At 56.1% G+C, this 115343-nt stretch carries 110 protein-coding genes, 1 tRNA gene and 4 pseudogenes; 50 read left to right on the top strand and 65 right to left on the bottom strand.

Annotated features, from left to right (window positions below):
- Positions 1–40: 40 nt before the first annotated feature.
- Positions 41–190 (bottom strand): hypothetical protein, encoded by a 150-nt coding sequence (locus tag ACIQYF_RS14745; protein ID WP_402862914.1) that lies wholly within the window; start codon positions 188–190, stop codon positions 41–43.
- Positions 191–321: 131 nt separating this feature from the next.
- Here ACIQYF_RS14745 and ACIQYF_RS14740 point away from each other — a divergent pair, with 131 nt between their 5' ends.
- From ACIQYF_RS14740 to ACIQYF_RS14725, 4 genes are read left to right on the top strand one after another with little or no spacing between them, the layout of a single operon-like run.
- Positions 322–2034, top strand: coding sequence for an FAD-dependent monooxygenase (locus ACIQYF_RS14740; protein ID WP_402862911.1), 1713 nt, complete (start codon positions 322–324; stop codon positions 2032–2034).
- A gap of 8 nt (positions 2035–2042) precedes the next feature.
- Entirely contained in the window at positions 2043–2213 is a 171-nt protein-coding gene (locus tag ACIQYF_RS14735; RefSeq protein WP_402862908.1) for a DUF2783 domain-containing protein, read from the top strand.
- Positions 2214–2253: 40 nt separating this feature from the next.
- The gene (locus ACIQYF_RS14730; RefSeq protein ID WP_402862905.1) at positions 2254–3579 is read left to right on the top strand and encodes an MFS transporter; all 1326 of its coding nucleotides are present in this window, start codon (positions 2254–2256) and stop codon (positions 3577–3579) included.
- Positions 3576–4394 carry a helix-turn-helix transcriptional regulator gene (locus ACIQYF_RS14725; protein ID WP_402862902.1) on the top strand — a complete coding sequence of 273 codons (819 nt, stop codon included), beginning with the start codon at positions 3576–3578 and terminating at the stop codon, positions 4392–4394. The genes ACIQYF_RS14730 and ACIQYF_RS14725 overlap by 4 nt, the downstream gene beginning before the upstream one ends.
- 92 nt (positions 4395–4486) lie before the next feature.
- Here the strand turns inward: ACIQYF_RS14725 and ACIQYF_RS14720 are convergent.
- The 3 genes and pseudogenes from ACIQYF_RS14720 to ACIQYF_RS14710 form a co-directional block, all read right to left on the bottom strand.
- Positions 4487–4621 (bottom strand): annotated as a pseudogene (locus ACIQYF_RS14720) (glycoside hydrolase family 19 protein); the annotation flags it as partial.
- A gap of 313 nt (positions 4622–4934) precedes the next feature.
- Positions 4935–5933, bottom strand: a complete 999-nt coding sequence (locus tag ACIQYF_RS14715) for an NAD(P)H-quinone oxidoreductase (RefSeq protein WP_402862899.1) — start codon at positions 5931–5933, stop codon at positions 4935–4937.
- An 80-nt stretch (positions 5934–6013) separates the two neighbouring features.
- Positions 6014–7189, bottom strand: a complete 1176-nt coding sequence (locus ACIQYF_RS14710; protein ID WP_402862896.1) for a saccharopine dehydrogenase family protein — start codon at positions 7187–7189, stop codon at positions 6014–6016.
- 110 nt (positions 7190–7299) lie between these two features.
- Here ACIQYF_RS14710 and ACIQYF_RS14705 point away from each other — a divergent pair, with 110 nt between their 5' ends.
- Positions 7300–8199: a LysR family transcriptional regulator gene (locus ACIQYF_RS14705; protein WP_402863214.1), complete on the top strand. Its 900-nt coding sequence runs from the start codon at positions 7300–7302 to the stop codon at positions 8197–8199.
- 303 nt (positions 8200–8502) lie between these two features.
- Here the strand turns inward: ACIQYF_RS14705 and ACIQYF_RS14700 are convergent.
- The 11 genes and pseudogenes from ACIQYF_RS14700 to ACIQYF_RS14650 all read right to left on the bottom strand — a co-directional run.
- A pseudogene (locus tag ACIQYF_RS14700) lies at positions 8503–8652 on the bottom strand (DNA adenine methylase); the annotation flags it as partial.
- 49 nt (positions 8653–8701) lie between these two features.
- Positions 8702–9394, bottom strand: coding sequence for a nitroreductase (locus ACIQYF_RS14695; RefSeq protein ID WP_402862893.1), 693 nt, complete (start codon positions 9392–9394; stop codon positions 8702–8704).
- Positions 9395–9815: 421 nt separating this feature from the next.
- A complete protein-coding gene (locus ACIQYF_RS14690) occupies positions 9816–10997 on the bottom strand; it encodes an acyl-CoA dehydrogenase (protein ID WP_402862890.1) in 1182 nt (393 codons plus the stop codon).
- Positions 10998–11032: 35 nt separating this feature from the next.
- A complete protein-coding gene (locus ACIQYF_RS14685; RefSeq protein WP_402862887.1) occupies positions 11033–12235 on the bottom strand; it encodes a 3-oxoadipyl-CoA thiolase in 1203 nt (400 codons plus the stop codon).
- A gap of 2 nt (positions 12236–12237) precedes the next feature.
- The gene (locus ACIQYF_RS14680) at positions 12238–13752 is read right to left on the bottom strand and encodes a 3-hydroxyacyl-CoA dehydrogenase (protein ID WP_402862884.1); all 1515 of its coding nucleotides are present in this window, start codon (positions 13750–13752) and stop codon (positions 12238–12240) included.
- Positions 13753–13762: 10 nt separating this feature from the next.
- Positions 13763–14707, bottom strand: a complete 945-nt coding sequence (locus ACIQYF_RS14675) for an electron transfer flavoprotein subunit alpha/FixB family protein (RefSeq protein WP_402862881.1) — start codon at positions 14705–14707, stop codon at positions 13763–13765.
- Positions 14707–15456, bottom strand: coding sequence for an electron transfer flavoprotein subunit beta/FixA family protein (locus tag ACIQYF_RS14670; protein WP_402862878.1), 750 nt, complete (start codon positions 15454–15456; stop codon positions 14707–14709). The genes ACIQYF_RS14675 and ACIQYF_RS14670 overlap by 1 nt, the downstream gene beginning before the upstream one ends.
- Positions 15457–15518: 62 nt before the next feature.
- Positions 15519–16661, bottom strand: coding sequence for an acyl-CoA dehydrogenase family protein (locus tag ACIQYF_RS14665; protein ID WP_402862875.1), 1143 nt, complete (start codon positions 16659–16661; stop codon positions 15519–15521).
- A gap of 11 nt (positions 16662–16672) precedes the next feature.
- Positions 16673–17869, bottom strand: coding sequence for an acyl-CoA dehydrogenase family protein (locus ACIQYF_RS14660; protein WP_402862872.1), 1197 nt, complete (start codon positions 17867–17869; stop codon positions 16673–16675).
- 48 nt (positions 17870–17917) lie between these two features.
- Complete coding sequence (locus ACIQYF_RS14655; RefSeq protein ID WP_402862869.1) at positions 17918–18778, bottom strand: enoyl-CoA hydratase/isomerase family protein; 861 nt, start codon at positions 18776–18778, stop codon at positions 17918–17920.
- Positions 18779–18835: 57 nt separating this feature from the next.
- Complete coding sequence (locus tag ACIQYF_RS14650) at positions 18836–19612, bottom strand: enoyl-CoA hydratase (RefSeq protein ID WP_402862866.1); 777 nt, start codon at positions 19610–19612, stop codon at positions 18836–18838.
- A gap of 227 nt (positions 19613–19839) precedes the next feature.
- Here ACIQYF_RS14650 and ACIQYF_RS14645 point away from each other — a divergent pair, with 227 nt between their 5' ends.
- From ACIQYF_RS14645 to ACIQYF_RS14615, 7 genes are all read left to right on the top strand, one after another.
- Positions 19840–21435, top strand: coding sequence for an AMP-binding protein (locus ACIQYF_RS14645; RefSeq protein ID WP_402862860.1), 1596 nt, complete (start codon positions 19840–19842; stop codon positions 21433–21435).
- 47 nt (positions 21436–21482) lie between these two features.
- Positions 21483–22250 carry an SDR family NAD(P)-dependent oxidoreductase gene (locus tag ACIQYF_RS14640; protein ID WP_402862857.1) on the top strand — a complete coding sequence of 256 codons (768 nt, stop codon included), beginning with the start codon at positions 21483–21485 and terminating at the stop codon, positions 22248–22250.
- Between the two features lie 31 nt (positions 22251–22281).
- Positions 22282–23064, top strand: coding sequence for an enoyl-CoA hydratase-related protein (locus ACIQYF_RS14635; protein ID WP_402862854.1), 783 nt, complete (start codon positions 22282–22284; stop codon positions 23062–23064).
- A 59-nt stretch (positions 23065–23123) separates the two neighbouring features.
- Positions 23124–24263 (top strand): cyclohexanecarboxyl-CoA dehydrogenase, encoded by a 1140-nt coding sequence (gene aliB / locus ACIQYF_RS14630; RefSeq protein WP_402862851.1) that lies wholly within the window; start codon positions 23124–23126, stop codon positions 24261–24263.
- Between the two features lie 73 nt (positions 24264–24336).
- Positions 24337–24816 carry a MarR family winged helix-turn-helix transcriptional regulator gene (locus tag ACIQYF_RS14625; RefSeq protein ID WP_402862848.1) on the top strand — a complete coding sequence of 160 codons (480 nt, stop codon included), beginning with the start codon at positions 24337–24339 and terminating at the stop codon, positions 24814–24816.
- Positions 24817–24929: 113 nt separating this feature from the next.
- A complete protein-coding gene (locus tag ACIQYF_RS14620) occupies positions 24930–26231 on the top strand; it encodes an OprD family porin (protein ID WP_402862845.1) in 1302 nt (433 codons plus the stop codon).
- 608 nt (positions 26232–26839) lie between these two features.
- The gene (locus ACIQYF_RS14615) at positions 26840–27934 is read left to right on the top strand and encodes an acyltransferase family protein (RefSeq protein ID WP_402862842.1); all 1095 of its coding nucleotides are present in this window, start codon (positions 26840–26842) and stop codon (positions 27932–27934) included.
- A 128-nt stretch (positions 27935–28062) separates the two neighbouring features.
- On the opposite strand, the pseudogene tnpC reads toward ACIQYF_RS14615, so the two are convergent.
- The 4 genes and pseudogenes from tnpC to ACIQYF_RS14595 all read right to left on the bottom strand — a co-directional run bounded on the left by tnpC (position 28063) and on the right by ACIQYF_RS14595 (position 32369).
- Positions 28063–29607 (bottom strand): annotated as a pseudogene (gene tnpC, locus ACIQYF_RS14610) (IS66 family transposase).
- Positions 29608–29969: 362 nt separating this feature from the next.
- A complete protein-coding gene (locus tag ACIQYF_RS14605; RefSeq protein WP_402862839.1) occupies positions 29970–30296 on the bottom strand; it encodes a 4-methylmuconolactone methylisomerase in 327 nt (108 codons plus the stop codon).
- Positions 30297–30307: 11 nt separating this feature from the next.
- On the bottom strand, positions 30308–31591 hold the full coding sequence (locus ACIQYF_RS14600) for an MFS transporter (RefSeq protein WP_402862836.1): 1284 nt from the start codon (positions 31589–31591) through the stop codon (positions 30308–30310).
- Between the two features lie 103 nt (positions 31592–31694).
- Positions 31695–32369, bottom strand: a complete 675-nt coding sequence (locus ACIQYF_RS14595) for a TetR/AcrR family transcriptional regulator (protein WP_402862833.1) — start codon at positions 32367–32369, stop codon at positions 31695–31697.
- 114 nt (positions 32370–32483) lie between these two features.
- On the opposite strand from ACIQYF_RS14595, the gene ACIQYF_RS14590 reads away from it, so the two are divergent.
- Genes ACIQYF_RS14590 through ACIQYF_RS14580 form a run of 3 tightly spaced genes read left to right on the top strand, consistent with a single transcriptional unit; the run spans position 32484 to position 35332 of the window.
- The gene (locus ACIQYF_RS14590) at positions 32484–33311 is read left to right on the top strand and encodes a MaoC family dehydratase N-terminal domain-containing protein (protein WP_402862830.1); all 828 of its coding nucleotides are present in this window, start codon (positions 32484–32486) and stop codon (positions 33309–33311) included.
- Between the two features lie 27 nt (positions 33312–33338).
- Complete coding sequence (locus ACIQYF_RS14585; protein WP_402862827.1) at positions 33339–34502, top strand: acyl-CoA dehydrogenase family protein; 1164 nt, start codon at positions 33339–33341, stop codon at positions 34500–34502.
- An 11-nt stretch (positions 34503–34513) separates the two neighbouring features.
- Positions 34514–35332 carry an HpcH/HpaI aldolase/citrate lyase family protein gene (locus tag ACIQYF_RS14580; RefSeq protein ID WP_402862824.1) on the top strand — a complete coding sequence of 273 codons (819 nt, stop codon included), beginning with the start codon at positions 34514–34516 and terminating at the stop codon, positions 35330–35332.
- Between the two features lie 120 nt (positions 35333–35452).
- Here the strand turns inward: ACIQYF_RS14580 and ACIQYF_RS14575 are convergent, their stop codons facing one another.
- A complete protein-coding gene (locus ACIQYF_RS14575; RefSeq protein WP_402862821.1) occupies positions 35453–36691 on the bottom strand; it encodes an OprD family porin in 1239 nt (412 codons plus the stop codon).
- 264 nt (positions 36692–36955) lie between these two features.
- Here ACIQYF_RS14575 and ACIQYF_RS14570 point away from each other — a divergent pair, with 264 nt between their 5' ends.
- From ACIQYF_RS14570 to ACIQYF_RS14515, 12 genes are all read left to right on the top strand, one after another.
- Positions 36956–38152, top strand: a complete 1197-nt coding sequence (locus ACIQYF_RS14570) for an acetyl-CoA C-acetyltransferase (RefSeq protein ID WP_402862818.1) — start codon at positions 36956–36958, stop codon at positions 38150–38152.
- Between the two features lie 13 nt (positions 38153–38165).
- The gene (locus ACIQYF_RS14565; RefSeq protein ID WP_402862815.1) at positions 38166–39026 is read left to right on the top strand and encodes an alpha/beta fold hydrolase; all 861 of its coding nucleotides are present in this window, start codon (positions 38166–38168) and stop codon (positions 39024–39026) included.
- A 34-nt stretch (positions 39027–39060) separates the two neighbouring features.
- Positions 39061–39951, top strand: coding sequence for an MBL fold metallo-hydrolase (locus tag ACIQYF_RS14560; RefSeq protein WP_402862812.1), 891 nt, complete (start codon positions 39061–39063; stop codon positions 39949–39951).
- Between the two features lie 91 nt (positions 39952–40042).
- The gene (locus ACIQYF_RS14555; protein WP_402862809.1) at positions 40043–40966 is read left to right on the top strand and encodes a LysR substrate-binding domain-containing protein; all 924 of its coding nucleotides are present in this window, start codon (positions 40043–40045) and stop codon (positions 40964–40966) included.
- 124 nt (positions 40967–41090) lie between these two features.
- Positions 41091–42143, top strand: coding sequence for a cyclase family protein (locus tag ACIQYF_RS14550; RefSeq protein WP_402862806.1), 1053 nt, complete (start codon positions 41091–41093; stop codon positions 42141–42143).
- A 20-nt stretch (positions 42144–42163) separates the two neighbouring features.
- A complete protein-coding gene (locus ACIQYF_RS14545; protein ID WP_402862803.1) occupies positions 42164–42865 on the top strand; it encodes an SDR family oxidoreductase in 702 nt (233 codons plus the stop codon).
- 205 nt (positions 42866–43070) lie between these two features.
- A complete protein-coding gene (locus tag ACIQYF_RS14540) occupies positions 43071–43775 on the top strand; it encodes a 3-oxoacid CoA-transferase subunit A (RefSeq protein WP_402862800.1) in 705 nt (234 codons plus the stop codon).
- Positions 43772–44494, top strand: coding sequence for a 3-oxoacid CoA-transferase subunit B (locus ACIQYF_RS14535; RefSeq protein WP_402862797.1), 723 nt, complete (start codon positions 43772–43774; stop codon positions 44492–44494). The genes ACIQYF_RS14540 and ACIQYF_RS14535 overlap by 4 nt, the downstream gene beginning before the upstream one ends.
- Positions 44491–45366 (top strand): acyl-CoA thioesterase, encoded by an 876-nt coding sequence (locus ACIQYF_RS14530; protein WP_402862794.1) that lies wholly within the window; start codon positions 44491–44493, stop codon positions 45364–45366. Before ACIQYF_RS14535 ends, ACIQYF_RS14530 begins: the two co-directional genes overlap by 4 nt.
- Positions 45367–45500: 134 nt before the next feature.
- Positions 45501–46805, top strand: coding sequence for an MFS transporter (locus ACIQYF_RS14525; protein ID WP_402862791.1), 1305 nt, complete (start codon positions 45501–45503; stop codon positions 46803–46805).
- A 14-nt stretch (positions 46806–46819) separates the two neighbouring features.
- Complete coding sequence (catC, locus tag ACIQYF_RS14520; protein WP_402862788.1) at positions 46820–47098, top strand: muconolactone Delta-isomerase; 279 nt, start codon at positions 46820–46822, stop codon at positions 47096–47098.
- Between the two features lie 101 nt (positions 47099–47199).
- The gene (locus ACIQYF_RS14515) at positions 47200–48465 is read left to right on the top strand and encodes an acetyl-CoA hydrolase/transferase family protein (protein ID WP_402862785.1); all 1266 of its coding nucleotides are present in this window, start codon (positions 47200–47202) and stop codon (positions 48463–48465) included.
- Positions 48466–48581: 116 nt separating this feature from the next.
- On the opposite strand, the pseudogene ACIQYF_RS14510 reads toward ACIQYF_RS14515, so the two are convergent.
- Positions 48582–49669, bottom strand: a pseudogene (locus tag ACIQYF_RS14510) (IS3 family transposase).
- Between the two features lie 671 nt (positions 49670–50340).
- Here ACIQYF_RS14510 and ACIQYF_RS14505 point away from each other — a divergent pair.
- The 4 genes from ACIQYF_RS14505 to ACIQYF_RS14490 all read left to right on the top strand — a co-directional run bounded on the left by ACIQYF_RS14505 (position 50341) and on the right by ACIQYF_RS14490 (position 53651).
- The gene (locus ACIQYF_RS14505; RefSeq protein WP_402862782.1) at positions 50341–50559 is read left to right on the top strand and encodes a hypothetical protein; all 219 of its coding nucleotides are present in this window, start codon (positions 50341–50343) and stop codon (positions 50557–50559) included.
- A gap of 341 nt (positions 50560–50900) precedes the next feature.
- The gene (locus ACIQYF_RS14500) at positions 50901–52013 is read left to right on the top strand and encodes a hypothetical protein (RefSeq protein ID WP_402862779.1); all 1113 of its coding nucleotides are present in this window, start codon (positions 50901–50903) and stop codon (positions 52011–52013) included.
- A gap of 7 nt (positions 52014–52020) precedes the next feature.
- Positions 52021–52389, top strand: coding sequence for a hypothetical protein (locus ACIQYF_RS14495; protein ID WP_402862776.1), 369 nt, complete (start codon positions 52021–52023; stop codon positions 52387–52389).
- Between the two features lie 392 nt (positions 52390–52781).
- Positions 52782–53651: a TIR domain-containing protein gene (locus ACIQYF_RS14490; protein ID WP_402862773.1), complete on the top strand. Its 870-nt coding sequence runs from the start codon at positions 52782–52784 to the stop codon at positions 53649–53651.
- Positions 53652–54046: 395 nt separating this feature from the next.
- Here ACIQYF_RS14490 and ACIQYF_RS14485 read toward each other — a convergent pair whose 3' ends face one another.
- Positions 54047–54232 (bottom strand): hypothetical protein, encoded by a 186-nt coding sequence (locus ACIQYF_RS14485; RefSeq protein WP_402862770.1) that lies wholly within the window; start codon positions 54230–54232, stop codon positions 54047–54049.
- Between the two features lie 160 nt (positions 54233–54392).
- Here ACIQYF_RS14485 and ACIQYF_RS14480 point away from each other — a divergent pair, with 160 nt between their 5' ends.
- From ACIQYF_RS14480 to ACIQYF_RS14470, 3 genes are all read left to right on the top strand, one after another.
- On the top strand, positions 54393–54602 hold the full coding sequence (locus ACIQYF_RS14480) for a hypothetical protein (protein ID WP_402862767.1): 210 nt from the start codon (positions 54393–54395) through the stop codon (positions 54600–54602).
- Between the two features lie 85 nt (positions 54603–54687).
- Complete coding sequence (locus ACIQYF_RS14475; RefSeq protein WP_402862764.1) at positions 54688–54984, top strand: hypothetical protein; 297 nt, start codon at positions 54688–54690, stop codon at positions 54982–54984.
- Between the two features lie 26 nt (positions 54985–55010).
- Positions 55011–55706 (top strand): SOS response-associated peptidase family protein, encoded by a 696-nt coding sequence (locus ACIQYF_RS14470; protein WP_402862761.1) that lies wholly within the window; start codon positions 55011–55013, stop codon positions 55704–55706.
- 63 nt (positions 55707–55769) lie between these two features.
- On the opposite strand, the gene ACIQYF_RS14465 is transcribed toward ACIQYF_RS14470, so the two are convergent.
- The 32 genes from ACIQYF_RS14465 to ACIQYF_RS14310 all read right to left on the bottom strand — a co-directional run bounded on the left by ACIQYF_RS14465 (position 55770) and on the right by ACIQYF_RS14310 (position 87358).
- Entirely contained in the window at positions 55770–57527 is a 1758-nt protein-coding gene (locus tag ACIQYF_RS14465; protein ID WP_402862758.1) for a hypothetical protein, read from the bottom strand.
- Positions 57528–57558: 31 nt separating this feature from the next.
- Complete coding sequence (locus ACIQYF_RS14460; protein ID WP_402862755.1) at positions 57559–59553, bottom strand: SIR2 family protein; 1995 nt, start codon at positions 59551–59553, stop codon at positions 57559–57561.
- Positions 59554–59708: 155 nt separating this feature from the next.
- A complete protein-coding gene (locus tag ACIQYF_RS14455) occupies positions 59709–60503 on the bottom strand; it encodes a DNA adenine methylase (protein ID WP_402862752.1) in 795 nt (264 codons plus the stop codon).
- Between the two features lie 158 nt (positions 60504–60661).
- A complete protein-coding gene (locus ACIQYF_RS14450; RefSeq protein WP_402862749.1) occupies positions 60662–60856 on the bottom strand; it encodes a hypothetical protein in 195 nt (64 codons plus the stop codon).
- Between the two features lie 57 nt (positions 60857–60913).
- Positions 60914–61552: a glycoside hydrolase family 19 protein gene (locus ACIQYF_RS14445; RefSeq protein ID WP_402862746.1), complete on the bottom strand. Its 639-nt coding sequence runs from the start codon at positions 61550–61552 to the stop codon at positions 60914–60916.
- Between the two features lie 70 nt (positions 61553–61622).
- Positions 61623–64628 carry a tail fiber domain-containing protein gene (locus ACIQYF_RS14440; RefSeq protein ID WP_402862743.1) on the bottom strand — a complete coding sequence of 1002 codons (3006 nt, stop codon included), beginning with the start codon at positions 64626–64628 and terminating at the stop codon, positions 61623–61625.
- 12 nt (positions 64629–64640) lie between these two features.
- Positions 64641–67178, bottom strand: a complete 2538-nt coding sequence (locus tag ACIQYF_RS14435) for a phage tail protein (protein WP_402862740.1) — start codon at positions 67176–67178, stop codon at positions 64641–64643.
- On the bottom strand, positions 67162–67620 hold the full coding sequence (locus tag ACIQYF_RS14430; protein ID WP_402862737.1) for a hypothetical protein: 459 nt from the start codon (positions 67618–67620) through the stop codon (positions 67162–67164). The genes ACIQYF_RS14435 and ACIQYF_RS14430 overlap by 17 nt, the downstream gene beginning before the upstream one ends.
- Positions 67617–68477 carry a DUF2163 domain-containing protein gene (locus ACIQYF_RS14425; RefSeq protein WP_402862734.1) on the bottom strand — a complete coding sequence of 287 codons (861 nt, stop codon included), beginning with the start codon at positions 68475–68477 and terminating at the stop codon, positions 67617–67619. The genes ACIQYF_RS14430 and ACIQYF_RS14425 overlap by 4 nt, the downstream gene beginning before the upstream one ends.
- A complete protein-coding gene (locus ACIQYF_RS14420) occupies positions 68474–69124 on the bottom strand; it encodes a DUF2460 domain-containing protein (protein ID WP_402862731.1) in 651 nt (216 codons plus the stop codon). Before ACIQYF_RS14420 ends, ACIQYF_RS14425 begins: the two co-directional genes overlap by 4 nt.
- 10 nt (positions 69125–69134) lie before the next feature.
- Positions 69135–71903, bottom strand: coding sequence for a hypothetical protein (locus ACIQYF_RS14415; RefSeq protein WP_402862728.1), 2769 nt, complete (start codon positions 71901–71903; stop codon positions 69135–69137).
- 84 nt (positions 71904–71987) lie between these two features.
- Positions 71988–72179: a hypothetical protein gene (locus ACIQYF_RS14410; RefSeq protein ID WP_402862725.1), complete on the bottom strand. Its 192-nt coding sequence runs from the start codon at positions 72177–72179 to the stop codon at positions 71988–71990.
- Between the two features lie 65 nt (positions 72180–72244).
- Positions 72245–72595, bottom strand: a complete 351-nt coding sequence (locus ACIQYF_RS14405) for a hypothetical protein (RefSeq protein ID WP_402862722.1) — start codon at positions 72593–72595, stop codon at positions 72245–72247.
- Entirely contained in the window at positions 72592–73347 is a 756-nt protein-coding gene (locus ACIQYF_RS14400; RefSeq protein ID WP_402862719.1) for a hypothetical protein, read from the bottom strand. Before ACIQYF_RS14400 ends, ACIQYF_RS14405 begins: the two co-directional genes overlap by 4 nt.
- 12 nt (positions 73348–73359) lie before the next feature.
- Positions 73360–73812 (bottom strand): hypothetical protein, encoded by a 453-nt coding sequence (locus tag ACIQYF_RS14395; RefSeq protein WP_402862716.1) that lies wholly within the window; start codon positions 73810–73812, stop codon positions 73360–73362.
- A gap of 4 nt (positions 73813–73816) precedes the next feature.
- Positions 73817–74104, bottom strand: a complete 288-nt coding sequence (locus tag ACIQYF_RS14390) for a hypothetical protein (RefSeq protein ID WP_402862713.1) — start codon at positions 74102–74104, stop codon at positions 73817–73819.
- The gene (locus ACIQYF_RS14385; RefSeq protein ID WP_402862710.1) at positions 74097–74285 is read right to left on the bottom strand and encodes a hypothetical protein; all 189 of its coding nucleotides are present in this window, start codon (positions 74283–74285) and stop codon (positions 74097–74099) included. Before ACIQYF_RS14385 ends, ACIQYF_RS14390 begins: the two co-directional genes overlap by 8 nt.
- Positions 74275–74517, bottom strand: coding sequence for a hypothetical protein (locus ACIQYF_RS14380; RefSeq protein ID WP_218495644.1), 243 nt, complete (start codon positions 74515–74517; stop codon positions 74275–74277). Before ACIQYF_RS14380 ends, ACIQYF_RS14385 begins: the two co-directional genes overlap by 11 nt.
- Positions 74518–74552: 35 nt before the next feature.
- Positions 74553–75497 (bottom strand): Mu-like prophage major head subunit gpT family protein, encoded by a 945-nt coding sequence (locus ACIQYF_RS14375; RefSeq protein WP_402862705.1) that lies wholly within the window; start codon positions 75495–75497, stop codon positions 74553–74555.
- Positions 75498–75536: 39 nt separating this feature from the next.
- Complete coding sequence (locus ACIQYF_RS14370) at positions 75537–75950, bottom strand: hypothetical protein (protein WP_402862702.1); 414 nt, start codon at positions 75948–75950, stop codon at positions 75537–75539.
- A gap of 42 nt (positions 75951–75992) precedes the next feature.
- On the bottom strand, positions 75993–77348 hold the full coding sequence (locus ACIQYF_RS14365; RefSeq protein ID WP_402862699.1) for a S49 family peptidase: 1356 nt from the start codon (positions 77346–77348) through the stop codon (positions 75993–75995).
- 2 nt (positions 77349–77350) lie between these two features.
- Entirely contained in the window at positions 77351–78961 is a 1611-nt protein-coding gene (locus tag ACIQYF_RS14360) for a phage portal protein (protein WP_402862696.1), read from the bottom strand.
- Positions 78958–79179, bottom strand: a complete 222-nt coding sequence (locus tag ACIQYF_RS14355) for a DUF6148 family protein (protein WP_402862693.1) — start codon at positions 79177–79179, stop codon at positions 78958–78960. Before ACIQYF_RS14355 ends, ACIQYF_RS14360 begins: the two co-directional genes overlap by 4 nt.
- A gap of 3 nt (positions 79180–79182) precedes the next feature.
- Positions 79183–81201 (bottom strand): phage terminase large subunit family protein, encoded by a 2019-nt coding sequence (locus ACIQYF_RS14350; RefSeq protein ID WP_402862690.1) that lies wholly within the window; start codon positions 81199–81201, stop codon positions 79183–79185.
- A 19-nt stretch (positions 81202–81220) separates the two neighbouring features.
- A complete protein-coding gene (locus tag ACIQYF_RS14345; RefSeq protein ID WP_248686493.1) occupies positions 81221–81718 on the bottom strand; it encodes a hypothetical protein in 498 nt (165 codons plus the stop codon).
- A gap of 189 nt (positions 81719–81907) precedes the next feature.
- On the bottom strand, positions 81908–82639 hold the full coding sequence (locus ACIQYF_RS14340; protein ID WP_402862685.1) for a hypothetical protein: 732 nt from the start codon (positions 82637–82639) through the stop codon (positions 81908–81910).
- Positions 82636–82983, bottom strand: a complete 348-nt coding sequence (locus ACIQYF_RS14335) for a phage holin family protein (RefSeq protein WP_402862682.1) — start codon at positions 82981–82983, stop codon at positions 82636–82638. Before ACIQYF_RS14335 ends, ACIQYF_RS14340 begins: the two co-directional genes overlap by 4 nt.
- A 523-nt stretch (positions 82984–83506) precedes the next feature.
- Complete coding sequence (locus ACIQYF_RS14330; RefSeq protein ID WP_402862679.1) at positions 83507–83863, bottom strand: hypothetical protein; 357 nt, start codon at positions 83861–83863, stop codon at positions 83507–83509.
- Positions 83856–86072: a VapE domain-containing protein gene (locus ACIQYF_RS14325; RefSeq protein ID WP_402862676.1), complete on the bottom strand. Its 2217-nt coding sequence runs from the start codon at positions 86070–86072 to the stop codon at positions 83856–83858. Before ACIQYF_RS14325 ends, ACIQYF_RS14330 begins: the two co-directional genes overlap by 8 nt.
- The gene (locus ACIQYF_RS14320; protein WP_402862673.1) at positions 86062–86280 is read right to left on the bottom strand and encodes a TraR/DksA family transcriptional regulator; all 219 of its coding nucleotides are present in this window, start codon (positions 86278–86280) and stop codon (positions 86062–86064) included. The genes ACIQYF_RS14325 and ACIQYF_RS14320 overlap by 11 nt, the downstream gene beginning before the upstream one ends.
- Positions 86273–86791, bottom strand: coding sequence for a phage regulatory CII family protein (locus ACIQYF_RS14315; protein ID WP_402862670.1), 519 nt, complete (start codon positions 86789–86791; stop codon positions 86273–86275). Before ACIQYF_RS14315 ends, ACIQYF_RS14320 begins: the two co-directional genes overlap by 8 nt.
- Before the next feature lie 339 nt (positions 86792–87130).
- Complete coding sequence (locus ACIQYF_RS14310; protein WP_402862667.1) at positions 87131–87358, bottom strand: helix-turn-helix transcriptional regulator; 228 nt, start codon at positions 87356–87358, stop codon at positions 87131–87133.
- 101 nt (positions 87359–87459) lie between these two features.
- Here ACIQYF_RS14310 and ACIQYF_RS14305 point away from each other — a divergent pair, with 101 nt between their 5' ends.
- From ACIQYF_RS14305 to ACIQYF_RS14230, 16 genes are all read left to right on the top strand, one after another.
- Positions 87460–88209: an XRE family transcriptional regulator gene (locus tag ACIQYF_RS14305; RefSeq protein ID WP_402862664.1), complete on the top strand. Its 750-nt coding sequence runs from the start codon at positions 87460–87462 to the stop codon at positions 88207–88209.
- 77 nt (positions 88210–88286) lie between these two features.
- Complete coding sequence (locus tag ACIQYF_RS14300) at positions 88287–88466, top strand: hypothetical protein (protein WP_402862661.1); 180 nt, start codon at positions 88287–88289, stop codon at positions 88464–88466.
- Positions 88463–89056 carry a hypothetical protein gene (locus tag ACIQYF_RS14295; RefSeq protein WP_402862658.1) on the top strand — a complete coding sequence of 198 codons (594 nt, stop codon included), beginning with the start codon at positions 88463–88465 and terminating at the stop codon, positions 89054–89056. Before ACIQYF_RS14300 ends, ACIQYF_RS14295 begins: the two co-directional genes overlap by 4 nt.
- Before the next feature lie 10 nt (positions 89057–89066).
- Positions 89067–89351, top strand: coding sequence for a phage antirepressor KilAC domain-containing protein (locus tag ACIQYF_RS14290; protein ID WP_402862655.1), 285 nt, complete (start codon positions 89067–89069; stop codon positions 89349–89351).
- 25 nt (positions 89352–89376) lie between these two features.
- A complete protein-coding gene (locus tag ACIQYF_RS14285) occupies positions 89377–89520 on the top strand; it encodes a hypothetical protein (RefSeq protein ID WP_402862652.1) in 144 nt (47 codons plus the stop codon).
- Positions 89510–89836 (top strand): pyocin activator PrtN family protein, encoded by a 327-nt coding sequence (locus ACIQYF_RS14280; RefSeq protein ID WP_402862649.1) that lies wholly within the window; start codon positions 89510–89512, stop codon positions 89834–89836. The genes ACIQYF_RS14285 and ACIQYF_RS14280 overlap by 11 nt, the downstream gene beginning before the upstream one ends.
- A gap of 42 nt (positions 89837–89878) precedes the next feature.
- Entirely contained in the window at positions 89879–90016 is a 138-nt protein-coding gene (locus ACIQYF_RS14275; protein WP_402862646.1) for a hypothetical protein, read from the top strand.
- 261 nt (positions 90017–90277) lie between these two features.
- Complete coding sequence (locus tag ACIQYF_RS14270; protein ID WP_060693524.1) at positions 90278–90490, top strand: hypothetical protein; 213 nt, start codon at positions 90278–90280, stop codon at positions 90488–90490.
- Positions 90490–91602 carry a phage integrase Arm DNA-binding domain-containing protein gene (locus ACIQYF_RS14265; RefSeq protein ID WP_402862642.1) on the top strand — a complete coding sequence of 371 codons (1113 nt, stop codon included), beginning with the start codon at positions 90490–90492 and terminating at the stop codon, positions 91600–91602. Before ACIQYF_RS14270 ends, ACIQYF_RS14265 begins: the two co-directional genes overlap by 1 nt.
- 292 nt (positions 91603–91894) lie before the next feature.
- Positions 91895–93349, top strand: coding sequence for a tyrosine-type recombinase/integrase (locus ACIQYF_RS14260; RefSeq protein WP_402862640.1), 1455 nt, complete (start codon positions 91895–91897; stop codon positions 93347–93349).
- A gap of 1009 nt (positions 93350–94358) precedes the next feature.
- Complete coding sequence (locus ACIQYF_RS14255) at positions 94359–95987, top strand: hypothetical protein (RefSeq protein WP_402862637.1); 1629 nt, start codon at positions 94359–94361, stop codon at positions 95985–95987.
- A gap of 286 nt (positions 95988–96273) precedes the next feature.
- On the top strand, positions 96274–97137 hold the full coding sequence (locus ACIQYF_RS14250) for a hypothetical protein (RefSeq protein ID WP_402862634.1): 864 nt from the start codon (positions 96274–96276) through the stop codon (positions 97135–97137).
- Between the two features lie 574 nt (positions 97138–97711).
- Positions 97712–97975: a hypothetical protein gene (locus ACIQYF_RS14245; protein ID WP_402862631.1), complete on the top strand. Its 264-nt coding sequence runs from the start codon at positions 97712–97714 to the stop codon at positions 97973–97975.
- An 844-nt stretch (positions 97976–98819) separates the two neighbouring features.
- On the top strand, positions 98820–101243 hold the full coding sequence (locus ACIQYF_RS14240; RefSeq protein WP_402862628.1) for a TerB N-terminal domain-containing protein: 2424 nt from the start codon (positions 98820–98822) through the stop codon (positions 101241–101243).
- Positions 101240–102535 (top strand): ATP-binding protein, encoded by a 1296-nt coding sequence (locus ACIQYF_RS14235; RefSeq protein WP_402862625.1) that lies wholly within the window; start codon positions 101240–101242, stop codon positions 102533–102535. The genes ACIQYF_RS14240 and ACIQYF_RS14235 overlap by 4 nt, the downstream gene beginning before the upstream one ends.
- On the top strand, positions 102510–104753 hold the full coding sequence (locus tag ACIQYF_RS14230) for a DEAD/DEAH box helicase (protein WP_402862622.1): 2244 nt from the start codon (positions 102510–102512) through the stop codon (positions 104751–104753). The genes ACIQYF_RS14235 and ACIQYF_RS14230 overlap by 26 nt, the downstream gene beginning before the upstream one ends.
- A gap of 155 nt (positions 104754–104908) precedes the next feature.
- On the opposite strand, the gene ACIQYF_RS14225 is transcribed toward ACIQYF_RS14230, so the two are convergent.
- From ACIQYF_RS14225 to ACIQYF_RS14175, 11 genes are all read right to left on the bottom strand, one after another.
- The gene (locus tag ACIQYF_RS14225) at positions 104909–105958 is read right to left on the bottom strand and encodes a hypothetical protein (protein ID WP_402862619.1); all 1050 of its coding nucleotides are present in this window, start codon (positions 105956–105958) and stop codon (positions 104909–104911) included.
- Entirely contained in the window at positions 105958–107502 is a 1545-nt protein-coding gene (locus ACIQYF_RS14220) for a hypothetical protein (RefSeq protein WP_402862616.1), read from the bottom strand. The genes ACIQYF_RS14225 and ACIQYF_RS14220 overlap by 1 nt, the downstream gene beginning before the upstream one ends.
- A complete protein-coding gene (locus ACIQYF_RS14215) occupies positions 107503–108312 on the bottom strand; it encodes a hypothetical protein (RefSeq protein WP_402862613.1) in 810 nt (269 codons plus the stop codon).
- Positions 108313–108323: 11 nt separating this feature from the next.
- Positions 108324–109760 carry a hypothetical protein gene (locus ACIQYF_RS14210; RefSeq protein ID WP_402862610.1) on the bottom strand — a complete coding sequence of 479 codons (1437 nt, stop codon included), beginning with the start codon at positions 109758–109760 and terminating at the stop codon, positions 108324–108326.
- 738 nt (positions 109761–110498) lie between these two features.
- Positions 110499–110575: transfer RNA gene (locus ACIQYF_RS14205), tRNA-Pro, on the bottom strand.
- Between the two features lie 78 nt (positions 110576–110653).
- A complete protein-coding gene (locus ACIQYF_RS14200; RefSeq protein ID WP_019829202.1) occupies positions 110654–111010 on the bottom strand; it encodes a MerR family transcriptional regulator in 357 nt (118 codons plus the stop codon).
- Complete coding sequence (gene ihfA, locus ACIQYF_RS14195) at positions 110991–111293, bottom strand: integration host factor subunit alpha (protein WP_002553164.1); 303 nt, start codon at positions 111291–111293, stop codon at positions 110991–110993. The genes ACIQYF_RS14200 and ihfA overlap by 20 nt, the downstream gene beginning before the upstream one ends.
- 3 nt (positions 111294–111296) lie before the next feature.
- Positions 111297–113675 (bottom strand): phenylalanine--tRNA ligase subunit beta, encoded by a 2379-nt coding sequence (gene pheT / locus ACIQYF_RS14190; protein ID WP_402862604.1) that lies wholly within the window; start codon positions 113673–113675, stop codon positions 111297–111299.
- Between the two features lie 26 nt (positions 113676–113701).
- The gene (pheS, locus tag ACIQYF_RS14185; RefSeq protein ID WP_402862601.1) at positions 113702–114718 is read right to left on the bottom strand and encodes a phenylalanine--tRNA ligase subunit alpha; all 1017 of its coding nucleotides are present in this window, start codon (positions 114716–114718) and stop codon (positions 113702–113704) included.
- A 108-nt stretch (positions 114719–114826) separates the two neighbouring features.
- On the bottom strand, positions 114827–115183 hold the full coding sequence (gene rplT, locus ACIQYF_RS14180) for a 50S ribosomal protein L20 (protein ID WP_003442184.1): 357 nt from the start codon (positions 115181–115183) through the stop codon (positions 114827–114829).
- A 29-nt stretch (positions 115184–115212) separates the two neighbouring features.
- A partial coding sequence (locus ACIQYF_RS14175) for a 50S ribosomal protein L35 (protein ID WP_402863211.1) occupies positions 115213–115343 on the bottom strand: 131 nt, incomplete at its 5' end.

Genomic DNA, 115343 nt, shown 5'->3' with positions numbered 1-115343 from the left:
CCACGCCGTTGTCCTTGAGCCGCTGGCAGGTTTGCAGCGGCTAATCGGTGTACCGCTTGACCAGGTCGTCAAATAGCAATTGCGACGATTCTTCAATAGCCTGCACACGCTGCAGGTCGGTGTCGGCAAATGCCAGGCAAGCACCAATCATGGCCGATGAATCACCGGGTTGCGCAGTCTTCTCGAGCACTATCACCTGCAACCAATGTGAGCATTCACAAAGATGTCCCCTGAGGGGGACATCTTTCTGAACGCTCGGGTTTAGAGTGGTTCGAAGGCAACATTTGTCTCCGATAACAATAAACCGGGAGCCACCGGACCATGCATCAGCCTCAAACTGTACCCCATCAATCTCTGTATTTTCCCTATCAGGTTTATCCTGCTTTCGTGCCATCCCCAGGCATCATCAATCGCTCGCCCGTAGCGATTGTGGGTGCTGGCCCCATTGGCCTGACGCTGGCGCTCGAACTGGCGCGATACGGTATCAAAAGCATTGTTCTGGCAGCCCAGCAGCAAGTCTGTGAAGGGAGCCGCGCTATTGTGTTCACTCGCCGCTCCATGGAGATTTTCCAGCAAGTGGGGGTATCCGAAGCGGTATCCGAGCAGGGCCTGCCCTGGCGCTTCGGAAACTCGTACTACCGCGGCCAACGGGTTTTTCGCATGGAAGCACCTGTGGACGAGCATGATCGTTTTGCGCCAATGACCAACTTGCAACAGCAGTATCTCGAGCAACATCTGGTGGAGGCTGCCCAGGCACAACCGCTGATCGAATTGCGCTGGGGCAATAAAGTCATCGATATCGAGCAGGAAACCGACCACGCAAGGTTGCACGTCGATACACCGGGGGATGCCTATACCCTGCTGGCCGATTGGGTGGTGGCCGCTGATGGCGCCCGTTCCGGGTTGCGCTCGATGTTGGGGCTCAAGCTTGAAGGGGCGTCTTATGAAGGACGGTTCGTGATTGCTGACATCCGTATCAAACTCGATTTTCCGACCGAGCGCCTCGCGTTTTTCGATCCTTCCTGGAACCCCGGCAACACCGTCTTGATGCACCGAGAGCCCGGAGATATCTGGCGCATCGACTACCAGTTACCCGCGGACGAAACACCCGAGCAGGCCTTGCACCCGGACTCCTTGCGCGAGCGGATAAATGCACAATTGGCGATGCTCAATGTCGAGAACCCTGAATGGGAGCTGGATTGGAGTTCAGTGTATTCGGCCAGGGCGCTAACGTTGAAGGAGTACATCAATAAGCGAGTGATTTTTGCCGGAGACTCGGCGCATTTGTTGCCGATCTTCGGTGTGCGTGGCGCCAATACCGGACTTCAGGATTGCCACGACCTGGGCTGGAAACTGGCACTGCACATCAAAGGTCTTGGTGGTGCTCGATTGCTGGCGTCTTACAGTGACGAACGGGTCAAGGCTGCTCGTGAAATCATTGCAGAAGCCGGCAAGAGCACGCGGTTCATGGCGCCGCCGAGCCCCGGTTATCGGCTGTTGCGCGATGCGGTGCTATCGCTGTCGTTGACCCAGGAGTTCGTTCGCCCGCTCTATCACTGGCGAACTTCAAGGGCACACGATTATGCCGATTCGCAACTCAACGCGGTGAACGACGATAACGGCTTGTTTAGCGGAGGGCCGCGCAACGGAGCGCCGTTGTTGAATGTCCGTCTGGCAGAGCAACACTATTTCTTCGATGAGTTGGCGCCCGCTTATCATCTGATTTGTTTCACTGACGCGGCGGCACTTGATGTCCAGGTCGTTGCACAAGTCCAGGCTATGCGCCGCCTGGGACTGCCGATACAAGTGATCGCGATCGCCATGAATGGAGCCTGTCAGGTGCAACACGCCGACTTGACTCTGCCCGATTGCGACCGCCTATTCAGCACACGTTACGGTGTGCAGCACGCAGGCGCCGCCTATCTGGCGCGTCCAGACCAGCATGTCTGCGCGCGCTGGCTGCAACTGGAAGGCGATCGTTTGCGCCATGGATTGAACCAGGCCCTCGGCCACAACGGGAGTGACCACCTATGAGCCAGTCAATGAGCATTACAGACCTCGAGCGCATCTATGATCGACTCGCGGAGGCGATTGATAGCACGGGCAGCGACAGTGAGTTGTTTCTGGTCAAATTGGCGCTACTGGTGGCCGAGGCCATGAACGATGTGGAGCGCTTCAACGCACTGATCGAGTGCGCCGTGCACGACCTGTAAAACATGCATCTGACAATAATTACAAAAACAGGATCACCCTATGCCATCCCGTCCTGCTGCAAATCCTGGCGAGGAGGCCGGCGCCCCTCCGGCGGTCATTGCCAAAGTTTCGAAACGCTTGCTTTGGTTTCTTTTCATCTGTTTCGTTTTTTCATTTCTGGACCGTATCAACATCGGTTTCGCCGGGCTGACCATGATGGGCGATCTGGGTTTGAGCAGTACCCAGTTCGGCATGGCAACGACGATTTTTTACCTGGCGTACATCGCCTGCGGCATCCCCAGCAACATGGCCCTCGCGAAAATCGGCGCCCGGCGCTGGATTGGTAGCCTGATGATTGCTTGGGGCCTCGCGTCCACAGCCACCCTGTTTGCGCATGACGCGGCCAGTCTGTATGGGTTGCGTGCGTTGGTAGGTATCACCGAGGCAGGATTTTTGCCCGGTGTGCTGTTGTACATGACGTTCTGGTTTCCAGCAGCGTACCGGGCTCGTGCCAATGCGCTGTTCATGATCGCCATGCCGTTTACCGCGGGCTTTGGCTCGGTCTTGTCCGGCTCAATTTTAAGCCTGGATGGGCACTGGGGCCTGGCAGGCTGGCAATGGCTGTTTCTGCTCGAAGGACTGCCCAGCGTCTTACTCGGTCTGGCGGTGTATGGTTATCTGGATGATCAGCCACGCAAGGCACACTGGTTGAGCGACGATGAGAAGCTGCAGTTGGCCACGTTGATCGAGCACGACCGTCAGGCACCCTCCCCACACGCTCACTGGGGACGTGAGTTGCTGTCGCCATCAGTAATTCTGTTCTGTCTGGTGTACTTTTGCCTGGTCAACACCCTGGCAATGATTGCAGTCTGGACGCCGTTAATCATCAAGAGTTTCAGCACTGGCCAGAGCAATTCGCTGATCGGATTATTGTCGGCAATTCCGCAAATATGCACCATGATCGGAATGATCCTCTGGGGTCGACATTCGGACCTGACCCAAGAGCGGCGTTGGCACCTGGCGCTTCCGATGCTGCTGGCTGCTACAGGCTGGTTTTGCACGGCCCTGTCGAGCGAGCCGATCGTGCAACTGGCCGGGGTCTGCATGGCAGCGACCGGTTCCTATACAGCCATGTCGATTTTCTGGACACTGCCGGATCGTTCATTAAGTTTTCAAGCCAGGGCAATAGGTATCGCGGTGATTAATGCAGTGGGTAATCTGGGGTCAGCCCTTAACCCCTTGGTCGTAGGCTGGCTCAAAGACCTGACCCATACCTATACGGCCGGCTGTCTGTACGCAGCGTTGCTTCTACTGTTGGCTGCCATGCTGGTACGTACGCTACCCCACGAACGCCACCTTTCATCACCTGAACTGATCCCTGAATGAACCACTGGCTGCTTACTAACGTTTACCATCAGAGCCCATTGACGACGGGGGAAATTGCACATCTATTGGCTCAGGTCGGAGAGGATTGCCGAACCTGGCTGGCCACAGAGTTACTGACCTTGATGCGGGGGAAAATGCCGCTGGCTCAATGTACAATTTTCGCTTATCCGCAAGGCCAGAAGCCGCAAGTGTTGTCGTGTTCCGATCAGGCCAGATTGGTGCAGATATCGCGCATCTCCCGTGACTATATAGAGCGCTTTCACAGTCTGGACGGCAACCGTCAAGCGATGCTTGGACACCGGACAAAACAAGGGGGCGCGCGAATCCTGGCTCAGCTTCAGTCAATTGAAGACATCACCCATCGTGACTATCGGCGGGTCTGTTACGAGCAACCGCAAATCTCCCAGCGCATGGCCTTGCTCAATCATCAAGAAGATGGGGGCGCCTGGCTATCAATCAACTTCTATCGAGGTCGTGAGCATGGCAACTTCAATCAGCGTGAAATTGAATTTATCGAGGCGGTTGCGCCGTTACTGATCCAAATCACACGATTGCACTATCGCGCTTTTAACGAAGCCAATCAGATGCCGTCCTTGCTAAGTCAACGTGTCGAGTTGCTCTATCCTGAATTGACGCGTCGGGACCGTGAACTGCTCAGGTATTTGCTACGTGGTCTAGGGGCTGAAGATATCGCCCCCCTGATGGGCATCCAGCACTCAAGCGCCGCCACCTATATCAAGCGACTTTATCGGAAGGTGGGAGTCAGCAGACATCGAGAATTGCTGGGGTTGGTAGTGAGAGGTCGTTGGTCCTGAGGGGGCGCCCCTCAACCCCGACGGTGCGGACTTTGGGTACTCGTGTTCCGTAACCATCCGTCATGGCCTCTCCTTGGCCATTGTGCACAGTATATGAAGGCTGCAATGCGCTTCTGGCCCGCGATCTGGTCCAGGTTCATTGCGCTATTTAAAACAGGTGAAAAAACGCCGGCAACTGGGCCCGCGCTGAGGGGGATCTCTAGCAGTGGCTGCGCGGTGATGGGCATTTGAATCCCCAGACACCATTAGATTGCACTGAGACGGGAGAAGGATGAGCACCTCCACACAGCACGGCTGGAGATAGGCAGACCGCAAAATTCGCATCCGCCGCTAAAGATCACCCTCACTCGGCGAGAGTCGTTGTTGCTGCCCGATCAGCTTGGCGTGCTGGCCGCAGGCTTAAATCAGAATGAATCTCCCCGGGCTCCCTTGACACCTCTTTGCCTTAAACAGTTGACCGGCTCATCACCCGGTACGCCGCGCTGCCGAAATGAACAACCCCCGGCGGGCAGTCAATGACACGCACCGGGCGATTTCCACTCACACCACCTTCAGCACGATTTTGCCCACATGGTCGCCCTGTTCCATTCGCTGATGCGCTTGTGCTGCGTCTGCAAGAGGAAAAACACGGTCAATGATAGGCAGGCATTCGCCTTGACTGAGCAACGGCCAGACATTGGCTAGTACGGCGCGAGCAATCTCGGCTTTTTCCTCCGTGCTACGCGAACGCATCATCGAACCTGTCACTGAGCCTTGCTTTTCCATCAACGCCAGCAGATTGAAGTCCTTGACGGAGCTGCCGCCCAGAAAACCGATAATGACCAGTCGACCACGTCGTGCAAGTGACGCCACGTTGCTCTCGAAATAGCTCCCGCCCATGATATCGAGAATCACGTCCACGCCCTTCTCGTGGGTTTGCCGGGCGATCTCCTGAGCGAAGTCCACCTCGCGGTAATGGATCGCTTCGCCACCCAGCGCGCGGATTCGGTCGCACTTTTCCTGGCTGCCGGCCGTTGCAAAAGCCTTGATCCCCAAGGCCTTGCACAGCATCAGCGCGGTAGTGCCGATGCCGCTGGTGCCGCCATGGATCAATACGGTGCAGCCCTTTCGGGCACGGCCCAGTTCGAAAAGATTGGCCCACACGGTGAAGAATGTTTCCGGAATGGCCGCGGCCTGAATCATGTCCACGCCGTCGGGGACCGGTAATGACTGGGTGGCCGCCACAACGCAGTATTCGGCGTAACCACCGCCATTGGTCAGCGCACATACCTTGTCGCCCAGCTTGAAATCGGCCACCTTTGCGCCAACCCCAACGACCTCACCGGCCACTTCCAACCCGGGCACAGGGGTCATGCCGGGTTTCATCGGGTATTTGCCCGAACGCTGTATGACATCAGGACGGTTGATGCCGGCGGCGTGAACCCGGATCAGCAACTCGTGATCACCCGGCGTTGGCACATCGGCCTGCATTATCTTCAATACTTCGGGGCCACCGGGTTGGGTGATCTCGATGTAGTTCATACGGTTTGGCACATTCATGGGGCACCTCTTGTTGAGTGGGCTAAAGACTCTGAAAGCTGAATGTCAAAGACATTCAACTTGTTTAGCTACCCATCGAATTAACCTTCGACTGTAAACCTCAGTCCGGCTTTTTCAGGCAGGCGCTTGAGCAACGCCTCATTCAACGCCGCCGCGGGCGTCCAGCAACCGCCTGGGGTCTGATCACGTGTCACATCGAACGCCAACGCCATCGCTGACTCGGCCAACATCTTGGATGTCGACAGGTAGCCCGGATCCTCATCGCAACTCACGGATGCCTTGAGCACCTGACCGTCTCCCAGTTCAGCGATGAACAGCACATCATAAAAGCCTGCCTCAAGTTCCTTCTGCGTCGGCCCTTGCCCCGGTTGCGGATGACCGCCCTCATTGAAGGAGAAACCCGCCAGGCCAGGTTCATCGTCTTCGCTCGGTTGTGCATTGAGCATCAGCATTTCGTCGTACTGAAACGACGTGCCCCATAGGTGCCCCTCCAGCAAGTTTGTGCGATGCACCGCCTTGGAATTGATGCCCGACATGATGAAAGGCCCGACCCAGGTCTGCGCCAGTTCATCCCGGTAGGGGGTCTGATCATCAGGTTGCTCGACACCTTTGAATCCTGAAGTGTAGGCAAACGGATCGGCCACCAGTGCGCCTAACGCAGGATCCTGTGCCGCCGCTGCAACCACAGCATCGACACTCAGGAACGTGCCACCGGATAGCACGCCTTGCATGTTGCGCACGCGGCACCTGATCCGAGGCGCGTAGCGAGCGAACTTCTTCATGACCTGCTGCTGGGTGAACCATACGCCGAGGTCGAACGGCACCGAATCGAAACCACAGGAGAACACCAGGCGCGCGCCCGATGCCTGGGCTTGGGCCTGATGGCTGCCGATCATCCGGGCAATCCAGGGGGTCTCCCCTGAGAGGTCAACGTAGTCCGTCCCCGACTCGGCGCAGGCTGCCACCAGGTCCGAGCCATAGACCGAAAACGGCCCTGCGGTGGTAATCACGACCCGGGTCGCGGCAACCATGTCGCGCACGGACGCCCGGTCCTGGGCATCGGCCACGATCAGCGGCAACGCTGCGGCGTTTGCCCAACTGTCCCGAATGCCTTCCAGCTTGCTCAAGCTGCGACCGGCAATTGCCCATTTGACAGGGCCGTCGACGCCGTATTGAGTGAAGAAGTATTCAGCGACCAGCCGACCGGTGTACCCCGTGGCGCCAAAAATGATCACATCGAATGTTTGTTTACTCATGGGAAAGATGATTCCTGAAAGCGCCGCGAAGCGAAGGAGACACTCTAGCCATCCCTCCTACAAATGATTAGATGGTATGGTTGGAATAGACCTATAACCGCAGAGCATCAATCGTGCGCGACACCGTCACCGACCTCTTGGCCCTCCTGCGGGTCGCCCGAGAAGGCAGTTTTACCAAAGCGGCGGCGCAGCTTGGCGTTTCCCAGCCTGCCCTGAGCCGAACCATCACCAAACTGGAAGCGCGCCTGGGTGTGCAATTGCTGACCCGCAGTACCCGCAGCGTTGCGCCGACCGAAGCCGGAGCGCGCCTGATCGAAAGCATCGGGCCGCATTTTGACGGGATCGAGTCAGGGCTCAACGAGCTGAGCGAACTCAGCGGCACGCCGGCTGGTAGCCTGCGCATCACCTCCATGGAGCACGCAACCCAACTAGTCCTTGCCCCGGCTGCGCTGCAATTGATGACCGACTATCCGGGCATCAAGGTTGAAATCAACGACAGCTACGCATTGGTCGACATCGTTGCAGAGCGCTTCGATGCCGGTATCCGCCTGGGGGCGCAGTTGGCTCAGGACATGATCAGCATGCCCATCGGCCGGGATTTTCGCATGGCATTGGTGGCCGCCCCCGCCTATCTGGAACACCGTGCTAAACCACTGACGCCACAGGATTTGACCGAGCACGCCTGTATCAACCTGCGCCAGCCCACCTCGGGAGGATTGTGGGGTTGGCCTTTCGCAAAAAACGGGAGAGAAATCAAAGTACGCGCCGACGGGCATCTGGTGAGTAACAACATCTGGCTCATGCGTGATTTTGTCAGGGCGGGTGCGGGACTGGGCTACTTCCCGGAGCATCTGGTCGAGCAAGATCTGGGGCAAGGTCGCCTGGTGCGGCTGCTGGAGGACTGGACTGGCACCCTCACCGGGTATCACCTCTACTACCCAAGCCGGCGCCAACACAAACCGGCTTTTCGTCTGCTTCTGGATGCCCTGCGTGATCAGTCAGGTCGCTGACGGTCTGCTTCTGGCCGATTCTGTTGAAAAAGTCGGATTTTCAGCTCGCCTGAACTCAGGCACGACCACCACTGGAGAACCTACTCACCCCATTGAGTGGTTTCTCGGCCCTTCGTTGACCTTTGCTGCTCTGTGAGTGGGTTAGTTTGAGGTTTTTTGCTTCGTGCAGGCGCACCTATCCCGTAGAAGGCGGCCCTTGAGATACAAGTTCGGCAAGACGTCGCAGGTTCTGTACCGCGGCCGCCAGCGTGAACTCATCGGGCGCGCCACTCATGCCACGTAGTCGCAAGCGATCCCGGGGGGCATTTTTTGCCACTCGACCACCTGGCGTGAGCTGAGCGCCCATTTGAACTGGCGCACGAACTCTTCGAGGTGGTTCTGCACGACGCGGTACAACGTCACCAGGTCGACGTTTATGTCGTTGAGGACCTCAACGGGCGCGGCCTGGGAGCGGCCTGATTGACCCCGGGCAGTGCGCCCGGGTTTCACAAACCGGTTGGTCCTAGTTACCCTGCGACGGCGCGTTGAAACCATGAAAAGAGGTAAACGCGGCCACCGGTTCGCGGTGTGTCTGCAGGCTGTTTTCCGGAGCGTCGCGGTCTTCATGCCCCAGTGCGATACCGCACACGAGAATATCCTCGTCCGCGAGCGGCACATGGCGGCGGACGATCTTGTGATACCAGGCAAATACTGCCTGTGGGCAGGTGTGTAATCCCTGGCCGCGAGCGGCGAGCATGATGTTTTGGATAAACATGCCCAAGTCTATGTAGCTGCCGGTATTGAGTCGGCGATCAAGGCTGATCAGCAAGCCGATCGGCGCGTCGAAGAAGTGAAGGTTGCGCAGGTTCTGGCGCTCGCGTGCCTGCAGGTCGTTGCGGTCGATGCCGAGCGCTTCATACAGACCAAAACCGGAGGCGCGGCGACGGCTCTGGTAGGGCTCGAACCAGTTGTTCGGATAGTACTGATATTCGGGATCATGTCCCTCGGCCTCAAGCGCCACGGATTCCAGGATGTCGGTACACAGCGCCTGCTTGGCATCGCCGGCCAGTACATGCACATGCCAGGGCTGTAGATTGTTGCCGCTGGGCGCCCGTGAAGCTACTTGCAAAATATGTTCAATCACTGACTTCGAGATGCCCAGGGGCAGGAAGCGGCGGACCGACTTGCGTGAACGTATGGCGTTATCTACATGCATGGATGGTCTCCGGATTTAGAACCTAGGCACGTGTTCTGCTTCGATTTTCTGTGATTGGTGACGGTACTGATCCATCAGTGCGGTTCAACATTTCTATCAGATTGCCAGTGATGGTGCCTGCCTGGTCTAGCCTTGGCCGCCGGGCCAATACCTGTTGACTGAACCGGGCACATTGCCGGTGCCAGTCAGCCTGAAGGCGGTTGACAATTTCGTCCGGCACCTCGAACCCATCACTGTGTTCATACCCGCAAAACCGAGGATGGCTGCTGACCCACAAACGCAGTTGCTGCACTGCGACAGGCGCGAAAAAACGCACCTGGCATGACCAACCACTTGCTGATGTAGATGTGCAATTCCACATCCCTGAAGATCAGCGAGCCCATCGCGGTGCCGTGCTTGGGCACGGTGCGCCAGCCCGAGATCAGAAAAACGCCTGGATACCGGTCTGCGCGCGGCCGAGGATCAGCGCATGCACGTCATGGGTGCCTTCGTAGGTGTTGACCACCTCCAGATTGACCAGATGACGGGCCACGCCAAACTCATCACTGATACCGTTGCCACCCAGCATGTCGCGAGCCAGGCGAGCGATGTCCAGCGACTTGCCGCAGCTGTTGCGTTTCATGATCGAAGTGATTTCTACCGCGGCACTGCCTTCGTCCTTCATCCGCCCCAGGCGCAGACAACCCTGCAGGGCCAGAGTGATTTCCGTCTGCATGTCCGCCAGTTTTTTCTGGATCAACTGGCTGGCAGCCAACGGGCGACCAAACTGGTTGCGATCAAGCACGTACTGGCGGGCCGTGTGCCAACAGTCTTCGGCCGCACCCAGCGCGCCCCAGGCGATGCCATATCGCGCCGAATTCAGGCAGGTGAATGGACCGCGCAGGCCGCGCACTTCAGGGAAGGCGTTCTCTTCAGGGCAGAACACGTTGTCCATGACAATTTCGCCGGTAATCGACGCACGCAGCCCAACCTTACCGTGGATAACCGGAGCACTCAGTCCCTGCCAGCCCTTCTCCAGGACAAAGCCGCGAATCTGGCCTTCGTCGTCCTTGGCCCAGACCACGAAGACATCGGCGATCGGACTGTTGGTAATCCACATTTTACTGCCGGTCAGGCGGTAGCCCCCGTCGACCTTTCTCGCCCGGGTAATCATCGAACCCGGGTCAGAGCCATGGTTCGGCTCGGTCAGGCCGAAGCAACCGATGTAATGACCGCTGGCCAGCTTGGGCAGGTATTTCTGTTTGGTGGCTTCATTGCCGAACTCGTTGATGGGCACCATCACCAGGGAGGACTGCACGCTCATCATCGAGCGATAGCCAGAGTCCACGCGCTCGACCTCCCGGGCAATCAGGCCATAGCAGACATAGTTCAGACCGCTGCCACCATAGGTCTCGGGAATGGTGGCGCCGAGCAAGCCGGTCTCGCCCATCTCGCGGAAAATCGCAGGGTCGGTCTGTTCATGACGAAAAGCCTCCAGCACCCGGGGCGCGAGCTTGTCGGCGGCGAACTGTTGGGCACTGTCGCGGACCATGCGCTCTTCTTCGGTGAGTTGCTGATCCAGCAGCAGTGGGTCAATCCAGTTGAAGCTTGCCTTGTTGGCCATGGGTAATTCTCCGGCTTTATTCTTGTGATGTTTTGTTAGTCGAGGCGTTCAATTACGCAGGCAATGCCCTGGCCCAGGCCAATGCACAGGCTAACCAGGGCGTAGCGCCCGTAGCTGCGCTCCAGTTGACGCACCGCGCTGTAGGCCAGACGGGCACCGGAAGCACCGAGCGGGTGACCGATGGCAATGGCACCACCATTGGGGTTCAGGCGCGAATCATCGAAAGCCACGCCGAGCTGTCTGGCACAGCCAAGCACTTGCGCGGCAAACGCTTCGTTGATTTCGATCAGATCCATGTCGGCCAGGCTCAAGCCTGCGCGCTGCAAGGCCTTGGTGCAGGCAGGCACCGGGCCAAGGCCCATCAGGCGCGGTTCGACACCGGCCACGGCGCCGGCCAGGATGCGTGCGCGCGGCTTGAGGCCGGCCTTCTCACCGATGGCTCGCGAGCCAATCAGCAGCGCAGCCGCGCCATCGTTGATGCCCGAGGCGTTGCCGGCGGTGACAACGCCACCGTCAAACAGTGGCTGCAGGCCTGCCAACGCTTCGAAGTTACTTTGTGGACGCGGATGCTCGTCACGTTCGACCCGCTTCGGTGGCTGCTTGCGCCCTTGGGGCACGTCGATCGGCAGGATTTCACCGGCCTGGAAACCGTCCTGCACCGCCGCGTCGAACAGCGCCTGACTGCGAGCGGCGTAGAGGTCGGCTTCTTCGCGAGTAATGCCCAGTTCTTGAGCGACGTTGTCCGCCGTCTGCGGCATCGAATCTGCACCGAACCCAGACTCTACCTTCGGATTGGGGAAGCGTGCGCCGATGGTGCTGTCGTAGACATGAAAGTCACGGGACCAGGCGCTTTGCGCCTTGGCCACCACGAACGGCGCACGGCTCATGCTCTCGACGCCGCCTGCAATAAACAGCTCGCCTTCGCCCGCGCGCACGGCACGGGCAGCATCCAGCACGGCGGCGAGGCCGGAGCCACACAGACGATTGACGGTCAAACCGCCCACGGCCGTCGGCAGGCCGGACAACAGGGCAACGTGACGCGCCAGGTTGCGCCCGTCCTCTCCTGCCTGACTGCTGCAGCCGGCGATCAAGTCTTCATAGTCGCCCACGTCGAAGGGGTTACGCGCCACCAGAGCACGCACCACACTGGCCAGCAGGTCATCGGGGCGCACACCGGCCAAAGCCCCTGCGTGGCGACCGAACGGCGAACGCAAACCATCATAAATATAGGCCGTCATGCTCAATCCTCAGCAGTGGTCAGTGGCAGGCCAAGCTGGACCCGGCGACGCAGCCAGGGGCTGACCCGATAGCGCGGCTCCTGATACAGCTCATGCAGTTGGTGCAGGATCTGCTGGATCTGCAACGCACCGTAATGGTCACCAAAACCCAGCGGGCCAAAGGGGTAGCCGAGGGCCAGCTGCACCGCACGGTCCAGGGTGGCGGGCTCGGCGATACGGCGCTGGGCAATCTCGCACCCCAGGTTGACGATCCCGGCGAGTACACGCTGGGCGATGAACCCTGGGGAGTCGTTGATGACCTCCACCGGTACGCCATCGGCGCCCAGGGCCTGGCGTGCCTGCGCCAGCACCTGAGCGTCGAGCGCCGGTTGGCGCATCAGTACGCGGCGCGTGTCGAAGCCGACGAAGGTCTCCAGCGCCAGGCTGCGTCGCGGCGCCAGGCGCTTGCGGGCGATCACGCTGCTGGCATCCTCGCCTAACGGCGTGACCAGGCAGATGGCGTTCGCACTGGGCTGATCACCCTGTTCCAGCACCACGCCGGCAACAGACAACACCGCCGCTATCCGCTCGCGCATTGTCGCGTCACCGCAGTCCAGCCAGAATGGCTGGGTGATGGCCACCTGCGGCGGCGTCTGCTGCGCTTGCTCGACCACACTGCCATCCTGGTAGCGATAGAAGCCCTGCCCTGTTTTGCGCCCCAACAAGCCACTGGCCAGACGGGGTGGCACCAGTGCCGATGGGGTGTAGCGCGGATCCTGGTAAAACTGGGTGTGAATCGACTCCATCACCGCATGGGAGATGTCGAGGCCGACCAAGTCGAACAGCTCGAACGGCCCCATGCGAAATCCGAGGCAGTCCTTGAGGATGCGATCGATTTGCGCCGGGGTGGCAATCCCCTCGCCCAGGATACGCAATGCTTCCGGACCGAAGGCCCGACCGGCATGATTGACCAGGAAACCCGGTGAGTCTGGCGTCCTCGCGGCAAAATGTCCCGCATGCCCGGCCAGTGTCGCCAGGCGTTCGATCACCTGCGGATCGGTCAGCTCGCCGCGTATCACTTCGACGATCTTCATCAGTGGCACCGGGTTGAAAAAGTGAAACCCGGCCACCCGCTCAGGATGCCGGCAGGCGCTGGCAATCAGGCTCACCGACAAGGAAGAGGTGTTGGTTGCCAGCACCGCATCGGCCCTGACTACTTGCTCCAGCGCGCGGAACAGCGCCTGCTTGGCGTCGAGGTTTTCAACGATCGCCTCGATCAACAAATCACAATCGGCCAGGGCCTCAAGGCTTATGGCCGCTCGCATGCAAGCCAGTGCGGTCGCCAGCGCTTCACTGCTCAACTTGCCCTTGGCTGCGCTGCGTTCAAGCAAAGCCCGGTTGGCTTGCAGCGCCTCTTGCGTCGCTTCGCTGCGGCTGTCATACATCAGCACTGGAACGCCTGCAGTGGCGAACAACTGAGCGATCCCCCGGCCCATGGCGCCGCTTCCGATCACACCGATTTGTTTGAACGTATTCACAAGCACCTCCTCAGATCGCCCGTTCCAGTTCCGGCACGGCGTCGAACAGATCCGCCACCAGGCCGTAGTCGGCCACCTGGAAGATCGGCGCCTCTTCGTCCTTGTTGATCGCCACGATGACCTTGGAATCCTTCATGCCAGCCAGGTGCTGGATCGCGCCGGAGATGCCCACGGCGATGTACAACTGCGGCGCCACGATCTTGCCGGTCTGGCCGACCTGCATGTCGTTCGGCACAAAACCGGCATCGACGGCGGCGCGCGACGCCCCCACACCCGCGCGGAGCTTGTCCGCCAGCGCATAGAGGTGTTTGAAGTTGTCGCCGCTCTGCATGCCACGCCCGCCCGACACGACAATCTTCGCGGCGGTCAGCTCCGGGCGATCGGACTTGGCCAGCTCTTCACTGAGGAAAGCCGACTGACCGCTATCGATGACCATGGCGAGCGTTTCGATGACGGCTTTTCCACCTTCGGCGGCAGCGGCGTCGAACCCGGTACCGCGCACAGTGATCACCTTTACGGCGGCAGACGACTGCACCGTTGCGATGGCGTTACCTGCATAGATCGGGCGCTTGAAGGTGTCGGCGCTTTCCACCGCGATGATCTCGGAGATCTGGTCCACATCCAGTTGCGCGGCAACTCGCGGCAAAATGTTTTTACCGTTACTGGTGGCGGCAGCCAGGATGTGGCTGTAGCTGTCAGCCCCTGCTTCTTGAACAAGAGCGACTACCAAAGGCGCGACGTTTTCCGGCAGTTGGTGAGCGTAGGCGGCGTTGTCGGCCAGCAGCACTTTCGTCACGCCAGCCACCTTCGCCGCCGCTTCTGCCACGGCACCAACGCCCTGACCTGCGACCAGCACATGAATGTCGCCCACGATCTGCTGCGCAGCGGTCACTGTATGAAGGGTGGCCGTTGCCAGTGCTGCGTGGGTGTGTTCAGCGATAACCAGGATAGCCATTAGATTACCTTCGCCTCGTTTTTCAGTTTTTCGACCAGTTCGGCCACCGACTTGACCTTGATCCCGGCGCTACGAGCAGCCGGCGCTTCGACTTTCAAGGTGTGCACGGTGCAAGCGCAGCTGACGCCCAGTGCGCTGGGTGTGAGCACCTCCAGCGGCTTCTTCTTGGCTTTCATGATGTTGGGCAGCGACGCGTAGCGCGGTTCGTTCAAACGCAGGTCGGTGGTGACGATGGCCGGCAGTTTCAGGGCAACCGTCTGTGCGCCGCCGTCAATTTCGCGGGTCACCGCAACGCTGTCGCCGCTGATGGCGACTTTCGAAGCAAAAGTGCCCTGACCGTAGCCGCTCAATGCGGCAAGCATCTGGCCGGTCTGGTTGTTATCACTGTCGATAGACTGCTTGCCGAGGATCACCAGTTGAGGCTGTTCCTTGTCGACAACAGCTTTCAATAGCTTGGCCACGGCCAGGGAAGTCAGATCGTCGGCAGACTCGACGAGCATGGCGCGGTCGGCACCCAGGGCCAGCGCCGTGCGCAGTTGCTCCTGTGCCGCGCTGCTGCCGATGCTCACAACCACAACCTCAGTGGCAATACCTTGTTCTTTCAGGCACACAGCCTCTTCCACGGCAATTTCACAGAAGGGATTCATCGCCATCTTGACGTTGGCCAGGTCGACGCCGGAGTTGTCCGCCTTGACGCGGACCTTGACGTTGAAATCCACCACACGCTTTACCGCCACCAGTACTTTCATAGTGTGTTCCCGTCTTGGCGCGGTGACCTGCCGGAGGCGGTCACCGCTTTTTCAGTGATTGATCAGGCGCTGTGCAGCAGCTCGGCGTAAGCCTGCAAATGGTGATCGTCATCGCCCAATTGATGACTCAACATCACCAGGCGCTTGGCGTGATGGGCCAGGCTGTATTCCCAGGTCATGCCGATACCGCCGTGCAACTGGATCGCTTGCTCGGCGATCAGGCGTGCGGCGCGGACCACCACGAATTTGGCGGCGGCCAGTTGCCGGCTGCGTTCGTCGCTGTCCGCCTGATCGGCCACGCAGGCGGCGAGGATGGCCATTGAGGTGGCCAGCTCCAGCTCGCCGCGCATGTCGGCCATGCGATGTTGCAACACCTGGAACTTGCCAATGGGTGCGCCGAATTGCTTGCGTGTCTTGAGGTAGTCGAGGGTCAGGCGAAAGGCTTCCTGCATGCCACCAATGGCTTCGGCGCATTGCCCGGCGATGGCGCGACCCTGCTGATAACGCAGGGCCGGCAGGGCCTCGCCGACGTTGCCCAGCAGCGCAGCGCTGGCCACAAACACATCGTCCAGGATCAGGTCGCTGGCACGCGGGCCATCGATGCAGGGGTAATCGCGACGCTGCAGCCCCTGGGCTTGCGCCTTGACCAGAAACAGGCTGATGCCTTGTTCGCAACGAGCATCACCGCCGGTGCGCGCCGACACCAGGATCAACCCCGCACTGGCAGCGCCAACCACTGCAATCTTGCGTCCGGACAGACACCAGCCCCCCTCGACCGGGCGCGCCTGGGTCAGCACATCGTGCAATTGGTAGTGGCTTTGCAGTTCTTCCAAAGCCACCGCCAGTTGCAGCGAGCCTTCAGCCACTTGCGGCAACAGGTCTGCCTGTTGGCTGGCATCGCCCAGTTGCTGCAGCAGACCGGCCGCGTGAATCTGCGACTGCAAGAACGGCTCCAGGCACAGGTTGCGACCGAGCTCGGTCATGATCAGCATGTTGTCCACGCCGCTGCCACCGAAGCCGCCATATTCCTGGGCAATCGGCACCGAACACAGGCCCAGTTCGGCCATCTGGTTCCAGAACGCCGGGCTCCTGCCGGCTTCGCTGTGGTAGTAGCCTTCGCGGGCTTCGAAGCTGTAGTGATCGCGGGCCAGTCGGGCCACGGTATCTTGTAGCATCTGCTGCTCGGAGCTGAGTGTGAAGTCCATTGCTTACCTCCTTAAAGCTCAAGAATCATCTTGGCGATGATGTTCTTTTGAATTTCATTTGAGCCGCCGTAGATAGACAGCTTGCGCAGATTGAAATACTGGCTGGCGGGGGCGGCGCTGTAGTCGGCGTGCAATGGGGTTCCGGCAAAATCGTCATGCAGTTCCGCTTCGACGAAAGGCAATGCCTTGACGCCCAACGCCTTGCGCAGCAAGTGGCTGATGGCCTGGCGAATTTCCGAACCCTTGATCTTCAGGATCGAGCTTTCGGCACCGGGCACACCGCCAGCCTGGGCGGCAGCGAGGATGCGCAAGGTGCTCATCTCGATGGCCAGCAGCTGAATCTCCACCTCGGCGACCTGCAATCGAAACTGCAGGTCGTCCAGCAGTGGCCGACCGTTGCGCAACTCCTGCCCAGCCACCTGTTTGAGGTGCGCCAGTGCGGCCTTGGACTGGCCGATGCCGGCCTGCCCGGTGCGCTCGTGGGTCAGCAGGTACTTGGCGCAGGTCCAGCCCTGGTTCTCTTCACCCACCAGGTTCTCCACCGGCACGCGCACGTTGTCGAAGAACACTTCGTTGACCTCATGCTCGCCCTCAAGGGTGATGATCGGCCGCACGCTGATACCGGGGGTGGTCATATCGATCAGCAAGAAGGAAATGCCCCGCTGCTGCTGGGCTTCACTGTCGGTGCGTACCAGGCAGAAAATCATGTTGGCGTGCTGGCCCAGGGTGGTCCAGGTTTTCTGGCCGTTGACCACATAGTGGTCGCCCTCACGCACGGCGCGGGTCTTGAGGCTGGCCAGGTCCGAGCCTGCGCCCGGTTCGGAATAGCCCTGGCACCACCAGTCTTCGCCCGACAGAATCCGCGGCAGGTAATGCGCCTGCTGCGCCGGGTTGCCGAACTTCATGATCACCGGCGCAACCATGTTGACACCGAAGGAGATCAGGCGCGGCGCACCGAAGGCTGCACACTCCTCTTCGAAAATGTGTTTTTGCACCACGCCCCAGCCAGTGCCACCAAAGGCCTTTGGCCAATTGGCTGCGTACCAGCCGCGCCGGGCGAGGATCCGCTGCCAGCGTTGGTGGTCTTCTTTGCTCAGACGCTTGCCCAGGCGAACTTTGGTGGCTATGTCTGCCGGCAGCGCGTCACGCAGAAAGGCACGCACCTCGGTGCGGAACTCAAGTTCGGCAGATGTGTAATGAATGTCCATGCAAAGTCCTCGATCGGTGATCAGGCCAACACCAGGCTGGCCGCGGGTTCAGCTCTGGCGGTTCTTGGCCGCCTGGCGCCGGGCAAAGAAGTCTTCGATCAGCGCCGCGCGCTGGGGTGAGGCCATGCATTCGAGAAACAGCGCGCGCTCATGTAGAAGGCCTTCGATCAAGGGCAGCCGGGTCGCCGCCTCGATCGCGGCGACGCAGCGCGGCGCTGAAAAAGAATCGGGCCGAGTGCGGACGATTTCGCTGCGCTGCGCGGCAAACAAGGCGTTCGCCTCGGCAGGTTCAGTGGGCACCGCAGCCTGGCCAACACGCCGCACCGGGGCCTTTTCGGCCAGCAGTTGCCGGGCATGCTTGAGGCCAGCAACCGGCGGCTTGTCGCTGTACAGAGCATCGACAAGGCCAAGATCCAGCGCTTGTAGCGCCTCGATCGGCTCTCCTCCGATGATCATCTCCAGCGCTGTGGCCACACCTACCAGGCGCGGCAGGCGCTGGGTGCCGCCACCACCAGGCAACAGACCCAGGCGGGTTTCGGGCAAGCCAAGCCGGGTGGCGCCGTTGGCAATGCGGTAATGACAGGCCAGGGCAACTTCCAGCCCGCCGCCCAGCACTGATCCGTGCAACACCGCCAGCACAGGCTTGTTGCAGTTTTCAATTGCCAGGGTCAGTTCTTGCAGGATCGGCGCTTGGGCAGGCTGGCCGAACTCGCGAATATCAGCCCCGGCGATAAAAGTCTTGCCTGCGCAACAGAGCATGATCAACTCGACCTGCTCGTCGCGCTGCGCCTCCATGAAGGCTGCCAACAGCCCGGCGCGTACGGCGTGGCCCAAGGCATTGACCGGCGGGTTGTTGACCTGAATCAGGGCCACGCCGCCCTCGCGGGTCAGTTGCACGACTGAAGTCATCGGACAGCTCCTATTGCTCTTGTTGTATGTAGGTTGCCGATCCATCAATCGCGGGAATCAGCGATGGGTCCACACTGGCTTGCGCTTCTGCGCGAAGGCCTGCATGCCTTCCTTCTGGTCCTGACTGGCGAAGCTGGCGTGCATCAAGCGCCGCTCGAACTGCACACCCTCGGCCAGCGTGGTTTCGAAAGCGCGATTGACCGCCTCCTTATTCAGCTTTACCGCGATGGCCGGGTAACCGGCGATTTGCGCAGCCACGGCCACCGCTTCATCGAGCAGATCGGCCAGGGGTACCACACGGCTGATCAATCCCAGGCGCTCGGCCTCATCGACCTCCATGAAGCGCCCGGTCAGGCACAAGTCCATGGCCTTGGCCTTGCCGATGGCCCGGGTCAGCCGTTGGGTACCACCGGCACCGGGCAACGTGCCGACCTTGACTTCGGGCTGCCCAAAACGGGCGTTGTCGGCGGCGATAATCATGTCGCACATCATCGCCAGCTCGCAGCCACCGCCCAGTGCCAGACCGGCAACCGCTGCAATCACCGGTTTGCGGCAGCGAGTGACGGTTTCCCAGTTGGCCGTGACGAAATTCTCCAGGTACACATCGGCAAAGCCCTTGAACTGTAATTCGCTGAGGTCGGCGCCAGCCGCGAAGGCTTTGTCGTTGCCGGTAATGACGATGGCTCGAATCTGCTCGTCGGCCTCGAAGGCCAGCAACGCCTGGCCCAGCTCGATCATCAAGGCGTCGTTGAGCGCGTTGTAGACGGCCGGGCGATTAAGGTGGATCAGGCCAACGGCCGCTCGCTGTTCGACAAGGATGTTCAGGAAAGCCATGTCACCTACCTCTTGTTATTCGGGGCTGGCTTCGACTATATCCACCGAAAAATATAAAGACAACATGTTGACATATTAATTTTCAAAGCCTTATCTTCAGCACATCGAAAGGGCACATCCAGATTCAATGAAAACAATAACTGCAACCCTGAAGAGTCGACCTCGTAATGAATATCTGCACAGACTCACCACCAGATCGTCATTCCCGAACTAGTGCGCATAATGACATGTCCATTACAGATTTATGGAGCACGCAGCTTGTCCGAGGCGCAGATGGCCTCGCCCTGACCAGCTATCAGGCGGGTGAGGACAGTCCTGTCTCGTTTACCTACGCCGAGCTGAATACGGTGGTCACTCGCATGGCAGCTGGCATGGCTGCCATGGGTGTGGAAAAAGGCGGCGTGGTGTCTTGCCAGTTACCGAACTGCTGGCAGATGACCGCCTTGCTCCTGGCCTGCGCCCGCCTCGGTGCGGTGTTCAATCCGCTGATGCCGATCTTTCGTGAGCGCGAGTTGCGCTTCATGCTCGACCACGCCCGCAGTCACCTGCTGATAGTGCCGCAACGCTTCCGGGGGTTCGATTACGCCGGCATGGTGGAAGGCCTGCGCGCAGAATTGCCGGAACTGCGCCACGTGCTGGTGATCGGTGCGGACGGCGATAACAGCTTTGAACAGCAACTGCTGAACCAGGAATGGGAAACACGCTGCGATACCCAGAGCCTGTTTGCCCAGCGCCAACCCCATGCCGATGACATCGTCCAACTGCTCTTTACCTCCGGCACCACCGGCGAGCCCAAGGGCGTGCTGCATACCTCCAGCACCCTGCTGAACAACGTCAGCCCCTACGCCGAACGCCTGGCGCTAGGCCGCGACGACATCATCTTCATGGCCTCACCCATGGCGCATCAAACCGGTTTCCTGTACGGCATGCTGATGCCCATCTACCTCGGTGCGTCAGCGGTATTGCAGGATGTCTGGGATGCACGCACCGCGCTGAAGATCATCGCCGCCGAGCGCCCGACCTTCACGATGGCGTCGACGCCTTTTCTCGCCGACCTGATCGAGCTTGCACCTGAACATCGTGATGCGTTGTCGAGCCTGCGGATTTTTGTCTCGGCGGGCGCGCCGATTCCGGAAACCCTGGTGGAAAAGGCGGGCAACAGCCTCAACGCGAAAATCATCTCGGCCTGGGGCATGACCGAAACCGGTGCCGTCACCATGACCCGCCTGCAAGACGATCCCCAGCGAGCCATTTTCACCGACGGCGTGGCCCTGCCACTGGTGGCAGTACGGGTGGTCGACGATGCCGGGCTTGAGACTCCAGCTGGCAGAGAAGGTCATCTGCAAGTCCGCGGCGCCAGCCTGTTCGTCGGTTACCTCAAGCGCCCCGATCTTTATAGCGTCGATGCCCAGGGCTGGTTCGCCACCGGTGACCTGGCCCGCATGGATGACCAGGGCTATATCCGCATCACCGGGCGGACCAAGGATGTGGTGATTCGTGGCGGCGAAAACATCCCGGTAGTGGAGGTCGAGAACCTGCTCTACAAGCACCCGGCCATTTCGGCGGTGGCACTGGTCGGCTGCCCCGACGAGCGTCTCGGTGAACGTGTCTGTGCCTACGTCACCTTGCATGGCGGTTATACGGACCTGAGCCTCGAAGACGCCGTGGCCTTCCTGGTCGAACACAACCTGTCGCGCAACTACTTGCCCGAATACCTGGAAGTGCTGCCTGCCCTGCCCCGCACACCGTCCGGAAAAATCCAGAAATTCAAACTGCATGAGCGGGCTGCGAGCATTCGCATCGACCCGGTCAGGCGCCGCTGACGCACTCACTCGAATCATGCATTACAACTGACCTGGAGAATGCCCCTATGAAAGGCCTTAGTGGAAAAACCGTGATCATCACCGGCGGTGGCGGTGGCATCGGGCGCGCCGTCTGCCAGCGTTTCGCCGCCGAAGGCAGCCTGATTGCCGTGCTCGATCGCGACAGCGCCGCCGCGCAAACCACCGTCGACCTGATCCGCGAAGCCGGTGGCAAAGCGGTTGCCTACGCCGCCGACATCACCGATTACGCCGCCATCACCGACACCGTGGCCTCGATCGAAAAAGACCTGGGCGTACCGACGGTTCTGGTCAACAACGCCGGTTTCGACCGTTTTATGCCCTTCCTCAAGACCGAGCCTAAACAGTGGGAACAGCTGATTGCGATCAACCTGACCGGTGCCCTGAACATGCATCACGTGGTGTTGCCGAAAATGCTTGAGGCCGGGGGCGGCAAAGTCATCAACATCGCTTCCGATGCCGCCCGCGTCGGCTCCTCGGGCGAGGCCGTGTACGCCGCCTGCAAGGCGGGCCTGGTGGGCTTGAGTAAAACCCTGGCGCGGGAACTGGCGACCAAGAACATCAACGTCAACGTGGTCTGCCCCGGCCCGACCGACACTGCGCTGCTCAAGAGCGTGGCCGAAACCTCCAACAACCCGGAAAAGCTTCTGGAAGCGTTCAAGAATGCTGTGCCGATGCGTCGCCTCGGCCAGCCCGAAGACTACCCGGGCATCATCGCTCTACTCGCCAGCGACGATGCCAACTTCATCACCGGACAAGTGATCAGCGTGTCCGGCGGACTGACGATGGCCGGCTAAGCCCGACGCCCCACTACCAGGAGATATTGCAATGAGCTACGAAGACATCCTTTACCAGGAACTCAACGGCGTCGCCACCATCACCATCAACCGCCCGGAGTGCTACAACGCGTTCCGCGGCCAGACCTGCATGGAGTTGCTCGACGCCTTCAACCGCGCCGGCTGGAACAAGGAAATCGGCGTCATCGTCTTAACTGGCGCCGGCGACAAGGCTTTCTGCACAGGCGGCGACCAGGGCGCCCATGAAGGCCAGTACGACGGTCGCGGCTTGATCGGCCTGCCGGTCGAAGAGTTGCAGAACCTGATCCGCGAAGTGCCCAAGCCGGTGATCGCCCGGGTCAACGGCTTTGCCATCGGCGGCGGGCACGTATTGCACGTGGTCTGCGACCTGAGCATCGCCTCCGACAAAGCCGTGTTCGGCCAGGTCGGCCCCAAAGTCGGCTCGGTCGATCCGGGTTACGGCACCGCGTATCTGTCACGCCTGATTGGCGAAAAACGTGCCCGCGAGATCTGGTACCTGTGCCGCAAGTACAGCGCTCAACAAGCACTGGACTGGGGCCTGGTCAACGCCGTAGTGCCTCACGAGCAGCTCGATGAAGAAGTGCAGAAGTGGTGCGAGGAGATTCTCGAGAAGAGCCCGACCGCCCTGTCCATCGCCAAGCGCTCGTTCAATGCCGACAGCGCCAACATCGGCGGTATCGGTGGCCTCGGCATGCAAGCCCTGAGCCTGTACTACGACACCGAAGAATCCAAGGAAGGTGTCGCAGCCTACAAGGAAAAGCGCAAGCCCGAGTTCCGCAAGTTCTACAAGTGAGCCCTGTGCCGGCAACCATCCCGTTGCCGGCACAGCACCTGAATGTCCTGGAGAGCATCATGAATTTCGCCTTCACAGAACAACAAAATGCCATCCGCGAAAGCGTTGCACGATTCAGCGCCGACGTCCTCGCCCCCGGTTACCGTCAGCGTGATCGCGAGGGCCGCATCGAGCGTGAAGTCATTGCGCAAATGGGCGAAATGGGCCTGCTCGGCGGCGAACTGCCGGAAGCCTTCGGCGGCAGCGGCCTGGACTGCGTCACCGCCGGCCTGATCATCGAAGAACTGGCCCGTGGCGACTTCAATGTGGCGTATATCCCGCTGCTGACTTCGCTCAACGGCCAGATCATCGCCCAATACGCCGAGTCCTCGCTGGCCCGAGAGTGGCTGGGCGAAATGACCGCCGGACGCAAGATCGCCTGCATCGCCCTGACCGAACCCAGCGGCGGGTCGGATGCCGCCAGCCTGCGCCTGAAGGCCGAGCTCAATGGCGATGTCTATGTGCTGAACGGCGAGAAAACCTCCATTTCCATGGCTGACCAGGCTGACGTCGCCGTGGTCTTCGCCCGCACCGGCACCGTGGAACAACGCGCCAGCGGCATCAGCGCCTTTCTTGTACCGATGAACCTGCCGGGCATCAGCACCACGCGTTTCGAAGATACCGGCGAACGCGCCATCGGTCGCGGCTCGATTTTTTTCGACAACGTCCAAGTGCCGGTCAACCATCGCCTGGGCGATGAGAACAAGGGCTTCAAGCAGGTCATGCAAGGCTTCGATTACAGCCGCGCCCTGATCGGCCTGCAGTGCCTGGCCCTGGCCCAGCAGTCGCTGGATGAAACCTGGCAGTGGCTGACCGAGCGCAAGGCCTTTGGCCAAGCCTTGTCAACCTTTCAGGGTTTGACTCATCCGCTGGCAGAATTGCAGACCTACGTGCATGCTGCGCGCCTGCAGTGTTATTACGCCTTGTGGCTCAAGGATAATAATATGCCGCACAATGCCGAGGCGGCCATGAACAAATGGTGGGGGCCGAAGCTCGCATTCGATGTGGTCAAGCAGTGTTTGCTGGCCCACGGGCACACTGGTTACGGTGAGGATCTGCCGTTTGCCCAGCGCTTGCGCGATGTACTTGGCCTGCAAATCGGTGACGGCACCGCACAGATCATGAAAAATATCATTGCCCGCGAGTTTGTCCCCCATTGACGCCCTGCCTGCTCTACTAGGCCGGGCGCTCATGCAACCGCGCTTGACCTCACGGAGCCGACAAGGAGCATCCATGAACAACAGCGACACCCGATCCGTCCCCAACAGGTTGTTTTTCCGGTTGTTCCAGACCGGCAACGTCCTGCAAAGGCAGGTCCAGAAAGAAATGGGCATCAGCACGGTGCAATGGGCCGTGCTTGGCGCACTTTCACGCCAAGGCTATGAAGGCGGTATCTCGTTCTTTGAACTGACCGAGTACCTAGTCGTCAGCCGACAAAGCCTGGACGGCGTGCTCAAGCGCATGGAGCGCGACAACCATGTGCTGCGCGTGCCGCACCCGGACGACGGGCGCGCGCGCCTGGTGCAATTGACTGACACCGGCAAGGCGTTCTGGGATTCATTGCAGGAGCGGATCCAGTCGTTTTACGAGCAGGGCCTGAAAAGCTTCAGTTTCGACGACGGCATCAGCCTGCTGCATTTTCTCAACAAACTACAAGACGACATGGCGGCCATATCGCTCGGCAACGAGCAGCAAGACGACGAGGCGCAATAGGCTGACCCCATCCTTCCTGCCCTCGCCGAAGCGTCACTGTTTATGAAAACCTGAAAGCCCCTTTGCGGGGCTGCTGAACAACAACTACTCACAGCAGGCAGGAACTTCTCATCATGCGTACAGCCAATCCCGTCACCGGGCATCTGGCCGGGTCGACTCGTGCCCGGTATTTCTTGAAAGTCCCTTTTGTCTCGGCGTTATTGCTCACCACCCAGGCCCAGGCGGACCTGCTCGGCGACAGTCATATGAGCTTGGAAACCCGCAATTTCTACATGAACCGGGACTACCGCGATGCGGGTCTGTTTGATGGCCCGCGCCATGACGGGAAACCGCAAAGCAAAGCTGAAGACTGGGCACAAGGTTTCATCCTGCGCGGCAATTCGGGATTCACCGAAGGGACGGTTGGTGTAGGCCTGGATGTACTGGGGCTGGTGGGCGTCAAGCTCGACTCCGGTGGCGGCAGCAGCGGCACCGGCGTGCTGCAGCGCAATCAACGGACCGGCGAACCCGTCGATGAATACAGCTTCCTGGCACCGACCGCCAAGCTCAAGGTCGCCAAGACCCTGGTTACCCTCGGCGACCACGAACCGGTGATGCCGATACTGTTTCGCAATGACACGCGCCTGCTGCCACAAACCTACCGGGGTGGCCAGTTCGTCTCCACCGACATTCAGAACCTGAGCCTCACTGCCGGGCAATTTCGCCAGGCCCATCAGCGCGACTCGTCCGACTACGAAGACCTGCGCATGGCGGCCGACGGTTCCACCGGCGGCGTGCCCACCGACCGCTTCAACTATGGCGGAGTGACCTACGCCTTCCTGCCCAACCTAAGCGCCACGTTTTATCGCGCCGAACTGAAGGACAACTACAGCCAGAATGCCGCAAGTCTTCTGTACAAGACGCCTTTAAGCGAAAGCGTCAACTTGAAGGCCGACCTGCGCTACTTCGCCAGCGCTGATGAGGGCCAGACCAACGTCGATAACCGCTACCTGGGCGGCATGTTCACCTTGAGCAGCCGCGGCCACTCTCTGGGGCTGGGCTATCAGAACCAGAGCGGCGACACTGGCCTGCCCTACCTGTTGGTCGCCGACCCATGGGCCTTGAACAACGGCACTTACCAGCCCTTCGTCCGCGCCAAAGAAGACTCATGGCAACTGCGTTATGACTTTGACTTTGCCGCCCTGGGCATCCCCGGGCTCACCCTGATGACCCGCTACATCCGAGGCGATGATTTCGATATTCGAGGGGTTGGCGCCAAAGAGTGGGAGCGTAATACCGACATTGGCTACGTGATCCAGAGCGGGCCTTTACGAAACCTGAGCCTACGCTGGCGCAATGTCACTTATCGCGGAAGCGAAACGACGGATGTCGACGAAAATCGCCTGATCGTCGCTTATACGTTCAGGTTCTGGTAATCCGCTAGGGTACCGCCAAGAAGAACTTCTGATCCGCAGGAAGGCTCCGTCAGTCTGACGAGTACAAATTGATGGGAAACCTGTTGGTGGCTCTTAAGCGAAGAGTGCCTTAGATACTAAAAGCGCCAAGAAAAGGCGACAATGTGGTTCTAAATACCGTGCAAGTGACCACCAAATGAGATTTCAACCCCAAACGGAAGCGGTGAGGATTCCACCGAAAGCCAGTAGTTTTGTAGGAGTAAAAACCACCAAAAATAAAAAAGGGGTCGCGAGATAAAATCTCGCAACCCCTTGAATTATATGGTCGGGACGGAGTGATTCGAACACTCGACCCCTAGCACCCCATGCTTGCAAGGGCGATGAAACACCTTAATAACAGCACTTTACGTGAGCGCCCGCTGCAATCGACGCTTTACGGTGTTCAGCTTGGTTTCACGCTTCCCCGCAAAAGTCCCTCTAGATCTACCGCCAGAAAGCCCCTCCCGCCGCTCACCCCTACACCTTACTGATAACTAAACTTGTGCATTGACGCTAAGGCTGTTGATGCATCCCCTCAGCGCCTGATGTAGCATTTGCATCAATTTTAATAAATTAAGGATAAGGACAGAATGAGTACACCTAAGAGTTTGGTTGGCATCACTTCACTTCGAGGACTGGCAGCTACGCTCGTGCTCGTAATTCATTCATTCTTATTTCTTGGATATTCACAGCCGCACTCCAAAAACTTCGAGCTTACCAACATTGGCGTAGACATTTTTTTTGTGTTGAGCGGCTTTATCATGGCGCTTGCGCACTGGGACGATTTTGGGAAGGGTACCAGATCAGTAACACTATTCCTAAAAAAACGATTTATACGAATTTATCCAATGTATTTTATAATCACCCTGTGTACAGCCATAATTCTTTACATCGCCCCACATCTTTTTTACGCAATGCAATATAGCAACTCACTTATTCTAGAATCCTTATTATTCATACCCTCGCAAATTGGAACAGGAACATCCTTAGTAGTGGCCGTGGCATGGACACTGGCCTTCGAAGTTGTTTTTTATATTATATTTTCAATTTGCCTATTGTCCCCACGCAACAGGGGATTAGCTCTTGTTATATCCGCCCTTAGCTTGTGGGCACTTGGGGCGCTAACCCTAAACCCCACCAACTACATTGAAGAGTTTTTCTTATCAACACTCCCACTTGAATTTATATGCGGAATAATCATTTGCATTCATTTCAAAAGCAAACACAACAAACTCGCTATCAACCCACCCGCTTTAATAGCCATACTGGTAATTGCAACTACTGCCCTTATAGCATTCACAATACCCTACCCTATGGCAGACAGAACACTAAGAGACAACAGTAGAGTTATCTATTATGGCATTCCTGCGGTCGCTATATTTTTCTGCTTCCTCAACATAAGCCAAATAAAAACAAACTGGCTTAGAGCAACCATAAACTCTATCGGGGATGCTTCATACTCCACCTACCTGACTCACTTTCTAGTGATTGGTGCTATAAAGTTCGCCGCAGCCCGAACAGGTGCTATTGACAACGTTAATATTTACATCTTGATTATTTTCTCGTGCATTCTTTGTACAGCATGCGGCATAGCAACTCACAAAATTATCGAAATACCTGCCACAAAGTTATTCCGCACCGCCCTTTTAAAAAAACAAACAAAACAATCCATACCGGCGCTTTAAATCAACCAAACACTTCCACCCCGCTCAGCCACATGCTGAGCGGGAGAGTGGAAAGGCGAAAATTTATTAAATATCAACCCTATGTATGCGATCCATAAACCCCACCTGCCTAACAATGGGTTAACGGTCTAGCGCAGCATCTCTGGCGAGCAACTCCACGGCAGCAAGGTTTCATAATCTTCAACCGACGATGCCTGCGGCAGTCGCTCAAGTACGTGGCGTAGCCACGTATAGGGCTCGTAGCCGTTGACTTTGGCGGTCTCGACCAAGCTGTAGATCTTTGCGCTAGCAGTGGCGCCGTTGACGGTGTCACTGAACAGCCAAGCCTTACGTCCAATGACAAACGGCTTGATCGCTCTTTCGGCCGCGTTGTTGTCGATGGGCAAGTAACCCGCTTCGACATAGCGCTCCAGTCGGCTCCAGTTATTCGCCAAGTAATGTACCGCCCTGCCCAAGGCACTTTGCGGCGTCACTTGGGATTGGGTTTTATCCAGCCAGACTTTCAACTGACCCAAGATCGGCAGGCTCTTTTCTTGGCGAGCGATAAACCGCTGCTCATCATCGGCTTCCTTGAGTTCACGCTCGACTCCATACAGTTTGTTGATCATCGTCAGGGCAATATCTGCACGTCCTGTCTTGCCCTTGGGCTGCACTTTTTGCGCGTCCACGAACTTACGGCGTGCATGGGCCTTGCACGCCAGACGCTCCACACCTGACTGCAACGCCAACGCGTTATACCCAGCGTAATCATCTGTCATGACATAGCCCTGATAACTTTCCAGTAGACGCAGCGGGACTTCGTGCGCACGGCTGGACGTGTAATCAAATAGCACGACTTTTCGATCTGGCGGGCCGCTGGCTTGTACCCACATCCAAGATTGGCTAGTTGGATCTCGATCCGGTTCTTTCAATACTTGAACACGGGTTTCATCACAATGAATCACCGGACTTTCCAGCAGTCGTTCGCGCATCAAGTTCAGCAGCGGCTGGAAATGATCGCCGCACTGGATCACCCAGCGCGCCAAAGTTTGACGGGGGATTTCGATGCCGTGCCGACTCAGCACCGTTTCAAAGCGATGTAACGGCAATCCATCGACATACTTGGTGGTTAGCAACATTGCCAACACACTCGGGCTGGCCATACTTTTTTCGATCAACTGAGCCGGCTTGTCAGCAGTAACCGGCGCAACTTAACAACCACGGCAACCGTAAACCTTGCGGATATATTTTATGACCCGTATTTGCATCGGCACGATATCCAACTGCTCGCTGGTTTCTTCGCCGACAACATATTTGCGGCAACCGCAGTCACACGTCAGTTCGTGTTCGGGCAATTCATGGATAACTTCGATACGCGGTAGATCGGCCGACAAAGGCTTGCGTTTACCACGGCGAGGTGACGGAGCAACAGCTTCTTCATCAGGATCATCAACGAGCGGCATCGGCTCGCTTTCGGGCTCATTGAACAGCGCCAGTTGCGGGGTATTGGGCTCGACTGTTTGTTAAGACTTGCGTGCGAACAGACGATCGCGCAACAACTAGATTTGTTCTTTCAGATCGACGATGCGGGTCTGATAAGCCTGGGCTGTTTCCTCCTGGCGATTGAGTGCCTCAAGCAGCAGTTGCTTGAGTAAAACAGGATCATCAGGAAGGTCATCGGGAAGAGAAATCATGGCCCGGATTATACCGGGTCACGCCACGTAGCGCGGCGTCAAAACCTGATGAGGGCGGTTGCACCAGAGGTCGAAACCGTCGAGCAACCAGTTCAGCTCCTGAACACTCATGACAATCGCTTCGTCGCTGATATCAGGAACGCAACGTAATAACCCTGAGTCGATGACGCGCTGCTCAACCGCTGGTCTGGCTGCGGGACTATCCCTAGATGTAGACCCTAAAAAAGCTCCGCATCATTCGATACGAAGCATTTTCTTTGAGCGCTGCGCAGATTGTCACACGGTCTGCGAAGGGTCCATATTTCAGTAATTTTCAGAGTTCACTGGAGCTATGTATCTCTATTGGTTTTTTCATCTACTGACTACAAAACCACATCGCAAGTTACAAATGGTTTGAGCCCGCCAATAAACGTTTTGCCGTGTTCAAACCAAACCTTCCTTTTTTCGGCCGCCATGTAAAGTTCATAGTCGGCCTGATCGCGAAACCAACATTCCCCAATTGCATGCACTGGTGGCACCTCAAGGTAGGGTACGTGGGTGTCGCTTGGGTTCTCTGACACCAGCCTGACCTCATATTTGTGCAAGCCAGGGATACCCTCACTCATTTCAAAGTGACGCCTGCATTCCTGTTTGAAGACCGCATCGTTCATGGTTTGAGGCTTTGCCAGCAGATAGACGATTCTAATCATTTGAATTTCCTTCAAGTGCGTTGTCCGGACAACGGTTGTGGGGACGGACCGGCTCCGTTATCAACAATTTCAAGTTCATCAAGCCGTACCCCCTTGGTTTCGGGTAACAACAGCAGGGCAAATACCGCGATGGCGTAAGCAACAAGGCAAAACGCGCCAACAGACTGGGATAGACCGAATTTAGCAGCCAGTAACCCAACCCCCGTGACAGCCATGGCGCCCACCGATTTGCCGACGTTGTATGAAAACCCCATGCACGTGGTGCGGACCTGGGTCGGGAATAACTCGCTCAGGAAGGGGCCCAGCGCCGCAAACATACCGATCGCCAACGCGCCGACCAAAAAGCCCATGACGTGCGCTATCAGTGGGTTGAGCGGTACAAACATATAGGCAACGGTGACAATCCATGAGGCCAGCGACAGGATCATCAGCGTCGGCCGTCGGCCGAGGCGGTCTGACATGTAGGCGGTGGTAGCGAAGCCGCATAGACTGCCTAGCGCCATGATCAGAATCGTCAGGATAAGCGACCCGGATACAACACCGCGCTCGGCCATCATCGAAGGCGTCCAGACCAGAATCACGTAGCAGCCCGCCTGCAATCCGATCACCAACAAGCTGGCAAGCATACTGACCTTGATGTACTTGGAGGAAAACACGGTTCCGATAGAGGCTTTCTCCGTATCGAGCTTTTGCGATTGCTTGAACGCGTCCGAGTCCTTGACGTTGCGCCGAATGAAAATCACCACCAGCGCGGGCAGTACACCGACCCAGAACGCCAAACGCCAGGCGTACTCCGCGGGGAAATACGCCAGGATTCCGGTGACGACCAGCACCGCGCCGGCCCATCCCAAGGCGAAACCGGACTGCACGAAACCCAACGCCCTCCCTCGATTTTTCGGATTGATGACCTCGGCCATGAGCGCTACACCGATAGCCCATTCACCGCCGAAGCCCAAGCCTTGGAGAGTACGTGCGACCAGCAATTGCTCAAAGTTTTGAGAAAACCCCGCGACGACGCCAAAGAACGTAAACCAGCACACTGTGAAAATCAGGATGCGCACCCGCCCGAAGCGGTCGCTCAGGATGCCCGCGATCCATCCACCCAAGGCCGCAGACAGCAAGGCCGATGTCCCGACAATGCCCGCCTCGCCTTTGGTTAGCCCCCAAATCCCGATCAGCGTGGGCAGCAGGAAGCTGAACATCTGCATGTCATAGGAGTCCAGAGCCCAGCCGGCATAGCAGGCCCAAAAGGTTTTCTTCTCACGCGGGGTGCCGCTTTTATACCAGGAGAACATGGGCCGATCCTTATTGTTATGGGGGTGCATCCAGGGGGCCGAGCATGAACCAGCCGTGTCGATGTGCCCATTTGCGTTATTAAAAGCCGGCCTTTTGCTTTTGCTAAGAAGCCCGGATTGTAGATCCACCTGTACGCTGGCCCCTCGAATTGCTAAACGCCTGGGCAATAATCAGTTCGACCATGGCGTACACCATATCCAGGCGGGCGCTCACCGTAAGCCTTAACGCTGGCAGCCAGGCGGGGGCTTGATTGAGTAGCGTGACGATGCTTTTCGTGCAGGCGTGGCTGCACGCTGAAGGGCCAATAGCTGCACCGATGATCTGTTCATAACGCGCACGATGAACATCAGCCTGATCGAGCCAAGGCTCACTTAGATGACGCCACTCCCGCTCCAGCAGCTTAAAATGGCAGGGCATGCGGTCCTGTAGGCTCAAGTGCATCTCGATGATTTTACGCAGCCGCTTAGGGGCCTCGGTATTGCGCTGTATCTGCGTGGCCTTGGTCAGTAACAACTCCAGCAGCTCTTCAAACAACTCATAGAGCAACGCTTCCTTGCTCTCGATGTGGTTGTAGATCGAACCACAGTTGATCCCCAAGGCCGAGGCCAGCTCGCGCATTCCGACATTGCTGTAGCCCTTGCTGGCAAACAGCGAAAGCGCTTGCTGGCGTGTATTCAGAAAAATGTTTATAGCCGCCTGCTCCCACAAAAGCCTGGCAGCAGCATGATCGGCACGGTCGCCGGGAGCAATTTCAAAAAATGGAAGACGGCGTTGCACCCTGCCCGCCCTGCCTTAGGCAAAGCTTCACACTGACTTACGCAAAAGCAAATTCCCCGCCACTGCCCTCCCCTTCATTCTGTTTGCAACCGAAGCCAATAGGGGAAGCACAGCATGCAAGATATCGAACCGGGAAGGTGGGTCGGGCGAACACAGGTGCGCAATGACCAGTTCAGCCTCCCATTGGTGCGGCGCATCGCTGCGATGTTCAACGTCCCCGCGCCAACGGACGGCCAGGAGTTACCTTGGCTGTGGCACTGGTGCTTTTTTGATGACTGCGCCGAACAACGCCAGCTCGGACCTGACGGGCATCCGACGCTGGGCGAATTCATGCCGCCTGCGTATGGACGTAACCGCATGTGGGCAGGCAGCCGGGTCGAGTTCATCCATTCTCTGCGGATCGGTGCGTCCGCCCGCCGTAACACGACGATCAAGCGTATTGAAGAAAAAAAGGGCCGGACCGGATCCTTGCTGTTCGTCACGCTTGCTCATGATCTGTGGCAAGACGAGCAGCTGTGCATCAGCGAAGAGCAAGACATTGTTTACCGTGAACCGAACCCACCCAAGCTCAGTGCCGGTGAACCGCTTCCCGAAACGCAGTGGAGTGAAAACATCAGCCCCGACCCGCTGCTGCTGTTCCGGTACTCCGCCGTCACTTTCAATGCCCACCGCATCCATTTCGATTGGCCTTATGTCACCGGTACCGAAGGTTATCCCGGCCTGGTCGTCCATGGTCCGCTAACCGCCACCCTGAACCTGTCCGCTTTCGTACAGGCAAACCCATTGGCACGGGTCCGACAGTTTTCCTTTCGCGGCATTCGCCCTCTCATAGCGCCCGCCCCCTTCAAGGTCGGTGGACACCATACCCGTAGAGGTTTCGCCGACCTGTGGGCAGGTGATGAGACCGGTATCAGCCAACACGCAAGCGTCGAATTCGACTGAGTTTTGCATCACTCCATAGGACTTGAGATGAACCCCAATAACAACGAAGACTTCAATGCCATCCGCGAAGGCGTACGCGCCCTGTGCGCCGAATTTGATGCAGCTTACTGGCGCAAGGTCGATGAAGAAAAAGGCTTCCCGCAAGCCTTCGTCAAGGCCTTGACCGATGCCGGCTGGCTGTCGGCGATGATCCCCACCGAGTACGGCGGATCAGGTCTGGGCCTGGCAGAAGCTTCGATCATTCTCGAAGAAGTGAACGCTTGCGGTGGCAACTCCGGTACCGTCCACGGCCAGATGTACAACATGTTCACCCTGCTGCGCCACGGCAGTGAAGCGCAAAAACGCTATTACCTGCCCAAGCTCGCCGCCGGTGAATTGCGCCTGCAATCGATGGCCGTGACCGAGCCTAGCACCGGCACCGACACCACCAAGATCAAGACCACGGCGGTCAAGCAGGGTGACAAGTACGTTATCAATGGCCAAAAGGTCTGGATCTCGCGGGTGCAGCACTCGGACCTGATGATCCTGTTGGCACGCACCACACCGCTGGCCGAGGTCACGAAAAAATCCGAAGGCATGTCGATTTTCCTTGTCGACTTGCGCGAAGCCATCGGCAACGGGCTCACCGTGCAGCCCATCGCCAACATGGTCAACCATGAGACCAACGAGCTGTTCTTCGACAATCTGGAGCTGCCGCTGGACAGTTTGATCGGCGAAGAAGGCAAGGGCTTTCGCTATATCCTCGACGGGCTTAACGCCGAGCGTACGTTGATTGCCGCCGAATGCATTGGCGACGGTCGCTGGTTTATCGAGAAAGCCAGTGCCTATGCCCGCGACCGTGTGGTGTTCGGGCGCCCGATCGGGCAGAACCAGGGCGTGCAGTTCCCGATTGCCGAAGCCCATGTCGAGATTGAAGCGGCAGACCTAATGCGCTGGCGCGCCTGCGAGGAATACGACGGCGGCGAGAACGCCGGGGCCAGCGCCAACATGGCTAAATACCTGGCGGCCAAGGCCTCTTGGGAAGCGGCCAATGCCTGCCTGCAAACCCATGGCGGGTTTGGCTTCGCCTGCGAATACGACGTTGAGCGCAAATTTCGTGAAACACGTTTGTACCAGGTGGCGCCAATCTCAACCAACCTGATTCTATCCTACGTCGCCGAGCATCTGCTTGAACTGCCACGCAGCTTCTAAGGAGAGGAATTATGAATCACAAACTAATGCGCTCGGCGCTATTCGTGCCCGGCAACCGGCCCGAAAGGTTCGCCAAGGCGCGGGCCAGTGGCGCCGACGCCGTGATCGTCGATTTCGAGGACGCCGTGCAGGAGTCGGACAAAACACTGTCCCGGGATAATCTCGGCGCGTTTTTGCAAGCAACGCCGACCGCCCGCGTTTGGGTACGAATCAATATGGCGAGCCATGCTCAGCACGAAGCCGATCTGGCGTTCTGTGCAAGCCAATCCGGCGTGTGCGGCGTCATGCTGCCCAAGGCTGAAAGCGCAGAACAGGTCGCCCGGGCTGCCACTACTGGCCAGCCGGTTTTGCCTATTATCGAAAGCGCATTGGGGTTGCAGACGCTGGCCGCGATTTCTCGGGTTTCGGGTGTAGACCGGCTGACCTACGGTGGCCTGGACATGAGCCTGGACCTCGGCTTGATTGCAGGCACCGCTGGCGCTGAATGCATGCTCGATCAGGTTCGGTTCGCCCTGTTGCAGCACAGTCGTCTCGCTGGCTTGGCCCCACCGCTGGAGACCGTCTATGCGCGCATCGACGACCCCGTCGGTCTTGAGCACTTTGTCTTGAGCGCACACACCAAAGGGTTCGCAGGAATGCTGTGTATTCACCCGCGCCAAGTCGAGGTCGTGCATCGGGCATTGGCGCCAACCCTCACTCAGGTGGATTGGGCCCGTCGCGTGCTGGCGAGCGCAGATCAAGCAGGCGCCTTTCAACTCGATGGGCAAATGATCGACGCCCCGGTGATTCAACGTGCACGCAATATCCTGGAAGCGATCAATAACGACTGACGCCAAGCAATACCGTTAACGGACCACCGGGATTCCCGGTGGTCCGTTTTGCGATACGGCTAAAGGACCACCAGCCTCTGAGGGTCCTTTTTTGGTTTCAGCGGAGCGCGGTCAGCTCAGTTATTTGAACGCATAGGTGTACGACAGAATTACTCGGTTTTCGTCCAGGTCACCCAGTGCATCCGAGCGCACCATCGCGTTGCGCCAGCGCATTGCGAAGTCTTTCAGCGGGCCACTCTGGATGACGTAGCTCACGTCCAGATCGCGTTCCCACTCTTGGGCGTTGCTACCCGCCACTTCGAAACCGTCACCGCGCAGATAGCGCGCAAGAAAGGTCAGGCCAGGTACGCCAAAAGCGGCCATGTTCACGTCGTAGCGAGCTTGCCATGAACGCTCTTGGGCACGGGTGAAATCGAGAATCTGCACCACGTTTGCGACGTTCGGGTCTGCATCCTGCAAGAAGGGAAGCGCTGAATGGCCACGGTTGTCCTGGTAGCCGACCCGCCAGGTATGCCCACCCAGATTGGCCGACAACAGCAGTGACGTCAGCCCACTGTCGATCTTTCCTGCCCGCTGTGCTCCCACCTCAGAGGAATCGAAGTAACCCAGGTTACCACCCAACGTCCAGCGCCCAAGGGTCTGAGTAGCCAGCAGGCCGTAGTAGTTCTGCTGGTATACATTCTCCAGCTCCGCCCGCCAAAAGGAGGCAGTCAACTGCGGACTGAACGTATAGGCCGCACCGGCGTAATCGAAACGGTCACTGCTGGCCGAGTAGTTAGCCGTCCTCAGGTCATCGTGGTTACCACTGGAATTACGATAGTTGACGCTGCGAAATTGCCCGACATCAATCATCAGGTTATCAACGTCGGTGGACGTCAGGGCGACACCATTGAAAAGCGGTGGCAGCAGCCGCGCATCACTGGACAACACGACGGGAGACTTAGGCATCAAACCACCCACTTTAAGCTCAGTTTTCGACACTTTGGCCTTGAACACCCCCGACAGATCGCTGTACTCACCCGGCCCCGCGCTTCCAAATGCGTTAGGCAGCAAACCGGTGCCTGCGCGGCCGTCGGACGAATCCAGTTTGACCCCTAGCGCGGCATACAGGTCTACGCCGAAGCCTATCGGGCCTTCGGTGTAGCCAGATTTAGCGTTGAACATGAAACCTTGCGCCCACTCTTCTCGCATGGACTGGGGGGCATTGTCCTGGCGAAAGTCACGGTTGAAGTAAAAGTTGCGCAGACTGAGCGTGGTGCTGCTGTCGCCGAGAAAGTCAGCTTGGGCGATGCAAGGAAGGGCCAGGATTGGCGCAACACAGGTGAGCGCGCACGCATGCGCCAAGGGAAGCTTTTGCATGGGGGGTGGTTTCCGATAATTGTTTTTATTGGGTCGCCACAGCGTCGGACGCTCAGGGCGAAGCCAGCATGGGCAGCCCTTTACGGCTTGGGTATTGGATTTTGCTTAAGCGGCACTTGCGCCGAGGAAAACACCCCTACCAAAGGGTGGTGGTTAAGCAGCACGGAACGCTGCCTTTTGCTAAACGAAATTGTCTGTCAGACCCACCTCCGCCATCCTGGTTTGAACATGTCGCACACGCCCATAATAAAAGGTACCTGCGTGATGAAAGACGCTTTGATCGTGTCGCCGCTGAGAACGCCTATCGGCAAATTTGGTGGCGCACTCGCCTCACTGACTGCTGATCAGCTAGCGGCTACCGTTATTCGTACCCTGGTGAGCCGCCTGAACCTCGCCCCAGACTCTCTGGATGAAGTCATCGTTTCCCAGTCTTACGCCAACAGCGAGGCGCCCTGCATGGGCCGTTATGCCGCGCTGCTGGCCGACTTGCCCATCGAGGTGCCAGGTTACTCGCTGGACCGGCGCTGCGGTTCCGGTCTGCAAGCCATCGCCGATGCAGCGATGCGTATCCAGACAGGCCACGCCGAAGCGGTCATGGTCATCGGCGTCGAGAGCATGAGCAACATTGAGTACTACACCAACGACATGCGTTGGGGAGCGCGCGCCGGCAGTGTGAAAATGCACGACCGCCTGGAGCGAGGCCGTGAGCGCTCACAGCCCGAGGCGCGCTTTGGTCGTATTTCGGGCATGCCGGAGACCGCTGAAAACCTGGCCCACGATTACCGTATTTCCCGCGAAGAAGCTGACCGCTTCGCCGTTCGCAGCCACTTGAATGCAGCAACGGCATGGCGCGAAGGACGGTTTGCCGACGAGGTCATTGCCCTCGACGTACCACGCAAACGTGGCACAAGCGAACGCTTAAGTATGGACGAAGGCATCCGCGCCGATGCCAGCCTGGAAACCATGGCAAGCCTGCGCACACTGTTGCCCGGGGGGGTGTGCACCGCGGGCAACTCCAGCCAGCAAAGCGATGCTGCTGCCGGTTGCCTGGTGGTGTCCCGCGAATACGCAGTTAGGCATAACCTGCAACCGATCGCTCGGCTGGTGGACTGGTCATCGGCCGGATGTGATCCGGCACGCATGGGTATCGGCCCGGTGCCCGCCGTGGCCAAACTGCTTCAACGCACCGGTCTGAGCCTGGCCGACATGGGCCTGATAGAGGTTAACGAGGCCTTTGCCGCTCAGGCACTGGCGGTCTTGCGCGCCTGGGACCTTCAGGATATCCAGCGGGTCAATGTCAACGGCTCGGGCATTTCTTTAGGGCACCCAATCGGCGCGACCGGCCTGCGTATCATGACCACCCTGCTCCATGAAATGCGCCGACGCGATGTGCGTTATGGACTGGAAACCATGTGCATCGGCGGCGGCCAGGGTATGGCCGCGATTTTCGAGCGCGTCTGAGCGAGGCAGCGACATGAACTGGGTGAAAGTAAACAACCAGGCACTGCGCTTTGAACTGAGCCAAAATACCGGGCCGGCGCTGGTATTGATTCATGAAATGGGCGGCACCCTGGAAAGCTGGGACCAGGTTTGCACCCTCCTCCAAGGGAAGTTCCAGACACTGCGTTATGATGTGCGCGGCTCAGGACTTTCAGAAAAAATCGTCGGCGAAATCGATCTCGATGCACACATCCACGATCTCGCTGCATTGTTGGACAGGCTGCAGATCAACGGGCCCTTGGCATTGGTCGGGGTCGCGGTGGGCGCTGCCATTGCCATTCGTTTCGCGGCCCTTCATCCGCATCGGGTCAGCCACTTGATCGCACTGGCACCGGCCTGCGGCGTGGCGCCCACGGCCCGCGAGGCTACGCTGGCAAGCGCCAGCATGATTCGCCAAGAAGGATTGAAAACACTGATCCCGGCGCTGCTGGACAAGACCTGGCCCGTATCGTTGCGAACAGATGCCGCTGCATTCGAACGCTTCAACCTTCGCTGGCTGAGCGCAGACCCACATAGCTTCGCCGCTATCTTCGCGATGCTTGCGCGCATGGAGTTGGAGGCCGATCTGCCCCGCTTACCACTCCATACACTGCTGGTCGCAGGTGAATTTGATGGCTTGCGTCCACCTGCGGAAATCAATCGGCTCGCGGGTTTTGCCAGTCACATCGAAGCGCTGCAGGTTGCCTCGGGGCATTTCATGCCAGTACAGAGTCCGCGCTGGGTCGGGGCCCTGCTTGAACAATACATTCTCGAAGGCCGTACTGGCGCCGAGATTTACCGCGATTTCATGGCCAAACCTGAACATCGGGTCGCCGTCAGCGGGCACGCTTCCTAGCTGAACCTAATAAGAGAAAAGAGGAAAACACACCATGATGCAGTCACGCATGATCGGCGATATCAAAGTCACCCGAATCCTCGAATACGCAGGACCGACCCACGATCCCGCCTTCCTGTTCCCCTCGATCGATCGCAGCGTTCTCGAAGAGCACCAACAATTGATGGCACCCCATCATTGGGTACCACACATGGACAAATTGATCGTGACCATCCAGTTCTGGGTGGTCCACGCCGGTAGCAACATCATCGTGGTCGACACCGGTGTCGGAAACTTCAAGCCGCGTGCGGGCATCCCGCGGATGAACATGCTCAATACCCTGGTGCGCGAATGGATGACCGCTGCGGGTGCGGCGCCGGAAAAAGTAACCCATGTCGTAATGACGCACCTGCACGCCGATCACGTCGGCTGGAACACCACATGGCAGGACGGACGCTGGGTACCGACATTCCCCAACGCCTGTTACTACATTCCCAAGCAAGACTTCGACTTCTGCAAGGAAGGCAAGAACAAGGAGTCAGGCGTCATCGACGTGTTTGGCGATTCGTTCTTTGACAGCGTCATGCCAATCATCGAAGAAGGGCTTGGCGTGATGATGGAGGCGCCACAGGAAATCGCCGATTGCCTGGTGGTCGAGCCTGCGCCAGGACACAGCCCGGGGCAAGTGGCATTCCGCGTACGCTCTCGCGGTGACGAAGGTCTGTTCTGTGGCGACATCTTGCACAGCCCGATTCAGGTCGTTCGTCCAGACGTGAATTCCGGTTATTGCATCTGGGAAGACACTGCCCGCACTACGCGAATGGAATTCCTCAACCGCGCCGCTGATCGGGAAGCGCTGATCATGCCGGTGCACTTCGGCGAGCCACATTGCGGCTATATCCGGCGACAGGGCGATGGCTTTCTTTTTGAACCGGCGCAGTGGTAGACCGGCGATCCCGACACAGCCGCTCGTTTATGGACAGGCGATGGAGACTGCCATTACCTTGGGTGATCTCTGATCAAGAAGTTGAAGAATAATGGCGACCCATTTTGATATCACTGACTTCCGCCTGTTCATCAACATTGCGGAAACCAGCAGCCTGACTCGAGGCGCCGAGCGTTCATTTCTCTCGGTCCCCGCGACCAGCAATCGCATCAAAAACCTTGAAGACAACCTGGGCATGCGCCTGCTCGAACGCTCACCTCAGGGCGTGACACTGACCAACGCGGGCAAGACCTATCTGCAACATGCGCGAGTGATCCTCGCGCAGTTGGCATTGCTCACAGGTGACCTGCAGGAATATGCCATTGGCCTGAAGGGGCAGTTGAGGTTGCTGGCCAATACCACGGCGATCACCGAATACTTGCCGCCTGTCGTGGGCGAGTACCTGAAGTCCCATCCGGACGTGCATATCGACATGCGCGAGCGCCTCAGCGATGACATTGTGCGCAGTATTCGCGATGGCGGCGCCGACCTTGGAATCGTGTCCGGCAGCGTGGTCACCGATGGGCTGCAAAGCGTGCCCCTGGTGTCCAGCCGCCTGATGGTCATCGCCCCCCTTGGGCATCCCATACTGGCCAACAGCGAAGTGTTTTTCAAAGAAGCCCTGCAATACGCCTTCGTCTCGTTGCTCGAAGGCAGCGCGATCCACGTATTCCTCAGTCGGGCTGCCGCTGCGCTTCATACGCCGTTGACGATTCGCGTGCAGGTAGCGAGCTCGGATGCGATTTTTCGGATGGTTGAAGCCGGTGCCGGCATTGCCATTGTGCCCCAGGCCGGCTTCACCCGACTCAAGGGCCAACAAAACATCGGGTCGTGCGCACTGGTCGATCCTTGGGCAGTACGTACCTTCCAGCTGTGCGCACAAGATTTTGACGGCCTTTCATCGTTCGCCCGAGATTTCGCCAACAGCCTGGTCGAATGGTGCCACGCCTCGGACAATGCTGCCCCACCCGTCTGAACAGCGCTTGATGCCACGCGATAGAACACCACAGTGTGCCCGACTACGCGAGCCTGAGAGCAGGAGGCTCAATACCCATGGGCGGCTGACGGCCGCCTGCGTTTATAAGAAGAAGGAAGGCCCTATGACCTATCACCGTTGGAAACATCGTCCCGAAGGCTCGAATTGGGGGGATTTTGGCCCCGACGATCAGAAGGGACGACTCAACCTGCTCACCGCTGAAAAGGTTCAACAAGGCATCGCCGAAGTCTACGAAGGTCTGGCTTTCTGTTTGAGCCTGCCACTGGACTACCCGGGCGGCAATGCCATGAACGCCAATCGCCGGCCACCGATTCTGCGTCCCTTGCTGCGTAAAGGCGGAGTCAATATGAATTATCAGTACGACCGCATCCAGGCGGGCCGCCCCGACGTGCTGAGCGACGACCTGGCCATTCTGCATTTGCAGTATTCCACCCAGTGGGATGCCCTTTCTCACGTTGGCGCCCTGTTCGACGCCAACGGTGACGGAGTGGCTGAGCCCCTTTATTACAACGGCTATGCCGCGGGCATTGATGTCGTCGGCCCCAGTGATATCGCCGACTGCGGCGTTGAGGGTGAAATCTCTCCTCACAGCACCTCGTGCGCCCACGCCCTGGGCATCGAACGCATGGCCGAAACCTGCGTGCAAGGCCGTGGTGTGATGATCGACCTGCACCATCACTACGGCGATGCCCGTACCCATATTGGCTATGACGAATTGATGTACGTGCTCGAAGCCGATCAGGTGCAGGTCGATCCTGGCGATATTGTCTGCCTGCACACCGGCTACGCCGAAGCGGTGCTCGGAATGAACAAACAACCGGCCCCCCAGGTCCTGGACTCGCTGGGAGCGGTACTCGACGGTAATGACCAGCGTCTGCTGCAATGGATCACTGACAGCGGATTGGTCGCTATCGCTGCCGACAATTACTCGGTGGAAATTTTCCCCAACGGGCATGGCGATGGCTGTTGCTCCGTCATGCCGTTGCATCACCACTGCCTGTTCAAGCTGGGTATTCACCTGGGCGAACTGTGGCACCTCACGCCTCTGGCCAAATGGTTACGCGCCCACCAGCGCAATCGTTTTCTGCTGACTGCCCCACCCTTGCGCCTACCGGGAGCCGTGGGTGCACCGTTGAATCCTGTCGCAACCGTCTAAAGCCACTCAAGGAACACACGATGTCCAGAGAACGAGTACTGATTACTGGCGGCGCCTCTGGTATTGGCGCAGCGATTGTTCAGCGTTGTATTGAAGACGGCTTCGAACCGGTGATTATCGATCGTATAAGAGAGGGCATTCTTACTGACCTCAGCAATGTCAAAGCCACCGCACAGGCGCTTGAACAAGCGCTGGCCGGCGGGCCTATCACCCGACTGGTCAACAACGTCGGCATGGTCTGCCCCAACAGTGCGCAAGAACAAAGCCTCGAGGAGTTGGAGCAGGTCTGGGCGCTCAACCTGCGCCGCTCGCTGCAGTGCATGCAAGCCCTGTTGCCCGGCATGAAAGAGGCTGGCTTCGGGCGCATCCTCAATATGTCTTCACGCGCGGCCTTGGGCAAGGAGCTACGCAGCGCCTATGCCGCCACCAAGGCGGGATTGTTGGGTATGACCCGGGTCTGGTCGCTGGAGTTGGGCCGCTTTGGTATCACGGCCAACGCTATCGGCCCTGGCCCGATCCGGACTGAATTGTTCGAGCGCGCCAACCCGCCAGACAGCCCTCGCACGCAGGCCATCATCGATTCGATTCCCGTCAAGCGATTGGGCATGCCGGACGATATCGCCCAGGCTACCGCGTTCCTTCTAGACGCTCGAAGTGGCTTCGTCACCGGACAAGTGCTGTACGTCTGCGGAGGAATGACGGTCGGTGTGGCCGGTGTTTAAAGCCCTCGTCGAATGGCTGTTAATCACCGGTTAATCAAGCCTTCCGAAGACCGAAATTGTGACTACCGGCTGCGTTGGGCAAGCTGATCAAACCAGGAAGGCGAAGCGTGCGGGCCACGCACCCGACGCTTTGTCAGCCTGTATCCCGCCGTTATCCCGACGCTGGACGATAACGGTGGAAGATCTCACAACAAGGACCACATCCATGATCGACAAGCTTTCCACCAGCGTACAGGCGGCTCTGGCTGATATTCCCGATGGGGCCACCATCGCCGTGGGCGGTTTCGGCGGTGCGGGTATGCCCGATGACTTGATTGAGGCGCTGATCGACCAAGGCGCTCGCAACCTGACGCTCGTCAGCAATAACGCGGGACAGGGCGATTCCGGTCTTGCTGCACTGCTCAAAGCGGGTCGGGTGCGTCGGATTCTCTGTTCCTATCCGCGCATGACCGGCTCTCACGTTTTCGAAACCCTATATCGCGCCGGAAAGATCGAGTTGGAGATAGTGCCTCAAGGCAATCTGGCCGAGCGCTTGCGCGCTGCTGGCGTAGGTGTTGGCGCGTTCTTTACACCCACAGGCTTCGGCACGTTGCTGGCCGAAGGCAAGGAGACCCGCAGCATCAAAGGCCGCGACTATGTGCTTGAGTATCCGATCCACGTCGATTACGCCTTGATCAAGGCCGAGGCCGGTGATCGTTGGGGCAACCTGGTGTATCGCAAGACGGCACGCAACTTCGGCCCGGTGATGGCCATGGCGGCAAAAAACACGATCGCCTCCATCGAGCGCTTCTGCGAGCTGGGCGAACTGGACCCCGAGACCATCGTCACGCCGGGGATCTTCGTCAAGCACCTGGTGTTGCGCCGCGACCCGGCCGGCGAACCAGCGACACTTCTAAATCGAGCGGGATGACTGGTATGGACAAGAATGTACGCATCGCCATGGCGCAACGAGTCGCACGAGACATCACCGAAGGCTTTTACGTCAACCTCGGAATTGGCCTGCCGACCCTGGTAGCCAACCACCTGCCGCTGGATAAAGACTTCTTCCTGCACAGTGAAAACGGCGTGTTGGGCCGCTGGCAAGCTGCCGCGCCTGGCGAAGAAGACTGGGACATGATCAACGCGGGCAAAGAGCCTATCGAACTCGCCCCGGGCGGCGCTTTTTTCCACCATGCCGACTCCTTCGGGATGATGCGCGGCGGGCATCTGGATGTCTGCGTATTGGGCGCATTCCAAGTGTCGGCCAGCGGTGATCTGGCCAACTGGCACACCGGCGCCGCGGATGCGATTCCGGCAGTGGGTGGCGCAATGGACCTGGCCATCGGCGCCAAGCGGGTCTACGTCATGATGGAGCATCTGGGCAAAGACGGTCGCAGCAAATTACTGCCAGCGTGCACCTACCCATTGACCGGGCTGGGTTGCGTGAGTCGTGTCTACACCGAACTGGCAACAATGGATATCACCGCCACCGGCGTAAAAGTGCTCGAGTTGATCGGTGACATCACGCCGCAGGCATTGCAGGAGGTGACACAAGTGCCTCTGGACTTCAGTGCGCTGACCCTGCGCGATGACTCGTCGACCCTGCACAAGTCATTGACCCACAGTGCTTCAGCGACCCTAAGCCAATGACCAGCGGGCGTAGTTGGGACCAACGCGATCTCACCGAACTGTTGACCCTGGAACCGGCAGGCCAGCACAACTGGCGCAGCTATGCCTATGACATCAATGCTAACGGCCGGGTCTATGGCGGTCAGTTGCTGGGGCAAGCGTTGTGGGCTGCGGCGCAGACGGCGAACGGACGCAGCCCGAGCATGCTGCAAATGACGTTTCTGCAGGGTGCGCGTACCAAAGACATCATCGAATACAGCGTCGAGGCGCTGCAAGATGGGCGACGTCTTTCCACTCGCCACGTCTATGGTGTCCAGGGTACCGGCCTGGTGCTCAGCGCCAACGCCAGCTTTCAAGTAGCTCAATCCGAACCCGGCAATCCGCACCAACTGCAGCAACCAATGCCTGCGCCGGAAAGCCTGCCGACCCTGGCTGAACTGGCCGAGCATTACCCGCTGGACAGTGAGGCCGTGCAATTGCGTTTCAGTGCCCGGCCGGTACTCGATATCCGGCTGATTCATCAGGATCATTTCGAGCGCCCCGCTGCCCGCCGAGACATCGCTTACTGGGTGCGCTTGAACCAGCCGCTTGCGGCCGAAGGTTGCCTGCACCATGCGGCGCTGGCGTATCTGTCTGACGGTTGGTTGAACGCCAGCCTGACACCGGGGCAAGGGATGCTTGATCTCTGGCAAAACCATTACGTCAGCAACCTCAACCACACGCTGTGGTTTCACAGTCTGGAGATCGACGTCAATGAGTGGTTGCTGTTCGTCAACGATGCGGTGCGCAGCGTCTCCGGACGCGGGCTGACCATGACGCACATCTATCGGCGAGACGGTCGACTGGTCGCTAGCATGGCTCAGGATTTATTGATTTCACCACGCGATGCCTGAGTTTTAGTCAAGCTGCAAGGCGCGGTTTTGCAAAGGCACATGGGCGCCACCCGGTCATTGCTGCAGTCTGGATCACAGCCTCCCAGGCCCAAGGTCCCTCCAATAAAAAGTCCAATAACAAGAAGGACGGCGATATGTTCGAATGGTACAAAACCGGCTCCTCACAAGAACGCAAAACGTTCTGGGCATGTTTTTCCGGCTGGGCGCTGGATACTTACGACGCCCAGATGTTCAGCTTTCTGTTGCCGACCCTGATGGCGGTCTGGCAGATATCCAAGGGCGAGGCCGGTATCCTCGGCACCGCCGCGCTGCTCTCGGCGGCACTGGGCGGTTGGGCCGCGGGAATCCTCAGCGACCGCTACGGTCGGGTGCGGATTCTGATCTTCACCATCTGCTGGTTCACGCTTTTCGGCGTGCTGGCAGGTTTTACTCAATCCTTCGAACAAATGTTGGTCGTGCGTACCTTGCAAGGCCTGGGCTTCGGTGGTGAATGGGCAGTGGGTGCGGCGCTGATGGCAGAGGTCATTCGCCCCGAGCATCGCGGCAAAGCGTTAGGCTTCGTACAGAGCGGGTTCTCGGTGGGCTGGGCCCTGTCGGCGGTGGTCATGACCGTGCTACTGGCTTACCTGCCACCGGAGATGGCGTGGCGTGTCGCCTTTTGGGTGGGGATCATTCCGGCCACGTTCGTGCTGTTTATACGCCGCAACGTCAAGGACGCCGAAATTTTCAAAGAAGCCAAGGCCGCCAATAACGAGAAAGCCTCGATCCTCTCCGCTTTCCGCCCTTCCGTGATCCGCCTGACTCTGTTGGGCGCCTTGTTAGTGACGGGTCTACAGGCCGCCGCCTATACCATCATGGCGTGGCTGCCAACGCTGATGGTGCAGGTCCGCGGACTGAAGCCAGGTCCGGTTGTCATCACGATGCTGATCATGTGCGCCGGTGCATTCGCCGGCTTCGTCCTCACCGCGTACCTCTCCGATCGCTACGGTCGTCGGCCTGCGCTGCTGGTCTTCTGCCTGGGCGCATGGATTTTCACCGTGGTTTACATGCTCGTGCCGATGAGCCCCACTCTGTTGATGCTGATGAGCTTTCCTGTCGGCGCCTTCGCCACGGGCATCTTCGCAGTCGTCGGCCCCTTCCTGAGCGAGCTGTTCCCTACCCACATACGCACCACGTGCATGGGCTTTTCCTACAACCTGGGTAAATCCCTGGGTGCGTTGTCCATCGCTGGAGTCGGGGTTCTGTCTGAGCGTTTTGGCTTGGCTGAAGCGATCGGTGGCTTTTGCCTGGTGGCGTATGCCCTGGCAATCATCGCCGTGTTGCTGCTGCCAGAAACCCGCGGTGTGCGCCTGGAAGATGTCGACGCCAACCTGGGTCACAACCCGGACGATCACAGCGCTAGGGTTGCCCACCATCCATTGATCAACAGCAAAATCTAATCGGAGTAGAACTTATGCTTTATCACGTAAAGATGGACGTAAACATTCCTCGCGATATCCCTGCCGACACCGTGGAGGCGATCAAAGCCGCCGAAAAGAAACGCGCCACCGAGCTTCAGGAGGCAGGCAAATGGCCGCACCTGTGGCGAATAGTTGGGCAGTATTCAAACATCAGCATCCTAGACGTGGCCAGTAACGACGAACTGCATGCGCTGCTGTCCAGCCTGCCACTGTTCCCGTACATGACTATCCAGGTCACGCCGCTGGCCAAGCACCCGTCGTCAATCGCCTAAAGACCACGGCGGCCTTTGCCGCCGCCGTTTCCCCCTACCTTTTTTGAAGCCGTTGGCTGCCCAACCAGCAGCTGCGGCTGAATGTCGCCGAGATCGCCCCGATGCCACAGCTGTTGCACCTCGAATCGCTGGACCTGGCTGCATTAATCCAACCGGGCGACACGGTAATGTGGGGGCAGGCCAATGCCGAGCCCCTGCCTTTGACCCAGGCATTGATGGCCCAGCGGCAAAAGATCGGCCGGTTCCGGGTGATGTTGGGGATCGCCAACAGCCCGACCTGTACACCCGAGCACGCCGATCACGTGGATTTCATCGCGTATTGCGGCGCGGGGGCCAACCGCCAGTTGGCTGATGCCGGTTTGCTGCAGGTGATGCCTAGTCACTACTCCGAACTACCGGACCTGATCAGTAGCGGTGCTTTGCGTATCGACGTGTTGATGCTGCAACTGGCGCCCGCCAATGCCGAGGGTCGCTACAGTCTGAGCCTAGCCAGCGAGTATTTGCTGCCAGCGCTCGACAGCGCTCGCCTGGTGATCGCAGAAATAAATGCACAGGCGCCATGGACTTACAGCGACCGAACCTTGGGCGACGATGATCTGGACGCCATCCTGTTCACCGATCGGGCGCCCATGGAAAATCAGCTCAGCCCAATCCGGGAAATCGATCAGCGCATCGCCAGGCATATCGCCGGACTGATCGAAGATGGCGCCACCCTGCAAATGGGCATCGGCGCCACACCCGACGCCGTTTTGAGTGCATTAGGCGACCATCGCCATTTGGGCGTGCATTCAGGCAGCCTTGGAGACGGCGTAGCGCGCCTGATGCAAAGCGGTGCTATCACCAATCAGCGCAAGACAGTCGACCGAGGCATCAGCGTTGGCGGCATTCTAACTGGAAGCCGCCTGCTGCATGACTATGCTCACAATAACCCGGCGATCCAATTACGCTCGACCCGCTATACCCACAATGCGCACGTCCTTGAGCACATCGACAAACTGGTCGCGATCAATTCTGCCGTCGAAGTCGACTTGAGCGGTCAGGTCAATTCGGAGATGGCCGCGGGCAGCTACGTCGGCGCCATCGGCGGAGCGGTCGATTTTATCCGTGGCGCTCGGAGCTCAAAAGGTGGATTGCCCATTATTGCCCTGCCCTCTACCGCAGGCCGCCACAGCAGAATCGTGACTAGGTTAAACGGACCGGTAACCATTGCACGCAGCGACGCGGTCATCGTTGTCACCGAGTACGGCATAGCAGATTTGCGCGGTATGACTCTGAATCAACGAACCACTAAACTGCTGGAAATCGCCCATCCCGAACATAGGGATGCACTCCAGGCTCAACTCGATAAGAAGTCCGTCACCTTTTGATTTTCAATGACGCGATTATATTTTTTGACGACCACCGAAGTGAAGCTGGGAATGCATGTGAGGGCGGTGCGGAGCTAGGTAATCCCCCCATTTTTAGCATTCACCAAAAATAGAGGTCAGGCCACCATGGCCAATTTCTGTTTGGAAGTAACTCCTCCGAGAGCCATATTCGGGCGCAAGTGATTGTATGTCCAGATCCAGTTTGTCCCGTAGTCCTGAACTTCAGGTATCGATTCAAATAAGTAATGGCCAAGCCAGTAGTAACGTACCGTGCGGTTATAGCGTTCGACGTAAGCGTTTTGTTGCGGGTTACCCGGTTGAATATATTCCAAACGGATACCCTGTTTCTCGGCCCAACCAGTGAGCTTGGCGCTGATGAATTCGGGGCCGTTATCACTGCGAATTGCCTGCGGTTTTCCGCGCCATTCAATGACCTGATCCAGTGCCCGCACTACGCGCTCAGCTGGAAGCGAAAAATCAATTTCCATACTCAGGGCTTCCCGGTTGAAATCATCAATCAGATTAAAAACCCGAAAGCTGCGCCCATCCGCTAATTGATCGTGCATGAAGTCCATCGACCAGCACTGGTTAGTCGCCTCGGGAACGGCCAGCGGTTCAGGCTTTTCGCGCACAATACGTTTACGCGGCTTGATACGCAGATTCAGTTCCAGCTCGCGGTAAATTCGATACACCCGCTTGTGGTTCCAGCGATAGCCCTTCACGTTGCGCAGGTACAGAAAGCACAAGCCAAATCCCCAGTTACGCTGGTTATACGTGATTTGGATCAGTTTATCGGCGATCTCGGCGTTTTCAGGCGCCAAACGCGGCTGATAGCGATAGCACGTGAGGCTGACCCTGAAAGCCAGACACGCCAACTTGATGCTGCACCGACCTCAGCGAACCGCATCCTGCGCCATCTCTCGTCGCCGAGATGGCTTCACCACTTTTTTGCCATGGCTTCCTGGATAATTTCGGCTTTAAGACGCTCATCGGCGTGCATTTTTTTAAGTCGCCGATTCTCGTCCTCCAACTCACGCAGCCGAGACAGCAACGATGCGTCCATACCGCCGAACTTGGTGCGCCACTTGTAGAACGTAGCTGAACTGATGCCATGTTCGCGACATAGCTCTGGCGCAGGGGTTCCAGCCTCAGCTTGCTTGAGGATGGCCATGATTTGACTGTCTGAAAAACGCGATGTCTTCACGCAAAATTTCCTTGATCCGGTCAGGAGAAAATTCTACTTCTGATGAGCACTTTTTTCAGGGGGGATTACCGACCAACTGATTGAGGCTGCAAACAAGGTATCAGTAACCGACTCACGCGCACCAGCGCTGACGATCCTGAAGAGGAGGCAGGGATAACAGAAAACCCAAGGTCACTCGAAAAGTCACTAGGGTAGAAATGAAAAAGCCACCCAAAAGGTGGCTAAGTCATTGAAAAATATGGTCGGGACGGAGTGATTCGAACACTCGACCCCTAGCACCCCATATTCGAGCCTAGATTGCCATAAGTCTTTGTAATTAAAGAACAAATATTCTCATCTACGATGCCAAAGTTAACGTTTTTTCGTGCATTAGCCAACGACAAGTCGTGGCCTCCAGGATAGGTTTTGCGCAGATTATGGTATGCCGCCCTCCTGGTCTTTCTTTCCAAATAGTCAGCACTGGTAGTGCCGGGTGATCGTCTACATTCGGCCAGAAAGCGTACGCGATCTGCGCCCTTTGGCTAGGAACCGCCCTTCGGGACAGATAGCTATCACCTAGGTAGCCGTTCATAATGTGCAAAATCAATTGCATCAATTCGTATTTTCCTAGCCGACGACGAAAGTTGAGGATGGACTAGGCTTCTACAAACCGAACGCCAAGGACGACTTCTATGTCATCTCACTCAGACTCAAACATTGCCACGGCAGATGCTCTGACATTGCTACTGCACAACCAGCATGCATTAGCGGCGGCGATAGAGGAGATCACGAAATGGCTTTCAGAGAATGGCATACAGAGTGTTTCAGATAGCGCACTCGTAGCCATGGAAACGCTAGACAAAAATGCACAAGCGATTACAGATGCTATTACGCGACTCCGGCAGCTTTAGGGAGTCGCCATGTCAGGCTCCAATCGGCCAAAAGGAGTCGGTCAGGTGAGACTAATAATTTAGCTGCGACTCAGTAGCAGCTGTTAAGCGGCGGCAAAAAATCTTAGTAAATACTTTATTGGCCTAGGATAGATACTTAGGTAATATCGAGCCAATGAACACGAGGTCTGCGGGGAACGATACTGGTCCAACACAAACCATTTAGGTCTGACCGGTCATATCTCGCACCCTTTCTTCATTGGGTTTGAAATGGACATGCGCTGCGGTGATCCGCCGGGACTTGATTTAAGTGTGCGCGGCACGCTAACTTACAGTGGGGTAGGGATAGTCCTTCAATAATAATGAACAATAGCCAACATAAAAACCAATGGACGCAATGGATAGAAGAAAACAAGCACTTGATGGTGCACCCTGTGAACTTTGAGTTGCGATTTGTTGAGCAGATACTGACAAGAATTCCTGAGATAAACCCCAGCCATGTAAAGACCCAGTTTCCATTTAAAGACCAGAATAGTGGAAATAGACGCATTGATTTCATGATAATTAATGAGCAGAAAGGAATTCGTTTGGCGATTGAAATTGACGGCTTGGGAAAGATTCAAAATCAAGATCAAAGTGTTAATCATAATCGCTGGAACGATCTTCTTTCTCGACAGAATGGACTATTGCGCGCTCTAGGATGCATGCTGCTACGCTATTCAAATAAAACCTGGCTGAATGAACCAAAATTTGTAATTCAAGAAATTCGCAGCGAATTACTTAAGCAAGAATTTGACTACTCTAGCGCTGTGAAAGCTAAGCTGCGCATAGCGAATGAAAAAAATCGTCTTGAACGTGAGATCACACAAAAAAACCTGAAGATTGCCGAGTTGCAAAAAGATCAACAAAGTATGTCATCTGCCGAAGCAGAGCGAACCTTTAGTCAAAAAGAACTAGCTCTGATCACTGAGCAGTTACTAACTACATTAGAGAAGAGCAATAAGCCTAAACTGCCTGAGTCTAGAAAAACACCGCTGATTGTTTTTGTATTCGCGCTGATTGCAAGTGTCACGATTGGCTTTTTTATGTACTCGAATAGCCAACCTCAGCTTGCAGTTTTGACCCGTTACGTCACTCCGCCGGAGTTAGATACTAATACGTCTTTAGGTGAATCTAACGTTCCGACCAACGATTATTTAAGCACAACAGAAGCGAGCAGGCATGTCGGTGAGAAAACAACACTCTGCGGAAGAATTGTACAGATTCGAGAGACGGACAAAGTCACTTACTTGAATTTCGACAAGCCTTATCCAAATAGCACAGTTACCGCTATAGTTTGGAATGAGCACGCAAAAAATTTCTCTGGTGTTAATCAGAAAACAAACAGTACAGTCTGTATTGAAGGACAGATCAGCAGCTACAAAGGCAAGCCCCAAATCACACTGCGCGACCGCGCTCAGTTAATAACTAAGTAGGTAAGTAATGTATAAGTCACGATTAATCGCCGTGCTAGCCAGCTTGTTTTTCACTAAATTTGGTATGGCTGCCAATACGATAGAGGCCAGTAAGGCACCTTTCCATGCTGGTGAGACATTGTTAGTCTGCGGGCAAGCAGCCGAGGTCAAAAAACTAACTAACCGTACAGTTATTAACTTTGATAAGCCCTATCCAAACCAGCCATTGGCCGTGATAATTTGGAATTCTGATACAGCAGTTTTTGAAAAAAAGTTTGGCAGCCTCACAGGACTTGAAGGGGAGAAAGTTTGTGCCTATGGTGAAATAGCAAACTACAAGGGAAACCTACAAGTTGTTGTGAAAAAAGACAGCTACTTAAGATTGATGAATAATTAAAATATATTGATTCATTCATTTTTCTTGATCCCGCCTCATTTTGGTAAGTTTCTCGGGCCACTGCATTGCTCCAGAGGGACCGCCTATGATCAGGCGCTTTTTGCGCTCCGCATGGCTAAGCGTTCGCTCTGATCATAGGTCTTCTTGTTTTCCAGCCGGAAGGCTATGGTGACACGCTCTGGTTTTTCATACGCCGCGACCGTCCACTTTTGGCCGTTAACAGCTTGCCACAAAGGGCTGCTTCCGGCCAGGAGCGGACGGTTACGCAATCATGCTATGCATCGTGCAATAGCTCGACAGAGATGACGAAGCTATACGATTATTCAGATCAGTGTTGCTCGTTACGTGCGAGATGGCATGATGAGCTCATTAATGAACAACAAGGAACAGCCATGGCGAGGAAGGCGACACCACCGACTGCAATTCAACCCAAGGTATATCTGGATGAAGGGCAGCTTAGGCGTGGAATCGAGCGGCTACAGCAACGAATTGCAGATCTTGATGCATTCGACCTAAACACCATGCAAGGTAGTACCTCGCCTGAACTCAAAACCCTTGAACGTGGTATTGAGGATACGTTAGAGCGATGTTTTGGAACGAACACAACTGCCTCAATTCGATACAACGAGGCGCATAACCTCCACTATCGACCCACGATATGGGTTTCCGGCATGCCCGATCCGGACTACAAGGGTATTACGGAAAAAAAGATAAGCCATGCAAAAGCGTCGCTTGAACAGGCGATCAATGCATTAAATACGGATCTTGAGGATCTCGAAGGCGGCGTGCCCCTCAGTGTTCCCCCAAGATCAAATTCTAAAGGGGGCTTACCCAGAGTGTTCCTCGTTCACGGACATGATGAGGCCGTTCGTGAAACTGTTGCACGTTTCATTGAAAGGTTGGATATTGAAGTTATCATCCTTCACGAGCAAGCAAATGGCGGCCGCACCATCATCGAGAAAATCGAGCACCATTCCGAGGTGGGAATGGCAGTGGTGTTACTAACACCTGATGATGTAGGAAGTAAGGTTGGAGGAAAGCTGGAGCCCCGTGTAAGACAAAATGTCCTGTTGGAGCTTGGATATTTTATAGGGGCGCTAGGTCGTAACAAAGTTTGCGCCCTAAAGTCTGGCGATATGGATATTCCAACCGACTTCGCTGGCGTAGTTTGGACTCCCATGTCAGGCGATTGGAAGGCTGCTCTCGCTCGCGAGCTTAAATCAGCTGGTTATGAGATCGATTGGAACAAAGTAATGAGCTAGCCTGAAACAATAGTATTAGAACTAAATCCACACTCATTCAAAACCTTATCGAGCCGTCGATCTTTCCTGCGGCTCACGATGTCCCGCCTCTCGCCGATAATCGCCTTTACTTGCAATACACCGACCAGAGCTGATTGAGCCTGGTCGGCCCCGAAAATAGTCATCCAGCATGATTTAGGCGTGGATAGGGATTCGAACCCCTTCTAGCGTGCCTGTAGGCCGCTTCTGCCCAGTAAAAACGATGCTTCAGGACCTTCCCCATGGCCTCATACGGTCTATAGAGGCCCTGAATTTGCCCTAATTTTGCCCTAAGCCTGCACTCCAAGAAGGCCGATGGTGAGTGCACATCTCTCTCAGCCTCTATGACATCAAGGTGGGCTCAATACTCCGTCTTTCTACTGAAGCGTGCGGATTTCACTGAACGCGCGGGCAGCGCAATATGGAATGACAGCGCACGCCAGTCCCATCGCAGCAGCAGCGGCTTCCTGCGGCGCACTACTAGCCGCGTACATTCCATAGAAACCAATGAAAGCGCCCACAAAGGACATAATAATGGTGACGATCCACATGAGCTTGGCCAATTTCAATCCCTAGATATAGTGTGATCCCCGCAATTGGACTTGGCGAGGTGCGCGAGCAGCGCTCTGCGAAATTTACAGGCCCTAAGAACACAAGGTCAAATTGCCACTATCTAATTATGTCGGTCCCCTTCTCACAAGACCTCAAAACCGAGGATTCGCGATGCCACATTCTGACCTGCTCCCTTCCCTACTATTCAAAATCAACGAAAACCAGCTCGCCTTGGAAGCCGCCATCATGGAGTTATCGAATTGGGTCGAACAACACGGCGCAGCCGACGTTGCCGATAACGTCCGCGGCGCCTTGGACACTATCGACAAGAATGAGGAGTTCATCAAAATGACGCTCGCGGTGATGATGACTCCGGAGTGATATGCTTGGCATTCCGTCGCCAGCATTCGCCATAACGTCGCAACTCAATTACTGTATATCCAAACAGTGTTTGTAAGGCGCGACCGTGGACCCCTACGAAATCGAAGACACAAGCGAATGGCTCGGTAGCCCGACCAGGCTCGAAACCGTCAAGCATTACGCAAGCATGCTCGAGGAAGACATCCAGGATCTGAAGCGTCTGCTGCAGGCGGCAAAGGAAAATATTTCCACCTTGGTTGAAATGAACGACCAGCTGTCGACCGAACTCCAAAAAAAACGGACATGGATGGCGAACCTGGAAGCGGAAACCACCAATCAGCTTACCCAGATCCGGAGCCTGACATTGGTCCTGGCTCAAAAGGAAAGGATCATTCGCGAGTAGCAAGCGGGCAATCAGAGGGGTTGAACATGTGCGGACGACTTTCCCAATACGATGGCATCCACGACTTCGTCGCTGCACTCAGCATGCCCAACCCTCTGGTAAACAGCGCCGGCGACCATTCCTTCGAGCGTTATAACGCCGCCCCGACAACCCAGCTCGCCATTTTTCACCAGGAAGGTGAATACCTGCACGCCGACATGGTGCGCTGGGGATGGCGACCGCATTGGGCTAAGGACCGCGCAGCACCGATTAATGCCAGGGTGGAGAAAGTCGCACACGGTCCATTCTTCCGCGCTATCTGGCCGCACCGGGCGATCATCGCCATCAACAACTGGTTTGAATGGGTAGATGAAGGCGGACCAAAGAAGCAGCCCTACCTGATCCGCAGGCGGGATCGGTCGCCGATCCTGTGCGCTGCGATCGGCCAATATCCGAATGCCGAGCATGGGCCCAGCGAACATGACGGCTTCGTCATCATCACCGCCGACAGTGCCGGTGGCATGGTCGATATCCACGACCGCCGGCCGGTAACGCTGTCGCCAGAACTCGCACGAGAATGGCTTGATCCGGCCACGCCAAAGGAGCGCGCAGAACAGATGGTGATGCACCAGGGCGAACCAACTGAGACGTTCGAGTGGTTCAAGGTAGACCGTGCGATTGGCAATGTGCGTAATCAGGGACCCGACTTGATCAAGCCATTCGAGGAAAACGACTTGTTCTAAGTTTCGCAGGCTTTAACCCTTCCACAGCAGGCGCCCAGCCTGAAAATTCGCTATCAGGTTGCACTAACTGTTATCCATCGCAATTTTCCTCAGCCGCAACAAGCGCCTGTCTCCTCCCAAAGATGGTTTGGACTCGACCATTTGGTTAAGAAAATTATCAAATTGATAAGGGGGTATAGTGTGATCCGCCAATATCTTATCTAACAAAATAAGCATCGCATCAGGGTACAGAGTAGCAGAGGAGGCTTTTGGCTCCTTGGAGGAACTATAGAAAAGCATATCGCAACGTTTTACCGTCGTCAAAAATGGAAGAATCACCTTAACCACATCAGGAAAACTATGTGGAACTTCTTCAGTCAGGTTCAGAAAACTTTTAGTTGTTGCGTGACTTAGATAACGAAGCTCACGAGGCCAGGCTTTTGTTATGAAGTGCTTCCCAAATTTCTGCCAAGCACTCTTTGATGTCATTAGAGATACTAAATACCTTAAAGCCTCAGCCCTACCTGCATCGTCAGTAATCTGTAAAACTCTTCTGACCTCTTCAAATTTTAAATAACAGTCATCTTTAACTCCATAGTGACAAGCTAGAACGAGATGCTGATGCAAAATCCGCGACAACCCGCGATCCCATTGCCACCCTTGCACGTGGTCAAATAGGCTAATGAAGTCTGATCTTAATTCTGCGAACAAATTCGGCCGAAAGTGTCGAGAGTCAAAAAGTCTTCCGCTCCATGCGGCCTCAGCGGTTTCACTTGTGCTATGAAACAAAGGTAAAACATAAATTTTTACCCACTCAGGCTCAATCCAAAATAGCCAGTCCAGTCTTACCGTAATTTGATTTACAGCATGACCTACATACTGAGACCTAGAGGAAAGTAATCGTTCAAGTCTCACCTTTAATTCAAGAGGTATACCTTCGCCAGCTTTCGATTCATGACGACAATACACTACAAATAACGCTTCTGTCATTCTACCTAAAGGTGAGTTCAGTGTACTATCACGCGACTGCACTGAATTTTGCGACTCTTCTCCTGATCGACGAACATAGACAATTGAACTCTTTAAAGCTTCATCCCCGGCAATAGTGAATAGCTCTAAAGTCTTATCCCACACAAGCAATGCGAAGTCAGGTAGCGCGTCATACATTATCAGATAATTATTTAGAACCCACTCCGAATATGCTTGTGATAGCTCAGTAACGACACCCACGGGAAGTAGGATTAATCGCCTAGCAGCCTGAATCGTCAACTTAGCTGATGACCTAGGCCACTCAGTTAAAAGCTGCTGCCAAAGACTGATTGGATAAACCCCTCTCTTGGCGTCGAGAACCAAGCTCTTTAATGCTCGCAAGGTGGCGTCTTCAATAAGTCCAGCGAAAGGCCGTGGCTCTACTAAACTGAAAAAGTCACGCTCCACTTTTGTCTGCGCAATAGTAGTAATTTGATCAAGCGGGCAAGCCATAAGTACGCTAGCATTTTTGTCTGTCGTTACCCAACCTGACTTACCAATTTTCCGCCTGAACTCACCACTCTCAATCCTTGCGCTCCCTTCATAGCTTTTTCGAAAAATCTCAAGTAGCTCACGTGATTCTTTTGTTATTTTGCATCCCTGCGTCTCAAGACCACCAAGTAACTCCCCGACGGAATATTGGCGGTAGCGTTCACTTTGCTCTGATGGGTATTCAGACTTTACTGGAGTCCCGTTAATTATTCGCTGCTCAACTTGCAACTGCTGCTGCTCTGAAAAGCCACTCCAACTACCAATTAGCAACTCGAGAAGCTTATGCCTGTAACCCGCATTCCAAAATTCTTCATTCGTCAACTTTGAGACACCATAAAAAATCTCGTTAGGACTAAATAGCCCAGGGCAAAGCATCGCAAACAACTTCAGTGATGAAAAAAAACAATGGCTCCCCTTCTGGCCAACTTTCGAATTCCCTTTTTGCTTTTTCCGGGCCTGCCAACGCTAACTCAGCGAACATCTTAGAGTAAAACTCTAAAATCTCATTGGCGGATTCATTTAAACTAACATTATCAACGCGAAACAAATCTACCGAAGGAAAATAACTTAGCTCCGGTGCAAACCTAACTATTTTAACTAATACATTTCGCCAAACAGATAAAACTTCAGGCAAAAATTCTGCCGGCACTTCAATTCCTTCTCCATGCAAATCAGTCAGAACCAACTCAACCTCAGTTGTTACCAACTCCCCAACTACAATCGGTTGAGTCTGACGAAAACGGCGCTTTAGCGTTAGATTCGGCTGTAAGGCTTGTTCCAAGTAGCGTATAGTTAAAGAATTCCACCCCAGCTTCGCCAGCTTACCTTTGAACTGAAACCATTCGAAGCCTTTATCTGAACGCGACTTATAACTAGACTCGTCAAGCAATATACTCCAATGGCGAATTACTTGATCAGATAGTTTGTCAGCAACTTCCCACAATTTATCCCCAAGCATTCTGAGCAAATGAGCGCTCAATCCTTTTTTTCCTGCAGCCCACCAAATTGCCCACGGATCATCTAAGTTTTTCGCTAGCCAAAGAGCAAGGTACTTTATTCGCGCCGGTAGATTTCCTGATGTATCACTTACGAGCCCTTGACCTTGCTTTGCCTGAGTACCTTCACTCGGCAAAAATGAAAGGAAATCAGCTCCCCAATATTGGTGCTCGCGACTATCATAATCTACTAATGGATCATTTTCTAAACCGTAATATTCTTGAGGAACATACTCATATTTAAGCGACTCCGAATATGCTCTGAAAATTTCTCGCTTTGCGTTTCTTACGTACGGATCAAAAACACACAGCCATTCTGCGCTTGGCGTGGGTTCTGCCTTATAGAACATCTCCGCACCAGGAGCGGAACTAACTAAATGCGTCACCTGCCCCCTTTCAAAAGCGGACAAACAACGCGGACTTTGAGCTGCCAGCTTTAGCGCACCTGCCCGCCAAATAGCTGTATCCTCTGAGTAGTCGGCCCAAGCCGCTAAAGAACTCCAAAGGTCTTCATACTCATTAAATGCTACTCCATTCACGCCTTTATGGCGCCAACTCTGATCTACACGCTCTTGAGTACCAATATCAAACGCGTAGATAGACCCCCCTATACTTCCGTTTTTAGAGTGCATTCCTTCGAGCAAATATCTTACTGGGGGGTCCTCGGCGCTATAACCGAGAAGCACTATCACATATTGCTGAGCAAGATTCTTTATAAAGCGATTTGCCCAGCCTTCCGCGAGATATGCTCGACCAAAGTCAGCACTACTGATAATAAAATTGGACTTATTGGCGGCATTATTTTTACCTGAAAGCCGACCATGTAGGTATATCACTCCTTCTGGATGCAGGCCAGATGTAAGATCGGGTAATGCTGGTTGAACATGGGTCCGCACCCCCCTCTGGGCCTGCTCAAATAGCAAGTCAAAGTTCGTTGTAACCACTTGTGGTTTTTGACTAGAATTTTTAGATAAACGCAAAATTACTTTATGATTATCTATGAAGGTACTTTTTTTCGATCTTAGCGCAGAGCTCACTTCCTGCTCAACAGCAAATACTCCATATTCTTGCTGGAGCAAATAAAATGCCTGATCGAAAGAAAATGGCAGCGTGAAGTCCTTTGGACATTGTTCACCATAGGCAATTTCGATCATTTTCTTATATGCGGAGATAGGGTTCTCGGATTGATCAGGTACACCGAGGCCTCTCATAACATCGAGGGTTAGCTTCAAAAAGCCAGGAAATCCAGCAGGTATGGAGACTCCAGCTCCACAAAAAAAGACCACGCGCCCTTCTTCACGAGCTGAAATCAACGACTCTGGAATGTCGGGGCCATTCTCAAAAAAACGCATTCTCACCAGATCCTTTGAAGAGTGTAGATGAGTAAAGATTATCCTCTGTAGTCGTCTTAGTCAGCTAAATGCAAGATAAAAGCTTATACGTGTGATCATCTGACCTGCACTGAAGATTAAAAGCTCAGGTCGCTAGATGCTCGATAACTGTCCCGTCAAAATAGTCCTCCTAGCGCCGCTGGCTCCCAGTTCATAATTACAAGCTCTCCGCTGACCTCAGCTTTCCCCTGCCGCTGATTCATCGTGCTATAGCGGATCTCCAATGTCTCGAAGTGAAACCCTTCAAACACCCGCCGGATGTCCGGGTGGTCGTTGATGCTGACCATCACCTTGCCTTTGCAGCGCCGCATAAATTCAGCCATGCGCTCGTAGTTTTCAAACGAAAAGTCCACGCCGTAGCCAGCGGTCTGCCAGTAAGGCGGGTCCATGTAGTGGAAGGTGTGCGGTCGGTCATAACGCTCGGCACACTCAAGCCAGGGCAGGTTTTCAACATAGGTGCCGGATAGCCGCTGCCAGGCAGCCGACAGGTTTTCTTCAATGCGCAGCAGGTTGATTGCAGGGCCTGTTGTTGCGGTACCGAAACTCTGCCCTGAAACCTTGCCACCGAAGGCATGATGCTGCAGGTAAAAAAATCGTGCAGCGCGCTGGATGTCGGTCAGGGTTTCCGGCCGGGTCATTTTTTGCCATTCGAACACCTGGCGTGAGCTCAGTGCCCATTTGAACTGGCGCACGAACTCTTCGAGGTGGTTCTGCACGACGCGGTACAGCGTCACCAGGTCGCCGTTAATGTCATTGAGTACTTCAACGGGGGCAGCCTGGGGGCGCATGAAGTACAGTGCGGCGCCGCCGGCAAAGACTTCTACATAGCATTCGTGAGGCGGAAAAAGCGAAATGAGGCGATCGGCCAGGCGGCGTTTGCCGCCCATCCAAGGAATGATGGGAGAGGACATAGATAGCAAGACCTTTACTGTATAGATAAACAGGTGCTAGGCTCGCCTCCGCTTTGTGCACGAAGCAGGAGCCTTGGCTGGACTTGCAGGGACAATCTGCGAGGACGGCGGTCGGGCTGGATGTTGACGCATCCATACCGGCCGCTCCTTTTTGATGCTTAATTACTCAACTTTGGCTGCAGGATCACACGAGCTACCATCACCAGCAGTCCAAGTACGCCATAAGCCACTGGCGGCAATACCGCCTGCAGTTGGGGCAGCAGCTGCTCAGCGATACCCAGTGCTGCAATGGCACCGCCCGCTTGAACGCTGGTCATTTTTAAAGCGTCTTTCCAGTTGCCAATGAGTTCCATAATTTCCCCGTTCTATTTCAAGTAGTGCCCCGAGAGCTATTGCCCGCGGGGTATAAATCAGGCCAGTGCTTTCAGCGCGACCTGGTAAAGCGCAAGCCGTTCAGCGGCGCCGTGTGGCACCCGTCCAGGCTTGCCCGTGTTGATGACACTGCCGATGTCCTGAAATCGGCCCGCATCGGCTACATCGTTCAGGCCTCGTTGCGACCACCACCAGGCGGCAGACATGGCGGCGTATTCCGGTTGCTCGAGCAGTTCCGGCTGATCGTTCAGCGGCAGTCCCAGGCCAGCGCCGGCAGCGCTATAGTTCGAGCGGCCGGTGATCTGCAGCAGTCCACGTCCGCGATATAACCAACCATCCCCGGGCGCCTTGTTTCCGTTACGACCGGCATACGCATCGTTGGCGATCGCTTCTGGACATCTCGCCAGGATGATCGCCTTGGCGTTCGGCTTGCCGTCGACGCCGCGGTACCGGTCTTTCCAGGTCGCTGCCAAGGCATCGGCGCTGTAGTTCAAGTTTTCCACCAGGCTTCGCAGGTGGCCCGACTCATGCCCGACCTGGGCCAGGAACGCTGCCTGCCGCACCCGGCTGTCGATTTTGAAACGGGCCATGGCTCGGTTCAGCGCGGGCAAAAAAATGCCCGCAACAGGGCGGGCATTGGGGAGGATCTGCAGCAACTGCTGCTGGGTTAGAGGCATGCGTTTCTCCTGGCGAAAAAAAGCCCGCGTATGGCGGGCAGATATTCAAATAGGTTGAGCTGTCGACTGTTCAGCCTTGAGCTGACTGCTCCAGTACACGAAGGCGATCTTCCAATTTCTTTTGCCTCCATGCCGTTGCCGCCAGCATCAGGTATTGCAACTGGTGGTCACGGAACCCATAACGCCGACCTGCTGCTATTTCCTGCACCACAGCCTCACGTACGATATTTCCGTGGGTATCAAGCTCAGCCGGCTCCATCTCCTCTGAATGCGCCTCCCACTCATCTAAGCACACGGCGCCAAACCGGAAAGGATCCAGCCCCTCGTCCTCGAAAATTTCGATAGCCCGCTGAACCGTAGTACCAAAGTGGATTCGCGCCCCAGCCGGCCCTTTTTTCTCAATTTCCTGTAACCACTGATAGGTTCCAATCTCATCAAGTAATCGCAGACCTACGTTGATGTGGGCTTGTGAGAACTCACTGATGGGTGTCTTCTCCGTAGCGTCCGAAGTGTTGATGCTACCTGTGCCCGCATATACGACCGAGAAACGGTTGATACTGCGGCCTAGGGAGACTGCGTTATCGGTTGTGGCACGAATGTATTGCCCTCCGTAGTAAATCAGGCCTGCGGCGCTGAGAACGCCCGCGGTAACATTTCCGTTCCTAAAACGAATCACAGCCGAATCGAGCGATGAAATTACCGACTCCCCGGGCGCAGCCGGGCAGTCGAAAGCGTGCAGGTCAATATTTCCGCCATCTGCGGCAGTACCCCGGCTGGATCGCAACTGCATCCCGTACATTCCGGCGTTCCATGACGACTTAATCGATACCCATCGATCATTGGGCTCCCCAGCGTCCGTTGAGAAAATGTTCAACGTGTTGCCGTAGTTCAATTCCATGAACTTCTTATAGGTTCCAAGCGCCTCGTAAAACTTGGCAATGGTGAACGATCCATTTTCCGCGTTGTAAGCGATGTCTGTTCCGGAGTAATACTCTTTCATCGTCCCAGTACTAGGGTCTGTCACGGCCGCCTGTAACTTCAGTTCCCCTGCATCTCCGGCCGCCAGTTTGATGCGCATGATGCGCTTGTCACGACGCAGGTACGATCCTGCTATGTACGGGGTCGTAGGGTTGTAACCACCTGATGCCCCCCGCTTCGTGATTACCCAGTTGGCACGGGTTGTTGGCGGGATGCCTGCCATGGCGTTGGTGTTAATGCAGGCCCAGTTAAAGCCCTCATAAGTCACAATGTCCTGGGGAGTCTTCCATGCATCCACTGAGAGTTGAAGCAGCTCATCGTTGCGCAGGCAAATGCCTTCCGGTTCAAAGCTGACAGGAATGCCCTTGGCCGTCAGGCCCATCAATTGTTCTTCTGAATACAGCGCCGCCGGACCGACATAGGGAATGGTCCTACGCAGGCAACCACTCAAGTCATATACCTGAATAGTACGGGCTGCACGTGGTGCTCCTGCACCCCACACGGTATACAGATGCACTCCATCTGATGTCATACCTTGCAGTGTGCTGCCGAACTCCCCCGGTGCTCGCTCAAAGGGGACAGGTCCCGAAAGCGGCGCCACACTACGGGCATCTGTACCTGCCGCCTCCACTGCCGCACGGTCGTAGAGGAAGAAAAATCGACCGGTTCCCACGTTGGAGGTAGCAACGAGAATGACAAACTTGCCGTCGTTGGTGACACAAACGCTGGCCCTTTGCGGCCAGAACAGTCGAGAGCCGTCACCCGGGTCGCCGAAAACTTCGAAGCGTTGTACGTCAGATTGTACCGTGGCGTCCCCGCGCCATTTGATTTTTGAATAGCCTTTACCGCCCAGTGAAGCGCCTCCACCCACCGCCCCGTCGTTGCTCACGGTGGTGAAGAGGTAAATCTCGCCGTTCTCGACTAGCGCCGAGAGATCCGCCCCATGCCCAAGAGCCAGCGGCTCGGTGAATGCAACCACCGTCATGTCCGCACCATCGCCGATCCAACGCCACTCGCTAATACGGACCAGCTCGTTTGTGCCCCACGATGCACCACTCACCCGCTGGGTGATGAACAGTTTTTCTATCCCGTCATGCAACACCCATGCGATCCCTTGCGTGGCGTTGCCAGCGCCGAGGTACAACTCCTGATCAGGTGGTGAAGCGCTGAAACCGAAAAGCGGCGTACCCCCAACTCGCTGGACCATTGCGCCATCAAGTAGCGGCGGCTCTAACTGGATCAGTTGACCGTTCGCAAGCACCACGCCGGGCCCATGATAGGCGTGGATACTCACCTGAGATGAATTGACCAGGTAAACACCTGGCGGAACAAAGGCCCCCTTCCCTGCTTTTAGGAACGCCTGAGTGCAATCAAAACTTCCCCCCTCAATCGCCCCGAAATCTTTAACCGATACGGTGTCGCGCATCTTGTCCTGCATGCTGCGCGGTGCCGCTCCGGCCCCCGACTGTAGGAACCCTACCTTAGTGGAGCCTTCAGGGCGGGCGAGCTCTTGGCGTAATGCGGCATCGCCCACCGATACAAACTTTGCCGACTCATCGGCCCACACACCAGTTGTGATGTAGGGGAGCACCAGCGCAGCGCCCGCTCGATAGAGCTCGCCATTCTTGGCAAAAATCTGATTTAGCTCGGTAATCAACAAGCCAGGGCCGTAATCACCAATCAGTTGGTATCCACTGGACAAGAGGAACTGTCGAAAGCGCTGTTCTTTATCAATTTGCGAGGCAACAAACTCATCTTCCATTTCTGCCAGCGAGCCACCAATCTCACCCAGCGCAGCATCGATTTCCGCTTGAACCCACTCGACCGCCGTGGCCGCATCCCATGTGGAGATGTCGACTATCAGAGGCGCCACATAACCGTATCGACTGATGCGCATATCAATGCGAGGGGTCGTGGTATAGAAAAACACCCGGGCATTAGCATCGGCCGAGACGGGGTTCCCGAGGGGAACGGTGCAGGGAGAGTCAGCAAATAGAGGAGCCCGGCCCTGAGTGCCTTGGACAAACACGTCCACGGTTGCACCAGGCAGCAGCGCGCCGTCCTCAGCCCTTGCGGCGAAGAATTGAATGGGTTGCATATCGAGTCTCTATCAGGTGATGAAAGTAATTGCCGGAGAAAAGTTGAGCTGAGAGCGGGTACTGCTCCAGGTGTCGTAAGCCGCCGCACACAGGTAATAGGTATTGCCGGCAACCAGATCCGTGATTTGTCCTGCAGGCAAAGCGCCCTGATAACCAATCGTTCCGGAGATCGTCGGATCAAAATCGGAGATGAGTGAGTAAACGAACATGTAACCCGCCGCATCCGCGGCTGGGCTTTGATCGCAGGCGACATTTGCCGTGATTCCCACCACGGTTGTATGGGTGCCCGTCACCGCCACAGGTGCGTTATTGGTCACCACCAGAGTGGCAGCGGGTGCACTGCCCGCAGCGTTGCGTTCGATGACCTCCACTCGATAGCTGCGCACGAGGGCACCATCAACCAGGGCGTCATCACGCTGGTAAGTGAATGTCGTGCTCGTGGTACCCACCTCCCGCAATATTGCGTTGGTCGCAGCGTTGCGAACCCTCACCAGGTGGTTATCCACTCGCACACCCGGCGCCCAGGTCACGGTGAAGTAAGGCGTTTCGAATGCACCGACCAGTTGCAGATTCTGCGCAGCCTCAGGTGCAATCCGCGTTGGCGAAAGCAGGACGCTGAACGCCTCCACATCCGCCAGATCCTCAAGCGTCCGCCCAAATACGTTGAATGACCGGAATTTAACCCACACGGTCTGGCCAATCTGGTCAGAGGTGTAGCTGTACTTCCACACCGCATCATCCAGGCGCACGAACGGCGCACCCGCCGGATGGCTGGACATGGGCGAACTGAGCCTGCCTCGGCGAAGGTACTGCAGGTTGTAAGCCCCGATGCCCGTCAGGGTGGCATCCCGATAGCTAATCAGTTCACCATCCACCCAGCAAAGCGTTGCGCCGCTGTCGGCTTCGGCCGTGGTCACCGCGGTCAGCTCATCGGGAACGGCCAGCATTACGGACAAGGTGCTCGCCGTGTCTGGATCGGTACCGGCGGGTAAAGCGGATGTCAGCAGACCCATGCGGGCACCACCATAAATCGACTCTGCCATCCAGTAGCTGTCGCCATCAGCGCTGATCCAAATTTCGCACCCGCCCCAACTTTCACCGGCGCCGGTGATCGCGATCCAGATCTGGTTATCGCCACCGAGCAATAGACTTTCTGGCGGGTTGAACATGATGGGTGGCAACACAGGGCCTGGCTCGGCGTTCTGGTTGCTCTTGAATCCTCCCTTGCTTTGCACCGGATAGTTGGGGGCACTGCCCACACCCAGCAAGGCATCTTCGGCGACCACAGCCAGCTTGCCCTCATCGTCCTCCTCGACCGAAATCAAGCGAACCAGGCGACGATCCAGATTCAGCCCCGGCTCGGTGACCGTCACCAGATCCATCGGCTCCAGCAGCACATGCTGCCAACCGAGCGAAAATTGATACTCGTTGCGAATGTAGAGTTTGCGTTGCACCAACAACTGCGCGGCATGGGCGCCGATGGCCACGTCACACACCTCATAGGCCTTGATGGTGTCCATCGGCCGCGAGCCGAACTGCTCGATCGCGGCCTGGTCGACGCCTCGCACGACATCCGTGTTGTATTCATGGGCGCGGTCGAGGATCTCCAGCGACACTTCGTTGTAGCTGTCGGCCTGGCTCTTGATCTTAAGCTGAACCGGCGGCTCGCCCTCTTCGGCGAGAAAGTCGTCATCGGTCAGATGCGCGACCGGCGCCGTGTCCGGGTACCAGGTGACTCCGTTGCCGGTCACCACCTGGTCGCCAAAGGGCACCACCTTCAACTTGCCGGCTGACCAGTAGATCTCGCTGTTGGTCAGCTGCAGCCAGCGGGCAATGGCCTCACTGGCAGGGGCCTGCTCATCGAGCACTGGACTCAATAACAGGTTTTCCGCCAGACAATAATTTCGGTAACTGCTCAGGTCAGCTATCCAGCTCGGATCAAAGCCGATCCCATCCAACGGATCGAGGAGCAGGCCTGGCAAGAATTCACCCGGATTGGCATCGGGCAAGCCCGGCACCTGGTACGGGCCGTCGACCTCGAATGTATGATTCTGCACACCGGCACTGTCATTCAGGCGATACCGCGGCGCATACACATACGCGGTATCCGAATAAGCGATCGCATCATCAGGGTGCTTGGTTTCAAGCCATCCCCACACGTCCTGATTGCGCACACCCCTTTTGAAGCTGAACCCGACCTGTGACAGCGCGGACTTCGTCACGCCGTCCACCACCTTTTCGCTGAACACTTCCTTGTCGCGAAAAATCCGGTGCACGGCGCCTAACCGGCCTCGACCAATGGCCAGGATCAACGCGGCGTAGTATTTGTAGGTGGTGTTTTCCTGCGTGGTGCCACCGCCCCCCTTCCCGCCCGACTTGGTCTTCTTCGTCTTGGCGACAGACTCGAAATCGGTGTAGTAGATCAGGTTGGGGCTGATGCGATTGCGCCCGGCGATCCATGCGATCGGCTTGCCACTGGCGCTGCTTTGGACCTGCAAGGCGTTGATTCGCGTTGCGCTGTTGGAGATGGTGCTACTGCTGCCCCCCATCATTCACCCCGTAGTTATTCAATGTGTAATAGCGCACCGGTCGGCCAGCCAGATGTTCATCACGCATGTCTGCCAACTCGACGCCGATGTCCCGATAGGCATGAATCACCTGGTGTTCACCCACCACGATGGCCCCGTGGCTGAAGGTGCGACCGAATTGCCAGATGGCCACATCGCCGGACTGAGGCGCTTCAACCTCACGTCCGAACAACTCAAGCCACCCCAGGTAACGCTCCTCGCCGCGATGCAGGTGCCAATCCTGGGCATAGGCGCCGGGGTCAATCCGCGGCATCAGCCTCACGACCGAAAACACCTCGATCAGCAACCACGCACAGTCCACCCCGACACCCATCAGGTGCTGACGATGTTGGTAGGGCGTGTTGAGCCAGCGCCGAACCTCAGTGAGCACGTGCTCCCGCTGTCGAACTTCCAGAGGACTCATATCGAGGTCTCCGCCACAGGAATAAACGGCATTCCACGGTAACGGGCCCGGTTGTTGAACTTGGTCGTGCAAGCCTCCAACGTGCGCGGACACCCTGGATAAATCAGAAACTGATCACCAGCCTGCGGATGCGCCGGCAACCCCAATATCAGCGTCACGTCGCCGTCGCCGGTATGGCGGCGCACTGTACGGGCCACACCGGCATTACCGCCGTTGATAAAGCGGATGACGCCTTGATCAAACCAGCCCTGATCGGCTGAGACATTGCTGTGAATACGCAACGTCGTACTGCTCCCCGCCACTACGCCGGCCGTTTCGAACAGTGCCCGATTGACGCCGCAATCACTGCTGTAGACCCTGCGCAAGCAAGACGGCTGATAGACCCCTTTGGGGACCTTGGTGTCGAGCAGCTCCATCGGCGACTTCACGGCGACCGTGGCTTGCTCCCGATCGGCAGGATCCACTTCAGCAACACGCCCGATAAATCGGGTGACGACACCCACCACCGGTGACTGCCAGTCGCGCATAAACGCACGGACCAGCTTCAGCGAGGCGCCATCAAAGCCACCACCGGCAATAAACGGCAGCACCGACTCCCCCAGCACCGTGTCCTGCAAACCCGCTGAGAACGTCACGTTCAAGGTGTTGACCTCGATGCCGCGCACCGCTCGAACCCCGGTGCGCTTGATCAACGGGCCGCTGGCTGAATAATTTTGGCCACCAAAGTAGATCTGGATGCCGGCATCCGTGTAGCGCAGCACCTGCCCGCTGGCCAGGGTGATGGTGTAGAGGTCGGCCATGACAAAACTGCGCGCCGTGGCCAAAAACGCCTTCAACTCGGAAGAGGCATCAATCATGGTTTGATACTCGTAAAGGACACGTTTTTCATCTCCCAGATCCGGCCAAAGGTCTGCACGCTATCCAACGTGTCAGCGTCATAAGCACACCGAAAGAAGAAGGCGCCGGTCCAGTGCAGGGGCGCACCACTGGCGGGTGCATGGGCAAAGCTGATGCGGCCGATTTCGTCAAAGGTGTAGGCGGTCACAGGTACCCCGGCAGCCTTCACCGATTCGACGTTAACCACGCCGTAAACTGGTTCCACCCAGTTGCCGATCGCACGCGATAGCTGAAAAGTTCGAGTGACACCGTCACCCACACCAAACTGATGGTGCGAGACCTGGTGGTCGGTCCGGTCAAAGTATAAAAAGTCCCCGAACTGGCCTTTGCGCTCATTGAAAAAGCTCACCAACCGCGACCACTCATCCAGCCCCGGGCGTTTGCGCACGGCGTTGTAGTTGATCTGAAACGTCCACTCAGGCGCTGGGTAATAAGCGGTGGTCCGGCGCCGCCCGCTCACTGACTTCTGAACACCGGTACTCCAGGTCGGCGCCTTTTTCGCAAGCAGCATCTGCCCAGGCATGTAGGGCAAGACGTCTTCATCCATCACGCCGTGATCCGGCAGACTGGCAATCCAGCGCGCGGGGAAAAATGGCCCCAACAACATAACTTCCCCCTTAGGCCTTGATGGCGCCATTGCGTCGTAGCTTCTGCATTTCCTCAGCAAACACCCGCGCATTACGCCGGATGTCTGCTGGGGTCAGGCGACCGCTGTTGTCGTGGTAGTGATAGTTTCCCGATCCGCCGCCCAGTTGCCCCTCGCCATTCGCCGCCTGGCGGATGACGTTGGCGTACTGTTTGGGCAGTACCATTTCCTGCTCGTGGAGCTGAGTCATCGGGTTGGTACCGGCGGGAATGTCGTAACCGCCCTCGGCGGACGCCACGTTCTTGACCATACCGAACACGAACGCACCAGCAGCGACAGCCGCTGCAACGCCCAACGCAGGGCCAATGATAGGAATGGCCGACATCGCGGCAAATGCACCGGCCATGGCCTGCCAGGCGCTGGCCATGATGTTCTTAATGCTTGCCGCGCCCCAGATCGCCACGGACATGGCAGCGCCGCCCGCCTCGGCCGCGGTACGCACCCCGACACCGGCCACCGTTGCACCGGTTTTGGCGGTTTCGCCGAACAACCAAGCCATCAAGGGGGCGGTCACCATGTTCTCGATGAACGCGGTGCCGATGCTGCCAAAAATCCCCTTGAGTAGGCCCTGGGTGGACAGGGTGCCGGTCAAGATGCCATTCAGCCCGCTGGTCCAGCTGGAGCGCACACTGCCGACCATCCCGGTCCAGTTGCTCTGGGATTCCATCGTTTGCTGACGGCCAATGACCGCCAGGCTGTTGCGATGGGTTTGCTCGAGCGCGAGGATCTGTTGTTGCACCTGCTGCAAGGCGACAGGATTGCGATCCGGATCCTGCTCGAGCAATTTTTTTCGCTGCTCCAGGGCCGCTGCCTCAATCGCGTATCGCTGTTGCTCAAACTCGGCCTGCGATTGCAGCAATTGCCCCTGGGTGATCAGATTGGCCTGTAGATCCAGTTGGGCCATTTGCTCTGCATGGGCAATGTCCGCCAGCCGTGCCTGCTGGTCGGCACCGAGCTGTTGCTGCTTCATGTTGGTGATTTGCTGTTGCTTCTCACGTTCGATCGCCACCACTTCAGAGGCTGCCTGGCGATACTCCTCGCTGTCCTGTCCGTACAACTGGCGACTGCGGTCCAGCACCTGCTGGGCGATCTGCAAGCGGGCGTCCATGTTGTTGCGGTACATCTGCGCCTGCGCCTGCAGATCCGCAAACGCTGAACCTTCGTCCTGCTTGCGTAAACTGGTCAGCGCGCCCAAGTAATTGCGCTGCACGCTCAACCGCTCGGCCGCACTCAGGTCAGTGCGCTGCAGCACCGCCTGCCAATAGTCGACTTCCTTCTGCAGCGAGAACTGCTGAAAGGTCCCCTGCTCGGCTTGCTGCTGAGTGTGCGCCACTTTCTGCGCGTCCAGCACTTCGGCCCACTGGCTAACCCGCGACTTTGAGGCTCCCCCACCAGCCGGTGTGTCCGGCTTGGCCGGAGGTGGTGGAGTGTTTCCTTCCTGAAGCTTCTTGCGATGCTCAATGGCTGCCGCATACGCGGTTTCAAGCTTCGTCAGCCGTGCGATTTCAAGACCATACGCTGTTGGGCTGACCCGACCCTGTTGTGCCGGCTTGGTCAACGCGGTATTACCTGTTGCTGCCATATCCGCAACTTTGCGCTTCTGCTCTTCGATACGGGCGAGGCGCGAACGCATTCCCGCATCGACATCCTCGATTTTGGTGGACACTAACTGCATGCTTTCGAGCAGCAAGCGCTCCTCAACCAAAGTCGCTTCGAGCTGAGCCTTACCACCGCCACCTCGCGGACCAGCGACAACCGTCCCCAACATGGCCTCATAACGAGCGACATTCGCCGCAACCTCTTCAACGGTTAGCCCCACACCTGTCATGCCCTTCAGCAGGCGGTTGAACCAACTGGCCGTCTCAGACAGATGTTTATTCAAGCTGATAAAAGCAGGCTCAAGAATGGTACCAATGGTGACCTTGAGTTCGTTGCTCTTGGTATCCAGCTCGGCCTGGCTGCCCGTCAACCCTTGAGAGGCTTTGGTGGCATTACCCACCTGGGCTTCCGTCTCCTTGAGAATGCCGGTGTACTCCGCCTGAATCTTCTGCGAATCGCTCAATTTGTCGCGCGTGGTACCAATGCTCTTGGCGTACTCCTCCCACATTTTCGCGACGTTTTTTGTTACGCCGGCATTGTCGACCAAGGCAGAGTTTTCGTTCTTGAGGCCCTCGGTTGCGCCCACAATTGCCTCAGACATACCGAGGTTGGCCTGGCGGTTAAAAGCGGCAGCGTCCTTCAGGCGGCTGATAACCAACACCGCCTGATCAACGTTGTACCCCCGACTCAACAGGTTCTGCAGCGATTTGGCCGCATCACTCACACTGATCAAACCATCGGCGGAGAGCTTCTGGGCTTCCTCCATTGCCCGACCAATACCCAAACCTGCATGGTTGGCCACCGCCTCAAGGCCGCGATACGCAGACTGCTGCTCAAGCAGCGCCGCCTTGCTGTCGCTGACAAAATCCTTGATCGCAACAGCAGAAAAGACTGCAGCCATCGAAGCACCCAACGCGAGCAGATCGCCCTTTATTTTGGTCCCGACAAAGCCGAAGGCATCATTGGCCGCTGCACCCAATCGACTGATCTGGGTTTGGCTCCCCACCATGTCGGTGTTAATGGCCCTCAACTCACGGTTAAACGTGCTTCGCGCATCGCGCATGTTGCGCTCGATGCTTTCTACGGCACGGTCAAAACCCTGGGTGCCGGCAGTGAACTGGTACGCGATATTCCTATCCATGCCGGAACCTCACTGAGCAAATAATGAAAAACTCCGCCGAAGCGGAGTTTGGGTGACGGTGAAACAGTTGAGTCGCATGTTGAATCAGGCCGGGGCCACAAACGCATCCAAGGCACCGCGCAAGTGCTCCGGCAGCTCGTTGCGCATGTCCGCGGCGAATGCAGCCATGTGGGTGGCCAGGTCCGGCGCGCCGGTGACCGACTGGCTCGGCTTGTACCCCAGGTAGCCTGCCACCAGCACATGCACAGGTGGATGGTGATTCCAGTAGTCCGTCATGTGGCCCACCATGACCATGTCCCAATCACGCCGCAGCGTGACTGGACTCTGTCCTGTGCAGGCGATCAGATGCGCGTAGAGTTGGCCCCAGTCGAGGGGGCCAGCGCTTCCCCCGTCTCGTTCACGGGTTGCGCCTCCATCCCCGAGGCGCTCATCACCGCGTCGAGCGCCGCACGCATGTTCTGCAGGTCCAGCAGGCTCGCCACTTCAGCCCGCTCCATGCCCGGGTAGTTGCGGCGTAAGGCGGCATGCGTTGCATCAATGACGGTTGCGATGCTGTCCTTGTCCATTCGCCCGGACATGACGTTATTGATGCGATCGAGCAGCTGTTCCAGATCTCCCAGCGCCATTGGCGGTATCACCAGTGTTTTGCCCGGGAAGGGGAATTCAACACCCGGTACATTGACGGGCGTCATTCGCTGGCACTCCAGTAAACGACCTCGCCGAACTCATCGGCGTATCCGGTGAATTCGAAGTCGGGGATGGTGTAGTCATCCTGCTTGGTCGCAATGCCGAGCTTGTTGCTGACAAAGTTCGGAACCCGCACATAGATCGATTTGCCCTTGTACTTCAGGTACAGCTCGCCCTGAAATACCGGCATATCGCCCATCGGCAGGTTGCGCACGGACAGACTTTTGCCGGTGGCCACCGAATAGCGATAGTCGATAAACACTGGCGTATTGGCGTCAGCCACCGCAAAGGCGTACTCGCCTGTCGCAGCGTCATAGGTGTACTGACCAGCGACTGGAGCTGTCAGTACGCGCTCAAAAGCCACCGCACCACTACCGCGAACACCCAGATCACCGGCCAACAAACCACCTGCCGGCGGATCGACAATGATTTTACCCCCGACGGGAATAGGTGTAGGTGTGGTCGCGTGATGCACCAACACTTGGCCCGGCTGCAGCTGCTGGCCAAACACCAGGGCATTCCATTGCGAAAGACTGATCTGCGCCGCCTTGGCCTTGCCCGACAACTTGCCCTGACCACGCGCTGCATCGACCGCGAACTGTTCGCCGCCGAACAACTCTTTCGAGTCGAAGGACAGGTCAATCGACGCTTCTTGCATGATGCCCAGCAGGATGGGGGTTGGTGCCGCCAACACGTTGCCATAGGCGTCCATCAGCGGGGTGGCATAAAACAGCCCGCTACCGAATGCAATTTGCATGAGAGGTGTTCCTCAATAAATAGTGGGGCCCGACAACAAGTCGTCGGTGTTGCACAGATAGGTGAAGCGGTAGCGCACCATGCAGTTGCCCGCGGTGTTGTCGCCGTCGTCCTCGATCCAGTCGATGTAGAAACGTTGAATGCGGTCAGCCTGGGGAAAGGCGTCCTCCTCCATCAGGACCGCGTGCACGGCAACCTTGACCAGATCCGCGACTTGGTCCCAGGCCGCGCCCGTGGTGGTGTCCTCGCGGGCGAGGATTTCCACCGACAGCTCAAACTGGTTACGGTCCACGCCGTGGCTTTCACGTTCGGTGGTTTCTAGGTTCGGACGAATCACAATGGCCGGCGACATATCCCGGGTGATCGCTTCCGTACGACTGCGAAACACCCGGTCACCGGCCAACGTACCGGCGCCAAGAATCAGCACCTTCGCCCGATCGACGATGCGCTCTTGAATGGAAGACATAGGGTTAGACCTTGGTGAGTGAAGCGAGACTGAACGCTCCGTCATCGATCATCAGCCGGTCGCGCACCCTGTAGGACACGCCGCCTACGCTGATCAACTTGCCGTTGACGATGCCCAGGCGCTCTGCTTCGGCGGTGATGATCAGGATTTCGTAGTAGGTCGACTGACTGTTGATGCCGGCCATGGCACGGATCTCATCCGGCATGTCCCGCACCGCCAGGAAGGGCTGACCGTCGACCAAGCCACACACATTGAAATCCTCGAGGAAGGCCGATAGGTCCTCCTCAAACATCGCCTTCAGCCTTGCCCGGACCGGTTTTTTTGGTCGACTCGGCGGGGGCAACTTCGCTCAGCTGGTTACGGAAACGCTCCGCAACGTCGGCCGGCAACTCGATTATTCCGCCGGCTTCGACCAACTCGTCGTTGGGCTTGCGGAATGAACCGCTGAGCACCCGGTAGGATTTATTCGCCATTGCCGCCCCCTGCATCCTTTTCGACCTTGGTGACCTTCTGAGCCAGCGCCTTGTCCGGTTCGCCCGGGATGACAATCACCTCCCCCTTCTTGAACTGGACCGGGCTGATGATCTCGTAACGGCCTTTCTTGAGCTCCTGCAGGCAGTGCGCACGCGCACCGGCCTGAGCAGCCGTCAGGATCAGCTCGCCACCGAACAAGGTGATGTTCTGATCGACTGTGTATTTCGGCATTGTGATGTCCTCGAATGAGGTGCAAGCCCGAAGGCTTACACCAGTTGGTTAAGGACGGCGTACTGCCAGCGCCCGAAACCGACGTTGCGCCAGGTGTCGACGCCATACTGGTGCGCGTCGTTGTCGAACTCGTACTCCGAGCCCTCGGCCTTGGCCTTCATCACCACGTCGGTTTCCTGCTGACGGATGAACGATTTCAGGCGCCCGTCGGTGCGGAAGGTCACGAACTTGTCAGTCCAGGCATTCAGGCGGACGTTACCGATCACCCGCACGTTGACGTTGTCCGGCATGACGATCTCGCTGATGTTGGTACCGCGCGGTACGGTCAGCGCCGACTGGGCCACGCTCAGCAAACCGAAAGGCACCATCACCAGGAACTCTCGGGCCAGTTCGTTGATTGGTTCGCCTTGATCGTCCTTGAGGCTGGTCAGTTGGGTCACCGACTTGGCCACGGCCTGCTGGAACTCTTCAGGGCTCGGGCGCGAGGGAGTGCCGTGCAACGTGGCAGCAAGCTCGCTGATGTCGGTGGTGATCTTGTTCGATTGCGATCCGCTGTTGCCCTCTTCGTGATCGGTATCGAAGAAGTACTGGCCGTCGTAGCAGATCTGGCTTTCGCCGTTCAGCACCAGGGCCGACAGCAGACGAGCCCAGTGCGAGTTGGTGCGATCGGCCAGCTCACCGAGACGAATGCGCAGTTGCCCGGTTTTATCGCGGCGCAGCTCCTTGACCAGGACCTCGATCGTCGCTTCGTAGTGCAGGTTTTCGATTTCGAGGTCAGCGCTCACAAAGCCCTTGGCGTGGCGCCCGCCAATCCACTCACGCAGCGTCGGTACCGCGCCGATCCACGGATACGTTTCCTTGGCCTGGTCGGAGTCAAAGAGGTTGGAGATAAGATCGATCCAGGTCGCCCCGGCGTTTTGTTCGAGCAGCTCGTAAAACGTGCCAATGACGGCACGGCTGGAAAGTACTTCAGCACCCATGGGTGTAACTCCTGATGTAAGACTTGGTAAACCGGCGTATTACGCGGCCGGGACGGCCTGCGCGGCGAACTTGACGATGCCCGCGCCACCGCTGACAAAGCGGTGCACATGGCCGATCCGGCTATTACCCGCAGCGGTGAGGACAAAGGTGCCGCTGTCACTGGCGTACACCGCTTTGCCGATGTCGGTGATGGCAAGTGCTGCGACAGGCAGTTGCACCTTGCCCGTTTCAAGCAGGCGAACGCGCGCCGCGCCTGCAGCGCCAGTGCGGTTATCCACGCCACGGTCAGCGAATCCAACGAACAGATCACCAGCAGCCAATGGACGTGCCAGGCCATTAGCCGAGTTGATGCCGACGGCCGAGCCTTCGAAGATCTGCACGGCAGCAGCGACAGCCAGATCATTGATGTCGCCCGTCTCGTAAGCGCGGGGAGTGTCGAGAGTAAGAGGCATGGGGGTTCTCCAAGGCCTAAAGGGTGGTGGGTGTGGTCCGGGTTACTTCTTCAGGACTTTGATCAGGCCCTTGTCTTCGGCTTTGCGGTAGGCGTGGTACGCCCCGAAGTCGCCGAACTCAGCCCGCAATTCCTTGTTGCCGTCCCAGGTCGCCTTGGCACGCTCCTCGAGCGGCGCCTCAGGGTCTTCCTGATCTGCCGCGGCTGCCGGCGTATCCGGTGCGGCTGCGGCAGGGACAGGCTTGGTCGCCGTGCTGCGGATATCCGCCAGCGCGGCAGTGCGCTTGGACTTTTCAGCGGCGATTACCTGGCTGGCTGCTTCAGCACCCGAGGTCACGCCATCGAACTTCAGGGAGGCGATCAACTCTTCATGGCCGGGAAGGCCGGCAGCCTCGACAGCCTGAATACGTTCACACTCCGCTTTCGCACCAGCGGCGTGAGCGGAGTGCTCCAGCGTCGCCAGCAGCTCGGCGTGGTTCGCCGCCAGGTAAGCGCGATCAATGGTTGGCTTGTCGGCAGCGGGGGTGCCTGGCTGGGTTGCGGTGGTAGCGCTCATAGAACGATCTCCGGAGTTGCTGCCGTTAAGTTCGGCAATCAAAGATTCAAGGGTGGATTCACGGTCGGCCATGCCCAGGGACACAGCGTCTGAACCAATCCGCATGTCGCCCTGACCGAAGTCGGAAAGGACGGTATCGACGTCAACACCGCGATAGTTCGCGACGTCCTCGACGAAGATGGTGGTCAAGCGATCGACATGGTTTTGGGCCAGCGCTCGGCCCTCCTCGGTCGCAAAGTCGGGACGTTTGTTTGGGCTGTGGCTGCTGACGATCTCGACGCTGCCGTCATCCTTATTCGTGCGCACCGAGAGCACGGTGCCGATCGAGCCGACAGCGCCGGTGCGGCTCATGACGATCTCGTGAGCCGCGGCTGCCATCCAGTAACCCGCACTGGCGGCGTTGCCCGATACATAGGCGACCACCCGTTTCGGGGATGCCCGGATCATCTGGGCAAACTCGGCGATGCCGCTGGCCTGGCCGCCGGGCGTGTCCATCACAAGGATGATGCTGTCGGTTCGCGGGTCATCCACCGCCGCGGTGAACTCCTTCGCCAGTACATCGAGAGAAGTTGCGCCGGACATGGCAGTGAACAGGTTCGCGTAGCGAAACACCGGGCCGGTGACCGGAACCAGCGCCACAGTGCCGCGCTGGGTCACGTTGCGGGTGTTCTGCAGCGGGCGCCCCTGCCTGGCCTCTACAGCCTCGGGGCCATCGTTCTCACGGCGGGCGATCGCCGTGATGGTGTGCAGCATGTCCGGGGTAATCGCCCAGGGCTCACGCGACACCAGGTCGAACGCCGTCACCCGATGCGCCAGGGGAGCGTCGGTTGGTTTATCGGTCATGGTCAGGTCCGTTCGGGTAGGTCGGGGTTTTGCGGCAACTGGTCTTCAGGTTGAGAGGCCGGCGTGGCAGACAGGCCGTCTTCCATTCGACGTTTCACTTCCAGCGCGCGTTGTTCGTGGTTTTCTTCCCAGTCGCTGCCGTCGTAGAGCATCGACTCCTTGGCCAGCGTGCTGACGCCCAGATCGACACGCGCCTTGGCCGCGTTGATGTCCTTGAGCGGATCCACAGTACCCGGACCATCGCCGACCCAAATCGAACCGCAGTAGGCATACCGCAGTAACGGATGGTCGAAAAAGCCGGGAGCATCGATGTCGCCCTGCGCGACGGCCTCTTCCAGCCAGTGCTCGTACACCGGCTGGCAGAAGTCGTTGCCCAGGAAGTCGCGACAGCCACGGATGAACTGCCAAGCCTCCATCACAGCAGCGCGCGCGGCGGTGTAACTGGCCGTGAAGTGCTTGATCAGCACTTCATAGGGCAGCTCCAACGCCATGCCGATCTGGCGCAACATCGCCAATACAAATGGGTCGAACGCCAGGTTTGGACGCCCAGGCGCGGCGGACTCTATCGATGCACCGGGATCCAGCTCGGCGACAATGCCGCCGCTGAGCGTACCGTCCCAGCCACCGGCCGAACGATCTGCAGGACGATCACCGCCCACCGGCGTGTTGCCGGTCGCGGCGGAGGCCAACGGGCTGAGGTCCCCCCCAGGCCCAGGCTTGATAAACACCGCGAAGAACGCCGACACCACCGCGGCTTCCAGCTCTGCATCGGTGTAGCGATCGAGTTGCTTTAGCTTCTCAATCACCGGCGCCAGATACGGTACCCCGCGCGGTTGACCGACACGTTTGCGCCGATACAAATGCAGCAGCGCACGGCCACCACGCTCATTAAAGAAGGGGCGCTCATCCCACTTGCGCTCTCTCACACCCAGTGCACCTGGGTGGCTGCGTAGAATGTGAGCCTTGATTGGCTCCCCATCGGCATCACGCTCAATGCCGGCAGTCAGCGTTTCGGTATCAGCCTTGTTGTCCGGGTTACACACCCGATCCCCTTCGATCAATTGGATGCAGGCCGAGTAGTGCTGACCTGGGCGTTCTTTGTGGGTCAATAACGGAAAGACATCACCGCTGCTGAGCACCGAACGCCAGGCTAGGTCCTGCAAGCCGTAAAAGTTCTGTTCGCGAGTGATGTCGCACGCCGTGGTTTCGGCCCATGACTTGAACAGCGACTCGGTATTGCGCTGCCAATCACGCGCGGCGTCCTCATTCCATCCGAGGATCTGCCGATTCACCACTGACTTCAGCGCCAACCCGGTACCGACCGTCTTAGTTACCACCGTGTTGATCGCGCCGCCGCCGATGGGGTTGTTGCGCTCCAGGTCGCGGCAGCGTTCCCGGAGAGTTGCCAGGTCTGGCAGCAGATCCGAGGCAGCACTACCAGCACCCGGGTTCCAGGCACTGAGCGAGCGTTTGTTCTTCGAGGCGCCGCTGTATCCGCCCAGCGCCGTCACCGTCATCCGCGCATGCATGCGTTTCGCACCCTGCACGGGGTTCAACCAATTGATGGCCCGGTCCAACAACGTCGGCTGAGGGGCCTTGGATGCGCGGCTCATAGCGGCGTGATCCCGCGCAAGACAATGCCGCGAGGGCGACCGCTGGCCAGTCGATCCACTTGCAACTGCCAGTAATCGATCATCTTGGTGATCTCCGCCGCGTCGGCGTAGTTCAGCTGGCGGGTGCCGATGCGATAGCTCTGCTTCTGGCTGACCTTAATGCTTGCGTCGAGCCAGGCTTGAAGCTGGCTTTGCGCCTGTTCCAGGGTGATGGCCATAAATTAATTCCTGCGTTGAGAGAGCACGCGCATGGCAGTACGGCGCCCAGAAACAACTCTCCCGCCAGAAGGCGGGAGCTCATTGGGTTCAGCGGGTGGTTTCGGTACCGGGTTTTCCGGCGCCGGTACGGGGTCTGAATCCGGCTCGATGTCCGATTCCGGTGGTGGCGAATCGAACAAACCGCCTTGCCGGATCTGTGCATCCAGTGCAGCCCAATCGTGCTCATTGAGCAGGTGGGTTTTCAGCGAACGGGCCGCATGCAGCGCATAGGTTTCGCAGTCCGTGGCTTCGTTTCGCTCGCCCGCCTTTTTCTGCCAGACCTTGCGATAGTGGTGCCGCCGGCTGGGGGCTTTCACTTCGGCGGTAATCTGCCGGAAGTAGTCCGGCCGCACGGTCTTGTAGAAGTGCATCCGACCAGGACCTTCGCCCGTCAACGGCAGCCGGCCTTCAATCCAAAGATCCTTAGCCCGCGACGTACCGACGATGTAAGGGCGCAGGCCGTACTTCGAAGCCTTTTGCTCCTTGTCGGTGTCCACACCCTGCCGAGGCGCGCTAAAGATTTCTTTGCGTTCATCGTCCCGACTGTTGCCCCGTTCGCTGGCACCCTTGATTGCCATCACCCCGCGTTGCTGATGCTTACGGCAAAACGCATAGGCCGCATCCTGGGTGACAGTGCCGTCCGAGGTATCCAGCGAGACGGCCAGGATTTTCAGCTTGGCGCCGCAGGCATGGGTGATCGGCGAGAACAGCAGCTTTTCCAGGTCCAACCAAACGCCCTGCCCTGGCAACACCACTTCGCCGTAGATCTCACCCCAGTAGAGCAACCATGACTCCTCGCCACGGCCCCAGGCGCGAAGAACGACGGCCAGGCGATCGTGCTGCACGTCGACGCCCGCGGTGATCACCAGGCCGCCCATGGGCACGAACATTTCAGGGTAATCCTCGGCCCGCTCCGCCAGCTTGTCAGCTTCGGGCAGATCCGATTTGTACTCGTACGCTCGCCCCTGTTTCTGGTTGACGAACTTGATCAGTAGCGACAGGTTACCCATTGCGGCCTGGTGCTCGGCGTTGAGCTGCTCGCGCACGATGTTCGCCAGGCTGGTACCCGGCAGGCATGCATAGAGCTCGTTCAATTCGATGAACCCTGCACGCCCGGCAAAGGGCTTGGTCGCAACCCAACCACAGAAAGGATCACCCGCCTCGACGGCGTTGAACACCGTGTTGCGGATATTCTCCTTGCGCTGGTAGTCGTCCCAGACTTCCCCGCAATGGGGGCAGGCGTAACCGGCGGTCTCGGGATCCGCACGACCATAGATTTCGTGAGGCTCGACGCCTTCATTGATGTCCAGATATTTGATATGGGCGAAGTCCAGCACATGTGCCTGGCAGCAGGCATGGCAGACAATCGGCAGCACCCGGCAATCGGTCTGGGCTAGGCGCGCCTCGGTTTTGCTCGCGCCCTTGATCGCCGGGGTTCCACCGACCAGCATTTTCGAACCGGGGTAACGCTTACCACGCTCTTCCAGCAGAGCGATCGCGTCACCCTGCCCCTTTACGTCGTCGCTGGTGTCGTCCGGTTCTTCGACCACTGAAAGGCCCACGGATGAAGTCGACTTCACGTTGCCGGGGGAGTTCGAGGCAACCAACTTGAGGAAGCCGCCAGGGAAACTCTTGTGGTCCCAGCGGTTACCCGAGGACCGGCTGGTGTCGACCGGCATCAACCGATTGACCTCGCTGTTAGCCATCACGCCGTGCTTGAGCTTCTCGTCGTGAAAGTTCTTGCCGTCCTTTTCCTTGGCAAACAGGATCATGATCGGCCGCGGCAGGAACTGGACAAACTTAAACAGGTAACCAATCAGGAACCAGGTCCAGCCGATCTGCGCGGCTTTCATCAGGTCCACTTCGCTGACGCGTGGATCATCCAGCGCGGCGGCAACGCCTAGGAAGTATGGCGTGTAGTGGAAGTCATACAGACCGTGCAGCACACCGCTTTCCGCGGGCAAGTAAAACTCTGTACTCAAGTACTCCGCCGTGGGCACATCACGCGGCGGGTTGAACTTCCCCGCTGCTGCCAACAAGCTCTGCGCCAAGTTTTCGCGCGTAGCCTGCAATTCGTTCGGTTGTAGGTCCAGCAACTTTGGCCACCACAGATCGATCGACCGTGAGTTTCTGCACGTTCTCGATTTCCTGAATTAATCGTTCAACGCCGCCCAGGTATTCCCGGTTGGCAAAGGCCGACCAGTCGGACAGCACTCGCTCCGCTTCCATGCTAGGGATCAGCGACCGCAACTTCTCGTGATACAGCAGACGCCCGTTCGCCGCCTTGACGCGCCCCTCGTCAATTCGCACGGCGTTAAGTTCTTCCAACTGGCTGCCCCCGCGCCCCGCCGCCTTGTTGCGCAGGTCGCGGATGTAGGCGATACGGATCTCGTCCAGGCTGGCAGCCTGCCAGTCACTGATGCTCAACCCCTTCAACACATCGCGGGCATTGCGCTCGCTCATGTCCAGGTGATCGGCAATCTCGCGCTGTGTCGGCATGGTCATCTCCTAGGGCTGGACAGGAAGCGGAACCCCCTATGTCGGGTTGAATCTGCAAAAAGATCGGGGTTCGAATTACCCCAATTCCGTCAGCGGCCGGAAGGACCCATTGAAAAAGGGGTCGAGGCCGTCATTCGCGGTCGAAATGCACCAAAATCGACCGAAACCGGACGAAATCGCGGCTCGCTGTCACCCCCGGCCCATCTCGCGGGCCAATGCACGGCGAAACAGCGGTTCGAACTCGGCAGCGGCGACGCGATCGGCCACGCCGTAAAAGTCAAAGCGCCGACGATAGGTTGGGCGCTTGATGAAGATCAGGATCGGGCGTGCCCCACTGCCGACACGCTGCCAGATACCCAGCGGTCCCGTGCCATTGCCCGGGCGACCAGCAAAGTAGTCCGGGGCATTGCGATTGCGCCGCTTGCTTCGCGCCGTGCGGTTGGCCATAAAGCCTGACACACGCTCGGCAGCGCCAAGGGCGGACAGTATCTGCATGATCTCGCCGCGACTGATGTTGCCGCTGCCATCCATCCGGGCGCGCCGGCCTGGCACTGCGTACATGTCTGCCGGCATCAGGCCGTAGTGAATCAGCGCCTTCTCGAATCGCTTGTGTGGACGACTTCCGCCGTCCATATGGACCGGTAGGTACTTCGAGGCGGCGATACCCGAGCTAGATTCATTCTTAACCCACACGCGAGCAAACAGCCGGGTGGGACTGGCTCCGCGCTTGTAGATTGAGTTCAAGGTCCAACGCGTGGGCCGATCAAACACACGGGCTATCTCGGCGGTCTCGGCTAATTGCACACGCTCAGCGGTGAAGGTCAGGGCCTTGGCCGCAGCCATCGGCACCTTGTTCGGGGCCAGCCCGCGAATATCCCGCACGATCTTGTCGATGTTGTCACGCATCTCAAGCCGCATCATCGCTCTTGCTCTCGATCTGCAGATGGCAACTCGTTGACGCCTAGGCGTCGGGCGACCCAGCGTTCGTAAAGACCAATGGCGACGTCGGCCCCGGCCATTGCTGTAAGGCAGCCCACCGCTGAAGCTGCCCAGATCGACACACCGTTGGCATGCAGCAACATCATCGTAGAAAGCCCGCACCCGATACAGGCACCTGACCGCAAAGCCAGACGCCGGAGCAACGACCAACCCCGGGCGCCATCCTTGTCCGCTCGCCACATCTCGCCCGATACGCCACCTACCAGGGACAGTGCGATCACCAGCCAGATCGGCATATCAGCTAACGCTTGTTGCTCTGTTGTCATTGCCTGCCCCTAAACGCAAAAAACCCGGCGCAATGGCCGGGTTTAGTGTGGTGGTGCCTGCCGCTGTCTGCGGTCGCACCTATCGAAGATGACTACTTTTTACAGGTGGATTCCGGTGGCAGCAAGCCACTTTTAATGCCATCGGTGAATATGTGGGTTTGGTAGCTGAACGCCCGGCGAATGTCGGCGAATACATCACCCCGGCTAGCGCTTTTGGGGGCTGGCTGCCCTGCCCCACTGTTCAGAATCAAAGTGGGACAAGGGAAAGTGCCTAAATCTAAGGCTGTGACCCACTGTCCTACTTCTTTTACTTTTTCCTCGTATATAGAAAGATTGTTAAGAACACGCATGCGCGTGAAACGCGCGTATTACTGCCCGCTACGCTCACATGGGCGAGGGGCATTTACAGGTAGGACTGTGGGACAGCACAGTAACGGCGCGGCCTGCGCGTGCCCCACTGCCTTGCAAAGCAGTGGGACGCGGTGAGCCAAGACAAGAACGATGATTGGAGTAGCGCAGGGGATCACGCAGCCTTCCCCATCAGCAAGCCAGCAATGCACAGGTGCGCGTCGTGCAGACGCTGGTAGTAGGTGTCACGACTGCAACCGCAGTGGGTGTACTTCTGCGACAGGAAGCTGTCGTGGTTGCAGTAGTGCTCACGCACCACCAACGACAACTGCGGTGGCAAATGCTTGTTGACGATCAACTCTATGTCCGCCGATTCATCGAGCAATACCCGACTCCCCCGAGTACCGCGAATCAGCTCGCCCTTGGTTTCTATCAGCATGGCAATCATGTTGCCGCCGCATGTGCCTTCGGGCGCCTCACTGTGCAGATCCTCAGCCCAAAGCTTGAGCATGGTGTCGATGTGCTTAATCAAAGCAAGGCTCCTCGAACTTCTGCACCTGCAAGGCTGAGTAACCACCCCAGTTTTCTGGCTTTTTGTACGCCCAAGGACGCTGGCCGCTTTTAGCCAAAGCAGGCAGGCGCACACGCCGCCATCCGAGCCGGTGCATGATTGCACCGACACGCATTTGTTCGGGCTTGCCCCAGTGACCGAAGTCGAGTTTCAGCGCGCTGGCCAGGACTTCGCTGCCGCTGGTGGTTTCGCCGATCTGCGATTCTTCCAGCCAGTTCAGGATCGGACCTTCCCATTCATCCACCACAAAGCGCTCGTCCTGGGCTTCGGCGAACATCGGGGTTTCGTCGCGGTTAACCCACCAGATCTCGCCTGCCTCATAACAGAACATCGCCTCGGCCCACAGCTGGTCGCGGATCTCGCGTAACTGATCCAGGTCGACCTTGGTACAGGCTACCGGCCAATAGCGGCGGTTGCCCGTGGCATCCTTGAGGTATTCGTCCTGGTTCGTGGTACCCACGAAAACACACTGGCGTGGCACGTCATTTGTTCTGCGGCCGTAGCTCTCACGGTAGGTGTCGGTGGATGCCGAGAAAAACTGCTTGGCCTTGGTACTCTCGGCCTTGTTGAAGCTATCCAGCTCGCCCAGCTCGATGATCCATTTGCCGCGTATCGCCTGAAAGCCGTCCTTGTCGCCCAAGGCAAACGGCGTATCCATAAACCAGTCGCCGCCGAGGATGCTCATGGCCGTGGACTTGCCTTCGCCCTGCCCGCCTTCAAGTATCATCACCGAGTCAGCCTTGCAGCCCGGACGCATTACCCGTGCGACCGCCGAGATCATCCAGCGCTTGCCGACCTTGGCGCTGTAACCGCTTTGGGTCACGCCCATCACCGTGTTGAGCCAGGTATCAAGGCGCGGCACGCGATCCCATTCAAGCTTGTTCAGGTAGTTGCGCACCGGGTGAAACGAGTTGTCGTGGGCCACAACACTGACCGCCTCGATCACGCTGGAGGCTTTAACGCGCAGGTTGTATTGCTGGGCCAGCCATTTCATAACGCGTATGTCATCGATGTCGCTCCAATCCCCGGTTCCTCCGCCATAAGGCGGCGTGCGGACTTTGACGATCTTGGAGCTAAAAGCACTAAAACTGATAACACCCGCCCAGCGTTCATCATTGCCTAGGATCAATTCGACGTTCTGCATATGCGCGATCAATGAGCCGTTTTCAGTGCGTGCCAACTGATCTTTCCAGCCCCCTGCAGCTGGAGGCCTGACCACCGACAACACCTGGCGGCGAACAGCGTCTAAGCCTTCGGCACAGTGCAAGTCGTTGAAGTCGGTCCACTTGATTTCGCGCTCACCCGAGAACACGGGGCCAACCACCTGACCACCAACGATCAAAGCAGCGTTGCAGCCCTTCTCTTCGCCGGGATTCCAAGGCTCGCCATTAGGACGCTTGGTTTTCCAGTCGTCGTCTCGGCACACGATCAATGCACGGCCAGGGAAACGCTCACGCATGGCCTTGGCCACAACGCTCAAATTGCCCGCATCAAAAGCAATGGCCACCGTCAGCGAGGTGGCCATATGCAGACTGACGCCAGTTGCGTAGCCCTCACACACCAGAACCGGCTCGCCCGGTTCAGGGTGCGGGCCAATCAAATGGAAGGCGCCTTCCTTGGACATGCCATAAGGCCAATAGGACTTGTCGCGGCCGGTGTCCTGCTGCTTCTCCGGGTAGATAACCTGCAACCCGACGATCTGATCCCGTACGTTGCTCATCGGCACCAACACTGCACCGGAGCGCGGGGCATAACGCACGCCCATGCCGACGATCTGCTTTCGATCCAGATAAGCGCTGCGGCCTTTCTCCGGCATGCGCTTGAACAGGCCAGATGCTCGATTGGCAGCACGGCGGGCAGCGTTCGCGGCAATCTCGGCGGCGCGGCGTTTACCTTCCTCCTGGCGAGCGCGCATAACGTCGCGCTCTTCCTGGCTCATGCGCCCGGCCTTGACCTTGATCTTGTTGCTGTCGCCCGAACGCCAATCACCGAAGCTACCGAAAATCAGCGTCTCGTTTTTCTCGGTGCGGTGCTCATGGATCACATACCAACCATTTTTCTCTTTGCCCTTGTCCTGCGTGGTCTTGCAACGGGTCAGCTTGCCGAACACGAGTGGTTGCGCAGGCTCAAGGCCGTGGTCAGCGAATTGACCGAGAACGTCATCGAGCATAACGGGTACCTACTTGTTCATTCAGTTGTTGGCAGGCTGCACAACGAGTGCAACTGGTGACCGCCAAGCGGCGGGCCAAGGGGATTGATGAATCGCAGTCCACGCAAAACTCGTAAGAAGCAAACACCGGCTGCGCTTTGCGCGCTGCCAGAGCCAGGTCGATGCGTTCCTGCATCAGGTCATTAGCAAAATCTGCAATATCAGCCACGGTCAGCCCCCCGCGTGGTCGAGTTGACGTAGCAAGCGCGGTTGTACAGGCCCAACAAGCCTTGGATACCGCGAAACACCTGCAAGCGGATCTCGGCCAGTTCGCGGTCGTTGACCACCCCATCGCCAATGCTCTTGGCCCAAGTGTCGGCCAGATCTGCTACCTGACGGAAATACACAGCAAGGCCTGTGGTTAGCGTCTCGGGCATATCGTCGGTGTATGCCTCGGCCAGCTCCTGCCAGATCGTGTCGCCCACCAACGCATGCACCGCATCAAGAATGCGTCGGTCTTTGGTCAGCTCCAGGATCTCGGCGAACTCTTGAACATTCACCGTGTGGCTTGGATGGGTCGGGGACAACTTATGCTGTAGCGTGGTGGGATTGCGGCCAGTGGTGGCAGCGATGGCTGCAGCGCCACCCGGATAGTCACGTGCAGCGTGGTACAGCGCCAAATCAAGCGGCAGAATTTCGCGCTGCGCTCGCTGGGTGCAACTAAGAGCAATACGGCTCATGGCATTAATCCTTGAATGTTGCCAGTGCCGCGCGGCGTGTTGTGATGGTACATTTGCCGCGTGGCTGAGTAGGCCCAAAAGCCGGTCTAGATTCTTAAGATCGAAACCGGCACCGTGCCGAGGCAAGCGATCCGTCGCTCACCTCTGGCGCAACAGCTGCCAGATCTGTGGTGGAGAAGGCAGCAACCCAAAGCTTCCGAGCCTTGGAAAGCGCGGTAAAGGGAGGCGGAATTGCATGTGGTGTGCACGTCTCCCTCTACCGCGACCCTGCGACACTGTGGTGGTGTGTGCCGGGAGGAACTGGGCGGCCTATTGGTCGCCTTTTTTCTTTACAGCTTTTTACGCTGCCCGAATCGAAGCATTCATACCGGGAGGGAAGATGTCATCTAAAGTACATTTCACTCCAAGCTGGTTAAAAGCGCTGACTATTGCTCGACATTCGACTAGGCCCGCAGTACGCCGGCCAGCCTCATAATTACTGAGCCGCGTTTGAGTCCAACCTAATGCCGCGACCAACTCACGCTGCTTAATGCCTGACTTTGCTCTTTGCTCTGCAATGCAGTTCATGGTGTGCCTCCAGTGACTCGACGCCATGATAAGCACGTATCGTGAAGTTTTCAACACGCAAAGTGAGATAAAAACATTCCGACTCGTGGTAAAAAAAGCACATGAACACACTTGGCTTACGCATCAAACAATTAAGAAAAGCAAAGGGAATGAGTCAGCAGGCCCTTGCTTATGCTTGCGGGTGGGAGTCCCAATCACGAATTGGTAACTACGAAAAGGGAACTCGCCAACCCAACCTAGAGGATTTGGAGAAAATCGCCCTAGCTCTCGACACCACATTGCCTGATCTAGTAGCCGGTAGAGATCGCTCAGAACTGGATTCACTTCCAGACAAAATTCAAGGCCGAGTTCGCTCCGAGGATCGTCTAACTCGCGACTCCGGGCGCTCGAGCGATAGAAATCAACCTGTTAGCAGCAACATAGGCTGGGCAAAAAAAGGGGTAGTCCCAGTGATGGGAAACGCGCAACTAGGTAACTCAGGGTATTTTGAAGCCTTAGACTTCCCCCAGGGCCATGGGGATGGGTACCTTAAAATCCACAGTGATGACCCTGACGCATACGGCCTAAGAGTTTTAGGCGACAGCATGCTGCCACGAATTAAAAATGGTGAATTTGTACTTGTTGAACCTAACAAAAGCTTTGTTAGCGGCGATGAAGTGATGGTGCGTACGACTTCCGGAAGGACCATGATCAAGGAATTCATTTACTTGCGTGATGGGATGTACCGCCTTGACAGCGTAAATGCGGAACACGCCACCCTCCACATAGACCAAAATGACGTAGAAGAAATACATCTTGTAGGCGGAATTCTGAAATCATCACGCTTTCTACACTCAGCCTCAGATATATAATCACGATTTGAATTGACACACATAAGCACGATGCGTGATATTTGCCTCACTCTAACACCACAGAGCGAGGCAACACCATGCACACCACAGCTACCCTGCACGTCCATCCAGCGTGCACCAGTAACCGTCGACTGATTGAGCAACTGCAAGCAACCACCGGCCGCTTGGTCATCCTCCACAACCACAAACCCCGGCTGGTCCCGCACAGCAACCGCCCTGCCCCGTTCGATCCAAACAACGGAGGGCATGCAGCATGAACCGGTTTTCTTTGACTGATAAAACCCTTCGCCTGCTGGCTGCGCAAGTCAATTTGAACGGCACGTTTCACCACTCGTGCAGCTTCAAAAATACCAACCTGCCGTTGATCTTCGTGCTGCAGGTTGAGCGCGGTTCCTCCCACACGCTCTTCACCATTGTTACCGGCGACGAGAAACACAGCCTGACGGTGAGCGATACAAACAAATACAAGCACCAGGTGCTCGCTGACTTTATTGAGTCCATCGCCAATGGCCGCATAGATACTGCCGAGTCTGCAACACCGCGCGTGCATGCTGAATCGGTCGACTGCGGCCAACTACTGGACACCTATCAACAAGAGCAACTGAACCAGCTGGTCCGCCAAGGCGGCTCCTTGAAGCTCGATATCGGTCTGGATGAGGCGGTCAGCCTGGCAGTCCATCGCACCCAAAGCCGTAAAGGCATCACGGCGATTCTGGTCGCCGGCGACAGTAACCCACGCACTCAGTGCTTTACGACTTATGGCGACGATCAGCACAGCTTTAACCGGCTGCTTCAGTCGCTCGATCACTTGGTCGCGTCGGCAACTCCTGCCGCGCTTGCAGCTTAGGGGGGGTGTTATGGAACGCACCCTCGCCAAAGCCGCTGCGTGCCTGGGCACTACCCGGCCAAAGCTGATCAAGTCGATGCGCGAAAAAGGCTTGCTCAACGAGCGTAACTTGCCGGCCTTCCCGGTTCGGGACCGTGAGTATTTGCGGATAAAGGACAGTAACTGGTTCCACGCAGAACTCGGTATGCAGTACAGCCAATCAACCCGGGTGCGCAAGCCAGGTATCGCTTGGCTGGCCGAACAGTTGGGCCTGATCCCTCCAGCAACTCCGGCTGATCACCGTGACGTGGCCTAGGGAATACGCTCGGCAGATCGTGGCCATGCCGACACGAGAGGAGCGCAACGCTGCGCTCCTTGAAGTGCCGGAACACTTGCGCGAGCTGACCAAGCGCCACTGCCTGAACGCCTGGAACCACCCAGCCCGACTTAAAACCAAATCGAGCAAACGCGATCATGAGCAATAACCATCAATCCCCACTGCGGCTACTGCCAGCACCGGACCCGGCCACAGTTGAACTGCTCTATCGCAACTTCGGTGACGTGCTGATCCCCCTCGACAAGCTGCGCGTGCAGTACTTCCGCCATCTAAACGAGCAGTCGTTTGCAGCTGAAATCCTCAGCGGCCGTATTCAATTGCCCGTCACCGTGCTGCATAGCAGCCGCAAAGCGCCGAAGTTCGCGCACATCCGCCATGTAGCCGCGCTGATCGACATTCGCGCCTACAAGGCCGACGAGGAACTAGCAAAACCGCAAAACGATACACCGGATAAAGACGACTAGCCCAGCGCTGCCACCACTAGCGCCACACCAGGAGCACACCACATGACTTCTATCCAGATCAGCGCTTTGATCTTTTTGTTATTCAGCGCGGCCCTGCTTTATTGGATCGGTTACCGCCACGGCCTGACCGATGGGCAGAAGAATCAACCTACCACCAGCACCCGGAGAAAAGCGGCATGACGCACTCACTGACCAACCACTTGCCCCTGTCCGCCTTGCTCCGCAACGCCAGTGGGATCGCCGCGCCTGTAAAAAACAGTCTCTGCTGCGCAGCAGCAGGCATTACTAAAGCTCTTAGCGCCACTGCCGGGGTGCTTATATCCCACAAAAAGCTGCGCGAGGCAGCCCACGTTGATGCACCGCTAAACGCTAAGAATCGCCCGCCCGCGCAGCTTGTGGTGGGGTATAAGCACCCAGGCATCACTATCGGAGGGGATGACCATGCGTAAAGAGCTGATCAAAATTAGCGAATACCAACGCCGCCGCTGGGGTGAGAACGGGACACCGCTCTGCTCACAAGCTATTCGCAATTACATCCGCAACGGAAAGCTGCCGGGCGAGCAGATAGGCTCGCTCTGGTATGTGGACTGGAACGCACTGAACATAGCTGACGGCAACGACCTGGTCGCTATGGTGCTAAGAGGAGTGGCCTGATGGCTCCACGACCACGCAATAGTGCGAACAAGCACCTACCGCAGAACCTGTACTTTGATACACGGCGCTCGACCTACCGCTACCGTCGCCCCAGCGACGGTAAGTGGTTTCAATTCGGTACCGATCGGATCAGGGCAATCGATGCTGCAAAACAGCTCAATCTGGCCTTTATGCAAGGCGCCGATCTGGTCCGCTCTGTCATGGGCAATCCATCGGGATCATTTGCGGCTTTTCTGGACAAATACGAAGCGGAGATCTTGCCTCCCCGCGAGCTGGCCAAGGGTACGCTCGGGCTGTACGCCGTTCACTTCAGACGCTTCCGAAAGCATTTTGAGGGCAAAGCCGTCGATCAAATAACAATACGCATGGTTGCCGAGTTGCTAGACACACTGACTCCAAGGAGCGCCAATCAAAGCCGCGCTCTGCTGGTGGACATTTTCAATCATGCCGCGTCGAAAGGCTTATGCCCGGACAACCCGGCATCGAGCACGATCAACCGTATCGAAAAGAAGCAACGCAAACGCCATACCGTGGAAGGCCTGAAGGCAATCAGGGAAGTAGCCCCACCTTGGCTGCGCAACGCCATCGACTTGGCACTGATAACTGCTCAGCGGCGCTCAGACATTCTGGACATGCGCTTTGATGGCGTTCGGGATGGGTTCCTGTACCTGGTACAAAAGAAGACAGCCAAGGCCAGTGATACAGCGTGGATTCGTTTCAAGGTCACTGACGAGTTGCAGGCCGTCATAACTCGCTGTCGAGACAACATCGCCTCGCCCTTCTTGATCCATCGCAAGCCGCAACGACTGCTGCAAAAGCAGGCGCAGACCAAAGAGCACTGGACCAAGGTTGAGGATCGGTTTCTAACGCGCTCTTTTAAAGAAGCACGAGAACTAGCTGGCTGTTATGCGGATTGGAAAGAAGAGGAAATGCCGGGCTTCCATGAAGTGCGAGCGCTGTCGCTGCACCTGTACAAAAGAGCCGGTAAAGATGGCCAGACCATTGCGGGCCATGCCAGCGAGACCATGACCAAGAACTATCAGAAAGACCACGCAGAAGTCATCTGGTCGGATGCGATTCCGGACCTGAATATCAGTGAAATCACTGGATAGTTTTGCGCGCATTTTGCGCCAGTTTTGCGCACGCCAGAAACGAGAAAGGGGATCAAGCACCTAAGTACTTGATCCCCTTACAGAATATGGTCGGGACGGAGTGATTCGAACACTCGACCCCTAGCACCCCATCTCCTTTTTCATACTTCTTGAAAGCTTCCAAAATTTTACTCTGGATTTTTCTAAGCTAGTATTTACTTGAGCTCCAGCGGTGTTCTGCTCTACGAGAGTCCAGTAACGTCCATCAAGAGCTGACGTTTTTGTGGGGGTAAAAGTAGGGGGAGTCCGTTTCATGGCCAAAATCACCATCAAAGAACTCGAGTCGCTGACTCCCAACGATGCCGGCCGAATCCTCCGGGAGGATGGCAATCTGGCCGGTCGAATCTCAGTCCGCAAGGACGGTGTGTCGGTCAGCTTTTTCTATCGTTATCGCTGGGGCGACCAGAACAAAGAGTACGCCTGCGGAACCTGGCCGCGCAAATCCCTCACAGACATCCGCAAGGCGCGTAATCAGGCCAGGGCGCTCATTGATGAGCAGATCAATCCCAACGAGCAAAAGAAAACCGCCAAGGCACAGGCTCATGCCGCGACGAACGCAAAAGCCGCACAGGAAAAGTCGACGAAGGTGCAAACACTGACCGTCCAGGATCTGGCTAAGGCCTGGCTGTTGGATGGCGTCGCGCGTAAAGACGGCAATGCCGAGTTGCAACGACGCTTTAGTAAGGACCTTTACCCAGCACTCGGCAAGACGTCAGTCAGTAGTGTTTCCGAGCATGATGTTCGGGCGCTGATCCGGGCCGTGGTCAACCGCGGCGCTCACCGGCAAGCCATCAGTTTCTTCGCCGACCTCACCCAGATGTTCAGCTGGGCTAGAAAGCGCCAACCTTGGCGGGCGCTACTGGTTGAGGGTAATCCGACTGAACTGGTCGACATCTCCCCGTTGATCCCTGCCGACTACGAAGCGGAAAGAAGCCGCATCCTTTCCCCGGCTGAGCTGTTGGAACTGCACAACCGCTTCCAGCAAATGACCGCCGATTACAACGCCCTCCCCGCGGGTCAAAAGTACGAGGGCATTCGGCCGTTAAAAAAAGAAACTCAACTCGCGCTTTGGATCAGCCTGGGCACCCTGTGCCGGATTGGCGAGTTGCTGCAGGCCGAATGGAAAAATGTCGATCTGGACCTGCAGACGTGGTTCCTCCCCAGTGAAAACGTGAAAGGCACCCGGGGCAAGAAACAAGACCACCATGTATTCCTCTCCCCCTTTGCCCTGCATTTCTTTCAGGAACTCAAGACCCTGACGGGACATTCCCAGTGGTGCTTCCCCAACAAGCAGGATGATGGGCATGTTGATGTGAAAGTAGCGAGCAAACAGGTGGGTGACCGCCAGGCCCGGTTCAAAAACCGTAAGGCCCTCTCGCGACGGCGTCACGACGATACCCTGGTCATTGCCAACGGCCAGAACGGTGACTGGACACCGCATGACCTACGCCGCACGGGCGCAACCATGATGCAGGCCTTAGGGGTTAGCCTGGACGTCATCGACCGCTGCCAAAATCATGTGTTGGCCGGGTCCCGGGTAAGACGCCATTACCTGCATCACGATTATGCCGAAGAAAAGAGACGTGCCTGGAACCTGTTGGGCGACCGACTCAGTGCCGTGTTGTCCTCCACCTACGAGCATCCGCCGACCGAGTCGATGATGTCTTTCCCAACCTATACCGCGACTGGATTGCTACCGACTTCATAAGTCGGCATCTTTAGTACTGATTACTCATAGTTTCGTATGACATCGCCGAGCGCGCTATTTGGCTCGATTTCTGCCAATCATGACCGGCAGAAATCGGCCGATTCTGTTGAAAAAGTCGGCCATGGTTTGCGCATCAGAAAAGTACGCGTCCGAGATTGAAATCTTTACTATTGGCAGAGGCCTCCGGACTCGGATTTCACGTAGCCGTGTGCAAAAAAGGCGTTTTCACCAGTCAATGATCAGGCAGTTGGGGCAGACCGACTTTTTCAACAGAATCGGCCATAAAGAGACATTCATTTTGCGTCGGGATGCCCCTATTAAAACCCTTGAGCAAGCCCTACTAGCCCTACGCTATATGGATTTAACCAGTCTTGAAGGGCCGCTTTTGGCTGTTCACTCCCGGTCATGGTAACTAAGGGTACGGGTCAAATCCGGTGCAAATGACTGGTTAGATCTGGAGAAGTGAATCCTGCCAGCAGCGAGTTCAGCTAGTCTACCTGCTCCGGTCACTCAAGGACGAATCCATGCTAGATAATATTGAAGCCAACGTACACACAGTGGACGCTCTCACGCTGCTCCTGCACAACCAGCACGCCCTAGTTGCGGCCATTGAAGAAGTCACCCGGGAAGCGCTCTCTACTTGATCATGAAGCTCTTCATCATAATCAGTAGAGAGTTGCCCATTGCTGCCAGCGACCACAGGCAGAGATCGGCCCGTAATGCTCTCCTCGGCATCACTCCTGTAGCAGGGTGGCTCTCTTCAGGTCGGTTGCGGTGATGCTGTATCGCCCAGACGCATAAAGGCTTCAGTAGCAGTGTTCACTTGGGTAACAAGCGGCCATCATGGGGATAGCGAGAGAAGACGGGCGGATCATGGCGAATGGCCATTGCTGTCGACCCAGCATGAGGATATGTTTGTTAGCAATTTTCATAGGCGCCGCCTCCGAGTTTAGTATGCGAAGCACGTTGTCCAACGTAGATGCCAAGCTCGCCTCATCGAGATAATAAAATGAAAATACCTAAGCATATTGGCGGGATCGAGTTTTATAGGGCGCCTCGAAATTACGAAGACTATGTATACGATGTAGTTAAGAGCGGAGTATTCGAGGAGTTTGCGCCCAAGATATATACTGATAAAAAAGAAGTGACAAGCATCGTGAATTTAAAATTCGGTATTTATAACGAAATACTGAATGAATATTTACCTCGTATTGATCCACATGAGTTTGTACCTTTTCTTGTTCAGCAATACGAAAGGTACGGTAAAATTTCAGATCTGCACAAACTCGGAAAACTTACGTCCGAGGAAGATGAATTTTGGGCCGTTTATGCAATGAACGCGCGGAGGGGCATGAAACATCTGTTGGAGCAATTATGCATCTCTGGTATGTCGAAGGAAGGGGTGCGCGAAAGTATTCAGGAGCAGTGGGATGCCATTGCTATGGTGTTTATCGCAGCCGAGGAGTTAGTTTCGCTCTATATGCGCAGTGATCACTACACTCATATGCTTGACGAAGTTACACTAACGCTTAATCAAGAAAAAAACCCTTACTTTGATGTAAAAGAGGATGCGCTGACTAGGTTCGACCCTAGAGAAGGCTATCGAGATTCTCAAAGCTGCATTCCGAGTCCAGATATATTGTTCGATATTCAAACTCACGATAAGATTATTGGTGACGGCTTTAAAGAAAAACTAGGTGTTACCTATCAGAATGCTATTGCCATATTAAGATCGACGATTGAAAATTGTAGTTATTGCGATGAGCCTGACGCTGTCGGACTTATTCATCGGCCCACGTGGGTTAATGAAATCAGTAGGGATTTTTCAATTTCTTCTGAACAAGCTGGCCTAATTTTAGATGGGTTTACACTCACCGCGAAAGATATGAGGAGTGAAGGGAGGCGGCTTATTCGGCCCAAACAGGAGTATCGAGCCTATAAGCGGGGGTTCTTCATGGATCCAAATAGTAGGAACGAATTGCTGTTTTTCTCCAGGCGTATGGCAGACGAATGCCTCAGCCTGTTGATATCCGGGGTGGCGTTTAAAAAGCTCCCGCCCGAGTGGCGATCCGCGAAGCTTAATCTAGATCTTTCCGCGCTTTCACTAAAGGCCGGAAAGTGGTTCGAACAGGTTGTGAAAGATAACCTTAATAGTGTTGGTGTCGTTGGAGTGGCTTCACTTAAAATGATACGCTTAAAAAGCGGACAGCGGATAGAAGTCCCAAAAAATGTGGGCGAGATTGATTTCATAGGTTACTGCTTGCGTCAAAAAATGCTGGTCGTCATTGAAGCAAAACAGGTCGGCATGGCTACCGAGTCTCGAATGTATCTTGATGACTACTCAAAATTTGTCGCTGATAAAAACAATTACAGTGAGAAATTTTCAAAAAAATGCTCTTGGGTCAGGGATAACTTGCCGCTTGTCGAGAAATATGTTCGAGAGAACTTTTCTCCAGAGGCTGAAATTCGCTCTATTGGCTATGCCATGATTACCCGCTACCCGATTTACGTTGCAAAAAAAATTAGCGAATTTACATGTATTTCGCTTCCGGAGTTCATGAGCTCATATAACGCGAGTGATAGGGTATGGGGATTTAGCAAAATTGATTTGGTCTGTGCAGAATCTGCGTGCCCATAAAAATTACGGAATGAAATGCTCCGAATAGCGCGACCTAGCCGTGGTATTGCCGCCTGTGTCGTCAGCCACTAAGCTTGACAACATTTCCACATAACCTGAAGGGATAACTGCTGGATAGATGTTTCGCAAGGAAGTCCATAGCGTATTCATCACCGGATAGGTAGCAGGCGCAAAGTACATTATTATTTTTTATAGCAGTATCGGTGGAAAAATCCGCAAGCCCTACACTTAGCCTATGCGCCAGGGCTAAAATGCCCCATCATAAATATGACGGAATCGCTTACACATGTCATCAGGCATCTCTTTTTCAAAAATCGTAATCATCCAATCCCTGAATGCTGATGAAGTTAAAACGGGCAGCATTTTGTACGATTATGTTTCGTCGTTAATAGAAGAACATCGGCACGATATTCCAGTCGAAATCATTGACTGCCAAAGTTCAGACGAATTCACTAAAGTAATTGATGATCTTATTGTCGATGCTCGCGATGATGTTTATCCAATTGTGCACATAGAATGCCATGGCCATCCACAGGACGGTTTAGATTTCAGCGACGGCAGCGATCTAAGCTGGGAGCAGGTGTCTGTAAAGACGGAACAATTGAACTTCGCTACCGATTTTAACCTATTACTGATATTTTCAGCCTGTTTTGGAGACTATTTCTCACATACCATGGGTATCACTAAACCAGCTCCATGCTGGTGCGCCATTGGTCCAAGCCTCACAGTAATGCCGGATGAGATACTTTATGGGTTGAGAGCTTTCTATAGCGTATTTCTCACTAATTTGGATATTGGAGAAGCCGTTAAGAGATTAGAAGGTAGTGTACTTTTAAATGGTGAATGGATTTGTCGCTTGACAGAAGAGATATTTATAGAGGTTTGCCATTTCTATCTAGCCAGCAGCTGCACGCTAGAGGCTGGCGCGCAGAGGATTGATGGATATTTAAAAGGGAATCAATCCTTAATAGTCAGAGAAATTTTCGAAAAAAAATTTAGGGAGAAGAATAGCCAAAAACTTTACGAATATTTCGATAGGTATTTTCTAGTGGGCGACAATAAAGCAAACAAGTCGCGATTTGGCTATTCGCTTGCACGTGTGGAGCGCCTAATAAATGAGTTTAAGGATTCTGGGAATTACTATTTATAAGGCGATGCGCCGGTTTGTTTTTTGATGGTAGTAAGATTTACTCCCTATGCTTGAAATTTTTTACTAGAGAATGTACCCACCTATAATGTAGGTTAAAAGTCCTTACCTAAGCGATCATTTCCCAAGCGCTTGTGTGTCCGTTTTGGGTCGTTTCAGTTGGTCGCGGCAGACTGAAAACGGCCAGGAGCTGCCATTCAATCTCGGGTTGCTAGCGGCTTGACAGCGAAATTTCGCAGTGGACGAGTACATACCTGACCCCATTTCCCCTAACACCACTATTATCCTCTCAACTGCTCTAACTTTCCGTGAACATCAGGTAGGGTCTGCTGATCCCTTTGTCAGGAGGCATCGGTCTGGTTTTCTCAAGATCGTGAACGATTTCACATGAATTCAAGGTATCACCGACGACATGGTAGCCATCGCACGTTGCCGAGCAATACGCAGCTATCGTCGCGGGGCGAACTGTCGTTGCTTATAGCGCCTCCTTTGATCGGCGCCTGCCCACCATCGCCACGGACTAACCGCTCCGGAGCTGACCACCGCCTGCGCAATGCTGCTGTATATGGATTGGTGAATGGGCTGGCAATGGCGCTGGATCAAGCTTATCGAGGCCGCTATCGAATGCGGGGGGCTGGAGGTCGGCTCCCACTGCGCCCTGAGCAATGCTCGAATGACCCTGGACGTGCTGTGCTACCTGCAACGTCGCACAAATGGATGTAAATCAACAACCTGGCCTGCCGGTAGATCATCATTAGATACTGCCAAAGCTAATTCAATTTTTCACATAGCTAAAATCAAGCATCTCATGTCTATTGAAAGTATCAGCCAGTACCAATAAGATGATTCTGCAACAACCAAATCAATACCAACATCAAGGAGAGATCTTATGGCGCTTAAACCAGGCCCAAAGCCAATTGCTAAATCAACCGGCGAAGTTGATAAGCGTCGCCGTGACAATAAAGACACGCAGGGAAACAATCCCGACTTGAAACCTAGCAAGTCCTCAAAGAAATAGGTTGTCACTGGCAGAAGCTACTTTAATGGTAGCTTTTGTCATTGAGGCTTGTAGGGAATGAAGGCATAGTCGGTAATTTCGACTTATCTGAGGATCATTACCCGCTCTATGAGCACTATAACAATATATCGGATACCATCATTGCGGCATAGCTTGAGAGTTTAATTTTCTTGGTTTTTCTAGATATCCTCCATGCTTGCCGTGTACAGTTTTTTAACTCTACGGGTGACTGAACTTCCCTTGTTTCGCGAAGAAACTGAGTGACCGCTTTTGGCTGATTCTGTTGAAAAAGTCAGCCATGGCTTGCGCAGCAGAAAAGTACGCGCCTGAGATTGAAATTTTTACTTTCGGCAGAGGTTGGCGGACCCAGATTTCGCGTAGCGGCGCGAAAAAAAGGCGTTTTCATCGGTCAGTATGCGAGCAATTTGGAAAGACCGACTTTTTCAACAGAATCGGCTGATAGATGCCCACAATGAATCGCAGCTAGCAGCATTGGAGGGGGATGATCTGAGCGCTTCCTGCTGAAAAGCTACTTCTGATGATTATAGCTATTCGTGCGCAAGCAAAATTTTCCGATCAATAGCGTTCCTCACCCCATGGTTCTCGTAGGGCAATTATCGGATACTGCCATTGCGCCAGCACCCATCTTTCAAGGTTGAAACGACTCATGGCAAGGAAGAAGGCAAAAAACTCCACAAGTAATGGCATCCTGATCATTTTCGCTCTGGCCTTCGGCGCAGTCGCATCGATCCCGAAAAATGCTTGGATCGCCATTGGTGTTATTGCTTGCATTGCCGCGGTTTTTTGGCTGCTGGTTCGTCGCTCAAGGCGACACGCCGAGCAATTGTCAGTGGCCGTTTCGGAGACGGAACATCTGCGAGAGCATCAACGGTCAGGCCTCACTTTCTCTATCCGTGAGGTTTCAGGGAGCCATATGGGCACAGAGGAAACTTCTGATTTTTACACTGCCCAACTCGGCTCAGCATCTTCAAAGTCCTTCAAAATTCCAAATGCGAGCACGCAAAAACCTGATGTTCGCTGGGTGCCAGCAGGTGAATCTGTCACCGTTTCCGGTTTTTCAATTCCCGGTGGCATGTTCTATATGGGCAGTGTGCTAGGTGGCCGGCACGATGCCGAAGAACCTTCACTGATAAACCCTAAGCTTCGTATCGCAAAGACACACGTCGATCTAGAAGAACGGCTGATGTCCTATTGGCCCAGTTTTCACTCCATCACGTCAGAGGCTCGCCGTGGATACCTTCAATGGCTGGAGGGTGGTCGTCGTTACCCACTGGCAGAGACCGGCTACGTCTTTTTGTATTTCTATGGTCTAGAGCGTCGAGCACTCGTTGACGCAGTGAGTGACCCGGGCGTCAAGGCTGAGCTTCCTTTGATCGTCGAAGAAGTCCAGCGCCTATTGAGTATCTACGGGGAAAATAGGTCGTTCAGGGGATATGCGGAAGGTTTTCTGGATTACCTGAGCAACACCAAGATCGATCCAGACCTTTACCTTGGCCCACCTCCCAACGTTGTCGCTTATAGCTACGAGATGCCACTGCCACTGCGCGTAGGTCTGGGGCAATTCGCCTCCAACAAGCGCCCCCTTGATGCCGATTGGGCACTAGCCTGGGCGCTAGCTGACCCCAACATCAGCAAACGCACGCCCGTGACCCGCTGTAAGGATGTCTTTTCGAGACTGTTCAAGCTTAAGTACACAAGCGCCCATCCTAAGGGTCTTAGCCTGGCGCAGAACAAGACCAAGCTTAAAACCAGCTATCGGCCGGCCTCCGCGGTCTTAATGGCGCCCACGCTTAGCTTGGGTGAACTTCCTGATGTCCTGGCCACTTCAGGCACACGAAAAAGCCTGCAGTTGCTGGTTGAGCTATGCACTACCGAGCTTGAACCCTACAGCCGATATTTGGGCCGCAACCCTGATAGCGCAGAAGCTCTCGAAGGTCTTTTGCAGCTTCCCGTCGCTCTCTGGCCGACGGCAGCCCGTGCAGAATTGGACGAGCTTCAATTCAGAATTGGCGACGACCTGATTGTCATGAGCTTTGGCGAACTCGCAGGCCGGTTCAAGAGCGCCGGCGCCCTGTCCCGCGACAAAGTACTTGCACTTGCCCGCGCGCTGGAATCGCTTCACATCGGTATTGAACCCGACGTACTGGCTGGCAGTAAGACACCGAAAGCAGAGGATCAAATAGCGCTGTTCGTGACTCAACCAGAAGACGGGTCACTGCGAGCTTCTGCAGCTTACAATGCTGCTTCGGTGACGCTCGACCTTGCTAGTGCTGTGGCTTCTGCCGATGGTGATACCTCCACTGAGGAAGTTACGCTGCTTGCTCAACACATCGACTCCTGGAATCACCTGAGTGTGGCCCATCGCAAACGCCTTAAAGCACACCTGCGAATCCAGATCCAGCAACCACCAACGCTGGCCAGCCTGAAGAAAAAACTCGACCCACTAACGGTCGAAGCCAAACGCACGATTGCCAGCTTCCTGGCCCATCTGGCGCAAGCTGATGGCATCGTCAGCCCATTGGAAGTGAAACTTCTTGAGCGCGTTTACAAGACCCTGCAGCTAGACAGTCAGTTGCTGTACAGCGATCTCCACGGTGCTGCATCTGGAGCAAGTATTGCCTCCGTAAAACCAAAAGCCGGCATTCCTCGTTCCGAGCCTGGTACCCCGATCACCGCCACTGCGAATCAAGGGTTCGTGCTTGATCACGAGCGCATTGCAGAACTGCAACGAGAAACCGCAGAGGTCTCCGCCCTCCTTGCCAAAGTCTTCACTGATGACCAGGTTGACGAACCGGAACAGTTGGTCGATGTATCAGAATCAGTACAAAAATCGAGTGCAGACATTGATGGTCTCGATTTAGAACACTCTGCATTCCTTCGGTTGCTGATCTCACGCCCTGAGTGGAGCCGCTCCGAACTTGAAGCTGCCGCCAGCGACATGGAGCTGATGCTCGATGGTGCCCTGGAACAAATTAACGACATGGCTTTTGAACGTTTCGACATGCCCGTCACGGAGGGTGATGACCCTGTCGAGATCAATACAGACATTCTGGAAGAGTTAGCCCTATGAGCACTATCAGAGCCAAGGATCGCGATGCGGTCATCCAGTCGCTACGCGCAGGCGTCGTTCCTCGCGTGGGCCAACATCTGATTCAGGTTGGCCGGGTAGGCGAACTGGATGCACTAATCAAGGACGTCAATCGCCTGGTTGAAAGTGGATCGGCATTTCGAGTCGTCATTGGCGAGTACGGTGCGGGCAAGACGTTCTTTCTGAACCTGGTACGAGCCATTGCCATGGAGCGCAAGCTTGTCACCATGCATGCCGACTTGAACCCAGATCGCAGATTACATGCCACGGGTGGACAAGCACGTTCGCTTTACTCCGAGTTGGCTAAAAACATGTCGACGCGTACGAAGCCCGACGGTGGGGCTATGCAGGGCATTGTTGAGAAATTCATCTCTCAGGCCAAAACCGAAGCCAAGGCGGCGGGTACGGACAGCGAGACTGTTATTCGTGCTCACTTGGCCGGGCTGACCGAGATGGTCAACGGGTATGATTTTGCGGAGGTGATTGCCGCCTATTGCCGAGGTTTCGAAGAAGGCAACGAGCAGCTCAAGGCCGACGCCATCCGTTGGTTGCGTGGAGAGTTCACCACTAAGACTGATGCCCGGGCAGCCTTGGGCGTACGAACCATCATTGATGATGCCTCCGTCTACGATCAGCTCAAGCTCCTGTCGAGATTCGTCAGACTTGCAGGTTTTGGTGGTCTGATGATCTGCCTCGACGAACTGGTCAACCTCTACAAACTGGCCAATACCCAAGCTCGTAATGCCAATTACGAACAGATCCTCCGTATCCTCAATGACTCTCTGCAGGGATCGTCCGAAGGGCTTGGTTTCGTTTTAGGTGGCACGCCTGAGTTTTTGATGGACACTCGTCGGGGGCTATTCAGCTACCCTGCCCTGCAATCTCGATTGGCCGAGAACTCGTTTGCGAAATCAGGATTGGTGGATCTGTCGGGGCCGGTCATTCGCCTGACCAGTCTGACCCCGGAAGACTTCTACGTACTGCTTCAGAAACTTCGTCACGTATACGCTGGCGGAGATGCTGAAAAGTACATACTGCCTGACGAGGCGCTCCCACTGTTTATGGCGCACTGTAATCAGCGCTTGGGGGAAGCCTACTTCCGTACGCCGCGCACCACGATCACAGCGTTCATCAACCTGCTAGCCATCTTGGAGCAAAACCCAGGCGCCGATTGGCGGACGCTGCTTGGAGCTGTCGAGGTCGCCAGGGACTCAGGCGGCGAAGACGATACCAAAGTCGATGCGGACGATGAACTTGCCACCTTCACACTCTGAGTCATCGGGTTTCGATCAACTTGAGTCCCGAATCCAGCGATGGATTTGGGCGGAAGGCTGGACTTCTTTGCGCGACGCCCAGGAATGGGCGGTACCTGTGCTGGTGGATGCCGATCAGGATGTCATCATCGCTGCAGCAACAGCGGCAGGCAAAACCGAGGCTGCTTTTCTTCCCATCCTCACGAATCTGCTGAATCATAATGACCCACCCGGTTCGGTGCTGTATATCAGCCCGCTCAAGGCCCTGATCAACGACCAGTGGGACAGGTTAAGCCGTCTTTGTGAGCAGCTTGAGATTCCCGTAGTGGCTTGGCACGGGGACATCTCCTCAAGCAAAAAACATCGTTTTTTGAAGTCCCCTGAGGGGGTGCTTCTGATCACTCCTGAATCCCTTGAAGCCCTGTTCGTCAATCGCGGTTCTAGTCTTGGCGGGGTGTTCCAGCACCTACGCTATATCGTCGTGGACGAGCTGCATGCGTTCATCGGTAGCGAACGAGGGAAGCAACTTCAGTCGCTAATGCATCGGGTAGAACTGGTTGCCGGACACCGCCTCCCTAGAGTAGGGCTCTCGGCCACCCTCGGCGACATGAAGATGGCGTCGGAGTTTTTGCGTCCTGGAAATGCCGATGGCGTTACCGTCATTGAATCAAAAAACTCCAACCAGACTCTCCAGGTGCAAGTTCGTGGTTATATTCAGCCACCCATGAGCGAGCTCAAGAAGAAGCCCGCAAAGCTTTCTGATCAGGAAGGAAGTGAAGACGAGGCAGAGAACGAGGCAAGCCCAGACTTCGCGATCGCTGATCATCTTTACAAGGTGTTACGCGGCAGTAATAACCTAATTTTCCCAAACAGTCGGTCGCAGGTTGAATGGTACGCAGATCAACTGCGTCGGCGCTGCGAGAGAGACGGCGTGCCTAACGAATTCTGGCCTCATCACGGTAGCCTTTCGAAGGACTTACGTGAGCAAGCTGAGCATGCTCTCAAGGCAGGGACTCATGCGGCATCCGCGATTTGCACCACGACGCTTGAGCTCGGCATAGACATCGGCAGCATCAAAACAGTCGTGCAGATCGGTGCCCCACCATCGGTGGCGAGTCTGCGACAACGTCTAGGGCGATCGGGAAGGCGCCCAGGAGAAAAAGCAACGCTGCGCGTTTACTGCAAGGAATCGCCACTCAAAGATGGATCGAGCCTTTCGGATCAACTGCGCCAGGGCTTGGTTCAGACCATTGCGATGGTTCGACTGCTGGCCCAAGGATGGTTTGAACCTCCCAGGGCTCAAGGCATTCACGCGTCCACCCTCGTTCAACAATGTCTTTCCGTGATTGCCCAGTGCGGGGGTGCATCTGCTACAGATCTCTGGAAAAGTTTGATTGCTGAGGGGGCGTTTCCAAAAGTTGAGAAACCGGACTTTGTGAAGCTGCTCAAGGCGCTCGGAGAGCACGAGCTCATTGTCCAGGACAGCTCAGGATTGTTGCTTCCTGGGACGGTTGGAGAGCGATTGATCAACCACTATGAGTTCTACAGTGCCTTCACCAGCGACGAAGAATTTCGCCTTGTGTGCAATGGTAGGGCACTGGGATCTGTGCCTGTCAGCCGCCCACTTACCAAGGATCAGCGTATTATTTTCGGGGGGCAACGATGGCAAGTGCGTGACGTTGATCTCCAGGCCAAAGTCATCATCGTTTCAGCAGCACGCGGTGGTGCCCCTCCTCAGTTCGATGGTCTGGGTGCGATGGTGCATGACAACGTACGCCAAGAAATGCGAGCCGTCTTGGCAGACACACTCCCCTGCCCCTTTATTGATCGAGGGGCTCAAGAGCTTCTCGACGAGTCTCGAAAGACATTTGTTTCGCTGGGCCTTGGTAAGCGCTACATAGTTGAGTCGGGCGGTAAGTGTTATCTGATGAGTTGGCTAGGTGATCATGCCAACGATGCACTGCGCTTGTTACTCAATCATGTCGGCCTTTCTTCTGAAAACGCAGGCCTTGCGATTGAGGTTGACGCCGACATCAGTCGAACCCAAATGGCGCTGGAGGAAGTCGGGAGCCTGGATGCGGCAGATCTAGACTCGATACTTTCGGAGGTAGAAAACATGCTGCGCGAAAAGTGGGATTGGGCACTACCTCAATCTTTGCTGATGAAATCGTTTGCTTCCATATCGCTTGATATCTCAACGGCAATTCTTTTCGCACAGACTTATTCTGTGGAAAAATAAGCGGAAGAAACCCACCTCGTTTGAACCCGACGCAACCACGTAGGAACACGCCGATGTCCCACCGCTGGGCCGGTGATGAGTGATCACTACCAGCCGCCTTGCGTAATTCAGAGTCCGTCAACACGGTTCAGAAACCAGGGTATCGACGACGAGACCTAACGTCTAACTTCAACCTTGTAGAACAGATTTTCTATCATCAAGCGGCGCCGATCGGACATCACTGCACCTTGAATTTGACTCGCCAGTCGTACATAGAATTTACACTCTCGCTGATTGGCTAAATCAGAGATGGGGCGCGCCGCCTGAAGAAAATCCTCATACGAGCGAGTGGTATTTGCCATCAACGCAGAGAAATTGGGCAGCGCTTCGGCATCCGCCTGCCGTGTTGGCGGCCAGGCAGGTTCAAAGCTCAGTGAATCCTCCTTTAAGTAAACCGTGAGGAACATCTCTGCCTTGCCGGCTTCGTTCGCCCAGCAAGGCGGCAGATCGCCTCCTTTGCCCTTGTTCAGCTTGTTTTGTAGAAATTGAACCTGCCCTTTCAAGTCACTGTTGGTTTTCTGCAGCGTTGTCGGATTTACACCTTGTTTTTCGGCTTGAGCATAAGCTTCAGCGTTCTTCACCAAGTCCGAAATTTGCTCCGAAGTTGGGATGCCTTCTTGCCCTAGAGCAGTCTTCAACAATTGTTCGGTTGCTTGGAGAGCACCTATTCGCTTGATGACATCCGTGGGCTGAGCATCCTTTTCCTCGTCAGGATTGACCACCAATTTTTTAAGCTGGTCATAGGACATCATCGTTTCGAGGATCAAACGCTTAGCATCTTCACCCTTATTTTTGCTTCCAGCTTCCTGCAAAGCCTTATCGATTGCTGCTAGCGCAGTAAGCTGTTCATCCTTCTGAGTCAGCAGCACCTGGAGACGGCCGGCTTCCTCTTTTGCCTTGGAGGCATCGACGAGTTTTGAAATGATCTCATCCGGATTTTTCACCTTAAGGGACACCATTCGGGCCTTGAGTTCATCGCTCGCAAGCTTGATAGCTTGTTCACGCTCATCGATATTTTGATAGGCGGAAATTTTGTTCGCCATCTCCGTATTCTTATGCGTGAGCTGCCAAACTTTGTACCCCATCAGCAACAGCAGGATGAAACACAGAATGATCCAGATTTCGGTGAGCGACAGCTGAAACACCTGATCATTTTTAGAGCTCATCAGGCAGTTCTCACATCAGCCGCAGTCACGTTATCGAGAGCCAGCGTCGCACCGGCAATTGATTCAAGTGATGGTCCCGAAGCCACCTCGCTAATGGCTAGCGGGCGCATTTCAGGATTGTTGATGAGGTCAATCTTGCCCATCAGCTCATCCAGCAATTGAGAATGAGATGACTCGATATTGCGGTTGCTCGATTCAACACTGGCAGCCAGTGTAGTGTGCACATCATTACTGGCCACGACCGCTTCAACCAACGGCATCAGCGCCGAGCGCAAGTTTTCTGCGAGGGCCTCATTACTTTTAAGGCCGGAATCGCTGAGAGAATTTAGAGCGCCCGTTACTTCCTTGCTCAAACGCTCCACTGCGGTGTCGTCTTTGACTACGGCGCGCAATTCCTCAAGCTTCTCGACAATTTTCGCGAACACTTGTTGGCTGGTTTTCATGTCTTCCATGAAGTCCTCTCGTTGATCCTCCAACGAGTCCAGGTAGTCCTTTTGTATGCGCTCGACTCGATCCATGACGTCACTGCCCTGCAATTTCATCGATTCCGCCAAGCGTTCCTGGCTTTCTACTATCAAACCTACAGCAGCGACGGCCTGCCCTATCGATTCAGTTTTGGTGTTCAAGCTGCGGATCGCGGTGCCCACCATCCTAGCCGCGGACTTGACGTCGAGGGCCAGTGTCGAGACTCCTTCGTTCAGGGAGTCGGTGGTTCCGGATAACGTATCGATAGCAGGGTTGAGCTTTTTCGCGAAAAGGTCATCCGGGAACAAGGTCTGGTCAAGCCGCTCCTGTGCTTTCTTACCGAAGTCGAGCGCATGAGATTCCATGCGATTGAGTGTCTGCTCGCTTTTCTCAGAAAGGCCGTTGATGGTGGTTAGTAAGTCTGTACTGGCATCGTTGGCTTGCTTGAGGATGCGTTCGAAGGCTTCATTGCTTTGACGGGTAGCGCTGGCGAAAAACTCATCCATAGCATTGGTGCTGTGCTGAGAGATAGCCGTGATTTGCTCATGGACGCTCTGCACTGCTTCCTTGGAAGCCGCCATGACTTGATCCCTGAAAACCTCAAGCTGCTGGCTGGCGGCATCAAAAGACATGGTCAGGTTTTCGGCCGACTGAACAGCACGCTCCTCAACGCTCCTGACCGCATCATTCGTATCAACTTTGAAGCCGGTGTGTAGCACCCTCGCCAGCATACCGATGGCCGTGCTCACCATCGCCGCTCCAAACCGAACGGCCATTCCATTGAGATTCTCACCAATGGAGTTAATGTCGAGGAGGCAGATAATGATGCTGCCAACAGTGAATAAGAAACCGAGGTAGTACACCGAGTCCGCAAATTTCGCGAGCGTAAGCTGGACGTTCCACTTCTCCCGTACGCGGTAGCCCACAAACCAGTAACAACACATCACCACCAACGGAAGCACAAAGCCTAGCCAAAAAGGCTCGTTGAGTGTGAGGCTGGCTACGGCAAGAGAAGCCTTGAGTACTACGGCCGCAATGAAATAGGTCTGTACCCGACGTGTGAGCGTGTTGATGTCCAATTACAGCCCCTCCATTGCAGTAATTCCTTCAACCGATGCCCCATTGGCGTCGAAATATTGAGCCCAGAAATTACCAAGCTCGTTGGTCTGTGGAGTTTTCTCCTCGTTTGCCAGCAAATTAATAGTCACGATGGCTCCGTTTAACCCGGGCGCTTGAGCGTTACGACCATAAGGAGACTTGGCAAACTCCGCATAATTGTGTCGTTTACTTTTGTACATTGAGAAATCAGGCATGTTCGCCAACATGTCCGAATAAATGACGAGTCTTCGGTCACCCTTTACGTTTGCATGATCAAAGCCATTGATTCCGACCAATTGGAGCATTTGAAAAATGGGCGACCGCTTGCTGTGCTCGTCTAGCGGAATTTGGTGCACAACTGCGTCGAGCGGTTTGGCAAACTTTTCATTGAAATCCCTATCGACAAATTTTTTGGTCGCCGTGAGTTGACTACGATTGCCCCATTGGCCAGGGTTGCAGCGTTCGAAGATAGGCTTTTCGTTTTGTACAAATTTCTCCCCGAGCAGAAACACGGACAGCAAGTACCCTTCAGGTAGATCGCTCAGCACCATCGTCTTGAGACGTTGAGACAACGCAGCTTTCTGAGTGAACGGAAATGGCGAGGTGTTATCGATTAATACGACATACTGGCCCTTAGGGCCGCTGCTGGGACAAAGGGTTTCCTTGTCCAATGTGTCATGGTTCATTTGGTAATAGACGACCCCACCCAACACCAGAATTACTACTACACCGATCAACGCTCCAAGGAGCCACTTCCCAACATTGCTTTCGCGCTTGGCATAAACCGACATCAAAAATCCCCTTATACCAAGTCCTGCAACGGCTGAAGCTGGTTGAATTGCTGATTAAAAGACGACTGGACTCGCGCCCGGATCGGCTCTACATCAGCGATCAGTTCACGCAATTGCTGTTCCTGGGCTTCCAATCTCAACTCGTCCTTCTGAATACTGAAGTCCGGCATTTCTAACGACCCGAATTTCACGGGATGATCAAAGTAGTCTGGCGGGAGTGCATCCTTTGGGCGCGCCATCACATTCTCGTTCTGGTAGTACCGGGTGAGGCCTTGTAGCGTCTCATCGGCCATGACCAATGTTTCGGTTACCTGTTTTTTTACGATCGACTTTTGATTCATGTTGAACCTAAATGCCTTGATCGCCTTCTCGGCCACCTGTACGCCGCTATCGACTTTGAGTAAGACTTCGCTTTTCTCGGCCTCCAGCTTGTTTCGCAAGTCTTCAATCAGTTCGATGTAGTTGCGGTGAGCCTCGGCATATTGACTCCATACGCCTGCATACCCCGGGTAACGATCCGTGAAGTTGTAGCCCTCCCACACGCCCACACATCCAAACACAATTGTTCCGAAGAACAGGATCAACGACTCGAAATCCTGTATGGGGAATACGCCTGCAAGAAAACTTTGCCAGACCAGAGGGAAAGAGTTATGGCTACCATCCTCAAAGACTGTCAACACGTAGCGGAAGTAGGAAATCAATACCCCCAATCCCAGCATCACGGCCAATGCCAGAGTAAAAGAGAGCCACCCCCAAAGCCTGCGCGAACCGCTGACATGGTTCTTGTTTCTGAAACCTAAACCGGCGAGAAAGCAGATGAGCACGTTGAAAAAAGACAGCATGAAAGCCATCGAAAATCCGCTTAGCAATCCACCTTCCAAACCCGAACCAAAAAAAGTGGCGTTAAGCCCACCCTCCACCACACAGCAGCCAACGACTACCATCAACTTCAGAAACTTGCTGGCGCCACTGGGACATTTGGCAGGGACGTTTGGCAGACGGTTTCTATTACGGAAATCACTGAGTAGCTGGAATTTCGCTCTCGTATCGGCGGCAAAATCCATCATGCGTCCGTTCTCACGCGTCAAGTGATGATCGGACGTACGTACGAATTCGTTTCCTAACTCGATAGCGCGATTCATCTCCAGCGTAATGTCGATCGAATCCAGGCGATTCTGAATCTGCTTGATCCGTTGCTCACCGTACTTCACCGTTTGCTCACGCATACGGCCCAGCTCCGCCCGGACATCGTGTTCGGGGGCAGTGATTTGCGTAGCACTGCTTGTCGGGAAGCCCAGCGCGCCGTGCTCTCTAGCGATTTTTTTAAGATCGAACTTTTTCTTGAGCTTCTCCGGATCTATCTTTGGAATGAGCGGCTCGCTTTGTTCCGTTTCCTGGCTCGAAAAAAGGGAAGCAATAAAGGCAAAGAATCTTTTAAAAAATTGCATTAAAAATATCCATACGCGTTGTTAATCAACGACTTATGACATTCCTATGCGCGAGCGAGCTGCGCAGCATAAATTGCCGTTTTTATCGTTCTAGAGGGTGGGTTCAGCAGAAATCGTCGTCCGTTACGTGCAGCTGTATCAAATAGCCATCAAGGTGGCGAAATGATGACTGCACCACTGCTCCATAGCAAGCAGGAACGGGTAGTTTGCGGACTAACGGGGGGGCTAGGCTAATAGGCGGCTGCTAGATCAAAGCGAGAATTTTCACTCGGCTAGAGACCCAACTAGGTTGGATCATCCGCGCGGTACTAGAAGGGTCCGAACTATTCGCCAAGCAGCCTCAACTTACAGGCCGCTGCCACGCCTTTAAGCTAGATTGTTCATGATGGAATATGACCTACGCAGTCTAGTCCCCGACGGCTATACGATCCCAGTGCCGCCCAAGCCTAACTGCCGGGTACGCAGGATGAGCCGTGCGACCTGAGATAAACAAGCTGATGGTTGACCTGTATGTAGTTCTCAATCCAAGAAAATAGTCTTAAACACTCAAAAACGTTAGGACCTGAAGAGAAAGACCAAACAACATTGGTAAAGAGACCACGCGTGAGCGCCAAAGCCTGCGCCCGCCCACGCGGAAGCCGTGAGGATTCCAGCCAGAGCTGGTGGTTTTGTGGGGGTAAAAACGGCCAAAAATAAAAAAGGGTCGCGAGATAAAATATCGCAACCCCTTGAAAAATATGGTCGGGACGGAGTGATTCGAACACTCGACCCCTAGCACCCCATGCTAGTGCGCTACCGGACTGCGCTACGCCCCGACTAGGCGTTACAACTTGCTAGAACGTCGAGAAATATACCTTAAGCTTTTGAAATACGAAAGTATTTTAAAGCCAGAATTATTTACGAAGTACCAGCAAAACATCCTCCAGCTCGGAGATAGTCTGGCGAATCAATTGTTTGTATTGCGTGGTGTCATCTTTGGCTTCATCGCCGGAAAGACGCAAGCGCGCTCCGCCGATCGTGAAACCTTGATCGTAAAGCAATGCACGAATCTGCCGGATCATCAGCACGTCTTGTCGCTGATAATACCGGCGGTTTCCGCGTCGCTTGACGGGGTTGAGTTGAGGAAACTCTTGCTCCCAGTAGCGCAGCACGTGCGGTTTTACCGCACATAGCTCGCTTACTTCGCCAATGGCGAAGTAGCGTTTGCCTGGAATCGGCGGGAGCTCGTCGTTATGACTTGGTTCCAGCATAAGCCTCTACTCGGGCCTTCAACTTCTGCCCTGGACGAAAGGTGACCACACGGCGAGCCGTGATCGGGATTTCCTCTCCCGTTTTCGGATTGCGGCCTGGCCGCTGTCGCTTGTCACGCAAATCAAAATTGCCAAAACCTGACAGTTTGACCTGTTCATTGTCTTCAAGAGCGTGCCTGATTTCTTCGAAAAACAACTCCACCAATTCTTTGGCTTCGCGTTTGTTCAGGCCCAGCTCTTCATAAAGACGTTCCGCCATTTCAGCTTTCGTCAGAGCCCCCATACGTCACTTCCTTAACGTGGCGTTCAACCTTTTTTCGAGCGAGGTGAGGATATTTTGTGTCGTGGTGTTCACCTCATCGTCATTAAGAGTGCGCGATGGATGCTGCCAGGTCAAGCCAACTGCAAGGCTTTTTCTATGCGGATCAATACCTTTACCCTGGTAAACATCAAATAGCCTGAGGTCTGTCAGCCATTCACCTGCATTTTCACGGATTACATTCAGCACATCGCTGGCTGCAACGTCACGATCGGCCAACAATGCCAGGTCACGACGCACTTCCGGGAAGCGTGACAGTTCATGGAATTTCGGCATTTTGCCCGAGGCCACTTCTGCCAGTAACAGTTCGAAAAGGAACACAGGACGGTCAAGGCCCAGCGTTTTTGCGAGTTCAGGGTGAATCGCCCCCACATAACCGACTTCTTGCCCGTCACGCTCAATACGAGCAGTCTGGCCAGGGTGCAAGGCAGGATGGCTGCCCGCTACAAAAGTGAACACATCAAGTGCACCGGCAAAGCCTAGCACCGCTTCTACGTCAGCTTTGACGTCAAAAAAGTCGACAACATCGCGACCTTGTGCCCAGCCTTCTGGAAAACGGCCACCGCAAACTACACCAGCAAGCATTGGTTCTTGCTTCAGACCTTCCAGTTGACCGACAAAACGCAGGCCACTTTCGAAGAGACGGACACGATCTTGCTGACGGTTGAGGTTGTGCTGCAAGGACTTAACGAGGCCCGGCCACAAAGACGCACGCATTGCTGCCATGTCGTTGGAAATTGGATTGGCCAACAACAGCGGCTCAACGCCCGGGTTGAACAATTCGAATTGCTTCGGATCGATGAAGCTGTAAGTAATTGCTTCTTGATAGCCACGAGCTACCAACAGGCGACGCAATTCTGGCAGTTCGCTTCGAGCTTCAGTTTTCGCTTGCGGCGCAAGGCGAGCTTGCGGATAACGAACCGGCAGGCGGTTGTATCCATAAAGACGAGCCAACTCTTCGATCAAATCAACCTCAAGGCTGATATCGAAACGATGGCTAGGCACTTCTACGCGCCACTGCCCTGCCCCGTCAGCAGAGATGGCCAGGCCCAAAGCACTGAGCAGACGCTCGACTTCAGCCGAATCCATTTCCAGGCCGAGCATTTGAGTAATGCGTGCAGCACGCAAAGTAATGGGGGCAATCGACGGCAAGTACTGTTCGTTAACCGTTTCTACGACTGGACCGGCTTCACCACCCGTGATTTCCAGCAGCAAGCCTGTGGCGCGCTCCATGGCTTCACGCGCCAGCTTCCAATCAACTCCACGCTCGTAGCGATGCGAGGCGTCTGTGTGCAGACCGTAAGAACGCGCTTTGCCTGCAACGGCAATCTGGTCGAAGAAAGCGCTTTCCAGGAACACATCGCGAGTTGTCGTCGACACGCCGCTATGCTCTCCACCCATCACACCGGCAATTGCCAATGCACGGGCGTGGTCAGCAATCACCAGCGTATCGCTACGCAGGGTGACCTCCTGGCCGTCGAGCAATACCAGCTTTTCGCCCTCTTCAGCCATGCGCACGCGGATGCCGCCATTGATCTCGGCGAGATCGAATGCGTGCAGCGGCTGACCCAACTCCAGCATCACGTAGTTGGTAATGTCGACAGCAGCGTCGATGCTACGAACGTCTGCGCGACGCAGGCGTTCAACCATCCACAGAGGCGTAGGACGCGACAGATCGACGTTGCGAATGATACGCCCCAGATAGCGCGGGCAAGCAGAAGGTGCCAGTACTTCAACCGGGCGAACTTCATCGTGTACCGCAGCAACAGCAGCCACTACAGGACGAGCCACTTCTGCGGCGTACAGCGCGCCAACCTCACGGGCCAAGCCTGCCAAAGACAAGCAGTCGCCACGATTAGGGGTCAGGTCGACCTCAATACTTGCATCTTCAAGCCCCAGATAGGTACGAATGTCTTCGCCTACAGGCGCATCGAACGGCAATTCCATCAAGCCGTCATTGCCTTCGCCAATTTGCAGCTCTGCTTGCGAGCACAGCATGCCATTGGACTCAAGACCACGCAGCTTGGCTTTCTTGATTTTGAAGTCGCCAGGCAATTCTGCGCCGATCATGGCGAATGGAACTTTCAGACCGGGCCGAACGTTCGGTGCACCGCAAACTACCTGAAAGGTCTCCGCACCATTGCTGACTTGGCATACGCGAAGCTTGTCGGCGTCTGGGTGCTGCTCAGTACTGAGCACCTCACCCACGACAACACCACTGAATACACCGGCGGCTGGCGTAACGCTATCAACCTCAAGACCGGCCATCGACAAACGAGCAACCAGCTCGTCGCGACTTACCTGCGGGTTAACCCAACCACGCAGCCATTGTTCACTGAATTTCATCCTGCTCTCCTAAGAATTCGTTACGACTAGCGAAATTGCGCGAGGAACCGCAAGTCGTTGTCGAAGAACAGACGCAAGTCGTTCACGCCGTAACGCAGCATGGCCAGACGCTCAACGCCCATGCCGAAGGCAAAACCCGAGAATTCTTCCGGGTCGATGCCGGACATACGCAGCACGTTCGGATGAACCATGCCGCAGCCCATGACTTCCAGCCAGCCCGTCTGCTTGCAGACACGGCAGCCTTTGCCACTGCACATCACACATTCCATATCCACTTCAGCCGAAGGCTCTGTAAACGGGAAGTACGAAGGGCGGAAACGCACGGCCAATTCTTTTTCGAAGAACACTCGCAAGAACTCTTCGATGGTCCCTTTGAGGTCCGCGAAGTTGATATCGCGATCAACCAGCAGGCCTTCAACCTGATGGAACATCGGCGAGTGAGTGATATCGGAGTCGCTACGATACACACGGCCTGGGCAGACGATGCGGATCGGCGGCTGCTGCGACTCCATGGTGCGGACCTGTACCGGGGAGGTATGGGTGCGCAACAGCATGTTCGCATTGAAATAGAAGGTGTCATGCATCGAGCGGGCCGGGTGATGGCCTGGGATGTTGAGCGCCTCGAAGTTGTGATAGTCGTCTTCAACCTCAGGGCCTTCGGCGATGCCGTAGCCAATATGGGTGAAAAACTGTTCGATACGTTCCAGAGTCCGGGTAACCGGATGCAGCCCCCCTGATGTCTGGCCACGGCCCGGCAGGGTCACATCAATAGACTCGGCAGACAGTTTGGCGGCCAGTTCGGCCTCTTCAAACAGCGCCTTGCGTGCATTGAGAACCTCTGTGACACGCTCCTTGGCTACGTTGATCAGGGCTCCCACTTGTGGACGCTCTTCAGCCGGCAAACTCCCCAGGGTCTTCATCACCTGAGTCAATTCACCTTTTTTACCAAGGTACTGAACCCGGATTTGCTCCAGGGCATTAATATCTTCAGCGCTTTGCACAGCCTCTAGTGCTTGAGAGACCAGCGCATCCAGGTTTTCCATGTACAGACTCCAGATACAAAATAGGGGAAGAGCTTGAAGGCTCTTCCCCTATTTATGACGTTTAGCACCTGAGCCCACAAAGGTGAGCACAAGAACTGTCGGGGGTACTTAAGCCAAGGTGGCTTTAGCTTTCTCGACAATCGCAGCAAACGCCGCTTTTTCGTTCACTGCCAGATCAGACAGAACCTTACGGTCGATCTCGATGGAAGCTTTTTTCAGGCCGGCGATGAAACGGCTGTAAGACAGACCGTTGATACGTGCACCAGCGTTGATACGAGCGATCCACAGAGCGCGGAACTGACGTTTTTTCTGACGGCGGTCACGGTAGGCGTATTGGCCTGCCTTGATTACCGCTTGCTTGGCAACACGGAATACGCGTGAGCGTGCGCCGTAGTAGCCTTTAGCCAGTTTCAGAATTTTTTTGTGACGTTTACGGGCGACAACGCCACGCTTTACACGAGCCATGAGTTACTTCCTCTAGTCTTAACCAAAAATTAACGAAGGCGCAGCATGCGCTCGACTTTTGCCACGTCGGACGGATGCAGCAAGCTGCTTCCGCGCAGTTGACGCTTACGCTTGGTCGACATTTTGGTCAGGATGTGGCTCTTGAAAGCGTGTTTGTGCT

Origin of the sequence: Pseudomonas sp. NPDC096917, assembly GCF_044762555.1 — a bacterium.
Lineage (GTDB): Bacteria > Pseudomonadota > Gammaproteobacteria > Pseudomonadales > Pseudomonadaceae > Aquipseudomonas.
This window is presented reverse-complemented; position numbering and strand designations above follow the sequence as displayed.

Bases quoted from the DNA above. Each gene is read 5' to 3' on its own strand.
- ACIQYF_RS14300 (WP_402862661.1), top strand. From the start codon at position 88,287: ATGCACACCACAGCTACCCTGCACGTCCATCCAGCGTGCACCAGTAAC.
- ACIQYF_RS14585 (WP_402862827.1), top strand. From the start codon at position 33,339: ATGAACCCCAATAACAACGAAGACTTCAATGCCATCCGCGAAGGCGTA.
- ACIQYF_RS14685 (WP_402862887.1), bottom strand. From the start codon at position 12,235: ATGACGGCCTATATTTATGATGGTTTGCGTTCGCCGTTCGGTCGCCAC.
- ACIQYF_RS14280 (WP_402862649.1), top strand. From the start codon at position 89,510: ATGAGCAATAACCATCAATCCCCACTGCGGCTACTGCCAGCACCGGAC.
- pheS (WP_402862601.1), bottom strand. From the start codon at position 114,718: ATGGAAAACCTGGATGCGCTGGTCTCTCAAGCACTAGAGGCTGTGCAA.
- ACIQYF_RS14605 (WP_402862839.1), bottom strand. From the start codon at position 30,296: ATGATTAGAATCGTCTATCTGCTGGCAAAGCCTCAAACCATGAACGAT.
- ACIQYF_RS14665 (WP_402862875.1), bottom strand. From the start codon at position 16,661: ATGGACTTCACACTCAGCTCCGAGCAGCAGATGCTACAAGATACCGTG.
- ACIQYF_RS14425 (WP_402862734.1), bottom strand. From the start codon at position 68,477: ATGATTGATGCCTCTTCCGAGTTGAAGGCGTTTTTGGCCACGGCGCGC.
- rplT (WP_003442184.1), bottom strand. From the start codon at position 115,183: ATGGCTCGTGTAAAGCGTGGCGTTGTCGCCCGTAAACGTCACAAAAAA.
- aliB (WP_402862851.1), top strand. From the start codon at position 23,124: ATGAATTTCGCCTTCACAGAACAACAAAATGCCATCCGCGAAAGCGTT.
- ACIQYF_RS14225 (WP_402862619.1), bottom strand. From the start codon at position 105,958: ATGAGCTCTAAAAATGATCAGGTGTTTCAGCTGTCGCTCACCGAAATC.
- ACIQYF_RS14415 (WP_402862728.1), bottom strand. From the start codon at position 71,903: ATGGATAGGAATATCGCGTACCAGTTCACTGCCGGCACCCAGGGTTTT.
- ACIQYF_RS14740 (WP_402862911.1), top strand. From the start codon at position 322: ATGCATCAGCCTCAAACTGTACCCCATCAATCTCTGTATTTTCCCTAT.
- ACIQYF_RS14365 (WP_402862699.1), bottom strand. From the start codon at position 77,348: ATGACCGATAAACCAACCGACGCTCCCCTGGCGCATCGGGTGACGGCG.
- ACIQYF_RS14230 (WP_402862622.1), top strand. From the start codon at position 102,510: ATGAACTTGCCACCTTCACACTCTGAGTCATCGGGTTTCGATCAACTT.
- ACIQYF_RS14455 (WP_402862752.1), bottom strand. From the start codon at position 60,503: ATGTCCTCTCCCATCATTCCTTGGATGGGCGGCAAACGCCGCCTGGCC.
- ACIQYF_RS14635 (WP_402862854.1), top strand. From the start codon at position 22,282: ATGAGCTACGAAGACATCCTTTACCAGGAACTCAACGGCGTCGCCACC.
- ACIQYF_RS14575 (WP_402862821.1), bottom strand. From the start codon at position 36,691: ATGCAAAAGCTTCCCTTGGCGCATGCGTGCGCGCTCACCTGTGTTGCG.
- ACIQYF_RS14315 (WP_402862670.1), bottom strand. From the start codon at position 86,791: ATGAGCCGTATTGCTCTTAGTTGCACCCAGCGAGCGCAGCGCGAAATT.
- ACIQYF_RS14715 (WP_402862899.1), bottom strand. From the start codon at position 5,933: ATGAATGTGCCAAACCGTATGAACTACATCGAGATCACCCAACCCGGT.
- ACIQYF_RS14400 (WP_402862719.1), bottom strand. From the start codon at position 73,347: ATGCAAATTGCATTCGGTAGCGGGCTGTTTTATGCCACCCCGCTGATG.
- ACIQYF_RS14275 (WP_402862646.1), top strand. From the start codon at position 89,879: ATGACTTCTATCCAGATCAGCGCTTTGATCTTTTTGTTATTCAGCGCG.
- ACIQYF_RS14435 (WP_402862740.1), bottom strand. From the start codon at position 67,178: ATGGGGGGCAGCAGTAGCACCATCTCCAACAGCGCAACGCGAATCAAC.
- ACIQYF_RS14615 (WP_402862842.1), top strand. From the start codon at position 26,840: ATGAGTACACCTAAGAGTTTGGTTGGCATCACTTCACTTCGAGGACTG.
- ACIQYF_RS14215 (WP_402862613.1), bottom strand. From the start codon at position 108,312: ATGTCGGTTTATGCCAAGCGCGAAAGCAATGTTGGGAAGTGGCTCCTT.
- ACIQYF_RS14325 (WP_402862676.1), bottom strand. From the start codon at position 86,072: ATGCTCGATGACGTTCTCGGTCAATTCGCTGACCACGGCCTTGAGCCT.
- ACIQYF_RS14310 (WP_402862667.1), bottom strand. From the start codon at position 87,358: ATGAACTGCATTGCAGAGCAAAGAGCAAAGTCAGGCATTAAGCAGCGT.
- ACIQYF_RS14735 (WP_402862908.1), top strand. From the start codon at position 2,043: ATGAGCATTACAGACCTCGAGCGCATCTATGATCGACTCGCGGAGGCG.
- ACIQYF_RS14645 (WP_402862860.1), top strand. From the start codon at position 19,840: ATGTCCATTACAGATTTATGGAGCACGCAGCTTGTCCGAGGCGCAGAT.
- ACIQYF_RS14210 (WP_402862610.1), bottom strand. From the start codon at position 109,760: ATGCAATTTTTTAAAAGATTCTTTGCCTTTATTGCTTCCCTTTTTTCG.
- ACIQYF_RS14240 (WP_402862628.1), top strand. From the start codon at position 98,820: ATGGCAAGGAAGAAGGCAAAAAACTCCACAAGTAATGGCATCCTGATC.
- ACIQYF_RS14550 (WP_402862806.1), top strand. From the start codon at position 41,091: ATGACCTATCACCGTTGGAAACATCGTCCCGAAGGCTCGAATTGGGGG.
- ACIQYF_RS14405 (WP_402862722.1), bottom strand. From the start codon at position 72,595: ATGACGCCCGTCAATGTACCGGGTGTTGAATTCCCCTTCCCGGGCAAA.
- ACIQYF_RS14660 (WP_402862872.1), bottom strand. From the start codon at position 17,869: ATGGACATTCATTACACATCTGCCGAACTTGAGTTCCGCACCGAGGTG.
- ACIQYF_RS14290 (WP_402862655.1), top strand. From the start codon at position 89,067: ATGGAACGCACCCTCGCCAAAGCCGCTGCGTGCCTGGGCACTACCCGG.
- ACIQYF_RS14710 (WP_402862896.1), bottom strand. From the start codon at position 7,189: ATGAGTAAACAAACATTCGATGTGATCATTTTTGGCGCCACGGGGTAC.
- ACIQYF_RS14460 (WP_402862755.1), bottom strand. From the start codon at position 59,553: ATGCGTTTTTTTGAGAATGGCCCCGACATTCCAGAGTCGTTGATTTCA.
- ACIQYF_RS14295 (WP_402862658.1), top strand. From the start codon at position 88,463: ATGAACCGGTTTTCTTTGACTGATAAAACCCTTCGCCTGCTGGCTGCG.
- ACIQYF_RS14500 (WP_402862779.1), top strand. From the start codon at position 50,901: ATGAACAATAGCCAACATAAAAACCAATGGACGCAATGGATAGAAGAA.
- ACIQYF_RS14565 (WP_402862815.1), top strand. From the start codon at position 38,166: ATGAACTGGGTGAAAGTAAACAACCAGGCACTGCGCTTTGAACTGAGC.
- ACIQYF_RS14410 (WP_402862725.1), bottom strand. From the start codon at position 72,179: ATGACGGACTACTGGAATCACCATCCACCTGTGCATGTGCTGGTGGCA.
- ACIQYF_RS14375 (WP_402862705.1), bottom strand. From the start codon at position 75,497: ATGGGTGCTGAAGTACTTTCCAGCCGTGCCGTCATTGGCACGTTTTAC.
- ACIQYF_RS14535 (WP_402862797.1), top strand. From the start codon at position 43,772: ATGACTGGTATGGACAAGAATGTACGCATCGCCATGGCGCAACGAGTC.
- ACIQYF_RS14625 (WP_402862848.1), top strand. From the start codon at position 24,337: ATGAACAACAGCGACACCCGATCCGTCCCCAACAGGTTGTTTTTCCGG.
- ACIQYF_RS14495 (WP_402862776.1), top strand. From the start codon at position 52,021: ATGTATAAGTCACGATTAATCGCCGTGCTAGCCAGCTTGTTTTTCACT.
- ACIQYF_RS14515 (WP_402862785.1), top strand. From the start codon at position 47,200: ATGCCACAGCTGTTGCACCTCGAATCGCTGGACCTGGCTGCATTAATC.
- ACIQYF_RS14505 (WP_402862782.1), top strand. From the start codon at position 50,341: ATGTCATCTCACTCAGACTCAAACATTGCCACGGCAGATGCTCTGACA.
- ACIQYF_RS14335 (WP_402862682.1), bottom strand. From the start codon at position 82,983: ATGACAACAGAGCAACAAGCGTTAGCTGATATGCCGATCTGGCTGGTG.
- ACIQYF_RS14340 (WP_402862685.1), bottom strand. From the start codon at position 82,639: ATGATGCGGCTTGAGATGCGTGACAACATCGACAAGATCGTGCGGGAT.
- ACIQYF_RS14730 (WP_402862905.1), top strand. From the start codon at position 2,254: ATGCCATCCCGTCCTGCTGCAAATCCTGGCGAGGAGGCCGGCGCCCCT.
- ACIQYF_RS14555 (WP_402862809.1), top strand. From the start codon at position 40,043: ATGGCGACCCATTTTGATATCACTGACTTCCGCCTGTTCATCAACATT.
- ACIQYF_RS14430 (WP_402862737.1), bottom strand. From the start codon at position 67,620: ATGAGTCCTCTGGAAGTTCGACAGCGGGAGCACGTGCTCACTGAGGTT.
- ACIQYF_RS14420 (WP_402862731.1), bottom strand. From the start codon at position 69,124: ATGTTGTTGGGGCCATTTTTCCCCGCGCGCTGGATTGCCAGTCTGCCG.
- ACIQYF_RS14540 (WP_402862800.1), top strand. From the start codon at position 43,071: ATGATCGACAAGCTTTCCACCAGCGTACAGGCGGCTCTGGCTGATATT.
- ACIQYF_RS14305 (WP_402862664.1), top strand. From the start codon at position 87,460: ATGAACACACTTGGCTTACGCATCAAACAATTAAGAAAAGCAAAGGGA.
- ACIQYF_RS14640 (WP_402862857.1), top strand. From the start codon at position 21,483: ATGAAAGGCCTTAGTGGAAAAACCGTGATCATCACCGGCGGTGGCGGT.
- ACIQYF_RS14470 (WP_402862761.1), top strand. From the start codon at position 55,011: ATGTGCGGACGACTTTCCCAATACGATGGCATCCACGACTTCGTCGCT.
- ACIQYF_RS14450 (WP_402862749.1), bottom strand. From the start codon at position 60,856: ATGGAACTCATTGGCAACTGGAAAGACGCTTTAAAAATGACCAGCGTT.
- ACIQYF_RS14390 (WP_402862713.1), bottom strand. From the start codon at position 74,104: ATGTTTGAGGAGGACCTATCGGCCTTCCTCGAGGATTTCAATGTGTGT.
- ACIQYF_RS14560 (WP_402862812.1), top strand. From the start codon at position 39,061: ATGATGCAGTCACGCATGATCGGCGATATCAAAGTCACCCGAATCCTC.
- ACIQYF_RS14385 (WP_402862710.1), bottom strand. From the start codon at position 74,285: ATGGCGAATAAATCCTACCGGGTGCTCAGCGGTTCATTCCGCAAGCCC.
- ACIQYF_RS14260 (WP_402862640.1), top strand. From the start codon at position 91,895: ATGGCCAAAATCACCATCAAAGAACTCGAGTCGCTGACTCCCAACGAT.
- ACIQYF_RS14675 (WP_402862881.1), bottom strand. From the start codon at position 14,707: ATGGCTATCCTGGTTATCGCTGAACACACCCACGCAGCACTGGCAACG.
- ACIQYF_RS14445 (WP_402862746.1), bottom strand. From the start codon at position 61,552: ATGCCTCTAACCCAGCAGCAGTTGCTGCAGATCCTCCCCAATGCCCGC.
- ACIQYF_RS14355 (WP_402862693.1), bottom strand. From the start codon at position 79,179: ATGGCCATCACCCTGGAACAGGCGCAAAGCCAGCTTCAAGCCTGGCTC.
- ACIQYF_RS14650 (WP_402862866.1), bottom strand. From the start codon at position 19,612: ATGGCTTTCCTGAACATCCTTGTCGAACAGCGAGCGGCCGTTGGCCTG.
- ACIQYF_RS14395 (WP_402862716.1), bottom strand. From the start codon at position 73,812: ATGTCTTCCATTCAAGAGCGCATCGTCGATCGGGCGAAGGTGCTGATT.
- ACIQYF_RS14545 (WP_402862803.1), top strand. From the start codon at position 42,164: ATGTCCAGAGAACGAGTACTGATTACTGGCGGCGCCTCTGGTATTGGC.
- ACIQYF_RS14370 (WP_402862702.1), bottom strand. From the start codon at position 75,950: ATGCCTCTTACTCTCGACACTCCCCGCGCTTACGAGACGGGCGACATC.
- ACIQYF_RS14270 (WP_060693524.1), top strand. From the start codon at position 90,278: ATGCGTAAAGAGCTGATCAAAATTAGCGAATACCAACGCCGCCGCTGG.
- ACIQYF_RS14670 (WP_402862878.1), bottom strand. From the start codon at position 15,456: ATGAAAGTACTGGTGGCGGTAAAGCGTGTGGTGGATTTCAACGTCAAG.
- ACIQYF_RS14570 (WP_402862818.1), top strand. From the start codon at position 36,956: ATGAAAGACGCTTTGATCGTGTCGCCGCTGAGAACGCCTATCGGCAAA.
- ACIQYF_RS14440 (WP_402862743.1), bottom strand. From the start codon at position 64,628: ATGCAACCCATTCAATTCTTCGCCGCAAGGGCTGAGGACGGCGCGCTG.
- pheT (WP_402862604.1), bottom strand. From the start codon at position 113,675: ATGAAATTCAGTGAACAATGGCTGCGTGGTTGGGTTAACCCGCAGGTA.
- ACIQYF_RS14250 (WP_402862634.1), top strand. From the start codon at position 96,274: ATGTCATCAGGCATCTCTTTTTCAAAAATCGTAATCATCCAATCCCTG.
- ACIQYF_RS14380 (WP_218495644.1), bottom strand. From the start codon at position 74,517: ATGCCGAAATACACAGTCGATCAGAACATCACCTTGTTCGGTGGCGAG.
- ACIQYF_RS14490 (WP_402862773.1), top strand. From the start codon at position 52,782: ATGGCGAGGAAGGCGACACCACCGACTGCAATTCAACCCAAGGTATAT.
- ACIQYF_RS14360 (WP_402862696.1), bottom strand. From the start codon at position 78,961: ATGAGCCGCGCATCCAAGGCCCCTCAGCCGACGTTGTTGGACCGGGCC.
- ACIQYF_RS14285 (WP_402862652.1), top strand. From the start codon at position 89,377: ATGCCGACACGAGAGGAGCGCAACGCTGCGCTCCTTGAAGTGCCGGAA.
- ACIQYF_RS14525 (WP_402862791.1), top strand. From the start codon at position 45,501: ATGTTCGAATGGTACAAAACCGGCTCCTCACAAGAACGCAAAACGTTC.
- ACIQYF_RS14480 (WP_402862767.1), top strand. From the start codon at position 54,393: ATGCCACATTCTGACCTGCTCCCTTCCCTACTATTCAAAATCAACGAA.
- catC (WP_402862788.1), top strand. From the start codon at position 46,820: ATGCTTTATCACGTAAAGATGGACGTAAACATTCCTCGCGATATCCCT.
- ACIQYF_RS14690 (WP_402862890.1), bottom strand. From the start codon at position 10,997: ATGGCCAACAAGGCAAGCTTCAACTGGATTGACCCACTGCTGCTGGAT.
- ACIQYF_RS14245 (WP_402862631.1), top strand. From the start codon at position 97,712: ATGGGCTGGCAATGGCGCTGGATCAAGCTTATCGAGGCCGCTATCGAA.
- ACIQYF_RS14200 (WP_019829202.1), bottom strand. From the start codon at position 111,010: ATGCTGGAACCAAGTCATAACGACGAGCTCCCGCCGATTCCAGGCAAA.
- ACIQYF_RS14655 (WP_402862869.1), bottom strand. From the start codon at position 18,778: ATGACTTCAGTCGTGCAACTGACCCGCGAGGGCGGCGTGGCCCTGATT.
- ACIQYF_RS14345 (WP_248686493.1), bottom strand. From the start codon at position 81,718: ATGCCGACACAGCGCGAGATTGCCGATCACCTGGACATGAGCGAGCGC.
- ACIQYF_RS14580 (WP_402862824.1), top strand. From the start codon at position 34,514: ATGAATCACAAACTAATGCGCTCGGCGCTATTCGTGCCCGGCAACCGG.
- ACIQYF_RS14530 (WP_402862794.1), top strand. From the start codon at position 44,491: ATGACCAGCGGGCGTAGTTGGGACCAACGCGATCTCACCGAACTGTTG.
- ACIQYF_RS14695 (WP_402862893.1), bottom strand. From the start codon at position 9,394: ATGCATGTAGATAACGCCATACGTTCACGCAAGTCGGTCCGCCGCTTC.
- ACIQYF_RS14600 (WP_402862836.1), bottom strand. From the start codon at position 31,591: ATGTTCTCCTGGTATAAAAGCGGCACCCCGCGTGAGAAGAAAACCTTT.
- ACIQYF_RS14725 (WP_402862902.1), top strand. From the start codon at position 3,576: ATGAACCACTGGCTGCTTACTAACGTTTACCATCAGAGCCCATTGACG.
- ACIQYF_RS14235 (WP_402862625.1), top strand. From the start codon at position 101,240: ATGAGCACTATCAGAGCCAAGGATCGCGATGCGGTCATCCAGTCGCTA.
- ACIQYF_RS14590 (WP_402862830.1), top strand. From the start codon at position 32,484: ATGCAAGATATCGAACCGGGAAGGTGGGTCGGGCGAACACAGGTGCGC.
- ACIQYF_RS14620 (WP_402862845.1), top strand. From the start codon at position 24,930: ATGCGTACAGCCAATCCCGTCACCGGGCATCTGGCCGGGTCGACTCGT.
- ihfA (WP_002553164.1), bottom strand. From the start codon at position 111,293: ATGGGGGCTCTGACGAAAGCTGAAATGGCGGAACGTCTTTATGAAGAG.
- ACIQYF_RS14255 (WP_402862637.1), top strand. From the start codon at position 94,359: ATGAAAATACCTAAGCATATTGGCGGGATCGAGTTTTATAGGGCGCCT.
- ACIQYF_RS14265 (WP_402862642.1), top strand. From the start codon at position 90,490: ATGGCTCCACGACCACGCAATAGTGCGAACAAGCACCTACCGCAGAAC.